This window comes from Rhodococcus ruitaii (assembly GCF_055230935.1).
Window position 1 is genome coordinate 55601 of sequence record NZ_JBUYWC010000016.1, and the last position, 101980, is coordinate 157580.

Consider the following 101980-nt stretch of genomic DNA (forward strand, 5'->3'; position numbering starts at 1 on the left):
AACGACTGCTACGGCCGCTACCTGATCCGGGTGGGGGAGATGTGGGAGTCCCTGAAGATCGTCGAGCAATGCCTCGACCGGCTGCAACCGGGGCCGGTGATGGTTCAGGACAGAAAGGTCGCGTGGCCGGCGCAGCTCGCGCTCGGCCCCGACGGTCTCGGCAACTCGCTCGAGTACATCCGCACCATCATGGGAACCTCGATGGAAGACCTCATCCACCATTTCAAACACGTCACCGAAGGCATTCGTGTCCCCGCCGGCCAGGTGTACGTGGCGGTCGAGTCTCCGCGCGGTGAGATCGGTGTGCACATGGTCAGCGACGGCGGAACCCGCCCCTATCGCGTGCACTACCGCGACCCGTCGTTCACGAATCTGCAGGCAGTGGCCGCGATGTGCGAGGGCGGCATGATCTCCGATGTGATCGCCGCGGTCGCCAGCATCGACCCGGTGATGGGAGGAGTGGACAGATGAGCAGCACCGAACACCTCGTGCCGGTGGTGCCCGGACCGAGACCGGTCGAGCCGGTGTTCGTTCCGCTCGGACCGCGGCCCGAGGAAGACACCCGGCTCGTGCGGCCCGGCGATCGCCGCAGCTACCCAGACGAGGTCCGCGCCCGCCTCGACACCGACGCCGCGCAGATCATCGCCCGGTATCCGCACAGTAGATCGGCGCTGTTGCCGCTGCTGCATCTCGTCCAGGCGGAGGACAGCTACATCACCCCGGCCGGTATCGACTTCTGCGCCGGCCACCTCGGTTTGACCGGAGCAGAGGTCGCTGCCGTTGCCACGTTCTACACGATGTACCGCCGATCCCCGACGGGCACCTACCACGTCGGTGTGTGCACCAATGCGCTGTGCGCCACCATGGGTGGCGACGACATCTACGCCACACTCTGCGACCGGCTCGGCGTGGACAACGGCGAGACCACACAAGACGGCGCGATCACGATCGAACACATCGAATGCAACGCCGCCTGCGACTACGCGCCGGTGATGACGGTCAACTGGGAACTGTTCGACAACTGCACCGTCGCGTCTGCGGAGACCCTCGTCGACGATCTGCGGGCCGGGGCGCCGCCAGCTCCCACCCGCGGGGCGCCGCTGCGTACCTTCCGCGACACCGCGCGCCTCCTCGCGGGATTCCCCGACGACCGGCCCGGAGTACTCGACGCCGGGGGTAGCGCCGGCCCGGCGTCACTCGTCGGCCTGCATCTCGCCCGCGACAAGAACATGCAGGCACCCCCGGTATCGGACGCATCCGTGCTACACAGCGACCCGCTCGATTCCGCCCTGACACCGGTGCTCACCGAGCACTGGGACGACGAACGATCCTGGACACTCGAGACCTATCGGACACATCGCGGGTACGACGCCCTACTGCTCGCGCTCCGCAAGAATCCCGACGAGATCATCGACGACATCAAACAATCCGGTCTGAGGGGGCGCGGTGGGGCCGGATTCTCCACCGGCACCAAATGGTCGTTCATTCCCCAAGACGACGGCAAACCGCACTACCTCGTCGTCAATGCCGACGAATCGGAACCGGGCACCTGCAAGGACATACCGCTGATGTTCGCGACCCCTCACACGCTCGTCGAAGGGGTCATCATCTCGGCGTACGCGATCCGCGCACGGAACGCCTTCATCTATCTGCGTGGTGAGGCGGTGCCGGTGCTGCGCCGACTGCAGGCCGCCGTCGCCGAAGCCTACGACGCGGGATATCTCGGCCGCGACATCCTCGGATCCGGATTCGACCTCGAACTCGTGGTGCATGCCGGCGCCGGTGCGTACATCTGCGGAGAGGAGACGGCCCTGCTCGATTCCCTCGAAGGCCGCCGCGGGCAGCCACGCCTGCGACCACCGTTCCCCGCCGTCGCCGGTCTGTATGCGTGCCCGACCGTGGTCAACAACGTCGAATCGATTGCGAACGTGCCGGCGATCATCCGCAACGGTGTCGAATGGTATCGCTCGATGGGCACCGAGAAATCTCCGGGATTCGCCATGTTCTCGCTGTCGGGGCACGTGAACAACCCCGGCCAATACGAGGCCCCGCTCGGCATCACCCTGCGCGAACTACTCGCCCTCGCCGGTGGTGTACGCCCGGGGCGCCGGCTCAAATTCTGGACCCCTGGAGGATCGTCCACTCCGATCCTCACCGACGAACACCTCGATGTCCCACTCGACTACGAGAACGTCGGGGCAGCGGGGTCGATGCTCGGCACCCGCGCACTGCAGATATTCGACGACACCACCTGCGTGGTCCGCACCGTGCTTCGCTGGACAGAGTTCTACGCGCACGAATCGTGCGGCAAGTGCACCCCGTGCCGAGAGGGTACGTTCTGGCTCGAACAGATCCTCCACCGACTCGAACACGGCCACGGAACCGAGGCAGACCTGGAGAAACTGCTCGACATTTCCGACAACATCCTCGGGCGTGCCTTCTGCGCACTCGGTGACGGCGCCACGAGCCCGATCACGTCGTCGCTCGCCCACTTCCGCGACGAATACATCGCACACTTTGCACACGGGGGGTGCCCCTTCGACCCGCGCCTCGCGGCCCTGTCCGATGTGCGCGCCACCGGAGGAGAGATGTCATGACCGCCGCAGCGCAGACCGGTTCCGGGGGCACTACCCCCGTCGAACTCGTCACACTCACCATCGACGACACGGAACTGTCGGTCCCCAAGGGAACGCTGGTGATCAGGGCCGCCGAACTCATCGGCATCCAGATCCCCCGGTTCTGCGACCACCCGCTCCTCGACCCGGTCGGGGCATGCCGACAGTGTCTCGTGGACGTCGAAGGGCAACGCAAGCCGCTCGCGTCGTGTACCACGGTTGCCACCGACGGGATGGTGGTCCGCACCCAAGCCACATCACCCGTCGCCGACAAGGCGCAGCAGGGTGTGATGGAGTTCCTGCTGATCAACCATCCCCTCGATTGCCCTGTGTGTGACAAGGGTGGCGAATGTCCGCTTCAGAACCAGGCGATGTCCAACGGCCGACCGCAGACCCGTTTCGACGACGTCAAACGGACCTATCCGAAACCGATCGCCATCTCCTCGCAGGTCCTCCTCGACCGGGAACGATGCGTGCTGTGTGCCCGCTGTACCCGATTCTCCGACCAGATCGCCGGTGACCGTTTCATCGACATGCTCGACCGGGGAGCCCTGCAACAGGTCGGTATCTACACGGAGGAACCCTTCGAATCGTACTTCTCCGGCAACACCGTGCAGGTGTGCCCCGTCGGAGCGCTCACCAGCAGTGCGTACAGATTCCGGGCCCGGCCGTTCGATCTGGTCTCCACCCCGAGCGTGTGCGAGCACTGCGCCGGGGGTTGTGCGCAGCGCACCGACCACCGCCGCGGAACGGTGATGCGCCGTCTCGCGGGGGACGAACCCGAGGTCAACGAGGAATGGAACTGTGACAAGGGACGGTGGGCGTTCACCTACGCCACCGAGCCGGACCGCCTCACCGGGCCGATGGTCCGCGATTCCGGAGGCACCCTCGTTCCCGCATCGTGGCCTGCTGCGCTCACCGCCGCCGCCAGGGGGCTTGCTGCCGCTCACGGAAACACGGGTGTGCTGATCGGCGGGCGGCTCACCTGGGAAGAGTCGTACGCGTACGCGAAATTCGCACGAACTGCACTCGGCACCAACGACATCGACTTTCGCTCCCGTGCCCATTCGCCGGAGGAAGCCGGGTTCCTCGGTAGCAGGATCGCAGGAACACGGAGGTCGGTGACCTATGGCGACCTGGAGAAAGCTCCCGTCGTGCTTCTCGCCGGCCTCGAGCCGGAAGAGGAATCGCCTCTGATCTTCCTGCGGCTGCGTAAAGCCGTCCGTACGCGAGGTACCACTGTGCTCGCGGTGGCATCGCATGCAAGCAGAGGGCTGCAGAAGATGTCCGGAACGCTCCTCGACTGTGTTCCCGGTAGCGAAGCCCGGGTCTTCGACACCCTGCGCGCCGGCGGCTATCCGGGCCTCGACGGGCAACTGCGGGGCGACGGCGCGATCATCCTGGTGGGGGAACGGCTTGCTGCGGCGCCCGGTGCACTGGCCGCCGTCGCGCGGCTCGCCGACGAGACCGGCGCGCGCCTCGCGTGGGTGCCCCGCCGCGCGGGCGACCGAGGGGCGCTCGAGGCGGGCGCCTTCCCGACGCTCCTCCCCGGAGGTCGCGCGGTCACCGATCCCGAGGCTCGACACGAGGTCGAATCCGTGTGGGGCACAGATCCTGGCACACGACCGATACCGGAGAAGCCCGGTCGCGACACCGCGGGAATCCTCGCCGCGGCGGCATCAGGAGATCTGTCCGCGCTGGTGGTCGCCGGCGTCGACCTCACCGACCTGCCCGACCCGCACGCCGCCCGCGCCGCGATCGACTCGGCCGGGTTCGTGGTAAGTCTCGAGATCCGTCGCAGCGACATCACCGACCGGGCCGACGTGGTCTTCCCGGTCGCTCCCGTCGTCGAAAAATCCGGCACCTTCCTCGACTGGGAAGGACGCGAGCGACCGTTCCCGATTGCGCTGACCGACACCGGGACATTGTCCGACCTGCGCATCCTCGACGCACTCGCCGAGACGATGAGCATCCCGTTCGGCCTTCCCGATGTGGCAGCGGCCCGAGCCGAACTCGTCGAATTGGGGCAACGGCCCAGCAGCACCCCCGGATTCACCGGATCGTCACCTGGAGAGGCCCCGAAACCTGTTCTGGGCGAGGCGGTCCTGTCGACATGGCGGATGCTCCTCGATGCCGGCCGCATGCAGGACGGCGAACCGCATCTCGCCGGGACGGCGCGGGCGCCCGTCGCGCGGGTGTCCGCGGCAACCGCCGACGAGATCGGTGTGCGCGAGGGCGACCCGTTGGTGGTGTCGACGGAGCGCGGGGAGATCACGCTTCGGCTGGTGATCGACGTACTCCCGGACCGCGTCGTATGGATTCCTCTGGCCTCTGCAGGGTCGGAAGTACATGAACACCTCGCCGCCGACGCGGGTGCCCTCGTCCGGATCCGCGCTGGTGTGAGTGTGGAGGCGCAGAAATGACAGTCGGAGCGCCCACAGCCGTTACCGCGCGAGACATCGACCTGTCGATGTTCGGCACCGATCCGTGGTGGCTCGTGATCGCCAAGGCCATCGTGATTTTCGCGTTCCTCGTCCTCACCACGCTCGTCCTGATCCTCGCCGAACGCAAGGTCATGGCATGGATGCAGATGCGGGTCGGACCCGACCGGGTCGGTCCGAAGGGCCTGCTTCAAACCGTCGCCGACGGCATCAAACTCGGCCTCAAGGAAGGCATCACACCCACCGGCGTCGACAAACCGATCTATCTGCTTGCGCCCGTCATCGCGACCGCGCCTGCCTTGATGGCCTTTGCGGTCATCCCGTTCGGGCCGGTGGTGTCGGTCTTCGGACAGTCAACCCCATTGCAGTTGACCGATCTTCCCGTCGCCGTGCTCTACATCCTTGCGGTCACCTCCGTGGGGGTCTACGGTATCGTCCTCGCAGGTTGGGCATCCGGATCCACCTATCCGCTCCTCGGTGGGCTGCGTTCGACGGCGCAGGTGATCTCCTACGAGATCGCGATGGGTCTGACCTTCGCGGCAGTGTTCCTGCTGTCCGGCACGATGTCGACCTCGGGGATCGTCGCCGCCCAGGACGGGCTGTGGTTCGTCGTGCTGCTGGTTCCGTCGTTCCTGATCTATTCGGTGTCGATGGTCGGTGAAACCAACCGCGCACCATTCGATCTCCCGGAAGCCGAAGGAGAACTCGTCGGCGGTTTCCACACCGAGTACTCGTCGCTGCGTTTTGCGATGTTCATGCTCGCCGAGTACGTGAACATGATCACCGTCTCCGCGCTGTTGACCACGATGTTCCTGGGCGGCTGGCATGCGCCGTGGCCGTTCAACATGGGCAGCTGGGCGAATTCCGGTTGGTGGCCGGTGTTGTGGTTCGTCCTCAAAGTGTGGGGTGTGCTGTTCGTCTTCGTGTGGCTGCGCAGCACGCTTCCCCGCCTCCGATACGACCAGTTCATGGCGTTGGGATGGAAACTGCTCATCCCGATCGCCGTGGTCTGGGTGATGGTTGTGGCCACCGTGAGGCAACTCGCAGGCGACGACGTCCTTCCGCAATCGGCGACGCTCGTCGTCGCCGGAGTGTCCCTCACAGTAGTGGTGTTCGCCTACCTGATGATTCGCTCCCGCCGCCGTGATCGAGATCGGCCCGCGCCTGTTCCATCCGCCGCGGCCGGCTTCGATCCGATGGCCGGAGGATTCCCGGTTCCGCCGATGCCGGTCCCATCCGCGCAAGCCACATCCAAGGAGGCGAGCGATGCCCGAAAAATCGATGTCTGAACTGCTTGGCCCGCTGGCAGGTTTCGGTGTGACCCTGTCGACGATGTTCAAGAAGCCCAATACCGAGTTCTATCCCGAGGTCAAGACGCCCACCGCGCCGCGGTATCACGGCCGCCACCAGCTCAACCGCTACGCCGACGGACTCGAGAAATGCATCGGCTGCGAGTTGTGTGCGTGGGCGTGCCCCGCCGATGCGATCTTCGTGGAGGGCGCCGACAACACTGAGACCGAACGCTACTCGCCGGGCGAAAGATACGGCGTGAACTATCAGATCAATTATCTCCGTTGCATCGGGTGCGGCCTGTGCATCGAAGCATGCCCCACTCGCGCGTTGACCATGATCAACGACTACGAGATGGTCGACGACAACCGCACCGACCTCATCTACACGAAAGAACGGTTGCTCGCGCCCCTCGAACCCGGAATGCAGGCCCCGCCGCACCCGATGGCACCGGGCGCAACCGACGACGACTACTACCGCGGCACCGTGCCGACACCGGATGCTTCCGGAAGCAGCGCCGATGGTCACGAGGAGCAGGCGTCGTGACCGCCGCCGCGTTCGTTGCCGACGCGACGTCGACCGGTGAGGCGGTGCAGTTCTGGATTCTCGCCACCGTCGCGGTGATCGGGGCACTCGGTGTCGTCGGCGCAGCGAAAGCGGTCTACTCCGCGATCTTCCTCGCCATGACCATGATCGTGCTCGCCGTCTTCTACATCGCGCAGGGCGCAGTGTTCCTCGGCGTCGTCCAGGTGGTCGTCTACACCGGCGCCGTCATGATGCTCTTCTTGTTCGTGCTCATGCTGGTGGGCATCGACTCGTCCGACTCACTCGTGGAAACTCTCCGTGCTCAACGCGTGCTCTCTGTCGTGGTGGGTCTCGGATTCGGGATTCTGCTCATCGGCGGTCTCGGTAACGCCGCAACCACGGTGTTCGTCGGTCTCGACGATGCGAACGCGGCGGGCAATGTCGAAGCGCTCGCCGAACTGCTCTTCCTCGACTACGTATGGGCATTCGAACTCACCGGCGCGCTCCTGATCACTGCGACGGTCGGTGCGATGGTGCTCGCGCACCGCGAACGCGTCCGACCTCGGGAAACACAACGAGAACTCGCCGAACGCCGGTTCCGTGAAGGTGGCCGGGTCACCCCGTTGCCCGCGCCCGGCGTGTATGCACGGCACAACGCGGCCGATGTCCCGGCATTGTTGCCCGACGGTTCCTTCTCCGACGAGTCGGTCGGCCCACTGCTGCAACGGATCGGTCGTGTCTGGACACCTTCGGATCTGGGAGTTCCCGGCCCGGCGGAGCCTCGTGGGGCGGCACCGGCGAAAACAGAGGACTCGCCGGACGAGCAGAAGAAGCAGAAGACCACGGAGGAGGGGGATCGGGTGTGAACCCGGAGAACTACCTGTATCTGTCGGCGCTGCTGTTCACCATCGGAGCATCCGGAGTATTGCTGCGGCGCAACGCGATCGTCGTGTTCATGAGCATCGAGTTGATGCTCAACGCCGCCAACCTGGCGTTCGTCACGTTCGCCCGGATGCACGGCAATCTGCACGGCCAGGTATTCGCGTTCTTCACAATGGTCGTCGCCGCCGCGGAAGTGGTGGTGGGACTCGCCATCATCGTCACGATCTTCCGAAGCCGCCGTTCGGCATCCGTCGACAACGCCAACCTTCTCAAGTACTGACCGTCAGGACGGTGAGTGTGATTGCACTTGAAGCGACGAGAGGACGTGCGTCATGAGCTCGTCGATCGCCACGATCATCTGGCTGATTCCGGCATTGCCGCTCGCCGGAGCCGTCGTACTGCTACTCGCCGGGCGGCGCAGCGACCCGTGGGGGCATCTGCTCGGATGCACCGCGGCGATCGCGTCGTTCGTGCTCGGAATCGTCGCCTTCGCCGACATGCTCGGCGCCACCGCCGGTGAACGAACTGTGCAGGAGACCCTGTTCGTCTGGGTGCCCGTCGAAAGCCTGCAGGTCGACTTCGGCCTGCAACTCGATCAGCTGTCGATGTGCTTCGTCCTGCTGATCACAGGCGTCGGCTCGCTGATCCACCTCTACTCGATCGGCTACATGGCGCACGACGCCGCCCGTCGTCGCTTCTTCGCCTACCTGAACCTGTTCCTCGCCGCGATGCTGCTGCTCGTGCTCGCCGACAACTTCCTCGGCCTCTACCTCGGCTGGGAAGGCGTCGGGTTGGCGTCGTACCTGCTCATCGGGTTCTGGCAGCACAAGCCCACCGCCGCGACGGCCGCGAAGAAGGCATTCGTCGTCAACCGTGTCGGAGACATCGGACTACTCATCGCCCTCATGGTCATGTTCGCGACCTTCGGCACGCTGTCGTACGACGCGGTCTTCGCCGCAGTGCCTGCCGCGAGTGAAGGCACGATTACCGCACTCGGCTTGGCGTTGCTGCTCGCCGCATGCGCGAAATCCGCGCAGCTCCCGCTGCAGTCGTGGCTCGGCGACGCGATGGAAGGTCCGACACCGGTGTCGGCGCTGATCCACGCCGCGACGATGGTCACCGCGGGGGTCTACCTCATCACCCGTGCCCACGCGATCTTCGACGCGGCGCCCGTGGCGCAACTCGCCGTCGTCATCGTCGGCACCGCGACCCTCTTGTTCGGTGCGATCATCGGCTGTGCGAAGGACGACATCAAGAAGGCGCTCGCCGCATCGACCATGAGTCAGATCGGGTACATGGTGCTCGCAGCGGGCCTCGGTCCGGCCGGCTATGCCTTCGCGATCCTCCACCTGCTCACCCATGGATTCTTCAAGGCCGGACTCTTCCTCGGTGCCGGATCGGTGATGCACGGGATGAACGACGAGACCGATATGCGCCGCTACGGCGGCCTGCGCACACTCATGCCCCTCACCTTCGTCACGTTCGGGCTCGGGTATCTCGCGATCATCGGCATTCCACCGTTCGCCGGCTTCTTCTCCAAGGACAAGATCATCGAAGTGGCATTTGCCGAGCCCGGCGCGAAGGGAGTCATACTCGGCGTCGCCACACTGCTCGGCGCCGGCTTGACCGCCTTCTACATGAGTCGCGTGATGATCATGACGTTCTTCGGGGAACGCCGCTGGAAGGCGGAAACCGATCCCCACGAGTCCCCGGGAATCATGGTGTGGCCGATGATCCTGCTCGCGGTGGGCTCCGTCGCCGCAGGTGGTCTGCTCGTTCTCGGTGGGTCGCTGCAGCATTGGCTCGAGCCGGTCGTCGGCTCCGTCCATCATGAAGGTGGCCTGCCCGTGTGGCTGATCACCCTCATGACGCTCTCGGTGGTCCTGGTCGGGGTCGGGTTCGCCTACCGCGAGTACGCGACCCGGGAGATCCCCGACACGGCGCCCGATGAGGTGTCGGCGCTGACCGTCGCCGCGCGCAACGACCTCTACGGCGACGCGTTCGACGAGGCCGTGTTCATGCGTCCCGGTCAGGGGATGGTGCGCACCCTTGTCGCGGTCGAGAACACCGGCGTGAACGGAGTCGTCTCCGGAGTGTCGGGTGCTGTCGGGGCGTTGTCGAGTGCGCTGCGACGCCTGCAGACCGGGTTCGTCCGGTCGTATGCCCTGTACATGTTCGCCGGTGCGGCCGTAGTGGTCGCAGCGCTGATGCTGGTGCGATTGTGAGGGGGGCGAGCCGAGTATGAACGAATTTCCGTGGTTGACGATCCTGTGGGTGCTCCCGGTGGTCGGTGCCGTCATCGTGCTCGCACTGCCCGCGCGGATGCGGAGCCTCGCCAAGAGCGTCGCCGTCGTTGCCGGGTTGCTGACCCTCGCGGTTGCGGTGGTGCTCGCGGCGTTGTTCGAACCCGGTGGCGAGCAGTTCCAGTTCGTCGAATCGCACACGTGGATTCCCGCGTTCGGCGCCGGCTACACGCTCGGCGTCGACGGCATCGCGCTGGTACTCGTGCTGTTGACCGTGGTGCTGGTACCGCTGCTCCTCGTCGCCGGATGGCACGACGACCGTCATGCCATCGTGGAAGCCGCCCCCGCTTCCCGCCCGCGCGCCGCGCACACCTACACGGCGTTGATCCTGCTCGTCGAGGCGATGGTGCTCATCTCCTTCGTCTCTCTCGACATCCTGCTGTTCTACGTGTTCTTCGAAGCGATGCTCATCCCGATGTATTTCCTCATCGGCGGGTTCGGTGGTCGCGGTAGCGAAAAAGCCCAGCGCTCCAGGGCTGCGGTGAAGTTCCTGATCTACAACCTGTTCGGCGGTCTGGTCATGTTGGCCGCGGTCATCGGCCTGTACGTGGTCACCGCGCAGGCCGGGCTGGGGGAGTCGGGCACCGTCGGCACCTTCGACTTCCGGCGCATCGTCGAAGCGGCATCGTCGGGGGAACTCGGGGCAACCCCCGCCGTACTGAACGCGCTGTTCCTCGGTTTCATGTTCGCGTTCGCTGTCAAGGCCCCCCTGTGGCCGCTGCACAGCTGGCTACCCGACGCCGCGGTGCAGACCACCCCGGTGTCCGCGGTACTGATGATGGCGGTGGTCGACAAGGTCGGCACGTTCGGGATGCTGCGGTACTGCCTGCAGCTGTTCCCAGACGCCTCGGTCTACTTCGCGCCGCTGATCGTGACTCTGTCGGTGATCGGCATCGTCTACGGCGCGATGCTCGCGATCGGTCAGACCGACGTGATGCGACTGATCGCGTACACCTCCATCTCACACTTCGGTTTCATCATCCTGGGAATCTTCGCGATGACCAGTCAAGGCCAGGCCGGGTCGACGCTGTACATGGTCAACCACGGGATCTCCACCGCCGCGCTGTTCCTGATCGCCGGGTTCCTGGTGTCGCGGCGCGGATCCCGCGCGATCGCCGCGTACGGCGGAGTCCAGAAGATCGCACCGATCCTCGCGGGCACATTTCTCATCGCGGGGCTCGCCACACTGTCGCTACCGGGCCTCGCTCCGTTCGTCAGCGAATTCCTAGTCTTCGTCGGCACTTATCCGCGCTATCAAGTCGCGGCGATCATCGCGACCATCGCGCTCGTGCTGTCCGCGCTCTACGTGCTGTGGGTATATCAGCGCGTGATGGGCGGTCCGGTGCGCGCAGTCACCGGGCCGGCATCGGGCGATCCTCCGGACAAGGATCTGGGGGAGGAACCCGAAACCTCGATCACCGATCTCGTACCCCGCGAAATCCTCGTGGTTGCACCGTTGATCGCCCTGCTGATCGTTCTCGGGATCTATCCGAGACCGGTACTGGAGGTGATCACTCCCGCGGTGGACCACACCCTCGTGACTGTCGGTGAGCAGGATCCTGTCCCGCTCGTCCCGTCCGAGACACCGGTGGCCGACGGCGATACCGCAGTCGGCTCCGGAGGAGGTGCTCACAGGTGAAGAATCTGGACAGCAGTGTCGTTCTTGCGCAGGCGCTTCCCGCACCCGAGATCGACTACCCCGCGCTCGGCCCGATGCTCATCGTGTTCGGGGTCGCGGTGGTGGGCGTGATCGTCGAGGCATTCGCACCCGCCCGCGTACGCTACGCGAGCCACCTCGTGCTGGCCTTCGGGGGCCTGCTCGCGGCGCTCATCGCGGTCGTCCTGCTCGCGGGAACCGAGACCACCACGGCGGCCGGTGCGGTCGTGATCGACGGCCCGGCCCTCTACCTGCAAGGCGCGATTCTGGTCGTATCGATCCTCGCGGTTGCGCTCATCGCCGAACGCGGTATCGAGGGTGCACGAACGACGGCGGATGTCGCGGTCGCTTCGGGCGCCGCAGTTGTTTTGGACACCGCGGGGGCGTCGGTCGTCACCGGATCGACCCGGACGAGAACCGACGCGTTCGCTTCGCAGGCCGCGGCGGTCCCTGGCAGCGACGCCGAACGTGAAGCCACCGACGCGGGTATTGCGCGCACCGAAGTGTTCCCGCTGGCGTTGTTCGCAGTCGGTGGCATGATGCTCTTCCCCGCATCGGACGACCTGCTGACGATGTTCATCGCACTCGAAGTGCTTTCACTGCCGCTGTATCTACTGTGCGGGCTGTCGCGTCGACGTCGATTGCTGTCGCAGGAGGCGGCGCTCAAATACTTCCTCCTCGGCGCGTTCTCGTCGGCGTTCTTCCTCTACGGTGTCGCGTTGCTCTACGGATACGCGGGTACGGTTTCGCTGGCGGGTATTGCGGAGACCGTCGAGTCGGGTGGCGGAAGTGACACCACCGCCCTGATCGGTATCGGTCTGCTGTCGGTGGGACTGCTGTTCAAAATCGGTGCGGTGCCGTTTCATTCGTGGACGCCGGACGTCTATCAGGGCGCACCCACCGCGGTGACGGCCTTCATGGCCGCGGCCACGAAGATCGCAGCGTTCGGGGCGCTGCTCCGCGTGCTCTATGTTGCGGTGCCGGGCCTGAGCAGCGACTGGCGTCCTATCCTGTGGGCCGTCGCCATCGCCACCATGCTGGTCGGAGCCGTTCTCGCGGTCACGCAGACCGACGTCAAGCGGATGCTGGCCTACTCGGCGATCAGTCATACCGGCTTCGTTCTCACCGGTGTCGTCGCCACCAACGAGCAGGGGATCTCGTCGACACTGTTCTATCTGGTCGTCTACGGGATCGGCACCGTCGGAGTGTTCGCGGTGGTCACCCTCGTCCGCGATCCCGACGGCGAAGCCTGGGATCTGTCCCGCTGGGAGGGAGTGGGGCGTCGTTCACCGGTGCTCGGTGGCGTCTTCGCGCTGTTTCTGCTGTCGATGGCAGGCATTCCGCTCACCGGCGGTTTCATCGCAAAGCTGAGCGTGTTCAGCGCCGCGATCTCGGGTGGCGCGGTGCCGCTGGTGATCGTCGGTGTGGTCGCGAGCGCGATTGCCGCCTACTTCTATGTGCGGGTGATCGTGCTCATGTTCTTCCGCGACCCACCGTCCGATGCGCCCGTGATCGTGATGCCGAGCGTGCTCACGACGGTCACCATCGCGGTGACCGCCGTGATCACGCTGCTGCTCGGTATCGTGCCGCAACCGTTGCTCGATCTGGCCGGGCAGGCAGCCGCCTTCCTGTCGTGAGCCGGTCCCGCCTGCGCATTCGTCAGGTCGGCAGCTGTGCGCGGGCCTGCTCGAACCACTCGACACCCGCACGGGGATCGTCGACGGTGCCGCCGTTGAAACCGAGTTCGAGTCCGCGGCGCACCTCGTCGAGGCTGCGGACCGGCCACGCTGCCATCTCGTAGCCGGCGGCCTGGATCCGTCCGACGACCTCATCGGTCAGACCGTCCCAACCGCAATAGAACGCGGTGGCCTCCACCCCGGCGAGGACCTTTTCGATTCCGGCCGGGTGATATTCGGAGTCCGGATAACCGTGTGTGATCAACCCGCGCGTGATGTCCGGGGTGAGGGATCGCATGCGGCGCAGCGCCTCCGGCCGGAAGCTCGTGAACCGAATACGTTCGACGTCGGCAGGGTGTATTCCGTCGACGACCCGCGCGATCTCGTCACACGCTTCGACCGCCTTGATCTCGACCTGCAGCGGTACGGTGGTCGCGGCGATCACGTCTGCCAGGGTCGGCACGGTGCGGCCTTCACCGACGTCGACGGCCTTGATCTGCTCATACGGCAGGCCTGCGACGGGGCCGAGGCCACGGCCGGCCTCGGTCGCAGCGGTGCGATCGAGGGTCGCATCGTGCAGCACGATCGCGACACCGTCGGCGGACAGCCGGATGTCGAATTCGAGTTCGTGGACGCCGATCTCCTCGGCGAGCCGGAACGAGTCGAGTGTGTTCTCCGGCGAGAGATCCCGTGCACCACGATGTCCGACGACGGCGTAGGTGTCGCGGCGGCCGTTCTTCCGGGTTGTGTCGGTGGCCATCAGGCAACAAGCTCCTCGTACTGCGGGCGAATGTCTTCGATGTCGCGGCGAATGACTGCGGCGGCGGCGCCGAGTGCGGCCGCGGGATCAGCGTTCTCGGTGTAGAGCTTCTGGATGACGGTCCGCATCTCGAGGATGGTCGAGCCCACGTACAGACGGGCGGGATCGGGCTGCCGAGCGCGGTCGAGCTGTTGGACAGCGAGTCCGTAGTTGGGATTATCGGCGATACGTCGGGTGACGATCGACGACTCGGTTGCACCCTTCGTCGCAGGAAGGTAGCCGGTGCCGACGGCCCACTCGGCGGCCTCGTCGTCACCCGCGAGGAACTCGATCACCTTCGCCGCAGCCGCCTTGCGTTCGGGGTCGGCGTTCTTGAGGATGCCCAGGCCGGCGCCACCGGTCGGGACACCCGTGTCCGTGGCGACCGGGAGGAACCCGGCGCCGAGTTCGAAACCTGCAGCCTCGGAGCCCGTGCTCAGGCCGGTCAGCGATCCGGTGGAGTTGGTGATCGTCGCAACGAGACCATTGGTGAAGTCGGTGTTGACCTCCTGCGCGAGGTAACCGATCTTGTCGTCGTTGACGCAGGCGCGGTCGAACTCGGCAGCCGCAATCGCGTCGGTGGAGTCGACCGTGACGTCCATGCCCTCGGACATCGCACCACCGTAGTTCCACAGCAGGCCTTGGAAGTACCAGTCGTCGGAACCGGTGTAGGCGCGCATCATCAGCTTGTTGCCCCGGTAGTCGCGGCCGGTGATCTGCTTTCCCCAGTCCCTGAACTCGTCCCACGTCTCGGGTGCGCGATCGGGAAGACCTTCCTGCGCGAAGATCTCCTTGTTGTAGTAGAACAGCGGAGTCGAGCGGCCGAACGGGAGCCAGTACGGTTCCTCCCGCACGACACCCTCGGCGTAGAGACGGTTGTGGTAGGTGTCTGCGTTCCACGAATCGGTGAAGTAGCCGCTGAGCGGTTCCATGTGACCCGACAGAAAGAACTTGTTCCACGACACATCGGAGAAGATGGCGAGTTCGGGAACCTGCCGTGCCTGGAGGCCGGCGGACAGCTTCTCGGTCAGCCCGTCGTAGCCCTGGAATACCTGGACCTCGACGTAGATGTCCGACTGGGACTCATTGAACTTGTTGATGAGGTTCGCGAGAACCTCACCATTGGTTCCCGAGAATCCACTCCAGAACACGACATTCGTGCGCCCTGCGAACTGCGCGGGGGGAGAGACGTCGGGCTGCGCGAACCCGCTCGACGACGATCCGCCTCCGGGCGTACCGCACGCAGCGAGGATCGGAATGGACGCGGCGGCACCGCCGGCGATGGTCAGGAAGCGACGGCGGCTGAGTTGTGACGCACTCAGCGAGTGTCCTCGGGTGAACAGCGACATGGGATTTCTCCTCGGTTTCGGTAGGTAGCGGAAGCGTGGGGTGGGAGTGGTCAGCGGCGAACCGCGGCGCCGGCAAGACCGTCGATGATGTAGCGCTGCGCGAACAGGAACAACAGCAGCATCGGAAGGATGACGAGGCTTGTGCCCGCCATGATCGGGCCCCATTGGTCGACGCCTTCGGTCTCCTTGAGGAACATCAGACCGATCGGAAGGGTGCGCGCCTGCAGGGTGTTGGTGACCAGCAGCGGCCAGATGAAGTCGTTCCATTCGTCGATCACCGCAATCAGTGCGACCGTCACCACCGCAGGTTTCGACATCGGCAGCACGAAATGGACGAGCCGGCGCAGGTGGCCGCAGCCGTCGAGCTCGGCGGCTTCGAGGACCTCCTTGGGGAGGGACAGGAAGTGCTGCCGCAGCAGGAACGTCCCGAATGCGCTTGCCAGACCTGGCAGGAAGATGCCCGCGTAGGTGTTGATCAGTCCGAGGTTGCCGATCGTGATGTAGTTGATGAGCAGCGTGACGTGCCCGGGCACCATCAGAGCGCCGAGTACCGCGAAGAACACGACGTTCTTGCCCGGGAATCGCAGGAACGCGAACGCGTAGGCGCTGAACACCGCGAGCAGCACCTTGAGTGTCGAACCGGCGGCGGTCACGATGACGGAATTGACGAAGAACTGCCCGAACGGGACGGCTTCCCACGCGCGTACGAAGTGATCGAACGTGATGGTGGTGGGAATCCACTGTAGGGGCCATCGGTAGATCTCGGCTTCCGGTTTGAACGCCGACGACAGCATCCAATAGAACGGGATGAGGAACACGAGACCGACGGCAATCAGGCCGAGTGTGCCCCCGACGCTGCGGGTCGGGGATGTACGCCGGCGTTGTGTGGCCGAATCCGCCGGTGTGGCCGCCGGTGACTGCTTCGCTTGGGATTCGATCGTCGTCGTCACCGGTAATGCACCTTCTTCTCGACGAACCGCATCTGGAACACCGTGACGACGATCAGCAGAACGAACATGATCATCGCTCCCGCGGCGGCAGATCCCGCCTTGAACTGGCGGAATCCCTCGTTGTAGATGAACCAGCTCAATGTGGTGGTCGCACCGGCAGGTCCACCACCGGTCATCATCGCGATGAGATCGAACGACTGGAACGCCGCGATCACCTGGGTGACCAGGAGAAACAGTGTGGTCGGCGAGAGCAGCGGCAGCGTGACGTACCGGAACACCTGCCAACGGCCCGCGCCATCGAGTCGTGCGGCTTCGAGGACATCTCCGGGAAGGGACTGCAGCGCAGACAGATACACGATGGCCACGAAGCCCACGCCCTTCCAGATCGACACGATGATCAGTGCCGGCAACGCCCACTGACCGGACGTCGTCCAATGCGGCGAATCCAGTCCGAACAGGGAGAACAGGACACGGGAGAGTCCGTAGTTGGGATCGAAGAGAAACAACCACACCGCGGCGACTGCAGCACCCGACAGGATGTGCGGGGAAAAGGCGAGGGCCGAGGCCGCGGATCGGCCGCGTGCTGTGGTGGTGAAGAGCAGTGCCAGTGCGAGGCCGCCGATCAGGCTCACTCCCACGACCACGACGACCCAGATCACGGTGATGCGCAGTACGCGAAGGAACGACGGGTCGGTGAGAAGGTGAATGTAGTTGTCGAGACCCACGAAGGTGGGGTTCGGCGCGATCATGTCCCAGCGGGTCAGACTCAGGTATGCGTTGCCGATGACGGGCCAGTACGCGAACACCGCAATCAGTGCCAGGTTCGGAAACGCGAACAGGGCGAACAGCAGGTACTCCCGTCGCCGGCGTCGGGATCGGTTGCGGTGCTGCACCGGCTCTGCGCCGGAGCTCTCGCGAGGTTCTGCCGATGTCGCGTGTGCGGGGCGCGCGGCTGTCATGGACACATCCACCCTCCTTTCAAATACCATTTGGTTGTTATGAAGTACGCGGACGCGATCATGGTGGCACTTGGTGGCGAAGCCGTCAACGCACCCTACCCGGCATGGATTCGTACGGAGTACACCTCCTGTAGTGACGTGAAAAAGTATGAGACGCAATGTAAATGGGTAGTCAGATGTGATCGGGTTTCGAGCTGGAGTGAGTTCGGTTCGGGTGAAATCTGAGCAATCTTCGGTATCTGTTCATCGCCCATTAATCACATCAGAAGTGTTATAAATACCTGCGACGGCACCAACGCAGCGGAAGGTCGACCGAACATGTCGCAACGGATCATCAGTCACTCCCGACGGGGACGCCTCGACGCGATCCTCGAATGCCTTCTTGCCGATGAGACCGAATCGGCGCAGTCGCTCGCGATGCGCTTCGGGGTCTCGCTCATGACCGTGCACCGCGACCTCGACGAACTTCAGCGGCGCGGTGTCGTCCGCAAGTTCCGGGGTGGCGTCAGCGTGGCGCGTACGAGCACGTATGAGATCAGCGCCCCGCTTCGACGTCTCGTGGCCGTACCGCAGAAGAAGGCCATCGCCGCGGCGGCCGCGCGGATGGTCGGACCGGGCCAGTCAGTTCTTCTCGACGATTCGACCACCGTCGCAATGATGCTCGACTACCTGAGCCAGCTCGAAGAGTTGCACATCGTGACCAACTACCTACCGACGCTGAGGCGCATTGCGGACGAGGGTGGCCCCACTGTCGCGGCGATCGGTGGAACGTTCGATGTCGGGCACGAATCCTTTCTCGGAGTGGGCGCGGTCGGTGCGATTCGGGCATTGCGTGTCGACACCGCGTTCTTGTCGACCACCACCGCCGATGCGGACGGCATCTATCACCAGGAGGAATCGATCGTCGCGGTCAAGTCCGAGATGCTGCGGTCGGCGCGGAGGCGGGTCCTGCTCGTTGATTCCGGCAAGCTCGGCGACACGTCGCTGCATCAGATCTCGGGCTGGGGATCGGTGGACGCCCTCATCACCGACGCCGATGCGCCCGCAGACCTACTCGACACATTGCGGACGCGCGGAGTGTCCGTCACCGTCGTCGACCCAGCCCTGTACGCCACAGAATCCGACCCCGGCACCGATGCCGCGGATGAGCACAACGCCGCGGGTCAAGACAACAAGGAGAAGCAGTGACGAAGGTAGATTCCGGCGTGCATGCCGTCTTGTGGGATATGGACGGCACGCTTGTCGACACCGAACCGTACTGGTTTCGGGCTGAAATGGAACTTTGTGCAACGTACGGTATTCCGTGGAGCGATGAGCAGGCATCTGCCCTCGTCGGCAACGCCCTTCCGGTGTCGGCCGCAGTGCTGCGCGACGCCGGCGTGGGCCTGGAGGTCCGGGAGATCATCGATGTCCTCCTCGAATCGGTGATCGGGCAGGTGCGGCAGGTAGTCCCGTGGCGGCCGGGTGCTCGCGAACTTCTCGAGAAGATACGCGGCGCCGGCATTCCCTGTGTGATGGTGACGATGAGCGAGCAGCGTCTCGCGTCCGAGATCGTCGAATTGCTGCCCGCGGGGACGTTCGAATTCCTGGTCACCGGGGACATGGTCAGTCGAGGCAAACCAGATCCCGAGCCGTACCGGACCGCCGTCGAAATGCTGCGTGCGAGCTGGGGCGATCTGTCGCTCGATCGCATCGTGGCGATCGAGGATTCACTGCCGGGCCTGGCATCGGCCACCGCTGCCGGTGTCGTCACCATCGGTGTTCCCAACATGGTGCCGCTGCCGGAGGGACCCGGACACACCCTGTGGACGAGCCTCGAAGGGCGGGGAGTCGTGCAACTGGACGAGCTCGTAGTAGGGAGCTGAACGAGGGAGGGGCCGGTCATTGCGGCCCCTCCCTCGTTCAGGTCACGCGCTCAGACGCAGCCCGGTCTGGTAGTCGAATACGTGAAGACCTGACGCATCGGGACGTACCCGCACGACCGTGTCGGTGGATGGTGGGGTGGTACCGTCGGTGCGTACGGTGACCTGATGACGCGATTCTCCGACGTTGATGTGCCCGTAGAGAAATGTGTCGGCACCGAGTTCCTCGACTACGTCGACGATCATCTCGGCACCGTCTCCGTCGCTGGTCATTCGCAGCGACTCCGGCCGGAGACCGATCGTCACTGAATCAGTGTGCGCAGCACCGAGTATCGACCGCCCTACGGGAACGGTGATTCCGGCGAAATCGACTCCGCCGTCGACGACCGGGAGATCGAGAAGGCTCATCGCCGGCGACCCGATGAAACCTGCGACGAACCGGTTCGCAGGACGCGCGTAGAGGTTGCGTGGGGTGTCGATCTGTTGGAGCACGCCGCCGTCGAGAACGGCGACGCGATCGCCCATCGTCATTGCTTCGACCTGATCGTGGGTGACGTAAATCGTGGTCACGCCGAGTGTGCGTGTGAGTCGCGCGATCTCGTTGCGTGTCTGCACGCGCAGCTTCGCATCGAGGTTCGACAGCGGCTCGTCCATGAGGAACACCTGCGGATTGCGCACGATGGCCCGTCCCATGGCAACGCGTTGGCGCTGCCCGCCGGACAGCGCCTTCGGCTTGCGATCGAGGTACGGTTCGAGATCGAGCATCCGCGCCGCCTCGGTGACGCGCCGATCGCGCTCCTGCTTGGACACTCCATCGATCTTCAGCGCGAACCCCATGTTCTCGGCAACGGTCATGTGTGGGTACAGCGCATAGTTCTGGAACACCATCGCGATGTCGCGGTCTTTCGAATCGACGTCGGTGACATCGGTGTCGCCGATGAACAATCTGCCGCCGTCGATCTCTTCCAGGCCCGCAAGCATGCGCAGTGTGGTGGTCTTCCCGCAGCCGGACGGTCCGACGAGAACGAGGAATTCGCCGTCGGCGATCTCGAGATCGAGTCGGTCGACAGCGGCTCGGTCGGAATCGGGGTAGTGGCGGGTGACACCATTGAATGTGACTGTAGCCATGAGGACTTCCTTTCACGGGCAGGAACGTGCCCGACGATCCGTAGTGAAGGGACGTGCGTCCGATCCCTTGGATCTCACTCCGTGTGCATGAACGGAGCGGTGGCCGATGATGAACGGCCGGCGTCGGGCACGCAGTCGCAGTGCCGGGATCACCGTCGATGCCCGTGCGGATTCCGATACACGGTGGTGCGGCCGTTCTCGCGCACGAGGACATCATCGAATGCGGCGATCAGCCCGTCCGGGAACCACCGTGCACCATGATCGCTGCTGGTTGAGACGACCGTGAGGTTGCGGGTTCGTGCGGTGGTCACCAGATCGGTGAGACGCTTGCAGTCGGGAAGGTCCAGCTTCGCAATCGTCGTCGAGAGTCCTGCGAGAAGTAGCAGTCGTCGCGGCCCGGCGGCTGCGGAGTTCAATTCGGCGAACATGCGACCGATGCCCTCCGGGGTATCGGCCCAGGACGATACCCCGGCGCCTGCGTCGCGATACCTGGCGAGCCACTGGTGGCGACGATGCGGATCGACAACGAACAATTCGTGGGTGCGCGTGGACAAGACACCCGTTGCCATGAGGGTGAGTGGAAGGTTGGGGAAGTTCTCCGTGTCGCGTTGATGCACGAGGAGATTGCGTCCGGCAGTCACTGTCCAGGCCACGGTGTTGCCCTCGCCGTCGCGCCCGAACGGGATGACGAGACTGTCCGGGCGATCCCGAGAGGGGCACACCGTGCGGACTGGGGTGCTGTCGGCGCGGGATCGGCCGGAATGCGACAGAACCGTGTTTGAACAGCTTCGATGTGTGGGCGGGATGACAGGATGCGCCATGTCGGGGTCCGTTCCGTGTCGGCGATGTCCGAATCTGTGTTCGATACCGTAGGTAGGCTAACTGTCCCCACCGACAGAAACATGTGCCCGCGTTCATGAAGCCGGGCCGTGCAGGTTCGAACGCTAGTGAGGACCCATCCGCAGACCCTCGACAGCGCAAGGCGATCGCTCGACGCGGCCCCGGTGCGTTGATTCGACCAGCACACTTCGCTTTTCGTCGTACCGTTCAATCAGACGTCGGGGCCGTCCGCTACTGGACCCGAGCAGGTCTTCGGGTGTGCGCTGAGTGGCACTCGCCCGAGCCCAGTACAATGGACTGCTGGTATGGAAAACGAGACGCAATCCCCCCAGTCGCTGCGCGCGATGCAGAAGCACCGCACCCGTCTGCACTTCATCGATGTCGCCGCCACACTGCTGAACGAGAACGGCTACGCCCGCACCACCATCGACGACATCGCCCGCGCCGCGGGGGCGAGCCGCGCCACCCTGTACTCGTATTTCCCCAGTAAAGAGACGATCGTCCGCGCGATCGTCCTCGAGTCGTGGGATCGGGCGGAGACACTGTACAAAGACTTCGGTGCGCTCGCCGACTGGTCGCGGCCGGCCATCCGAGGCTGGGTGGAGCACGTCGTCGAGGAGTGGGAGGCCAGCGCGTCACGCCTGCGGGTGCAGTCGGCCGGCCTCGTGCAGTTCGACGAGTTCTACCTCGACTACCACCAGCGTTTCATCACCGCGCTGACTTCGCACCGCGAGCTGTGGGAGCCGTTCGGCGAGGCCGAGACCACCCGGCGGGCGTTGTTCCTGATCAGCGGGCTCGAGTTGTTCCTCAACACCTGGATGGTGCGCGGGTGGCCGGTGGATCGTGACGGCGGCATCGACACGATCACCGGCATCTGGCACGCGGTGCTCACCGCACCCTGAACGCGTCTTCTACGACCGGGTACGGATGTCCCAGTCGCTGCTTCGTTGCTATCCGACGTGACGGTCGCGCCGAGTTTTCCCAGTGCGCGTCGGTGGTCGCCGAGTGATCACGAGGTGAGCACTACCTTCATCACCCCGTCGCGTCGCGTGTCGAAGAGCTCGTATCCTTGTGGGCCAGCTGCCAGCGGCAGGCGGTGGGTGATCAGCCCCTCTACCGCGTCGGCATCGATGCGGCCAGTGCGCAGGGCATCGAGAAGCTCACGCTGCTGCGCCTGCACTGAGCAGGACGAGAGCGCCAGCTCGATGTTCTTGGAGAGGCCGCCCCGCAAGGTGAAGTGGGCGAGCGGTGTATCAGGAACGCCGACGATCGACACCTTCCCGCCCTTGCATACGAGGTCCACTGCCAGTTGCACGGTCTGTGGGCTGCCATTCGCGTCGATCACGGTATCGACACCGTATCCACCGGTCAGGTCACGGACCTGCTCGGCGATGTCGTTGCCGCGCACCGTGATCGCGCCGAGTGCCGCCGCAGCGTCACGCCGCTCCTGGAGTAGGTCGATACCGAAGACGCGCTCTGCCCCCAATGCGTAGGCGGCGAGGACGGCCTGCAATCCCACTGCCCCCAAGCCGATTACGGCAACCGAGGCCTCGGGAGCGATCCGGGCTCGCTTCGCCGCGAGCCATGCGGTCGGCAGCGTATCGGTCAGCATGATGCCGAGATCGTCGGATATGTCGTGGCCGAGCGGACGCAGATTGGCGTCTGCCACGGGCACCTCCACCGCCTCGGCCTGGCATCCCGCGATCCCCGGTATCCCCTGCCCGAACACGCGGGGATAGGGAAATCGGTCGCACAGCATCACCTCGTCGGTGACGCAATGGGTGCAGTCCCCGCAGCCGATCGACCCCGGGATCAGTACGCGCTGCCCCGGGCGGAACCGGTTGACCTCTGACCCGACCTCCATGACCTCACCGATGGCCTCGTGTCCGATACCGTATCCGGTCGCGCCGCGGTCGACGTGGTAGGGATGGAGATCGCTGCCGCAGATACTGCTGGCGGTGATGCGGACCACGGCCGATCCGGCCGTCGTCAGGCGAGCGTCCTGCCGATCTTCGTACCGGATGTCACCCGGACCGTGGTAGACGAGGCACTTCATGGTTTTCCCTTTCGATCAGGATTCACAGGATGGTGAAGTACTTGTACGAGGCCTCATCGCCGTCGCTTTCGCCCCTGCCGACGGCGAGGATTCCGTTGAGCCAGGCGAGTGGGCTCGTCACCTCGGTCTCGAATACCGCGCTGGTCAGCCACGACCGGTCGCCGTCTGGCGACAGCGCCTCCCGCGTGTTGGCGGCGCCGAGATACTGTTGGATCACAGGTGGGCCGTCCTGGGCCTCGATCACGACCCGCATATCGATGTGCCAGGGGCTGTGGGGGAAGTCGCTGTCGGCCCGTCCCATCCGGTGAGGCCCCCAGCTGAAGCCTTGCAGCCACTCTCCCGCGAGCGCCCCCTCGGTGTGGCAACCGCCTTCGGCGTGGGTGAGGTAGCGATTCGCGACATGTCCGTAGATCTGGAAGCGCTCACCGATCGTGCCTCGGCCTCGCATCGTGTAGAGCGGCTGCACATCGAGATCGACACTGTCGTCGGCGGGGCGACTGAGTAGCTCGTAGACATCGAGGTTCAGGTCGGAGTCGTTGCGGCTCAGGTAGCCCACGGCGTGAACGTCGTTCAACCAGTCGTACTCGCCATCGGCATCCGCTTCGAACGTCACCCCCACCCGATACGAGCCTTCGCCGTAGCGGTCCGATCCACGCCCGCGGTAGGTCATCAGCACACCGGCGCCCGAGGCGGTTCGCAGTGTGATGAGGCCGTCGACGAATGTGATAGCCGGACCCGAGGAGGTTGCTGAATGCCACTGGTTTGCAAGGTCCGGGACTACTTCCGCGGACAGGCGCGGACCGCTCACTTCGCCACCGCGGGCGCGGGAGACCGAGCGGGCACCGATCGGTCCGTCGAACGTCAGTGATTGGTCGCCGAGGCCGAGGGCGACGCCCCGGAACAGCGGCTTGGCCGGAAAGTGAGTGCTCTGTGAATCGAGTTCGAGCATGGGTACGACTCCTTCGGGATGGATTCAGGCCGTGACTTTGGCGTTGGTGTCGGTACGGATGCGGGTGGACTCCCAGTCGGTGCGCGCCGCCTCGCTCATCCGTGAACGGCGGCGACTCGATGCCGGCGGTGGAGCGCGTCCACGCAGAGGGCAGGATCGCGTCCGGCTCGGGACACGACGTCTCCGGTGATGCCGATCGCGGCCCCTCCCTCGTCCGTGATCAGGCGAACCGCGTCCGCGGTTCCCGGAGTGTTCTCCCCGCCGGACCAGTCACGGCGCAGGTCGTTGACCACCACCGTGCACCCGCGCGATACGCGCTCACGGGCATACGCGAGCCCAAGCCCGAAGGTGGATACGCCGGTGACCAACGCCACCTGCCCATCGAATCGAAGTTCCTGCATGTCAGTGCGCCTTTCCTGGATTGCCCGGATGATCTCGCCGCGGAGCGGACCCGGCCACCTGCGCGCGGTGCGTGCGATGGATCGGAATGTTAACGCACACGAAGTCGACTTACTAGCCCTTTCAGTCGATTTATGAGCCAGTGCGCTGATTTCTGAACTATCAGTCTAGGCAACGTGCCGGGTGTCACTTGGTGTCGCCGATCACAGACCTGGTTCGGCGCTGCGTCTACACGGCGCAAGCCGCCTGCACAGCGCGAAGGAGACACACCGACCATCGGAGTCGATACGACGATCTCGCCGGGACGGCTTTGGCCCTCCTCGTTCGACGAGCCGCTCCTGCGGGCCCACCTCGCACAGGCCGATCCCGGGTCCTGCTCGTGGTTTCTCGTGCAGAGCACCGGCGATGAGTCGCTCCTGGACCGCTACGCGTCGGCGATCGGCCACGTTCCCGATCCACCAGAGCTGGCTGGCAGCACCGATTCGGGCACCGCCGACGCGATCGCCGACGAGCTGGTGGCCGCGCTCGTCGCCTTCAGTGACCCGTCCGACCGCGCCGCCGACGACCGGGCGGTGTCCTTCGAACTCGTCGGACTCCGATGGGGTGACGTCGACCTCGACACAGCGACCGTGGAGGTGCTCCAAGCTTGGCGTAAGGCGCGTGCTGTTCTCGGCTTGAAGCTGGTCTGGCAAGACGCCCATGTGTTCGGTGACTTGGCGGGCTACCACTCGGACCCTGACACGTCGTCTGATCGCTTCCGCCGGCACCTGGCGAGCGTGCAAGCGAAGGTGTTCGCGGCCATGATGGCGTAGATACGACGGAAGAGCCGGCCCCAACCGCAATGGTCAGGGTCGGCTCTCTTGTGTCTGGGAGGGGACCACGAGTGGTGTCTCTGAGGCGAGAAGGACCACAGGCGAGACCACGGCCACAGTCTATCGCTCAGATAACGCCGTGACCTGCATGAACCGTGGTGCCCCCGGTGAGACTCGAACTCACACTGGACGGGTTTTGAATCCGTTTCCTCTGCCAATTGGGATACGGGGGCGTGGTGCGGAGACCACTGTAAGGGATGGATGGACGGAGCGTGAACACCGGTACCCTTCTAACGTTCGATTCCCTCACGAGGGCATCCGCAGCGAGAGGGGAAGGGTCCGCCATGACAGCCGTGCCGCAGAACGACAACGCCGGGGCGAAGAGAGTCGTCGTCGCCGAAGACGAGGCGTTGATCAGGCTCGATCTGGTCGAAATGCTGCGCGAAGAGGGGTACGACGTGGTCGGCGAGGCCGGCGACGGGCAACGCGCGGTGGAGCTTGCCGAAGAACTGAGACCCGACCTCGTGATCATGGATGTGAAGATGCCGCGCCGAGACGGAATCGACGCCGCATCGGAGATTGCGCAGAAGCGCATCGCCCCTGTGGTTATTCTCACAGCGTTCAGTCAGCGTGAGCTCGTCGAACGCGCACGCGACGCAGGAGCCATGGCGTACTTGGTCAAGCCGTTCTCGAAGAGCGATCTGGTTCCGGCCATCGAGGTGGCGGTGAGCCGGTTCACCGAGGTCCGCGAGCTCGAACGCGAGGTCCAAGGGCTGTCCGAGCGGTTCGAGACCCGCAAGCTCGTCGACCGAGCCAAGGGGACGTTGATGGACAAGCATGCGATGACCGAACCGGAGGCCTTCCGCTGGATTCAGCGGGCGGCGATGGATCGACGGACCACGATGAAGCAGGTCGCCGAGGTGATCATCGAGACCCTGGGGGAGACCGCCAGTTGATCGTCGGCTCGGACCTCACTGCCGGAGTTGGTCGGGGTTGTCGTGGACGTCGTACCCGGTCCCTAGACTGACACCCGTGACCCGTGCATCCGCTTCGCCCTCGACCACCCTGGCCACCGACGACCGCCCGACCCTTCTGTTGCTCGACGGGCATTCGCTGGCTTTCCGCGCGTTCTACGCACTTCCGGCCGAGAAATTCAAAACTGTCAGCGGGCAGACCACCAACGCGGTGTACGGGTTCACGTCGATGCTCATCAACCTCCTCCGCGACGAGAAGCCTACGCACGTCGCAGCAGCATTCGACGTGAGCCGCAAGACGTTTCGCGCCGAGATGTATGCCCCCTACAAGGCGCAGCGCAGTGCCGCCCCTGATGAGTTCAAGGGCCAGATCGATGTCACCAAAGAGGTGCTCGACGCGATGGGTATTCCCGTCATGGCGGAAGAAGGATACGAAGCCGACGACATCATCGCGACCCTCAGCACCCAGGCCACTGCACTCGGTTACAAGGTGCTCATCGTCACCGGCGACCGCGATGCGTTGCAGCTGGTCACCGACGACGTCACCGTGCTCTACCCGAAGCGCGGGGTCTCCGACCTGACGCGGTTCACGCCCGAAGCCGTCGAAGAGAAGTACGGGCTCACCCCGGCGCAATACCCGGACTTCGCAGCCCTACGCGGAGACCCGAGCGACAACCTCCCAGGCATCCCGGGCGTCGGCGAGAAGACCGCCACCAAGTGGATCCGAGAGTTCGGCAGCCTCACCGACCTGGTCGATCGAGTCGACGAAGTACGCGGCAAGACCGGCGATGCGCTGCGCGAGAACCTGTCGAACGTGCTGATGAATCGCCAGCTCACGGAGATGGTGCGGGAAGTGCCGCTCCCGTATGTGCCGGATGCGCTCGCGCTCGCCCCGTGGGACCGCGACAAGATCCACCGGCTCTTCGACGACCTCGAATTCAAGGTCCTGCGAGATCGACTCTTCGAGACCCTTGCCTCCACGGAACCTGAAGCCGACGAAGGATTCGAGGTGCGCGGCGGCATCGTCGAACCGGGTGGGATCACCGCCTGGCTGGCCGAGCACGCGGTGGCCGGGCAGCGCCACGGCCTGTCCGTCGCCGGCCCCGGTGCCCCGTACGGCGGCGAGGCCACGGCGGTCGCGATCGCGGCGGCCGACGGCGAGGGCGCCTATGTGACGACGGTGTCGCTGACCCCCGAGGACGACACCGCCCTTGCCGCGTGGCTCGCCGACCCCACCGTGGAAAAGGCTCTGCACGAGGCGAAGTCGGCGATGCACGCGCTTCGCGGTCGTGGATGGAGCCTCGCCGGTGTCACCAGCGATACGGCACTGGCGGCCTATCTCGTGCGCCCCGGGCAGCGCAGCTTCAAACTCGACGACCTGTCGCTGCGCTACCTCAAGCGCGAACTGCGGGTCGAAGACACCGGCGCTCAGCAACTGTCGTTGCTCGACGACGAGGATGCCGCCGACAAGCAGGCTGCCGAAGGCGAGATCCTGCGGGCCCGCGCCGTCGTCGACCTCGCTGCCGCTCTCGACTCCGAACTCGCCGACATCGAATCGGCGCAACTCCTCACCGACATGGAGCTGCCCCTGCTCGACGTGCTCGCCGCTCTCGAATCCACCGGTATCGCGGTCGATTCCGAGCACCTACACGATCTGCAGGCGGGCTTCGCCGCCGACGTCGCCGCTGCAGCGAACGCCGCGTACGAGGTGATCGGTAAGCAGATCAACCTCGGCTCACCGAAGCAGCTGCAGGTGGTGCTCTTCGACGAACTCGAGATGCCGAAGACCAAGAAGACCAAGACCGGCTACACCACCGACGCGGACGCTCTGCAGAACCTGTTCGAAAAGACCGAACATCCGTTCCTCGAACATCTGCTGGCACACCGCGAATCCACCAGGATGAAAACGACCGTGGATGGTCTCATCAAGTCCGTGGCCGACGACGGCCGCATCCACACCACGTTCAACCAGACGGTCGCGGCGACCGGACGGCTGTCGTCGACCGAACCGAACCTGCAGAACATCCCGGTGCGCACCGACGCCGGCCGGCAGATCCGCAACGGCTTCGTCGTCGGCACCGGATACGACCTGCTCCTGACCGCCGACTACAGCCAGATCGAGATGCGCATCATGGCGCACCTGTCCGGCGACGAGGGCTTGATCGAGGCGTTCAACACGGGGGAGGACCTACACAGTTTTGTCGGTGCCCGCGCATTCGGCGTGCCGATCGACGAGGTCACCCCAGAGCTGCGCCGACGGGTCAAGGCGATGTCGTACGGGCTGGCGTACGGTCTCAGCGCGTACGGTCTCGCGCAGCAGTTGAAGATCTCCACCGACGACGCCCATGAGCAGATGGAGGCGTATTTCACGCGATTCGGTGGTGTGCGTGATTACCTGCACAATGTCGTGGAGGAAGCACGCAAGGTCGGCTACACCTCCACGCTCTACGGGCGACGCCGCTACCTGCCGGATCTGACGAGCGACAACCGGCAACGCCGCGAGGTCGCCGAGCGAGCCGCGCTCAACGCGCCGATCCAGGGTACCGCGGCCGACATCATCAAAGTCGCGATGATCGACGTGCAGACGGCGCTCGGCGACGCCGGGTTGCGGTCACGGATGCTACTGCAGGTCCACGACGAACTCGTCCTCGAGGTCACCGCCGACGAGCGTGAGCGTGCCGAGGAAATCGTCCGCGACAAGATGGATTCGGTGATCGACCTGTCGGTGCCGCTCGAAGTGTCGGTCGGATACGGGCGCAGCTGGGACGCCGCCGCGCACTGAGAGCCCGCCGATCGGCGCGCGGCTCGGTCCCGGAGGGGAATCGAGCCGCGCGGCGATCGGGTCAGCCCTGAGCGTTCGAAGCTTCGTCGATCTGCTTGCGGACGTCGTCCATGTCGAGAGCCTTGACCTGCGAGACGAGGTCTTCGAGCGCAGCCGGCGGAAGCGCGCCCGCCTGGTTGTAAACCAAGATGCCTTCGCGGAAAGCCATGATCGTCGGGATCGAGCGAATATTCGCGGCTGCCGCGATCGACTGTTCGGCTTCGGTGTCGACCTTCGCATGCACGATGTCGGGATGCTGGTCGGACGACGATTCGAAGGTCGGTGCGAACTGCTTGCACGGGCCGCACCAATCGGCCCAGAAGTCGACGAGCACGATGTCGTTGCTGGTGACGACCTCGTCGAAATTCTGCTGGGTGAGAGCTTGGGTTGCCACGGTGGTCCTTTCGGTTCGGTCTGTCGACGGGTGCAACAGTGAGGCGCCCCTATTTCTTCCGCCACGCTACGCGAGGCGGGCCGTACGGGGGCGGCTGTTCCGCGGTCCGGCACTCGACCGCGGTCGACTCCGCAGATCGGAGTTCGCGAGGCTACGTGAGGAGCCATTCCTGCTTCACGGTGCCGTCCCACCGTCGGAGGCAGCCTGCGGTACCGGTCGGGTCGCCCGCTGTATGGTGGGTGGCGATCACCGCGGCGCCGATCCGGTCGGCAGGAACCCGACGTGCCAGCGTCACGTGCGGAGTCCACTCACCCGGGCGCGTGTGCGCCGAAATCCCGGTGCACTGCGAGAACGCGGCGAACACGCGAGCCTGCAGTTCAAGTAGCGGCGCCGACGGCACGACCAGTCGGGCTACCGTCACGTGGCGCCCCCCGAAAAGGACCACACCACCGAGTCTCACGCGCACGTCGACACTCGAAATAGCCTTACTCGCAGCCACTTCCGCTTCCGGTGGAATCGATTCCGCCGCGAACAAGGTGATGTGTGGCCGATTGGACTCGGCCTGGATCCGCGCTTGGCTGTCGATACCGACGGCGCGCATGTTCTCCCACTGCTCGCGAACGTGGCCGTCGAGCCGATCATCGAGTAACAACTCCACCGACTGCACCATAATGCGCAATGATGACGCGATGACCCATGAGACTGCAACGGTGACCCACGAGACTGCACTCGCGCCGCCTCAGCGCATCGGCCTGATCGACGGCGACGGCATCGGCCACGAAATCGTGCCTGCGACCCGCCGCGTCGTCGATGCGGCGATCGCGGCTGCGGGCGGGCCGGGTATCGAATGGGTGTCGCTGCCGCTCGGCGCCGACGCCATCGACAGTCACGGCACCCCGGTACCGGAGTCGACACTCGAGGTGCTGACGGACCTCGACGGCTGGATCCTCGGTCCCCACGACAGCGCGTCCTACCCTGCTCCCTTTCGCGCGGAGTTGCCTCCGGGGGGCCGGATCCGGAAACAGTTCGACCTGTACGCGAACATTCGTCCCGCCCGCGCGCTGCCGGGTACACGCGCTGTGGTTCCCGACATGGATTTGGTCGTCGTGCGAGAAAACACCGAGGGTTTCTACGCCGACCGCAACATGGCGGTCGGCAGCGGCGAGTTCATGCCGACGCCCGACATTGCTCTCGCCGTCGGCGTCGTCACCCGCGCCGCCTGTGAACGCATCGCACATACAGCCTTCGACCTGGCTTCGCGCCGTCGCAAACGCGTCACCATCGTGCACAAGGCGAATGTGCTGTCGAAAACGACCGGACTGTTCCGGGACGTGTGCCGGGAGATCGGGGGCATGTACCCGAGCGTGGACGTCGACGACGAGCACATCGATGCGATGGCTGCCCTGCTCGTCCGTCGTGGCGGTGATTTCGACGTCATCGTGACCGAGAACTTGTTCGGAGACATCCTGTCCGATCTCGCCGGTGAACTCTCCGGATCGCTCGGTAGCGCACCGTCGATCAATGCGTCCGCTCAGAAGACGATGGCGCAGGCGGTCCACGGCGCTGCGCCCGACATCGCCGGGCTCGGGCGTGCCAATCCGACCGCCCTCTTTCTGTCCTCGGTGATGCTTCTGGACCGCCTTGCCGTCAAAGGCGACCCGTCGCTCGGCGGTGCCGCGCGAGCCCTCGAGGGGGCAGTCGCCGAGACGATCGGGGGAGGAATTGCCACAGCAGATCTCGGTGGGCGTGCATCGACGACAGAGTTCACGACCGCGGTGATCGAGCGCATCGGCGCCACGTGACGTCCGAGCTACGGCGCGCGCAACGAGTGCGGTGCACGGCGGACAGCGCAGATTCGCAGACAGGCGGATCCCTCCGGTCTAAGGTTCGACTGTGGATGGACCAGCTCACCGCCGTGCATCGCAGTCCCGGTTCGTGGGTGCGGTAGCCGTAGTGCTGCTCGTCCTCGTCACCATGACGGCGTGCGTGGTCAACACCGAATCCACCGTGCCTCCCGGCGACCGGGTGCGCGGCGACCGGGTCGACGCGCTGGCAGCTCAGCTCCCTCCCGCGACTGCAGCATCAGGGGAGTTGAAGGTGGGAACGAATGTGCCGTATGCCCCCAATGAATTCAAGGACGACGACGGCACCATCGTCGGGTTCGCCGTCGAACTCGTGCAGGCGCTCGGTGATGTCCTCGGCGTCGACGCAGTGTTCTACGAGTCGGACTTCGACCGGATCATCCCCGCGGTGCAGTCCGGAACCTTCGATCTCGGTTCGTCGTCGTTCACCGACACCCTCGAACGGGAGCAATCCGTCGACTTCGTCACATATTTCAGCGCGGGAATCCAATGGGCCCAGCGCGTCGGCGAACCCGTCGACCCTGACGATGCATGCGGCTTGCGGGTGGCTGTGCAGACCACCACGATCGAGGACATCGAAGAGGTACCGGCGAAGAGCCAGGCCTGCACGGATGCGGGACTTCCCCCCATCGAGAAGGTCAAGTACGACAGCCAGGACGAAGCTGCCAACGCGCTGATCCTCGGCCGGGTCGACGCGCTGTCCGCAGATTCCCCGGTGACGGCCTATGTGATCGAACGCAGTGAGGGCCGCCTCGAATCGGCGGGCCCGCTGTTCGATGCCGCACCCTACGGATTCGTCGTCGGGAAGGGCGCTCCTGTCGGTCCTGTCCTGCAGCAGGCGATGCAGCACCTGATCGACTCCGGCGTCTACCAGCAGATCGCCGACCGTTGGGGCATGACCGACGGAACGATCACCCTGTCGCAGATCAATGCGGCGACGAGCTGAGGGAGGTTCCGATGAGCCAGCACACACAATCCGGTGCGGCCGAGACCGAACCGGAACCGATCCGGGCGATCCCACTGCGGCGCCCCGGCAGATGGATCGCGGGCGCCGTCGTGGTGATCGCGGTGGTGTTGCTCGTGTGGGGTGCCGCCACCAATGAGGCTTACCGCTGGGACATCTACGGCCAGTACCTGTTCGACCGTCGGATCTCCGAGGCGGCATGGAACACCGTGCAGTTGACTGTACTCGCCATGCTCATCGCTGTTGTCCTCGGCGTCGTCCTCGCGGTGATGCGCCTTTCGCCGAACCCTGTGCTCAAAGCCGTAGCGTGGGTGTACTTGTGGGTATTCCGCGGCACTCCGGTATACGTCCAACTCGTGCTGTGGGGACTGTTCCCGTCGATCTACAAGCAGCTCGACATCGGAATCCCATTCGTGCACCAGTTCTTCCACATCGATCTGCAGTCGCTCAATGCGGCCTTCCTGTTCGCCGTGATCGGCCTGGCTCTCAACGAGGCCGCGTACATGGCCGAGATCGTCCGTGCCGGCATCGGTTCGGTACCCGAGGGTCAGCTCGAAGCGTCCACTGCACTGGGGATGTCGTGGGCGCAGACCATCCGGCGGACCGTGCTCCCGCAGGCCATGCGCGTGATCATCCCGCCGACCGGGAACGAACTCATCAGTATGCTCAAGACCACCTCGTTGGTTGCGGCCGTGCCGTACACCGCCGAGTTGTACGCCCGGGCACGAGACATCGCCGGCGCGAATTTCCAGCCGATACCGCTTTTCCTGGTCGCAGCGACGTGGTATCTGGCGATCACCAGCATCCTCATGGTGGGGCAGTACTTCGTCGAGAAGCACTATTCGAAGGGTATGACGCGGCACCTGACGGCACGTCAGTTGCAGGCACTTGCCGACGCCGAGGGCAAGGCCGTCGTCATTGCGCCGCAGCCACCGACAGACCCGACCATCCCCGGAGGTGAGCGCAAGTGACTGCGCCAAGAGAGATGACCGAGTCGGACAACGAACCCATGGTGCGGGCCGATCGGGTGTGCAAGAACTACGGTGCCGTCAAAGTTCTCAAAGGTATCTCGCTCGAGGTGCGGCACGGGCAGGTCGCGTGCCTGATCGGCCCCTCGGGCTCCGGCAAATCGACGTTCCTGCGGTGCATCAACCACCTCGAACGTGTCGACGCGGGACGGCTGTACGTCGACGGCACACTCGTCGGGTACGCGGAACGCGGTGGCAAACTCCACGAACTGCATCCGCGCATTGCTGCGAAACAGCGTCGCGACATCGGGATGGTCTTCCAACATTTCAACCTGTTCCCGCACCGGACGGTGCTCGCCAACATCATCGAAGCGCCGATCCTGGTGAAGAAGATGCGTCGTAGCGAGGCCACCGAGCAAGCCCACGATCTGTTGTCGAAAGTAGGCCTGGGTAACAAGGCCGACGCATATCCGGCCCAGTTGTCCGGCGGGCAGCAGCAGCGTGTGGCAATCGCACGGGCACTGGCAATGGAACCGAAGCTCATGTTGTTCGACGAGCCCACTTCGGCACTCGACCCCGAACTCGTGGGGGAGGTGCTCTCGGTGATGCGCGACCTCGCGGATGGCGGCATGACGATGGTCGTCGTCACCCACGAGATGGGGTTCGCACGGGAAGTCGCTGATCAGTTGGTGTTCATGGACGGCGGAGTCGTCGTCGAAAGTGGGGCTCCCCGGGATGTCCTCAGCGCTCCGCAGCAGGACCGGACCCGCGAGTTTCTCGCCCGTGTGCGGGCGTGACGATGAAAAGTGTGGATCAGAGCCCGGAATCCGGGCTCGAAACCACAGAACTCGATGTGCGGGCGCAGAAGATCGCAGTGCCGGGGAAGATTTCGCCGCGCAGGGGACTCCACTGACCCCACTCCCGGTCGAGATGCTCGGGCCACTCGGGTTCGATGATGTCGTAGACCTCGAAGCCGGCTGCGACGAGTTCGCGGACCCGGTCGCCGATGGTGCGATGATGTTCGACGTAGGTCGCCACTCCGTCGTCGTCGATCTCGACATACGGGGTGCGGTCGAAATAGGGGAACATTGCGAGCAGTCCGCGCTCGCCCGGATCGTCGGGGAAGATCCACCGCATCGGATGATTGACCGAGAAGATCCACCGCCCGCCGGGGCGTAGCACCCGCGCGGCCTCACGCATCACCTGCGCCGAATCGGCGACGAACGGGACGGCGCCGAACGCCGAGCACACGATGTCGAAACTGTCGTCGGTAAAGGGCAGATTCTCGGCGCCCGCCTGGATGACCGGCACCCGCGGTCCACCCCGTTCCATCGCCTCGACGCCTCGCGACAGCATGCCCATCGACAGATCGAGTCCCACGGCACGGGCGCCCTCCCCGGCCAGCCAGCGCGCGCATGGTGCCGACCCGCAGCCGAGTTCGAGGACGTCCCTTCCGCGGACGTCGCCGAGAAGACGGACGTCGCCTTCGTGCAAGCCCTCCGGACACCACACGAACTCGCCTGCCACCGAGTCCACTCCGAGGAACTCGCCGTGGGTGCTGTGGTAGTCGCCGGCATCGGCGTCCCACCAGGTGCGGCTGGCGCGTTCACTGTCGAGGCTGCCTACTCGAGCACGACCGGCCTTCGACGTGCCGAGCACAGCATTGGCGGTGGCGTGGCGGAGATCGGGCGGCAGCGGCGCGTCGGACATGAAAACAGAGTAGGACGTGTGATGTGCTGCATCCGAGTGAGGAGGTCTACACCCTGGAGATCGACCAGCGGCCGGCGGATCGTCTGCTCGGGGACGGTGCGACGACGTGGCTGGAGCCGGTGATGAAGCAGAAGCAGAGCACAGAATCGGGGCTGATGACGGTGACTCCGGCCGAACGTCGAGTGCTTCCCGTCGGGTGAGTTTGCCGGGGCCGTACCGGACCGCGTAGCCTGGTGCTCGCGAGTGTCCCGAGTTCTGCCCTGCACCGGTTTGTGCGAGGGGTCTCGTGGTGGAACGCACGCGATGTGCACATCGGCGATGGTCCACCTGTCCGAATGCGTTAACCAACCGACTATCAACCCGTCCGGAGCAACTCAAACACATGGCCTCCACCACCGTCACCTCGCCGCAGGTAGCCGTCAACGACATCGGCTCCGCCGAGGATTTCCTCGCCGCCATCGACGCCACGATCAAGTACTTCAACGATGGCGACATCGTCGAAGGCACCATCGTCAAGGTCGATCGCGACGAGGTGCTGCTCGACATCGGTTACAAGACCGAAGGCGTCATCCCGTCCCGCGAGCTCTCGATCAAGCACGATGTCGACCCCAATGAGGTCGTGTCGGTGGGCGACGAGGTCGAGGCCCTGGTCCTCACCAAGGAGGACAAGGAAGGCCGCCTGATCCTGTCCAAGAAGCGCGCGCAGTACGAGCGCGCGTGGGGCACGATCGAGGAGCTCAAGGAGAAGGACGAGGCCGTCAAGGGCACCGTCATCGAGGTCGTCAAGGGCGGCCTGATCCTCGACATCGGCCTGCGTGGCTTCCTGCCCGCGTCGCTCGTCGAGATGCGACGTGTCCGCGACCTCCAGCCGTATGTCGGCAAGGAGATCGAAGCCAAGATCATCGAGCTCGACAAGAACCGCAACAACGTGGTCCTGTCGCGCCGTGCATGGCTCGAGCAGACCCAGTCCGAGGTCCGCAGCGAGTTCCTGCATCAGCTTCAGAAGGGCCAGGTCCGCAAGGGCGTTGTGTCCTCCATCGTCAACTTCGGCGCATTCGTCGATCTCGGCGGTGTCGATGGCCTCGTGCACGTTTCCGAGCTGTCCTGGAAGCACATCGACCACCCGTCCGAGGTTGTCGAGGTCGGCACCGAGGTCACCGTCGAGGTTCTCGACGTCGACCTCGACCGCGAGCGTGTGTCTCTCTCGCTCAAGGCGACGCAGGAAGACCCGTGGCGTCAGTTCGCCCGCACCCACGCGATCGGCCAGATCGTTCCGGGCAAGGTCACCAAGCTGGTTCCGTTCGGTGCGTTCGTGCGCGTCGAGGAGGGCATCGAGGGCCTCGTTCACATCTCCGAGCTTGCCGAGCGTCACGTCGAGGTTCCGGACCAGGTTGTCGCAGTCGGCGACGATGCGATGGTCAAGGTCATCGACATCGACCTCGAGCGTCGTCGTATTTCGCTGTCGCTGAAGCAGGCGAACGAGGACTACACCGCAGAGTTCGATCCGTCGAAGTACGGCATGGCCGACAGCTACGACGAGCAGGGCAACTACATCTTCCCCGAGGGCTTCGATCCCGAGACCAACGAATGGCTCGAGGGCTTCGAGAAGCAGCGTGAAGAGTGGGAGTCCCGCTACGCGGAGGCCGAGCGTCGTCACAAGATGCACACCGCTCAGATCGAGAAGATGGCTGCGGACGAGGCTGCCGAGGCCGCTGCCGGTGCGTCCAGCAGCAACTACTCGTCGGATTCGGCTCCGGAGCAGGGCGAGGCCGAGACCACCAGTGGTGGCTCGCTCGCGAGCGATGCACAGCTTGCGGCACTGCGCGAAAAGCTTTCGGGCAACGCCTGATAGAACGCATGACAGACGACCCCGCCCACCTGGGCGGGGTCGTCCGCCTTTCGAGGGTCATTCGACCTGTTGTGGAATACGGAGTGATCAGGTCGACGCCGGAGTGATCAAGTCGACGGCCCCGCCCGAATGGGTGGGGCCGTCGGTTGTGTTGTGCTCGGTTGTGTTGTGCTCCGTCTCCGCGGTGGTCCGGATGCTCTCCGGCGGGGTCAGTTCACGGCCGGCGTAGCCCACTGCGTGGGCAGTCCCGCCGCGCGCTTACGCATCGCGGCCTGGCTGTGGCGTGCGTTGCTCAGGAGCATCGTGAACCAATTTCGACGGTGCTCTGCGAGTGCGGCGGCCACCTCGGGGATGAGGATGCAGTGAACACCGTTTTCCATGCCGAGGCGATGCCGACCGGGTGATGATTGGGAGGATCGCATTCTTGCCTTCTCGAGTGGACTGGACTCCGTGGTCGGACGCTTCGACACGACGATATCGGACCGAGAACCTCGAATGCCGCATTTGGCGCAGGTGGGAGGCGTGTTTCACTCATGGCCAGAAACTTGCGATCGGCCTGTGACCCGCTCGTGACCGTGATGTGACTGCAACAGCCCGACTGTCGATACCGGTATCGGTGATGCAACACTGGGAGGCGTGTTGCGAATGGGGTTGACCGGAGGCATCGGTGCGGGGAAGTCGACCGTGGCGAAAGAGCTTGTCGAACTCGGAGCGGTTCTCGTCGACGCAGATGTGATTGCGCGGGAGATCGTGGCGCCAGGATCGGAGGGACTCGCCGAACTGGTCGACGCATTCGGCGACGCGATCCTGCTTCCCGACGGCTCGTTGAATCGCCCGGTGCTCGCTGAGAAGGCGTTTGTGACCGACGAGGCGCGTGCTGTGCTCAATGCGATCACTCATCCCCGGGTCGGTCGCCGCACCGCTGAACTCGTCGAGCAAGCCGCGGATGATGCGATTCTCGTGCAGGACATTCCGCTGCTCGTCGAAGGCTCGATGGCCCCGGCGTTCCATCTCGTCACGGTCGTGCATGCCGGTGAGGAGGAACGAGTACGCCGCCTCGTGGAACTGCGGGGGATGCCTGAGTCCGATGCGAAAGCCAGGATCCGCGCGCAGGCCACCGAGGAACAGCGGCGTGACGTCGCCGATGTGTGGCTCGACAACACCGGTGAGCCCGCCGCTGTCGTCGACAAGGTGCGGGAGTTGTGGGCGGAGCGGCTGGTGCCGTTCGAGCGGAACATCCGGACTCGCACGGCAGTGGACGCTGATCCGGTCCCCGGACCCACGAAGCCACAATGGGAGCAGCAGGCGCAGCGCCTCGTGGCGCGGCTTGCACTTGCCTGCGGTGGGCACGCGGTGCGCATCGATCATGTGGGATCGACGGCGGTGCCCGGGCTCGACGCGGTGGACATGCTCGATCTCCAGGTCACCGTTCCCGATCTGGCAGCCGCCGATGCGCTCGTCGAGCCTCTGGCGGCGGCGGGGTTCCCGCGGATCGAGCAGATCGACCACGACACCCCGAAGCCGTCCTATGGGGCGGGTGGCGAAACCGACCCTGCTGTGTGGTCGATGAAGTTGCACGGCAGCGCCGACCCTGGTCGCCCTGCGCGTGTAGCCCTCCGGGTCGAGGGATGGCCCGGACAGCAGTTCTCCTTGCTCCTGCGAGACTGGTTGCGGGCCGACGCGGAGGCGGTTCGGGAATACTCGGAGGTCAAGCGGGCAGCTGCTCGGTCGGCTGCCGACCGGACCGATCCGCTGCACGCTGCGTCTGCGTACCGAGAGGCCAAGGCGCCGTGGTTCGATCGGGCATACCACCGGGCGTGGGAGTGGGCGGAAGCAGTCGGCCGGTCGACCTAACCCTCCCGCCGGCCGATCCGGCCGGCCATCGCTGCTGAGGAGCGCGATAGCGAAATCATCGGGAATGCCTCGGTGCAGTAGTTTGTCATCATAGTTGACAGTTCAACGATATGATGGAGGTTCGAAGTGTAGTTCGGCATTTTCACCATCGGAGATGTGACCCGCGATCCCACCACGGGTGATGTACCCACGGAACACGACCGCATCGACGCCATGACGAAGATCGCGCTCGCCGCGGAAGCCGCCGGGCTCGACGTCTTCGCTACCGGGGAGCATCACAACCCGCCGTTCGTGCCGTCATCGCCGACGACGATGCTCGGCTGGATCGCCGCCAAGACCGAGAATCTCCTCCTCTCCACAGCGACGACGCTGATCACGACCAATGATCCGGTCAAGATTGCCGAAGACTTCGCGATGCTGCAGCATCTTTCCGGCGGGCGCGTCGATCTGATGATGGGTCGCGGCAACACCGGACCGGTCTACCCGTGGTTCGGAAAGGATATCCGCCAGGGCATTCCACTAGCCATCGAGAACTACCACCTGCTGCGACGCCTGTGGCGAGAGAAAGTGGTGGACTGGGAAGGGGAGTTCCGCACACCGTTGCGCGGATACACCTCCACACCGACGCCGTTGGACGACACTCCGCCGTTCGTCTGGCACGGGTCGATCCGTTCGCCCGAGATCGCCGAGCAGGCCGCCTTCTATGGCGACGGGTTCTTCCACAACAACATCTTCTGGAACAAGGAACACATCCAGCAGATGATCTCGCTCTACCGCACCCGCTTCGAGCAATACGGGCACGGCGCGGCGGATCAGGCCATCGTCGGTCTCGGCGGGCAGGTCTTCATGGCCGACACCGAATCCGAGGCGAAACGCCGGTTCCGTCCGTACTTCGACAACGCACCGGTGTATGGGCACGGACCGTCCCTCGAGGAGTTCTCGGCGATGACTCCGTTGACGGTCGGCACCCCCGAACAAGTCATCGAGCGAACACTGGGGTTCGCCGACTACGCCGGGGATTATCAACGTCAACTCTTCCTCATGGACCACGCCGGCCTACCGCTCGACGTCGTCCTCGAACAGATCGGGATCCTCGGGCGTGATGTCGTGCCTGTCCTGCGGGCCGAGTTCGAACGCCGACGGCCTGCGCACGTACCGTCGGATCCGCCGACCCACACCTCGCTGGTGGCGGCGGGACCGAACTCGCCGCATCGACTCGTCGCGCCGGCGTCGATCGACACGGAGCATTCGGTGCTGTGAGTGCGGGTCAGATGAGATCCTCACCATTTCGGCGGGCTTCAAGCCACTCCTTGATGAAGCCGCGGCCGAGAACGAACAACACGAGCGCCACCAGCGCAGGCCACATCAGAACGTAGAGGGTCAGGGCAAGAGTGTTCATGCGCGGTCCTTCGTCATTGTCGGGTCGTTGTCGGAATCTCCGTCCGGGTCGCCCTCGATCGGGTCGAAATCACCGACGCGCTGTGCGATCACGTCGAAGTCGAACTCTTCCTTGCTGTTGACCGACATCGCCCAGCACACCACCGTGCTCACTGCGTACGCCACCAGCGACGCGCTCAGGACGGCGTAATCGTGCAGGAAGCCGATCGAGAAAGGAGCCGCAATCAACGCCGCCGCGATCGCGACGATCCGCGCGACACGGAGTCCGAAGAACCCGAAGGCCATCAACCCGGCGATCACACCGACGCCGACCACCGAGACGACATCGACGAGGTAGCCGACTACGCCATCCATCGAGAACCAACCGAATCGCACCGGCAGGAACAGGGCGAGTGCGAGCAGCACTGACGTGGTGAACGCCTTGTTGGTGACCTTGCCCCAGTAGAAGCTGGCGATCACGGGGAACACCAGCGCACCCCACAGTGCGCCGACGAACACCAGCAGATCGAGGATATTCAAGCGCATGCTCGCGAATCCGACCGCGGCCGCGGTGGCGAGCACCATGGTGGCTCGGCCCACGAACAGCATTCGCTTGGGGTCTGCGTGTTCCTTGCCGCCTGAGACGTTCTGGCCGTAGATGTCGGCCATCACGATCGACGACAAGGCAGCGAGATCGGAATCCGCGGTGGACGACAGCGCGCCGATGATCATGACAAAGAACAGGACCACCAGGACCGCCGGCAGGTATGACGCCACCATCTGCGGAATGATGTTGTTGACGTCCCCGTCCATCGGGTCGATTCCAAGGTACAGCGCGAGCACGCCGAACATACCGACGCCGATGACCGTCGCGCCGTATCCGACGGTCGCCGTGATGAATGTCGGTTTGATGAGATCCTCACGCACCGCGAACAGGCGCTGGGCGATCGTCTGGTTGCCGATCGCATAGGCCAGGACCGCCGCGATGTACGGCGCGCCCTGGTTGAGGAATGCGTCGCTCGAGAAGAAGTTGCTCTGCTGTTCGGTGAGGTTGCTCGCCCCGGTGTCGAAGGCGTCGGGGAAACCGGTGATGAAGAAGACGGCCGGAATGATCACGACGACCGCTCCGAGCATGGCGACCACTTGGACGAAGTCGGTGAGCACTGACGCCCGGAAACCGGACCACAGCGTGTACAGGAGGACCCCGGCGGCGACGAACACCACACCTTGCACGAAGGAGAACGGTGAGAGCATCGAGATGAGTACGCCGCCCGCGATGAAGTTCGACATCAGGCTGATGAGGCTGCCGACCACATTCGATCCGGCGAGCATCAACTGGCTCGATGCGCCGTGTCGCGCGTACATGACCTCGGCGAGGGTGTGCGCCTTGGGCGCAACCGCCCGAATGCGCTTGCCGAAGGGGTAGATGAACAGAATCATCAATGCACCCCAGAGCCCGTAATGGATGGGGCCGGAAATGCCGTAGGTATATCCCGAGGTTGCGGACGCATAGAGCGAGGACGCCCAGATCCACGTTGCAGTCATACTTGCTGCTGAGACGCCGAATCCGATTTTGTTTCCGGCGGTCATGTACCCGTCGGCATTTTCGTTCTTCTTGCCGATCCGGGTCGAAATGAGAAACGTTCCACCATAGAATAAAACTAGCAACAGAACAACTGTCACGGCACTGAACTGAACGAGTTCGGTGCTGTCCAATGCAATCTCCTTCGTATTCGTGTGTTGCCGGCGCCGGGCGCAGCGCGACACGAATACGGCTGTCCGGAGTTGTTTTCATGTGCAATGCACATGCTCACCGACCGCGAAACAGTAACATGCCGTGAGTACGGGTAATTACATGGGCCATGCCGGAGATGCCGAATTATACGATTTCCCGCATGTTGTCGGCGTGGTCCAGCCGATATCTCCGCGGAAATACGAGTGAATCGTTCGTGGTCCCGTCCCGAATTGTCTCAACGCCATTCGACGGGAAAACCCGTTGAGGTGAGCCACGCATCGAGGTCATGCCCATGTGAGGCGATTCCATCGACGGCCGCGAGTGCGGTGGCCACGGCCCGCTCGGCATCGTCGGTATCGAGCACCCCGGCCGCCACGGCAGCGAACAGCTCGTCGATGTCCTCGACTCGGGTACCGCGGCCCGTCGAGACCACCAGGTCGAGATAGTGGTCGCGCGAGTGCCATACGTCGCCGTCGCGCCAGAAGACCCCGATATCGACGTAGCGGTCCTGGTCGCGTTCGTGCCCCGGCCGGAAGTGGAAGATCGATGCGCGCAGATGCAGGGACGGCAGCAGCCAGGATTCGAGGTAGTCGAACTGGGGATGATCTGCGGGCCGGCCCATGTACAGCCCCCACGGAAAGGCCCGGAAGGTCTCGACGGGACGCGACACGCCTTTCGGGTCGGTGTTGGTTCCGGCGGTCACGTCGAATCGTTCCACCTTGATCGGATGAAGGCGGTGCGGCATGAACGGCACGGTACCGTGACCGGTGCCCGCAGGCACAGATCAGATGTCGGGGGAACCGCCTACCCTGGATCCCATGGCGTTTGCAAGCGAACATCCGGTGGTCGCCCATTCCGAGTTCCGGCCGGTCGGTGAGATCGAACGCGCCGACGCACGCTTCGAAGTGGTCAGTGACTACGAACCTGCCGGCGACCAACCCGCCGCCATCGACGAGCTGCAACGCCGGCTGGGTGCGGGGGAGCGCGACGTCGTGCTGCTCGGTGCCACCGGCACCGGTAAGTCCGCGACCACTGCGTGGCTGATCGAGCGGGTGCAGCGTCCCACCCTGGTGATGGCCCCGAACAAGACCCTGGCTGCGCAACTCGCCAATGAACTCCGGGAGATGCTTCCCCATAACGCCGTCGAGTACTTCGTTTCCTACTACGACTACTACCAACCCGAGGCCTACATCGCACAGACCGACACGTATATCGAGAAGGACTCCTCCATCAACGACGATGTCGAGCGACTGCGGCACTCCGCCACCTCGGCGTTGCTCTCCCGCCGCGACGTCGTGGTCGTCGCGTCGGTCTCGTGCATCTACGGTCTCGGTACGCCGCAGTCCTATCTCGACCGGTCGGTGCAGCTCGAGGTCGGGGTCGAAGTACCGCGCGACGCTTTCCTGCGGTTGTTGGTCGATGTGCAGTACACCCGCAACGACATGGCATTCACGCGTGGCTCGTTCCGGGTGAAGGGGGACACCGTCGACATCATCCCCGCGTACGAGGAACTCGCGGTCCGCATCGAGTTCTTCGGCGATGAGATCGATGCCCTCTACTACTTGCATCCGCTCACCGGCGACGTGATTCGCAAGGTCGACTCGCTGCGCATCTTCCCGGCAACGCACTACGTGGCGGGTCCCGAACGTATGGAACGTGCCGTGAACTCGATCGAATCGGAGCTCGAGGAGCGCCTCGCTGATCTCGAGAACCGCGGTAAGTTACTCGAGGCGCAGCGGCTTCGGATGCGGACCCAATACGACCTCGAGATGATCCGTCAGGTCGGCTTCTGCTCGGGCATCGAGAACTATTCGCGGCACATCGACGGGCGGGGAGCCGGATCGGCGCCCGCCACGCTCATCGACTACTTCCCGGAAGACTTCCTCCTCGTCATCGACGAGTCCCACGTGACGGTGCCGCAGATCGGTGCGATGTACGAAGGCGACATGTCGCGCAAGCGGAACCTCGTCGAATTCGGTTTCAGGCTCCCGTCCGCAGTCGACAATCGCCCCTTGACCTGGGAGGAGTTCTCCGACCGGATCGGCCAGACGGTGTATCTGTCGGCGACCCCGGGCGACTACGAACTCGGCCGGGCCGGTGGCGAATTCGTCGAACAGGTCATCCGCCCTACCGGACTCGTCGATCCGAAGGTCGTCGTCAAACCCACGAAGGGACAGATCGACGATCTCCTGCACGAGATCCGCGGGCGGGTCGAGCGCGACGAACGCGTTCTCGTGACCACACTGACGAAGAAGATGGCAGAGGACCTCACCGACTACCTTCTCGAACTCGGAGTTCGCGTGCGATACCTGCACTCCGACATCGACACCCTGCGTCGAGTCGAACTCCTCCGGCAACTTCGCCTCGGGGAGTACGACGTGCTCGTGGGTATCAATCTTCTGCGAGAAGGTCTCGACCTTCCCGAGGTGTCGCTCGTGGCGATTCTCGACGCCGACAAGGAAGGATTCCTGCGCTCGACCCGGTCTCTGATCCAGACGATCGGTCGTGCGGCCCGCAACGTCTCCGGCGAAGTCCACATGTACGCCGACAAGATCACCGACTCGATGGCGCGTGCCATCGAAGAAACCGAACGTCGCCGCGAGAAGCAGATCGCGTACAACGTCGAGCGCGGAATCGACCCGCAGCCGTTGCGCAAGAAGATCGCCGACATCCTCGACCAGGTCTATGAGGAGGCCGAAGACTCGGAGAAGATCGAGGTGGGCGGTTCGGGTCGCAACGCGAGCCGAGGGCGCCGGGCTCAGGGCGAATCGGGCCGGGTCGGCAGTGCCGGTGTTGTCGACGGTCGCGACACGAAGTCCATGCCCCGCGCGGAACTCGCGGATCTCGTCCAGCAACTGACCGATCAGATGATGCAGGCCGCCCGCGATCTGCAGTTCGAACTCGCCGCGCGTCTGCGCGACGAGATATCCGACCTGAAGAAGGAGTTGCGTGGAATGGATGCCGCCGGCCTCCAGTAGTCCCGTTCCGAACCCCACCGGGGGCACCGTCGTGTCGCCGGTGGGTGCCCCAATGTTCCAGGGCGTAATGTTCCAGGGCATGGATTCCGCTGCTGCCGGTCGCGCCGCCCGCGCACTCGACCTCCTTCATTCCTTCGCGTACTTCGCTCCGGAAGTGCATGAGGAACTGGGGGCGCTCGGCTTGAAAGGCACCGCGATGAAGTACGTGACATCGCGGGTCGCGCCGATGGGGTCGGTCGGGCCCGGCGTTGCCACCGCGACGTTCTACAACTTCGCGCCTCGTCTGATCGAGTCCGCGTTGCCCGCCGCGTGGGAGGTCGCCTCGCCGTCGCAGGTGTATGCGGCCCGTGTGCGAGGAGTCGATGCGGCACTGACGCGGTGGCTCGGAGCCGAGGTCATCGCCTCGCGGGAGATGTCCGAGGCTGCTGAATCGGCCGCAAGGATCGCACGGTTGATTCCCGGTGTCGACGGCCGGGCGCTCTACGCGGGCTATGCCGATCAACCGTGGCCGGAGGCGCCGCACCTGATGTTCTGGCATGCGCTGACGCTGCTCCGTGAATACCGCGGTGATGGGCACGTCGCAGCATTGCAGGGCGCCGGGCTCACCGGCCTCGACGCGCTCATCACGCACACCGCCAGCGGGATCGGGTTCAGTGCAGATTTTGCCAAGGCGAGCAGGGGCTGGACCGGCGATGAATGGTCCGAGGGTGAATCGGCCCTGCGCGCGCGGGGGCTGATCGACCGTGCCGGTGAACTGACGGGTGACGGATTCGAGGTGCGCGAACTGGTCGAGGATCTCACCGACGATCTCGCCGTGGGGCCGTGGACAGCAGCAGGTGAGGAGGCGGTCGAGCGGCTGCTCGACCTCGCAATGCCGTGGCGCGACACCATCGCCGTCGGCGGGCCACTCCCCGAGGGGATGTTCGGACCCCGTTTCGGTGACGCGAGGTAACACACACCTTGGTGGGCGATGAGGTGTCTACCCCAAACGTCCCACCTGTACCGCCACGACCGCTAGTGTCTTTGCCAGCATCAGGTATGGGGGATCGCCTGTTCGATCCGTCGCCACCGATCGGCCACCGCGCCGACACACCATCGATGGAGGACTGAATGACCGCTTACCGGACCATTGTCGTCGGCACCGACGGCTCGGAGTCGTCGTACCGCGCCGTGGAGAAGGCTGCTGTCCTGGCCGCGGATGCCGGTGCCAAACTGGTGATCGCCTGCGCGTACTATCCTGCCGACGCCCGCGACACCGCGCAGGCGGCCGACGCCCTCCGCGACGAGGCTTACCAGATCACCGGGTCCGCGCCGACCTACGAGATCCTCCGCACCGCCCGGGAGAAGGCGACCGTGGCGGGCGCGAAGGACATCGCCGAGCGCCCGATCGTAGGTGCGCCCGTCGATTCCCTGCTGACACTCATCGATGAGGTAGACGCGGACCTTGTCGTCATAGGTAATCGCGGACTCAACACCCTGACAGGCCGGCTCCTCGGATCGGTGCCGTCCGACGTCGCACGCAAGTCGACCTCCGACGTGCTGATCGTGCACACGGTGCGCTGAGTCAGCAGAACTTCTCGCGGGCGATCATGATGTACTGCCGGGCGGCATCGTCGCCCGGCGTCTTCGTGTCCGAGACCGTTGCGGCATACGCTGCGATCGACCGGACCACCTCGATCAGCTCTTCCTCCGAGGTTCCGGCTGCCAGGCGGCTGCACACTCCGCGCCCCACCGCGAGCAGAGTCTCGTCGGGCACTCCTGCCGCCAGCCCCGAGTCGGCCAACGCGTTCTTGAACTGCAGCGCGTGCGAATCGAGCATCGGCTTCTGATCGGGCCGAGTGGAGCTCGGCGAGGTCGTGGAGGTGACCATCGTGTGCTCCGGGGTGTCGGCGGTGGTGCTACACGCCGCTGCCGCGACGACGGTGACGGCGGCCAGCATCATCGTTCGTACTGCACGCAGGTGCGGCAGCCGCTCGAGCCTCAGCATGGCGCAGGGGTTAAGAGTCCCCCGAGTACCTGTGGAAGTGGTGCGGTGTGGACGACACCGAGACGCTGGGTCGCGCGGGTCAACGCCACATACAGATCATTGAGTCCGCGCGGCGATGCTTCCTTGATCTCCGCCGGTTCGACGAGCACCACCGAATCGAACTCGAGTCCCTTCACGTCTTTCACGGTCACCACCTGGACCGAGTCCGAGGCCAGATGTGACCACTCGAGCGCCAGGCGCGGCGGAACGATCACCGCGGTGAGCCCGGGCCCGGCCTCGGCATCGACAGCCTCACAGACCGCGTCGACGAGCTGATCGCGACCGACGTGTCGCGCCCACGGCTCGAAACCGGAGTCGCGCACCGAGCGGGGCGGCACCTGTTGGGGGTCGATTTCGGTGAGCACATCGTGCGCGATCCGCATGATCTCGGAAGGCGTCCGATAATTGACCGTCAGCTCCGTCTTGCGCCACCGATTCTTCACATACGGTTCGAGGATTCGTTGCCACGACGAGGTTCCCGCAGGGTCACCCGTCTGTGCGGTGTCGCCCACCAGAGTCATCCACCGGTTGGGGATCCGCCGCATCAGCATGCGCCACGCCATGTTCGACAACTCCTGCGCCTCATCCACGATCATGTGGCCGTACGTCCAGGTGCGGTCACCTGCCGCGCGTTCGGCGGCAGTCCGGTGCCGCGTCATGTCTTGGCGCTCGGCGAGTTGTGACGCGTCGATCAGGTCGTACGCCATCAACAGTTCGGGATCGAGTTCGTCCTCCAGATCCTGTGGCGCAGAACCTGTGAGAATATCCAGCGCGCCCTGGGCGTCGGCGATCTGTTTGCGCCATTGTTTGGCGGCCGTGTCGCGCTCTGCCGCGTCGTCGATACCCAGCAGTTCGGCGAGTTCGTCGAGAAGGGGGGCGTCAGCACTGCTGAATCCGGTATGCGGGGCCGGCCGATGCAGGGCCTCGATCTGGCCCTCGGTGAGATTCGGAGCTGCTGTGGCCAACCGCTTCCTCGACGCCAGCAGATCCGACAGCACTCGCTGCGGTGTCAGTGTGGGCCACAGCGCGTCGAGTGCGGCCACGATGCCGGAATCGGCCCGCATTTCCGATCGGATGTCGTCGATGTCGTCGCGGCTCAGAAGATTTCCGCCGTTGACGAGGTCTGCTCCGATGAGCTCCGCCATCTGATCGGCGAGGGCTTCGATGACACCGGACACGAAGATCGGCCGCGCCAGATTGTGCGGGCGTCGTGACGACCGTGCACGGCCGCGGGCGCGGGTGACCATCTTGCGGTCGAGCGTGAGCCGGTAGGTGTCGAACGGGATGGGCACCGGCTTCGACGGCACCTCCTGCCGATCGCGAACCGCCTTCTTCAATATGTCCACCATGTCGAGGGATCCCTTGATCTCGACGGCCTGGATGTGGTCGTCGACGGTGGCCTTCACTCCGGGGTAGAGGTCGCCGACAGTGGACAGCAGCACGCCCGTTTCCCCCAGTGACGGGAGTACCTGGCCGATGTAGTCCAGGAACGTCGAGTTTGGGCCGACGATGAGGACCCCACTCTTCGCGAGCCGTGCGCGATAGGTGTAGAGCAGATAGGCGGCACGGTGCAGAGCGACCGCAGTCTTTCCGGTACCGGGTCCCCCCTGCACCACAAGCACGCTCTTGTGCTCGGACCGGATGATCGCATCCTGCTCCGATTGGATTGTCGCGACGATGTCGTGCATCTGCCCGGTGCGGGCTGCATTGAGGGCATCGAGGAGCGCGGATTCGCCGGCGACGCCCCCGGCGGAGCCGACGGTCGCGTGCTCGCGTGCGGTGTCGAGGTCGAGATACTCGTCGTTGAGGGCAGTCACGGTGCGGTTACGGCTGCGGATGTGCCGGCGCAGCACCACCCCTTCCGGGGTCGCCGGTGTCGCCAGATAGAACGGGCGGGCGAGCGGTGCGCGCCAGTCGAGCAACAATGATTCGTAGTCGTTGTCCTCGTCGAGGATGCCGATACGACCGATGTACCGGGCCTCGGTGCGGTCGCCGCCGACTTCCTGACCGTCGCTGTCGTCGGTGTCACGCACGTCGACGCGGCCGAAGCACAGCCCGTGTTCGGCCGCGTCGTATTTGGCGAGGTCCTCGGAGTACATCTGGGTGAACGATTCCCGTTCGCTGCGTGCTTGGGGCGTGCCACCCGTTTCCAGCAGCACCCGTTTCAAGCGCGTCTGGGTGTACTCGCGCAGTTCGTCGAGGTGTGTGTACAGCGTCGACAGGTAGCGCTGCTCGTGCTCGAGGTCGGGATGGGGCGCGCCATCATCCGGCACATGAACTCCTCGGGTTGGAACGATTCGAACGCGCAGGCACGTCGAGGAAAGTGTCCAAGGAGTCTAGTTCGGCCGGGGCCGGCGTGCAGAAAACAGGGGCGCGTCTGCTGAGACCCGACGGGGAGTCGAGTCGCTTACCCGAGCTTCTTCTCGAGTGCCTTTTCAGCTTTGGTTCGGGTCTTCTCCGCGCGCGCCCGTGCGTGCTGCGCGGTGTCGAGTGCCTTCTCGTTCAGTTCGGCGGTCCGCTCTTCGGCCAGGTGTGCCAGCTCCGCGCCCCGATCGCGGGTCGTCTCCCACCACTTCGAGCCGTGCCGACGCGCGACCTCGGCGTATTCGGGGGCGCGGTTCCGCGCACGTTCGAGAAGTTCGCTGCCGCGTTCTTTCGCGGTGTCCGTGAGTTCGGGAGCGTGCTCCTTGGCTGCGCCGATGAGTTCGGTGCCGCGTTCGCGCGCGACCTCCGCGACTTCGGGGACGCGTTCCTTGGCCTTCTCGAAGAGCGCGCTTCCCTGATGACTTGCCTCGTCGGTGAGCGACTTCACTCGATCGGAGACGGTGTGCAGGGCATCGCCGGTCGTGTGCTCGGATGGCGATCCGGGCAAGGCCGCCACCACGGCTTCCTGTGCATGACGGGCGGCGCGTCGGCCTCGCCACCCGAGAGACGGTTTGCCTTCGGTATCGACAGATGCGAGGAGTAGGCCACCGAACAGCCCTACGTTCTTGAAGAACTGTGTGCGGTGCTGGGCCCGTGCGGCGGGATCATCGTAATTCCAGAAGTCGTGGCCGGTCACGGTGGTCGGTATCACCGTGCCTGCCAGTGCGAGGGCCGAGATCCGCGGCCATTTGCCGATGGCGAGAAGCGCGCCGGCGCCGACCTGCACCGCGGCGTTGAGCTGCACCAGGGTCTCCGGATTGCTGGGTAGACGGTCGGTGACCGAATCGGGTAGGACGCCGATCATCTGATCCAACCCCGGTTGGGCCCCGGCGGCCTTGGGGGTGGGGTTGCGCAGGGCGTCGATTCCCCCTGCGATGAAAATGGACGCGAGCATCGGACGAGCAATCCTTCGGACGATCATGTGCAGCCTCTTTCTCCGCGGTCGCTGTGTGTTCAGACCCTGTCACGTGTACCCGGATAGGACCCGATATATGCGAGATCTTCGCGCACATGTGATGGATGAAATTCGGAATAGACGGAAATCATCGATATACCGAATATTGTCCATGCGGCAAGCCTCAACAACTACCAGCCCCTGAATCGCTCGGGTGTGAACCGGATCGGCACCGCATAGTCGGCGCGGAAGCGTTCCGGGGTCATGCCGAGGGACTCGATGTCGTGGTCGTACTTGGCGACGAAGCGGGCCCACTCGGCATCATCGACGGCAGTATCGGCTTCAGCGCTGGCGGTGAAGACCGCCACCTGACCACCGTGGGTGTCGCTGTTGAGATTCAAGCTCACGCGCGGTTGCCCAGCGATGTTGCGCAGCTTGGCCGTGCCCGGCTGGGAGAACATGAGGACGCTGTCGTCGGACCAGAGGAACCAGACCGGCGTCGGTACGGGTGATCCGTGTTGATCGACGGTAGTGAGCCAGAGGACTCGCTCCACGTCGAGGCGGTCGGTGACGGACGTGGGAATGGACGGTGTCGCAGTCCGGGGCATCGTTCTGTCCTTTCGTCGAGGCAGCGCAGTGGGTGCAACACCGGCGACGGCCCCGATCTTCCGGGATGCGGTGTCTTCTGGGGCCTCTCGGCGTCACCAGCCCCGCTCGCGCCACTCCCGGAGATGTGGGCGCTCGGCGCCGAGCGTGGTGTCCTTGCCGTGGCCGGGATAGATCACCGTGTCATCACCGAATCGCCCGAACAGTTTCGCCTCGACGTCGTCGAGCAACGATGTGAACTTCTCGTTGTCCGCGGTCTTGCCGATCCCGCCGGGGAACAAGCAATCACCGGTGAAGACGTGATGACGGCTCGTGCCGGCCTCCTCGAGCACGAGCGCGATCGAACCCGGGGTATGCCCGGACAGGTGCAGCACCTCGAGGCTCAGCTCGCCGATCCGGACGGTGTCACCTTCCTCGAGATAGCGCTCCGGGGTCACGGGCAGGGGTTCGGCGTCGAGCGGATGCGCGGCGGTAGGTACCTCGGTTGCGGCAGCGACCTGCTCGAGTCCCTGCCAGTGGTCCCAGTGCTGGTGCGTGGTGACGACGAGCTCGAGATTCGGCGCATGCTCGGCAAGGTAGGGCACGAGAAGGCCGGGTTCGTTGGCCGCGTCGATGAACAGCGACCTACCGGTCGCCGTGTCGGTGATGAGGTACGTGTTGTTGTCCATCTGTCCGACGGAGAGCTTGACGATGGTGGCGCCGGGGATCGTGCGGCGCTGCGCGGGGCCGCCGGGGGAGACCTCGCCGGTGTAGTGATCATCGATGATGAGGGGTTGTGTCATGTGCCGCACGCTACCGGTGTGGTGCATCGTCCGAGGTGGAGTGGCCGCAGGCCGGAACGTGTCGGTGCGCACGCCTACGATGGGTCGGGGCCTGAATGGGGCCTTGTCGACGAGGAAGGAACTGGCGTGGCGGATCGCCTGATCGTACGAGGGGCGCGCGAGCACAACCTGCGCGGTGTCGACTTGGATTTGCCGCGCGACAGCCTGATCGTGTTCACCGGCCTCTCCGGATCCGGCAAATCGAGTCTTGCCTTCGACACGATCTTCGCCGAAGGTCAGCGTCGCTACGTCGAGTCGCTGTCTGCCTACGCGCGGCAGTTCCTCGGTCAGATGGACAAACCCGACGTCGACTTCATCGAGGGGCTGTCGCCGGCAGTGTCGATCGACCAGAAATCGACGAACCGGAACCCGCGCTCGACCGTCGGCACCATCACCGAGGTCTACGACTATCTCCGTCTGCTGTATGCGCGCGCCGGCGCGCCGCACTGTCCCGTATGCGGCGAGAAGATCGCACGCCAGTCACCGCAACAGATCGTCGACCAGGTTCTCGACATGGAAGAAGGCCTCCGCTTCCAGATCCTCGCACCCGTGGTGCGGACCAGGAAGGGCGAGTTCGTCGACCTGTTCGAGCACCTCACCGTGCAGGGATACGCCCGTGTACGGGTAGACGGAGTTGTCTACCCGCTCTCGAAGCCACCGAAGCTCAAGAAGCAGGAGAAGCACGACATCGAGGTGGTCGTCGACCGCCTGGCGGTGAAGTCCTCCGCCAAGCAACGCCTGACCGATTCCGTCGAAACGGCGCTGCGCCTCGCCGAAGGGATTGTCGTCCTCGATTTCGTCGACCGCGACGAGAACGCCTCCGATCGCGAACGACGATTCTCCGAAACCCTGGCCTGCCCGAACGCACACCCCCTCGCGATCGACGACCTCGAGCCGCGCTCGTTCTCGTTCAACTCGCCGTACGGTGCGTGCCCCGACTGCGCCGGCCTGGGCGTACGCAAAGAAGTCGACACCGACCTGGTGGTACCCGACCCCGACCGCAGCCTCGCCGAGGGTGCGATCGCGCCGTGGTCGATGGGGCAGAGTTCCGAGTACTTCACCCGGCTGCTCACCGGATTGGCCGACGTGATGGGCTTCGACATCGACACCCCGTGGAAGAAGCTGCCCGCGAAGGTCCGCAAGGCCGTGCTCGAAGGCAGCACCGAACAGGTGCACGTCCGGTACAAGAACCGCTATGGCCGGGTCCGCTCCTACTACGCGGAGTTCGAGGGCGTCATGCCGTTCCTGCATCGTCGCATGGAACAAACCGAGTCGGAGCAGATGAAGGAACGCTACGACGGGTACATGCGCGACATCCCGTGCCCGACGTGCAACGGCACCCGACTACGCCCCGAGATCCTGGCGGTCACGATCACCGCAGGCGACCGCGGCGCGAAGTCGATCGCCGAGGTGTGCGAGTTGTCGATCGCCGAGTGCGCCGACTTCCTGAACAGCCTCACTCTCGGCCCCCGGGAAGCAGCGATCGCCGGTCAGGTCCTCAAGGAAGTGCAGGCGCGGCTCGGCTTCCTGCTCGACGTGGGCCTGGATTACCTCACCCTCGCCCGCGCGGCCGCTACCCTGTCCGGTGGTGAAGCCCAACGTATCCGGCTCGCCACCCAGATCGGTTCGGGTCTCGTCGGAGTCCTCTACGTACTCGACGAGCCGTCGATCGGTCTGCATCAACGCGACAACCGCCGGTTGATCGACACCCTCACCCGGCTACGCGATCTCGGGAACACCCTGATCGTCGTCGAACACGACGAGGACACCATCCGTGCATCAGACTGGGTGGTCGACATCGGCCCCCGCGCCGGAGAGCACGGCGGGCACGTCGTCCACAGCGGTACCTACAAAGGGCTTCTCGACAATTCCGAATCGATCACCGGAGCGTTCCTGTCGGGTCGCGAGACGATCCCGGTTCCGCTCGTGCGTCGGCCCGTCGATCCGAAACGTCAGGTCACCGTGATCGGTGCCCGGGAGAACAACCTCAGCGACATCGACGTCGCATTCCCGCTCGGGGTACTCACCTGTGTGACCGGTGTGTCGGGCTCGGGCAAGTCGACGCTCGTCAACGAGATCCTCGCGACGGTGATGGCCAACAAGCTCAACCGCGCGCGGCAAGTGCCCGGCCGGCACACCCGCATCAACGGTCTCGATCAGCTCGACAAACTCGTGCAGGTCGATCAGTCGCCCATCGGACGGACACCGCGGTCGAACCCCGCGACCTACACCGGGGTGTTCGACAAGATCCGCACCCTCTTCGCCGCGACCACCGAGGCCAAAGTCCGTGGTTACCAGCCAGGACGTTTCTCGTTCAACGTCAAGGGCGGTCGCTGCGAAGCGTGTTCGGGCGATGGCACTCTCAGGATCGAGATGAATTTCCTGCCCGACGTATACGTGCCGTGTGAGGTGTGTCATGGTGCCCGATACAACCGGGAGACACTCGAGGTGCATTACAAAGGCAAAACGATCGCCGAAGTGCTCGACATGTCGATCGAGGAGGCCGCAGAGTTCTTCCAACCCGTGACCTCGATCCACCGCTACCTCGCCACCCTCGTCGAGGTGGGTCTCGGGTACGTCCGCCTGGGCCAGCCCGCGACGACGCTGTCCGGTGGTGAGGCGCAGCGCGTCAAGCTCGCCGCCGAACTGCAGAAGCGTTCCAACGGACGTACCGCCTACATCCTCGACGAACCGACGACCGGACTGCACTTCGACGACATCCGGAAGCTGCTCGGAGTCATCAACGGGCTCGTCGACAAGGGCAACACGGTCGTCGTCATCGAACACAATCTAGATGTGATCAAGACATCGGACTGGGTCATCGACCTGGGCCCGGAAGGTGGATCGGGTGGCGGCACCGTGGTTGCGGAAGGCACCCCCGAGGAGGTCGCGGCGGTCGAGCGCAGTTACACCGGCCGATTCCTGGCGGAAACACTCGCAGAGTCCGCGCTGGCCCCGAACGGCAATACCGCTGAGAGGGAGACCGCTCGCCCCGCCCGTAAACGTGCGCCGAGGAAGAAGGCTGCCACCGTCTGAGCAGGCGGGACGAGACACCCGCAGATCGTCAGTAGACCGGACCGGTGTACTTTTCGCCCGGGCCCTGCCCGGGTGAATCGGGTACCGAGGATGCTTCGCGAAATGCCTTCTGCAGTGCCTGCAGACCCTCACGGATCGGACCGGCATGGGGGCCGAGGTACTCCACCGAGGCGGTGACCAGCCCGGCGAGTGCGGTGATTACGCGACGTGCCTCGTCGAGGTCGAGACGTTCGCTCGCGTCGGGGTTGTCGTCGGACAGGCCGAGCTTCTCCGCCGCGGAACTCATCAGCATCACCGCAGCGCGGCTGATCACCTCGACGGCCGGAATGTCAGCGAGGTCGCGGACCTCCGCGGTCAGGTCGGTGTTGTCGGGCGTGTCGGTGTTGTCGGTCATGTCCTCGAGGATCCCACCAGCGCAACGGACCTCGCTTCCCGGGTAGGGCCTCTGGGCAGTGATTCGGCGTCGACGTGCATCTTTTGCTAAACTCGACGACACGACCGCCCGCGCGCATCCGTGCGGGCAGCAAGTGGAGTCCGACTCCCACCTCTGGCCGCGCAGTTCAACGGCGCAGTGGTCCGGTCCTTCGAACGCTACGGCGCTCGAAGATTTCATGCCCCACCTGGGGCGTGGAATCGTTGTCGCGGTGATACCGCGGCGCGTCGACCGGTCGGTACGGACCCCGCCAAGTGCATCAGCACGGCAGCGGGGTTTTTTCGTCGAGGAATCGCCGGGCCCCGCGTGCTGCGGTGCGGTCAGAATGACCACATCGCATTTCTACCTAGGAGGCCCCATCAGCGCTGAGACCCGCATCAACGAGCGCATCCGTGTTCCCGAGGTCCGACTCGTCGGACCAGGTGGTGAACAGGTCGGAATCGTGCGTGTCGAAGATGCACTCCGCCTGGCCATCGAAGCCGACCTCGACCTCGTCGAGGTGGCCCCTGACGCCCGCCCACCGGTCTGCAAGATCATGGACTACGGCAAGTTCAAGTACGAAGCCGCGCAGAAGGCGCGCGAATCGCGCAAGAACCAGCAACTGACCGTGATCAAGGAGCAGAAGCTCCGTCCCAAGATCGACGACCACGACTACGAGACCAAGAAAAAGAACGTGGTTCGCTTCCTCGAGGCCGGCTCGAAGGTCAAAGTGACCATCATGTTCCGTGGTCGTGAGCAGTCGCGCCCCGAACTCGGATTCCGTCTGTTGCAGCGTCTCGGCGCCGATGTCGCCGACCTGGGCTTCATCGAGACGTCCGCGAAGCAGGACGGCCGCAACATGACGATGGTCCTGGCCCCGCACAAGGGCGCGAAAACACGCGCCAAGGCGCAAGAAGCCGCGCATGCCGCTCCGGCCAAGTCTTCCCGGCCTGCCCCCGCAGCACCAGCGGCGCCGGAGCAACCGAACCAGTCGGGAGAGGCACAGACCAGCTAGCCGCTCCGGCAGCACATCCGGTGCTGCGCGAGCACCGACGTATCCACGACAAGAACTGAGGACTCCATGCCCAAGTCGAAGACCCACAGCGGCACCGCGAAGCGATTCAAGGTGTCCGGTAGCGGAAAGATCCTGCGCCAGAAGGCCGGTCGCCGCCACCTGCTCGAGCACAAGTCCTCGCGCGTGACGCGTCGCCTCGACGGCAAGGCCGTCGTCGCCGACGCCGACGCACCGCGCATCAAGCGCCTGCTCGACATCTGAGCTTCCCGACCGATTATCCCGGGGGCCGAGTAGCCCCCCGAACCTGACAGGACATACCAGTGGCACGCGTGAAGAGGGCCGTCAACGCCCAGAAGAAGCGCCGTTCGATTCTCGAGGCCTCCAAGGGCTACCGCGGGCAGCGCTCGCGTCTGTACCGCAAGGCCAAGGAACAGCAGCTTCACTCGCTGACCTACGCCTACCGCGACCGTCGCGCACGCAAGGGCGACTTCCGCAAGCTGTGGATCACCCGTATCAATGCCGCGGCTCGTGCGAACGACATCACCTACAACCGGTTCATCCAAGGCCTCAAGGCCGCCGGTGTCGAGGTCGACCGCAAGAACCTCGCGGAAATCGCCGTCTCCGACGCCGAGGCATTCGCCGGCCTGGTGGCCGTTGCGAAGGCTGCGCTGCCTGCCGACGTCAACGCTCCGGCTGCCTGAGCGCGACGCTGAACGAGAATCCAGCACAGGAACGGCCCGTGGATCCGCTCACCGAGCGCACCCCACGGGTCGTTTCTGCTGTCAAACTGCTCCGCGCCGCTGAACGTCGCAAGACGGGACGCTTCCTCGCGGAAGGCGAGAACTCGGTCACAGAGGCACTCGTAGCCGGGGTCGTCCACGACGTGTTCGTCACCGAACACGCAGCCGAGCGCTACCGAGACCTCGTTGCCACCGCACAACACCAGGGCATCCGCGTCGGATTCGTCACCGATCGCGCCGCCGAACGATTATCCGACACCGTCACTCCGCCAGGGCTCGTCGCAGTATGCGACACCCTCGACGTGCCGCTCGGTTCGGCGATCGGCCCCAGGTCGCTGCTGCTCGCGATCCCGGTCGAGATGGGGGAGCCCGGCAACGCAGGCACTGTCATCCGCGTCGCCGACGCCGTCGGTGCCGACGCGGTGATCCTTGCCGGCAACAGCGTCGACCCCCACAACGGGAAGTGCGTGCGCGCTTCCGCAGGCAGCGTGTTCCATCTGCCGCTCGTGCGGGAACGCGACACCACCCGGGTGCTCGATGCCGTAGCCGACGCCGGCGTTCGTCTCCTCGCAACCGCGGCTGACGGTGAAATCGACCTCGACGACGCCGACGACCTGCTCGCAGGACCGACCGCCTGGCTGTTCGGCAGCGAAGCCCACGGACTACCTCCCGAGGTGGTCGCCCGCGCCGACCACCGGGTCCGCATCCCGATCCGCGGTCGTGCCGAATCGCTCAACCTGGCAACCGCCGCGGCGATCTGCATGTACGCCAGTGCCCGGGTGCAGCATCGGTCGCCACGCGCTTAACCTAGGATTTCTACGGTGCGGCCCCGCTGCACCGGCTTCACCCACCGACGAAGAACCGTTCGCCCGAAGAAGGAGTTGCACCGGTCGTGGCCAAGAAAGAGGGCGGCACCCCGCCGGCAGTCGATCCCCAAGCGCTGACCGAGGACTCTCTCGCCGCGGCAGAGAAGACCGCCCTCGAAGGATTCGGTGCGGCCCGCGACCTCGACGAACTCGCCCAGGCGAAGATCGCGCACCTCGGGGACAAGGCACCTATCTCGCTTGCGAAGCGTGCCCTCGGATCCCTTCCCGGCCCCGAACGGGCCGACGCCGGGAAGCGCGTCAACGCGCACCGCATCGCAGTGCAGGCCGCCTTCGACGCGCGCCGCGAAGAGCTGCTGGCGCAGCGCGATGCCGCGGTTCTCGTCGCCGAATCGATCGACGTGACCCTGCCCGCGACCCGTCGCGCGCTCGGTGCGCGGCACCCCATCACCATCATCTCCGAGCAGGTCTCCGACGTATTCATCGCGATGGGCTGGGAGATCGCCGAGGGGCCGGAAGTCGAAACCGAGCACTACAACTTCGACGCCCTGAACTTCCTACCCGACCACCCCGCCCGGACGATGCAGGACACCTTCCACATCGCACCCGAGGGCTCCCGGCAGGTACTGCGCACCCACACCTCCCCGGTGCAGGTTCGTACCATGCTCAGCCGCGACATTCCGATCTACGTGGTGTGCCCAGGCCGTACCTTCCGCACCGACGAACTCGACGCCACACACACCCCGGTGTTCTCGCAGATCGAGGGACTCGCGGTCGACAAAGGCCTGACCATGGCGCACCTCAAGGGCACCCTCGACGCATTCGCTCGCGCCCTGTTCGGGCCCGAAACCACCACCCGGATTCGACCGAACTACTTCCCGTTCACCGAACCGTCCGCCGAGGTCGACGTGTGGTTCCCGAACAAGAAGGGCGGCGCAGGCTGGGTAGAGTGGGGCGGCTGCGGCATGGTCAACCCCAATGTGCTCCGCGCGAGCGGCATCGACCCCGACGTGTACGGCGGATTCGCGTTCGGCATGGGCCTCGAACGCACTCTGCAGTTCCGCAACGGCATCCCGGACATGCGCGACATCGTCGAAGGCGATATCCGCTTCACTCTTCCCTTCGGGGTGCAGGGCTGACGCCCTGACCCGTGACCGACATCGAACGAGAGAGCTGAATTCACGTGCGAGTAGCGCAATCCTGGCTGACGGAAATCCTGCAGCGCGCCACCCCCGAGTGGAACGTCACCCCGGAGGAGCTCGACGAGGGCTTCGTCAAGGTCGGTCTCGAGGTCGAGGACATCGAGACCCTCGAACGAGTCGACCACCTCGTCGTCGGTCGTGTCGCGGAGATCACCGAACTCGAGGGATTCAAGAAACCCATCAGATTCTGCCACGTCGATGTCGGCGAGGACGCGCCCCGCGGCATCGTGTGCGGTGCTCGCAACTTCGCTGAGGGCGACCTCATCGTGGCTGCACTGCCCGGCGCCGTGCTACCCGGTGGCTTCACTATCGCGTCACGCAAGACGTATGGGCAGGTGTCCGACGGAATGATCTGCTCGGTCGCCGAACTCGGCATCGGCAAGGACCATTCCGGCATCCTCGTTCTGGAACCCGGCTCCGGTGAGCCCGGCGATGACGCGAACGACCTGCTCGGACTCGGCGACACGGTCATCGAACTCAACATCACGCCCGACCGTGGCTACTGCTTCTCGCTGCGTGGCCTCACTCGTGAGCTCGCGTGCGGTTTCGATCTCGAGTTCATCGACCCGGCACAGATCCCGTCGCTGCCGTCCGACGGGGGGGACGCCCACCCGATCCGGCTCGAACCGGAGACCGGCGCCACACGGTTCGCGGCGCGCAAGATCACCGGCACCGACCCTGGCGCGGTCACGCCATGGTGGATGCAGCGTCGACTGCACACCGCCGGGGTTCGCCCGATCTCCCCGGCCGTGGACGTCACCAATTACGTGATGCTCGAACTCGGCCAGCCACTGCACGCCTTCGACGCCACCACCCTGCAGGGCGAGATCGTCATCCGGCGTGCCACAGCGGGTGAGAAGCTCACCACTCTCGACGGTGTGGAACGAGACCTGGACCCCGAGGACGTGGTCATCACCGACGACAGCGGTGTCATCTCCCTCGCCGGAATCATGGGTGGCGCCACCACCGAGGTCGGTGACGACACCACAGACATCCTCCTCGAAGCCGCCACCTGGGATCCGCTCGCAGTGTTCCGCAGCAACCGCAGGCACAAGCTCAGCAGTGAGGCCGGCAAGCGTTTCGAGCGCACCGTCGATCCGGAAGTTGCGCTTGCGGCGCTCGACCGTGCGGCGTCACTGCTCATCTCGATCGCCGGCGGCCGCGTCGAACCAACTCTGACCGACATCTCGGTGCCCACCGAGACCGTCTCGATCCACATGGACATCGACCTGCCCGACCGTACGGCCGGTGTCAGCTACCCGAACGGCACCGCCGCCCGCCGCCTCACACAGATCGGATGTGCTGTCGAGATCGGTGTCGGCAACGACGGGAAGGGTCAGCTCGTCGTCACGCCCCCGTCGTGGCGTCCGGACCTGCGTCAGCCCGCGGATCTCGTCGAAGAGGTCCTCCGTCTCGAGGGGCTCGAACAGATCCCGTCGGTTGTCCCGGCCGCACCGGCCGGTCGAGGACTGACTCCGGGGCAACGTCGCCGCCGTTCGGTGGGCCGAGCGCTCGCCGCTGACGGCTACATCGAAGTCCTCGCCCCGGTATTCCTGCCCGCCGGCGTGTTCGATACGTGGGCGCTCGATGCAGACGACCCACGCCGCATCACCACCAGGGTGCTCAACCCGCTCGAATCCGATCGGCCGGAGTTGGCGACGACGCTGCTGCCGGGACTGCTCGAAGTCCTCTCCCGCAACGTCTCGCGCGGACAGCGCGACGTGGCGCTCTTCTCGATCGCGCAAGTTGTGCATCCCGGCCCCGAGACCACCTCGGTCGCTGCGCTGCCCGTCGACCGGCGCCCCACCGATGATGAGATCGCCCTGCTCGAACGGTCCCTGCCCGAGCAACCCGTGCACATCGGCGGTGTGTTATCGGGCCAGCGGGAACCTGCCGGCCCGTGGGGTTCGGGCCGGGCGGCAGAAGCCGCCGATGCGTTCGCCGCAGCCGAGACCATCGCCCGGGCCGCGGGTGTGCAGCTCGAGCGTCGCGCGGCGCAGTACTTGCCGTGGCACCCGGGTCGCTGTGCGGAGCTGCTGGTCGACGGTGTCGTCGTCGGCCATGCCGGCGAGCTCCATCCGGCCGTTCTGGAACGTGCCGGATTGCCCGCGCGGACATGCGCCTTCGAACTGAACCTCGATGCGCTGCCGATCGTGGAGCTGCTGCCCGCGCCGGTCGTGTCACCCTTCCCGGCCGTCCTGCAGGACGTCGCGGTCGTGGTGTCCGACGAGGTTCCTGCTGCGCGAGTGGAAGCGGCCCTGCGTAGCGGTGGGGGGGAGTTGCTCGAGGACATCCGTTTGTTCGACGTCTTCACGGGCGCACAGGTGGGCGAGGGACGCAAATCGCTTGCGTTCGCGCTGCGATTCCGCGCGTACGATCGCACCCTCACCGAGGACGAGGCGAGTGCTGCGCGCGATTCCGCCGTCGCTGCGGCATCCTCCGTGGGAGCCGAACTGCGACGGTAATCGGTGGTCGACCACGTTCGGCGCGTTGTGCAACACGCGGTCGGTCGTCGCTTCGGCTGGTTGTAGAAGATCGGATCGTCCGATTCGGTAGGCGATAAGCGAGAGAAGTGTCGAGGGCCATGAATCCGCCCTGCCTGCTGTGAATGGCGCTATTCGGCTACTTCGCTGCCGCGCCCTAATTCGGCTGTCACCGCCGGTATAATGTTGAGCGATGGATCCGATGCGTTCGGATCCGGAATCAATGTTTCTCCGGGTAGTTGTGGTTGCGGCAGAAAGAAGTTCCGGAGGGGCAGGGTCGCCTTCACCTGCCAGAATTGTGCGCCGCGCTCGACCAGGAGGCCGCGGTTGTGCACAATGACCGGTTAGCGTCGCCTGAATCTGAAAGGGGCACGACCGAAGTTCCACGGACTTCAAGGCATCCGCCATGACCGAAGGGATCAACTCAGCAATGACGATCGAAACCATCAATCCGCAGTCCTTCGGCCCTGCAGTGCATCCGTACTCGCAGGCCGTAGTGGCGAATGGATTCGTCTTTTTGGCTGGGCAGGTGGCCCTCGACGAGAACAATCAGGTCATCGCCCCTGGTGACGCCTACACACAATGCAAGGCAACGATCGACCGGATGCGACGAGTGCTGCGGGAAGCCGGATCGGAACTCGACAAGATCGTATCGGCAACGGTCTTTCTGACCTCGACGGAGCAGGCCGCGGGGTTCAACAAGGCTTGGGTTGAGGAGTTCGGCGACCATCGCCCAGCTCGAGCGTCGGTCATCTCGGGTCTCCTGATTGGCGGGGCAGTGCTCGAAGTACAGGCGATCGCGGTACTGAGTTAGAAACGCTCGGGGCGAAGCCGGGTGAAGTCAATTTTGTGGCGTGTGGGTCAACCACTCGGAATGGTGCAGTCCCTTTGGCGGTGGGATGTCCGCTGCCGCACGGCTTCTAGGTAGACGCGTTACGTGACTGCAAATTGTGCTGCTGCAGTGGGAGTTTCGATCTGATCGCGGTTCGCCGTGGCAGTTGACCGGCGTCGGCCCGGAGTGGTTGTGTAGGGGCGGGCCAGTCTCGTGCGGAGAATGCGCCGTGGATGCAGGAAGGTATTTTGATGTCGAGGCTGTGGTCGGTAGCCTAGATGCCCACAATTTGGGTGTTCGGCTACGCGTCGTGAACTTCCGTAGGTTGTCAGTCATCTGGCCCGGTGGACGCTATCCCGGATCAAGTCTGCGCAGCTCGTTGGTGAGGGTGCGCAGATCCTGGTTGGTGAAGCCGTTCGGGTGTAGCTGGAAGATCAACAGTGCGTGTGCAACGGACGGATCGCCGTTTGCGGATCTGAGGGAAGCCGTGGCCTCGCCCAGCGGTACCACCGCGGCCGCGGTCGAGGTTTTCAGCGCTTCGATCTCGGAGGTGTGTTCCGGAAGGCGATGGCAGCGACACACGACCGTTCTGAGGAGTTGTCCTCGCCCGAACTGGCGCTTCCGTCCTGTGGTGTATGAAGTGAGGTGAGCGGCGCCCGGCTCATCGGTGACGTAACCGACGACCGGGCGCGGAACTATGTGGGGGGTCGAAGAGCAGCGTGCGAGTCTGCTGTCTCCACGTTCTCGGAGAGCACCGGTGCAGGTGCTGTGGATGACGTGGCGACTGCGCGGATCGCGACGACGACGATGACGACACCCAGTATTTGCAGCGGCGTGAGTCGTTCTCCGAGGATCACCACTCCGAGGACGACGGCGAGCACCGGTTGCAGCATCAGGATCGTCGCCCCGACTCCCGGGCTGAGAAGTGGCAACGATGCCCCGACGAGAATCCATCCGGCGACCTGACAGACGAGTGCCAGCGCGGCGAGCCACCCAACAGCCGCCCAGCCGGGGAAGAAATCGATCGGTCCCCACGCCAGCGAGAGTGCCAGTCCGCTAGCCCATGCGATGAGTGACGAGTAGAAGACCTGTGACGATGCTCGGCCACGGGGGCACCATGCTCCGACGGCGAATACGTACATTCCGTAGGACAGTCCCGCAATCAGCGCGAACACCGAACCTCGGACGATCGTGTCGAAGTCACCGTCGGGTTGGGCGACGCCGCTCGCCAAGCCCACACCGAGGAGCAGGAACGGCACGGCGAGTAGGTACGTCTTCGATGGGCGTTGTCGCAGGATGCACAGGCCGAGTAAGGGCGCTACGACCACCTGAATGTTGACCAGGACGCTGGAGACGCCGGCCCCGACCAAAGCGACGGATTCGGCCCATGCAGCCATGTCGACCCCGAGCAGGAGACCGGCGAACAGTTGTACGGCGATGATCCTCGGCGGTAGTGCGCCTTTGAGCCGGTACTCCCGCCAGGCGAGGAGGGCAAGGATGGGGACGGCGATGAGGAATCGGATGAAGATGTTCGTCGCTGTCGATACCGACGCCAGGGCGATGAAGATGCCCGATGAGCCGAGGGCTACTGCACCCGCGCTGAGCTGCAGTGTGGGCGGGCTTCGCCGCAATACCTGGGACGACCGCCTATGTCGAAGCACGAATCTGCAGAGTGACACCGGCACCAGCAGTGTCGGTGTCGAAGTAGGTGAAGCCTGCCCCGTTGGGGGCGCGACCGCGGAGTTTGGGGTGGGGTCCTGCCGCTGTGATCTCCGCTTCGGAGTGGTCGAGATCCTCGACCGAGAATCCCAGGTGGAAGACCCCTTCGCCGTGCTCGTCGAGGAAGCGGCGCTGCAGTGTGTTGCCTTCGGGCGGATGACACAGCTGCAGTTGGACGTTGCCGATAGTCGTGTACCGGTATTCGAGTTGCATGAAGTCCTCGACGTCCGGGGTGAGGAGGCCAGAGCGGAACGGTTCGAGGGAAGGAAAAGGGTGCCACGGTCCGATGCCGAGCGACTCGTAGTATGTGACGGCTCGGTCCATGTCGTGCACCACGATGCACACGTGGTGCAAGGTCTGGAACTCACTGTTCATGGGTCTCTCACTTCCTTGTGTCGCGACGCTGGTTGTATTCCTGTGCTGCTTGTTCGAAGGTTTGTTCGGCTGACGAATTCCACTGGACTCCGGACATGGCTTTGACGCCGGGCTTGAGCCGTTGGGTTTCGTCGTAGTCTTCGAAGGGGTGGAAGAAGAGGGGTTCGGTGTCGCCGATCGATTTCAGCCGCTGTGCGTACTCGGCGAGGTAACGTTCGCGCTCGGTGGCGTCGACCCGGCCCGGCATCCACGCGGCGAACGGTGGAAGGACCGCGAATCCGGTATATGCGAGGATCCCGTTGTGGATCGGCCACAGGACGTGGAGAAGGTCACCGTCGATGCCGTGGGGTTCGTACAGCGTCGAGGCGGTACCGGTGGTCACGCAGACCATCGCCTTCTTGCCGAGGAAGTGGCCCCTGCTGTATTTGCGGCCGGCCGAATATGCGAATCCGCGGCTGAACACTCGGTCGACCCACCCCTTGAGGATCGCCGGCATCGAGAACCACCACATCGGAAAGTGGAAGACCACGAGGTCGGCCGCGGCGACCTTGGCCTGTTCGTCCGCGATGTCGCTCGGTTGCGAGCCTTCCGCGAATGCGTGTTCCTGTTCACGCGACAGATCCAGATACCCGGTGTCGGCGCGGTCGCCCGGGAAGTCTTCAGCACCGAGCTCGGCGCGCCAGTTCATCGCATATAGGTCGGTCACATCGACTTCGTAGCCCTGTTCGGTCAGCGCCGTGACTGCGGCGTTCTTCAGCGCTCCGCAGAACGATCGGGGATCGGGGTGAGCAACGACCACGAGTGCTCGCATCTTCTACCTTTCTGAGCGAGGTGCGGCTTGTGAGCGAGGTGCGACGCCAACGTGGTTGATGGTCAGACCAACCGTGGCACAGGTGTCGCGTTCCGGTCAAGTGCGTGTGTGTTCAGTTGAATCCGTATAGATGGTGGGGGTTCGCCGTGAGGATCGCGTCCCGGATCGCGGGGTCAGGTGCCCAGTCCGGCAGCAGATCCAGCAGTGTGCCGACGTTGGGCATGTCTCCCCAGAAGCCCACGTGGGGCCAGTCCGAGCCCCACACGCACCGATCCGGCGCAGCCTCGACAAGGCTCCGAGCGAACGGGATCGTATCGCGATAGTCGTCGGTCGCGGACATCCGGAAAGCACCGGACAGTTTCGTCCATGCCCCGTTCGCCATCAACTCGACGAACAGTTTCCATTCGGGGGCGTCCACGCCGCGCTCGACATCGAAATCTCCCATGTGATCGACCACGTACGGCACCGTCAGATCCCGCAGCTGCGCACTAGCCGCAGCAAGATGCGTCGTGTTGGTAAGGAATTGCAGGTGCCATCCCATTTCGGCGCAGATCGCGTCGTACCGCGCGAGTTGCCCGAGCCCGATACCGCCACCGGAGAGCGTGTTCAACCGCAGGCCGACTACACCGGACTCTTGCAGCCGTGCCAGAGTGCGATCGTCGACATCGGGTGGGGCCACGGCCACCGCACGTAGCCGGTCACGGTTCGCCGCGACGACGTCGAGCATCACTTCGTTGTCGGTGCCGTGCACGCTGATCTGCACGAGCACACCATGGGTGAATCCCACGGCGTCGAGCATCGACAGGTACTGCTCGCCCGGGGCTGGCGGCGGTGTGTAGCTGCGCTCGGGGACGAACTGGTGCCCTACCACGTGCGCGTGGGTGTCGACCGCGCTCTCCGGCAACGTGAACCGGCGCGGCGCCCGCGGCGTGGGGTCCGGATGGGGGCACACCTGGTTGATCTTGTCGGCTCCGAAATCCATGTCAGTTCCGTTTCTCGGTCTGCGGCCCGGTATCAGCCGGCCGCTTTGATCAAGCTCTTGGCGATCGTGTTCTTGAGGACCTCGGTCGAGCCGCCGGCGACCTCGTAGGCCTTGGCGTCGCGGAAGTAGCGCCCGAATGGGGATGTTTCTTGGGTCCCGGTGGCTCCGCACACCTGCACTGCCATGCTCGCGACCTTGGTGGCGAGTTCCGCGGCGAGCAGTTTGGCTGCCGATGACGAACGCTGATAGTCGCCTCCGGAATCCAGGTCGCGAGCTGCCTGGTAGGTCACAAGCCGAGCTGCATCGATCTCGGCGGCGGCTTGCGCGAAATACCACTGGATACCTTGGAAGTCGATCACGTTCCCACCGAACGCCGGTCGCTGACTCACGTACGCGAACGCGTCGTCGAACGCGGCTCGGGCGATGCCGAGGGAAATGCCGGCCGCGAGAGTGCGGCTGTTCGACAGGGTCACGAGGGCCTGCTTGAGTCCCTTGCCTTCGACGCCGATGAGCGCATCGCCCGGAATTTCGACGTCCTCGAGAACGAGGTTGACGTGGGGTCCGTTGCGCAGCCCGAACGTCTGAGCTTCGCGTGTCTGTCGTGTGCTCACGCCGGGGGTGTCGCGGTCGACGGCGAATGTCGAGACCCCTATCGGGGTTTCGGCCAGGACGACGAAGAATTCCGCGCGCGATCCGGACGTGATGAACGCCTTCTCGCCGTTGAGCACCCACCCGTCGCGTTCGTTGCCGTGGGCCTTCGTGTCGAGGGTGCGGATGTCGCTGCCGTGCCCGCGCTCGGTCAGGGCGTAGGACGCGCGCAGACCTTCGGCGTAGCGGGGAAGGACGCGCTCCTTCAAGCTGTCGTTGCCGTAGAGTTCGATGATCTTGCTGCTCTGCAGAATGGTGATGAGCGAAACACCCAGGCTTGCGCTGCCGGCGCCGAGTTCCTCGATCACCCCGAGAGCGTTTTCCATCGTTTCCCCGCCGCCCTCGTACCGGGTGGGCAGGGTCATGGCGTTCCACCCCATCTTCGCGGTCTGCTCGACCAGATCCACGGGATAGATGTCCTCGTGGTCGATCCGGTCGGCTACGGGCCGGATCACTTCATCGGTGAACCGGCGGGCGGGAGCGGCAACTTGTTCATCGACCAGGTAGCGCCAGAAATTCATGATTCGTCGACCTTCCTCGATGCCTGGCGGGAGGTGTCCCGCGTCGGCGGTGCATAGGTGGTGGAGCCGACACGCGTGCCGGCCCCGCCGCGGGTGTGCTAGGGGTATAGACCCCGCATCAGATGTGCGCGTGTGACAGCTTCCACCGCCATCGCGGTGGCTGCGGATCGAAGTGAGACGTCCTTGCTCTCGGCGTACTCGATCACGTTGGTCCACGCACGGTGCATACGCTCACGCAGGCGGTTCTCGATCTCGTCGCGGGTCCACCAGTACGCCTGGTTCGCCTGCACCCATTCGAAGTACGAGACGATCACTCCGCCGACATTGGCCAGAATGTCGGGAACAACGAATCGGTCGCGCTGCAGCAGGATTTCGTCTGCTCCCGGCGTAGTAGGGCCGTTGGCGCCCTCCACGATGAGACGGGCCTGGATCCGGTGCGCGTTCGCCTCGTTGATTACTCCCTCGACAGCGGCCGGCACGAGCACATCGACCTCGACGTACAGAAGGTCGTCCCGGTGGGGGAGTGCATCCGCGCCCGGAAAGCCGACCACCGATCCGGTTGCGTCGACGTGGAGCAAGAGGGCCGGGACGTCGAGGCCGTTGGTGGCGGCAATGGCACCGAACTGATCGCTGACCGCGACCACCCGGACGCCGGCTTCGTGCAGGAAACGCGCTGCGTCGCGGCCGACCTTACCGAACCCTTGGACTGCGGCAGTGCTACCAGACACCTCGATGCCTCGGTGGGCCATCGCTGCGAGAGCGATGTGCACGACGCCGCAGGAGGTGGCGCTCGCACGTCCGAGCGAACCACCCAGGGAGATCGGTTTTCCGGTCACCGTGCCGAGCACGGTGTAGCCTTGCCCGACGGAGTAGGTGTCCATCATCCAGGCCATCACCTGCTCGTCGGTGCCGATATCCGGGGCCGGAATGTCCTGCGTGGGGCCGATGATCGGCATGATCTCGCTGGTGTAGCGACGGGTCACGCGCTGGATTTCGTCGCGTGAGTATTGGGCGGGGTCGAAGGCCACGCCGCCTTTCGCGCCGCCGTAAGGCACATCGGCGAGCGCACACTTCCACGTCATCCACATCGCCAGTGCCCGCACCTCGTCGAGGTCGACACCGGCGCTGAACCGCAGACCACCCTTGGCCGGGCCGCGGGAAAGGTTGTGCTGGACGCGGTAGCCGAGGAACGTTTCGACCGATCCGTCGTCGCGGCGCAGCGGAACGCTCACGGTCATTTCTCGCCGCGGGGTGGCAAGCATCGTGTACACGCCCTCGTCGTAGCCGAGTAGTGCAACGGCATCTGCCAACTGGGTGTGCGCCCCGCGCAGCGGATTGGGGCGGCTCGTCGATGTGACGTCGGTTGTGGTGCTCATCTGATTTCCTCTGTCAGTACGGATACGACACGGTTCATGCCTTCGGTCAGACTCGCCATGTCGGTGGCGAAGGAGATGCGGAAGTGGCCTTCCCCAGACGGGCCGTATTCACGCCCGGAGCGCACGAGCACACCGGCAGCGGCCATGCGCGATACCAACTCGTCAGAGGACAAGGGTGTGCGCACTCGCGGGAAGGCGTAGAACGCGCCTTGCGGATGTGCGAGGTCGACACCGTCGATCCCGGCGAGCCGATCCACGACGAGATCCCGACGCTGCACGTACTGTGCGACCATGTCGCGGTAGTAGGTGTCGGGCAGGGCCAGCGCGGCCAGACCGGCCTCTTGGACGAACGAGTTCAAGGCACCGTTGACGGAACGGTGAACCAGATTGATCGACGCCGCGATGGGTGCCGGGGCGATCACGTGACCGAGCCGCCAGCCGGTCATGGCGTAGGACTTGGAGAACGTGCGGGCGACGATCACATGCTCGGCGATATCGGCCATATCCAGTGCCGAGAAGAACTGCAGATCATCGAAGACGATGTCGCAGTATGCCTCGTCGCTGAGGACCAACCCCCCGGCCTCGGCCGCGAGTGCCCCGACGGCACGGACATCGTTCGCGGACAGGACTCGCCCCGAGGGGTTACCCGGGTTGCACAGGATGGTCATCCGGGCGCCCGGGATCAGCTGGGCGAGCCGGTCGAGATCCAGCGACCCGTCGGCTCGGGTGGGAACCCACTCGACAATACCGCCGGCCATCGCGACGTGATCGGCGTAGAGCGAGTAGGTGGGTTCGGGGATCACTACACGGTCGCCCGGGTCGACCAGCGCGAGGATCGTGGCGGCCAGGCCGGCGCTGGCGCCGTGTGTGGGCACAATCTCCTGGGCGGTGAACGCGCCTGCTGTCCGGTCGGTCAGATCAGCTGCCAGCGCCTCGCGCAGCCGAGGTGATCCGGTCAGAGCCTCGTAGCGGGTGTTTCCGGCGCGGACCGAGTCGACCGCGGTCTCGATCACCGAAGGCGGGGAGGTGAAGAACGGCTCACCCATCGCAAGCGAGACGGCACCTGCAGGTACCGAACCGAGCGATTCAGGACGGCGCGAGCCGGCCATGATGCGTGCGGGGCGGTCACCGATCCGCAGGTTCGCGGGGACAGTGGCGGTGAGATCAGACATACCGGTTCTCTTTCGATTCAGGACATCGAGGTCCAGGAGAGGACCTGCTGCTGGTGAAGTAGTCGGCGCTGGACCTTGCCTGCCGCCGCATCACGCGGAATCGTTGCCACTCGGGCAACGTGTGCCGGGCGCATGAACGACGGAAGATCGGCCACCGCCTCGCGAATCGAATCGACCGGGACGGTGTCGGCGACGACATAGAGGACGACGTCGTCGTCGACGAGTTCACCCGGCTTCTTCCACAGTGCAAGATCGGCGAGGGTATCAATCGTGCCAAGGCGTTCTTCGACGTAGGGGATGGGAACGAACTCTCCCTTGACGCGGATACTTTCGGCGGCGCGCTCGAGGAAGACGAGACCGCCGGCCTCGTTCCGTCGCCCGAGATCGCCGGTAGCGAACCAGCCGTCGTCGTCGCGGTTCGGCTCGATGGCACCGTCGCGGAAATAGCCGGCGAAAAGGGTGTTCGCCTGCCTCTCCCGCACGAAGATCTGGCCGTCGTCGTCCAGCCGGTCCTCGACGTCGCGTCGAGTCAGGCCACCGAAGCGGCTCGCGTTCGCCGGAATGTCATCGGTGATGGACCACCGATGCAGGTGGCTGACACCGGCGGCCTCAGTGGAACCGTAACCGGATACCGCGGCCGGGATACCGAAGCGGTGCATGAATTCGCCATCGGCATAGAACATCGTGCGCACGCCGTGCACGCCGGCATCGTCCGCCGTCGTCGTACGCTTGAGAATCTCCACCGGAGGCGCATGCAACGCAAGCGCTGTCACACCGTGCTCGCGGACCGTAGGCCAGAATCCGCGGGCCGAGAACCTCCCGACGGTGAGCGCATCGGCTCCTGCCCACAGTGCACCGATGATCCCGTAACCCAGCGGATTGATGTGGAACAACGGGAGAGGTGCAAGCATCCGGTCGTCGGAGCGTAAGGTCAACGCCTCCGCCATCGCGGCGCCGAGCCTGAGGAAGTATTCGTGCGTCTGCGCGCAGAACTTCGGAACGCCGGTCGTGCCGGACGTGTGCATGAACGACGCGAGATCCGACGGTGCGGCATCGAGGCCCGGGCAGCTCTCCGGAGCGCTCGCCGGACAGTTCCGCACGGACGTCAGGGGCAGGGTACGCAGATGCGTCGGGATCGTCTCGAGGTCGGTGAACACGACCGCGGGGTCGAGACGGCCGAGCATTTCGGCCAGAAGTTCGGGCGGGTAGGTGGGATTGACCAGGGCCACCGGTGTCCCGGCCAGCAGACACGCCATCCACACGAGCATGTAGTCGGTGGAGTTGTTCGCGACGAGAGCGATGCGGTCGTCCCTCCGCACACCCAGATCCTCGAGCATCTGCGCGCCGGATGCCGCAGAATGCAGTGCATCGGTCAGGGTGATCTGGTCGTCGACGGCACCGACACGAAGGTCGGGTCGTTCCAGGGAGCGCTGCACGAGCAACTGGGCCAGATTGGTGATACTCATCGTGTCTCGGTCTCCTCCGGACTGGGGCGTGGGAATCGTCATCGGGTGGGCTTCTCTCGGGTCAACGACCACATCTGCCGTGATCGCTCGACCTCGGTGGCGCGCGCCCACGGGTCGCCGGCGCTCGTGGTGAGGGCAAGGGACGACTTCGCGCGGCGGGCGAGGCCCGGGTCGGCGCGGAGCGGTCGGGTCAGTCGCTCGACGGTGCCCTCCAGCTCGGCGGGATCGACGGTGCCCCAGGTCAGACCGATTTCCTCGGCTCGTGGCGCCGACACCGGTTCGGCGAACAGTCCCATAGCGGCCGCCGTTTGACGGCCCGCGACGCGATCGATCAGGTGGAAGTGACCGCCGCCGGGATGGATGCCGACTGCGGCGAACCCGGAGACGAAGAGCGCTCGGGTCGAGGCGACGCGGATGTCGCAGGCCATCGCGAGATTGACCCCGGCTCCCACTGCGGGTCCGTCGACGCAAGCGAGAGTGGGTACCTGCAATGCGCCGACCCTCGCGAATGCAGAGTAGAGGCTGTCGAGGGTGTCGTACACCGTGTCTGCGGCTGCTCCGTGGAGGCCGGACAGAACCTCGCGCGCTGCACCGGAACAGAACGATCCGTCGACGCCCGTGATGACCGCGATGCCGATCGATGGATCGGTGTCGATTCGTTCGCAGGCTGCGACGATCTCGGCGGCGCTGGCTGCGTCCAGTGCGTTCTTCGTGGCTGCGCCGTCGAGAATGAGCCACGCGCATCCGTCGCGGACGTCGAGGCGCACCTGTGTGTGTGCGAGGAGATCCGAAGTCACGGTGGACCTTTCGTGTGCGTCGTGTGGTCGATCCGAATTCGCCGACCTGCGATTCCCATCGTGCAAGTCGATCTTTAATAAGGGAATGGCATTCCGGTGGCCCTCAGTCGTAAGATTTCCTTATGTCTCCGCGTTTGACGTCTTCCCAATTGGCTCTTCTCACCGAGATCGAGCGAACGGGTTCGCTGGCACGTGCGGCTGTTGTTCTCGGGATCAGCGCGCCGGCTGTCTCGCAGCAGCTCTCGCGCCTCGAGAAGGAGGTCGGTGCGACCTGTGTGGAGCGCGGAGCCCGCGGCGCGCGCCTGACCGGGCTGGGCACTCTGCTCGCCGGGCACGGCGTGCGAATCCTGCGCGAACTCGACGCGGCCGAGCAAAGCACTGCCGAGTATCTGGGTGAGCACACCAACCGTTTACGTGTCGGTGCGCCGCCGTCGTTGTCGATCATCATGCTGATGGACGCGATCGCGGCGATCCGCTATCGCCATCCGGATGCGGAGTTGTCGGTGGTTGACGTGATGTCGGATGCCGGTGTCGAGCTCGTGGCCTCCGATCGGCTCGATCTCGCCTTGTGTGCGGATTACGTCGATGTGGTGGCCGATGATCGAGTGACTTCCCATCATTTGGCCAGCGACCCCATCGAGGTCCTCTTCCCGGATGATCACCGACTCGCTGTGGAGCCGGGCGCCCCGGTCGACCTTCGGGATCTTGCCGAGGACGACTGGGTGAGCGGTCCGCCGGGACGGCCGTCCCGGGTGCAGCTCGACGACAATGCGGCCGAGTGTGGATTCGTGCCCCGTGTGCCGTTCCAGACCGAGTCGTACGACGTCGCTCAGGCTCTCGTCGATGCCGGGGTGGCTTGTGCGTTGGTTCCGCAGTCGGCGATCCATCACCGCACGACGGTGATCTCACGTCCCCCGACGCGCGCACTCATGCGGGAGATTCGTGCTGTCCTGTCGTCTACGTCGGACCATGTGCCGCTCGCTCACGAGCTGCTCGGCTATCTCCGGGCCGCGACCAAGCGTGGTCGTATTCGCCGGGGGTAGGCCGAAATGGTCCTGTGATACACATACGCCATGTCCGCAGACTCCTCCCTCGGTGCCGACTTCGAAGCGCTGCTCACCCCTGCTGTCCGCACAACCTCGGTGGACGACGTTGTCGTCAAGCTGCGGGAGATTCTGTTGACGGGGGAGGTGGAGCCCGGCCAGAAGCTCCCGAGCGAACGTGAGTTGGCTCGGTTGCTCGTGGTGAGCCGCACGACTGTGCGTGAGGCGTTGCGCACGCTCGAGGCTCACGGGCTTGTCCGTATCCGCGTCGGGGGTGCGGGGGGTGCGTTCTTCAGCCCGCCGGATCCTGGCCTGATGGGGTCGGCGTTGGCGATGCTTCTGGCTTTCGAGTCGGTCTCGGAGGAGGACCTGACCGAATATCGCATCGACTTCGAGCAGGAGAATGCCGAGCTGGCGGCCCGCCGTGCGAGCGACGACGAATTGGCCCAACTGCAGAGCATCCTCGACGAGGTCCGTGAATCGGGCACTGCCTCCGCGTCCGATTGGGAGCGTGTACGGGCTCTCGACCTGGCTGTGCACGAATTGCTACCCAGGTTGACCCACAACGCCGTCCGGGTGGCGATCTCTCGGGGGATCCATGACGCCCTCGCGCGCAGCTTTGCCAAGGTCGAGCCCCGAAAGGGGCGCCCGGAGCTGCTTCGCGCCGAGATGATCGACGTGCTCACGAAGGTGCTCGCCCGTGACGGCGAGGGGTCGCGCGAAGCCATGGCGGCGCATCTGCGTCAATGGCGCTTGTAGTGCACCGTTAAGGGTAATTGGTGACTGCCGTAACAGAACGTTATCGGCTGTGTGTTGACCCACTCCGGACACGTATGGCAGCGTTGGTCTGACCATCGACCACCACTTATCGGGTTCTGGAGACGATTGATGAACATTCCTGCCGGCCGTACGGGACTCTTTCCGATCGGCCCCACCGCGCCCTACTCCTTTGCTGCCGGCTCGGACGAGCGCGCAGAGATCGCCACCGCGCTCGACGAGATCCGCGGCACCGATTTCCAGGTAGCAAGCACGATCGCCGGAAAGGAGGTTCGTACCGGAAAGACGATGGAGATCCGTACCCCGCACGACCACTCCACACAGCTCGGCGAACTGGACATGGCCGGGCCGGCCGAGGTCCAAGCCGCAATCGACGCGTCCCTCGACGCATCCCGCTGGTGGGCTGCGCTGCCGTGGGAGGAGCGGGCAGCGCCCTTCCTCAAGGCCGCAGACATGCTTGAACATGGTCCGTGGCGGGCCAAGCTCAACGCCGCCACGATGCTCGAGCTGTCGAAGACGACCTATCAGGCGGACATCGATGCCGCGTGCGAAACAATCGATTTCCTTCGCGCCAATGTCAAGAACATGGTCGAGATGTACGGCAACCAGCCGGGTTCACAGCCAGGAGCCTGGAACCGGGTCGAGTACCGTCCGCTCGAAGGGTTCGTCTTTGCGGTCACACCGTTCAACTTCACCTGTATGAACAATCTGGCATTCGCCCCGGCGGTGTTGGGCAACACCGTGGTGTGGAAGCCGGCTGAAAGCGCGTCGCTCGTTGCGCATCTGTCCATGCAGTTGCTGCGTGAAGCCGGCCTGCCGGACGGTGTCATCAACGTCGTCTACGGTGACGGCCGTGAACTCGGTCCCACCGCGCTCGACAGCGAGCATCTCGCCGCCGTCCACTTCACGGGTTCGACCGGCACCTTCCAGCACATGTGGCAGCAGGTAGGCCAGAACGTCGCCTCTTACCGCAACTACCCGCGTGTCGTGGGTGAGACCGGAGGCAAGGACTTCATCCTGGCCCACCCGAGCGCCGACCTCGACGCTCTGGCTGTTGCCTGCATTCGCGGCGCGTACGAATTCCAGGGGCAGAAGTGCTCGGCGGCGTCCCGACTCTACGTCCCGCGCAGCCTCTGGCCGCGTTTGAAGGACCGGTTGGTGGCCATGACCGAAGAGATCAAGGTCGGTGACCCCACTGACCCCGAGGTGTACGTCGGCGCCGTCATCAACGGACGTCAGCATGCCAAGCACGCCGAGATTCTCGCGCAGGCACGCGCGCAGAAGGCCGTGGTTGTCGGCGGCAACACCGACGACAGTGTCGGCTGGTTCGTCGACCCCACCATTCTCGAGGTTACCGACCCGCATTCGCCGCTCATTACGGAAGAGATCTTCGCCCCGGTCCTGACCACATACGTGTACGAGGACTCCGACTGGAGTGAAGTGCTGCGTCTGCTCGACACGTCCACCGCATACGCTCTCACCGGGGCGGTGTTCGCCGAGGACCGACGGGCTGTGGAGGAAGCCGACGCCGCTCTGCGCTACACCGCGGGAAACTTCTACGTCAATGACAAGCCCACCGGATCGGTGGTCGGCCAGCAACCGTTCGGCGGCGCCCGAGCATCGGGAACCAACGACAAGGCCGGGACCGTGTGGAACCTGATCCGTTTCGCCAGCCCCCGCGCGACGAAGGAAAACCACCTTCGTGTTACGGATTACCGCTACCCCCACCTCGAGAAGTAACGTCGACCCACGACAGGAAAAGTCATGAACAATCCCACTGTGTATGACGTCGTGGTTGTCGGTGCAGGCATCGTCGGTGCGAGTTGCGCCTATCATCTCGCCCGCCGGGGTCTGAAAGTCGCTGTGCTCGAGTCCCGGATCGCCGCCGGTGAAGCAAGCACCGGACTGTCGTTCGCATCGGTCCGTGCCCAGTGGGCCGACGACCTCAACACCGAACTGTCCTGGCGCAGCATCCGCTTCTACCGGGACTTCGAGGAGAACCACGGTATCGATATCGGGTACCGCCCCACCGGATACTTGTTGCTGGTTCCCGACGAACACTGGCAACGGCAACTCGAGGCAGTCGAACTGCAGCGAGCACATGGTGTCCCGGTCGAGGTCCTCGATGTTGGACGAGCCCAGGAGATCACGCCGTTCGATCCGGCAGGGATCGGCGGTGCGACGTGGGGGCCCGCCGACGGGCAGGTCGATCCGGTCGGCGCAGCGAACGCCTTCTTGTCGCTCGCGCGCCGCGACGGTGCCGATGTCATCTTCAAGGCGGCAGTGGACCGGATCGAGAAGTCGTCCGAGCTGTGGCGAGTGTCGGCCGGGGATCACGCTGTGACTGCACGATATGTGGTCAACGCCGCCGGGGGATGGGCCGGAGGCCTTGCCGGCCTCGCCGGGTTCGAGGTGCCCGTGGTCCACTCACGCCGCAATGTCTACGCGACAGCAGAAGGTGCGCTGGACTCGTTCGTACCCATGACGATCGACGTCGCCTCGGGCGTCTACATGCGGACCGAAGGCCGACGCCTGCTGTTCGCGGGCGCGAAACCCGGCGAGATCGACGGATACAACATCGAGGTCGATTGGCCTTGGATGGAGAAGCTCCTCGAAATAGCGGCGGAGCGGTTCCCGTGGCTCACCGACCTACCCCTCGACCGCCGAGCATGCTGGGCGGGAACCTACGAGAACACCCCGGACCACGATGCCGTCGTCGGCGCGGATCCGTCGGATCCTCAGTGGATCAACGCGTGCGGCTTCTCCGGGCACGGAGTGATCCAGGCACCTGAGATCGGCCGGCTCGTCACGGAGCAGATCGTCGAAGGGGCGATCACCAGCATCGATGTGTCGGAGCTGGGGATCGCACGTTTCCAGAAGGATGCGACGACCGAAGACTCTGTGTCACTGGTCTTCTGAGTTCACGGGCCTGCTCAGGACGCCACCTTCCGGTCCGCAGAAGCGGGTGCAGTCGACGCTGCACCCGCGCCTGCGCGGCCACCGAAGCCGCCATGCCCTGAGTCGATCCCAGGAGCTCGTCAGGAAGGGCGAGTGATGAAGAACGTTGCACAACTACTCGTCGCGTGCGCTGAGCGCTGGCCGCACCTCGAGATCGGAACCCCCGACGACAGACTGGGCCTCGACGAGGCGCTGCAGTTCGCCGCCACAACCGCAGCGCGGCTGCACAACGCACCGCCGAGTACCACGGAACGCGCCGTCGTCCTCGGCAACAACTCGGCAGACCTCATCGTGGCGTGGATGGGCGCGGCACTCGCCGGGATCCCTGTGGCGGTGCTATCGGATGCAGTCCTGTCAGGAAGCCGACATAGTTCCCCATTGAGCTATGTCCTTGACACGCTAGATCCGTCGGTGGTCCTGGTGGACACGGCGCTCGATACAAGCATTGTCGGTGGTCGACCGACGATGCGATTCGATTCACTCCGCAATCGAGGCAGAAGACCTTACGGTGACTGCCCGGGCCTGCATCGTGACCCCCGGTCCACGGTGGCATTCTTCCCGTCGTACACTGACGGCATCGTTCCGCGGTTCTGCGCGCTGTCTCACGCACTGGTGACGGCGCAAGGTCTGCATGCCGGCCGGCTCTTCGGCTGCAAACCCGGCGAGCGCTTCTTGACGGTCGCTCCGCTCGGTCGCATCGAATCCTTCTGCCTCGGTCTGCTGGGTCCGGTATCGCGGGGGGCGTCTGCACTGACGGCGGGCGGCATTCGGGCGCAGACGTTTTGGCCTGATCTTCGGACACATGCGATCAACGGACTCGTGATGGATCGCGGATCATCCGAGTTCGTGCAGTCGACGACCCTGGATTTCGAATCCGAGGGTCATGTTCTGCGTACAGTCTTCCCCGCGGATCGGGGATTCATGACTCGTTTCGGGATTCACCAGGGGATTTCTGCATCGGTCTGTGTGGAAGCGGGTGGACTGTTCTCGTATCGCTCCTGGGATTCGCCCGCGGATGTTCCGTCCGAACCCGCAGCGTTCCTGGGGCAGGTCCGATCCGATCTGGAATACCGCATAGACACCTCGGGATACATCGATATTCGAGACCGCGACGTCCACGCGATGTTCTCCGGATACGTCGACGCAGAGACCCTCCGGAGCGAGCGTGATCAAGATGGCTGGTTCCGGACAGGAATCCAGATAGCAATGCCAACCTCACTCCGAAGAAGGATTCAATGAACAACGACACTCGGGCCGTCATCCTCGAGGGCGCGCGTACACCGGTCGGCAGTTTCGGCGGTGGGTTCGCAGGGGTTCCTGCTCACGAACTCGGCGCTGCGGCCGCTCGGGCAGCTCTCGAACGCGCAGGTGTGGCCGGCGGCGAGATCGACGAAGTCGTGATGGGCTGCATCGGTCAGGTCGGGTCGGACGCCTACAACGCGCGCAGGGTTGCTCTCGCTGCCGGGTTGCCCACCTCGGTTCCCGCATACACGGTCAACAGGCTATGCGGATCGGGCCTGCAGGCCATCTGGTCAGCAGCGATGCAAATCCACTGGGGCGCAGCCGACATCACGCTTGCTGGCGGCGACGAGAACATGTCCCGCATGCCGTTCTACGACTTCGGAGCGCGCAGCGGATACCGGCTCGGCGACCGCGTTCTGACCGACGGAACCGTGGGAATGCTCACCGACCCGTTTCACGATGTCCACATGGGTGTCACCGCGGAGAACGTCGCCCGAAAATACGACATCAGCCGCCAGCAGCAGGACGAATACGCGCTCGAATCCCAGCGCAGAGCTGCCACGGATATCGCTTCCGCTGCCTTTGCCGACGAAATCGTCCCGGTCGACATCGGCGGTCGCAGGCCCGTCACGGTCTCAGTCGATGAGCATCCCACACCCGAGACCACGCTTGACTCTCTCGCTCGTCTGCGTCCTGCTTTCGCGGAGGACGGTACCGTCACCGCCGGTAATGCATCGGGAATCAACGACGGGGCGGGCGTCGTCGTCCTTGCTCGGGAAACCACGGCCAACGAGAGGGGTCTGAGAGGACTCGCGGTCATCGAATCCGTCGCGACCGCGGCTCTCGAGCCCGATCTGATGGGCTATGCGCCCGTACTTGCACTGCAGAAGTTATTCGACCAGACCGGCATCACCGCGAACGACGTCGACACAATCGAGCTCAACGAAGCATTCGCGGCGCAAGCGGTCGCAGTGATTCGTGATGCCAAACTCGATCCGGAGAAGACGAACCCTTATGGTGGCGCAATTGCCTTAGGCCATCCGGTCGGTGCCACAGGAGGGATCCTCGCCCTGCGGGTCGCCAAGGATCTGGTGCGCCGCGATCTGGAACTCGGCGTCGTCACTATGTGTATCGGCGGCGGTCAGGCCATGGCTGCGCTGCTGCGTCGAATGCACTGAGACAGCCCAAATCCGAATCTCTCCCGGCCGCGTCGATTCGGGCGTGATAAGCATTGTCGCGCACTGACGAAAGTTCCGTCGCCTGCCGAAACAGTAGTGATCCCTGTCATTCTCAATATGTCGGAGAAATCGAAAGCAAGGAACTGCCGTGAAAGTTGCGATCATCGGGTGCGGAGAGGTCGGGCGTGCATACGCCCGGGCCGGTGCGGCCGCCGGATACGAACTCGTCCTAGTGGATCCGCGTCCCTCAGCGGCTGCGACGGCCATTGCCGATCAGAACGGCGTATCGATCCATCCATCGGTACGGGATGTAGTAGGAGACGCCGATCGAGTGTGGATCTGTGTCGCCGGCAATCTGGTGAGTTCGGTTGTCTACTCGCTTCTCGAACAATTGCCCAGAAATGCTGTGGTTGTGGATCTCACAACCGCATCGTCGGAGGACAAGAGGAGCTGTGCTGCTGCTTTGGCGGTCCGTGGCATCGAGTACGTGGATGTGGTGATCATGGGTGCGGTGGCGTTGACCGGCGCGCGCACAGCGTTGCTGGCTGCGGGTTCGAAGGGCGACGAGGTGCTGGCCGAATTCTCGGCGCTCGGAGCTCCGGGTCAGTGGATGCCCGATGGCCGGCCCGGCGACGCCGCAGCAGTGAAGTTGTTGCGCACAATTCTTACCAAAGGGCTGGAATCGCTTGCTGTCGAATGCCTGATGGCGGCAGAACAGGAAGGACTACGGCGCGAACTGTACGACGTCCTTACCGATGTCGACGCCATCGGGTTCGTACCATTCCTGGAGATGCTGGTGTCGACCCACGTACAGCATGCTGAGCGTCGGCTGCACGAGGTGCAGCGTGCCCGTACGCAACTTGCGGAAATGGGTTGCCCCTCAGTTGTTCTCAGTGGGGCGGAAGACCGCTTTTCGATCACTGCCGACGCGCTGCGGAGTAGCAGTCCTGACGAGGCTGCGACAAAGGACGCCACTGCGGCGATTTCGTGGCTGCTGAAATCGGCGCGCCCCACCTCGGAGTCGGTCTGACACAACGGTCACAAGCCTTCTGGTGAGAAGTGTATGCCGTAGGCCCTGGACGGCCCGTAGGCCCCCGCCGGTCGTCGAGTAGCAGCCCGACGACCGGCGGGGGCCCCGTCCGTATTCGAGAGTCCGGAATCCGGAGGCCGGGAGCATGATCGGCGTCCCTTCTGCGAACCGCCATCGAGTGAAACTCAGCTTAAGTCATCGAGTGAAACTCAGCTTAAGTCAGCGGTGGGAATTCTTAAGGGTACGTGAATCCATATCCGTTCTACGCTGTGAGCTGTACCACTCGCCAGGGTGGATGCCGGAGACCCGGCCACGACGACACGTCGAGCATGAGGAAGACGGCCGCTGCCGCACCTGCGTCGAGCAGAGTGCCCCGTCGTTACCCCTGCCTCATGCGACCGCGCAGCCGGCACGGTTTCGGTTCTCCAATCGAGCCAAGGAGATTACGTAGATGTCCACAGACTCGTCGCCCACCGAATACGGGGCGTCCGACAAACACCTGAAGCAGTCGATCGGCCTGGTGGGCTTGATCGGACTTTGCGTCAGCCTTCAGGTCGGCTCCGGCTGGCTGCTGGCCTGTCTGGCGGCGGTGTCTCGTGCCGGCCCCGCCGCGATCCTGTCCTGGGTGATCGGCGCGGTCTTCTTCGCCGTGATCGGTGTGGCATGGATGGAACTCGGGACCGCAGTGCCGCGCACAGGTGGAGGTGTCCGGTACCCGCGGATGAGTCACGGTGCGTTTCTCAGCTGGATCAACAGCTGGGGCTATCTCATTTCGATGATTGCCTTACCGGTTATCGAGACGATGGCGGTACTGAGTTACGTCGGGGGCCGCTGGACGCAGTTGGGACTGCTCGAAGAACAATCGGGTCAGACGATGCTGGCGTGGCCGAACGGAATTCTCACCGGGTGCGCACTCATGGTCGCGTTCCTTGCGCTGAACGTGTTCGGCGCGAAACTGCTCAGTGAATCGAACAAGGTAGTGACCGTATGGAAGCTCGCCGTGCCGACAGTCACTTTCATCCTCATGTTCACCGTGTTCCGAGTCGAGAACTTCACCGAGTACGGAGGGTTTGCTCCGATGGGCTACGGTGCGGTGTTCGGCGCGGTGACCGGTAGCGGTGTCGTGTTCGCGTACGCGGCCATCCGGCAGATCGTCGACTTCGGCGGCGAGGTAATCAATCCGAGACGGAATATCCCTATCGCCATGATCGTAGGTGGACTGCTCATCCCACTGACCTTGTACCTCTGCCTTCAGATCAGCTTCATCGGGGCGATCGATTGGGCGGCAGCCGGTGTGGAATCCGGGGACTGGGCGGGCCTGCTGCAGAGCAACTGGTCGGCATCTCCACTGCTCGACGCGGTAGTGGCCGCGGGCTTCGCTTGGTTCACGTTGGTTCTGCTCAGTGACGCCGCGCTGTCCCCAGCGGCCTCCGGATGGGTGTTCATGGGCATCGGCGGCCGGACCGCCTATGCGATGTCGGTCAACGGCGAGCTGCCCGGAGGTCTGCAGCGCATGAACCGTTTCGGGGTTCCGTGGGTGGCGCTGATCGCCTGCACCGGAATCGGGTTCGTACTGTTCCTTCCGGTGCCGAGTTGGTACTCGTTCGTCGGTATGGTGGCCACGGCACTCGTGCTCAACTACCTGATGGCGGGGCCCTGTGCCGCGGTCTTCCGACGAGTTGCACCAGAGCTCCCACGACCATTGAAGATCCCCTTCTTCGGTTTCTGGGGGGCGGCAGGATTCGTGTGCAGCCTGTGGCTGATCTACTTCGCGGGTTGGTCGACCCTGATCAATGTGATGACCGTCGTGATGATCGGTCTCCCAATCTACGCCTCCTACACGAGCGTGCGTAACGGATGGACGCCGAAGAATCTCAGTGGCGCGTTGTCGCTGGTGTGGACGGTGGGCTGGCTCTTCGTCGCGTCCGGCGGCGGATGGATGTTCAGCTCGGGTAGCGCCGGAACCGGCAACTGGCCGGCGGGCGTGTATGCGGCAGCGTTCATCGGGATGATCGTGTTGTTTCTCGTCGTTCTGTGGGCGATCAGTGCGCCGGAAGGTCGACGCCATCTCGCTGCAGGTCTGTGGGTGTTTCCCGCTCTGGTGGTCACCACTTTCGTTGCATATCTCGGCGATGTCGGACCATTGGACAACCCGGTGTTGGACGATGGAACCGATGCACTGATCATCTTCGGTGTCGCCCTGGTGACCTATCGGTGGGCGGTTCGGTCGGGATTCCGAACCGACGAGCTGGACCAGGTGGTGAGGCAGCAGATCCGGATGGATCAGGAGGAGTTGAAGGCACGGGAGATGGCGGTCTGACCCTCGCAGGGAAAGCGACCACCGAGTACGGCCACGGCAGCTGGATCAGCCGTGGCCGTACTCGTCCTCGGACAGTTCGAAGGCTTTCCAGGGCAGCATCGGAGCCGCACCGTGACCGGGATCGATCCCGATCAACCGGCCGCCGACAAGATAAACGACCTCGTACTTGGCGTCGAAATCGGCCCAGACAGAGGCGTGCAACGATCTCTTTGCGCGAACAACCCAGTCGGTAGCGGTCGTGTGCCCATGAATCTGGCTGAACGGCATCCGACACTCCGTCCACCCCGGCACGAGTTCGGATCCACAATCCGCCCAGAGCGGACCAGCGCAGGGATCGGGTGTGCCACCGAAGAGCACGCGGCCACCTCGGAACACGTCCGTATCGCTTCGGCGGGAGAGTGCATTGATCCGTGCCGCTGCTACATCGGCGGAGCCGGGCGCCCCGAGCACATCGTGCCAGAACGCGGCGGTGACGCCGGCATGGGTGATGAGAAACGACTCGCGCCCGACCTGGATCGACGTGGCTGCGACCGCCTTGCCCTGTGTCCACCAGCGACGCAGGGTCCTGATTGTGTGGCGGCACAACCGCTCGTTCCAGCGGAACACCGGAGGTCGGAGATAGTGGGCCTCATGGTTTCCGATCAGCTGCACCCACTGGTCGGGCTGACTCTCGAGATATCGGTCGACGAGTGCAACGACCCCCTCGGAGTCGGGACCGCGATGGACAAGATCTCCGACCTGCACCACCAGCAGATCGTCGGGCAGATGTCCGCCGTCCCGGACTCCGAGGCGAGCGAGCTCCGCCTGCAGTTCCTGTAGGTGACCCCCGACATCGCCGATGACTGCAATACGCATGCTCACCGTCGGGGCCGCGGGGTGCGCTGCTCGATCGCCCACTCGAGCGTCGGGGTGTATTCGGCAACCGTGTCCATCCTTCGCTGAATGGCGGAGATCTCACGGACGGTCTGTGTGATGATGCTTCGGTCGATCGGTGAAAGGTTGTCGCGGTCGAGCAAGTCGGTCGGTGTCTCGCCGCGCTCGATCTGGGCGAGCTGGTAGTGCAGCCGGAGGCGTTGCAGGACATCGAACGCCTCGATGAGCCGGTCCGCGTGCCGCTCCGGCAGGATCTCCGACCCCGCGGCAGCACGCAGCCTGCGGGTCGTCTGAAGTTCCGTCGAACCTACCCCCAGAGCCGCCCAGCGCGCGATCGTCACGATCGGCATCAGACCGTGGGCTTTCACATCGAACGTGGTTCCGCGTCCCGTCAACATGTCTCGCACCGAACGCCGCTTCGTGCGGTGCGACAGCGATTCCTGCAGCAGCAGCCCCATAGTGTTGGGATGCTTGCGGAAATCTCCGAAAACTTGCGCTACTTCGGGTAACCCGGGATCACCGTGGATCGGTCGGCCGTCGACCAACAGCGAGGTCATGATCGCGCCCTTGTTCTCGTCCGGTTCGGCCAGCCAACGGGTCGCCGCCGCACGCCATTGCTTGTTCGTACGCGAGAAAGGTGCCCGGGGCGGGGATGCCCCGTGGGAATCGACCTTGATGCCGGCACGGGTGATCACGATGTTGACTTCCTTGAACGCGGCTCGATAGCCCATCTTCTGTTGCTCGGTCACCGAGTCGTCAAACGCGACTGCGGCGTCGACATCGGAGCTGAGCACCGCTTCGCGTCGGCCGTTGCTTCCCAGGGAGAGCCAGGTGAACGCATCGACCGACAGTTTCGGATGAGCCTCGAACACCAACACGATCGCCCGTCTGATGATCGTGTCGACGATCGCGGAGTACACCGCGATCGCGCGGGACGACGCGAGACCGTGGGCCAGGACATCGCGGATGACTCCCGGAACCGGCCGCGCCCGGTCGACGAGGTCCTCGACGGTCTCGGCGCGGCGAATTCGTTCGTGCGCACCTACGTCGGAAGTGGTGGGCGCGACGACGAAGTCGCGGGCCTCGACCAGTCCGCGCACTGCTCCGGAGCGGTCGGTGACCAGAAGGAATTCTGCATGGCTGTCAAGGAGCGTGAGTAGTGCCTCGGCCGCAGATTCCCCGGACGGGGTCGTCAGCGCCGGGTGGTCCATGACCGCGCCGGCGTTCGTGTCGAGCGGCAGCCAACCCGCAAGGATGCGGCGGCGCAGGAGGGAGTCCGTGACGATGCCGTACTCGTGGTGCCCGACGTCTACTACCGCACAGGGCAGGCCGCGTTCGGTCATCTGCTGTGCGACCTCGGTGACGGAGGTGTCCGGGTCGACGACCAGCGGCTCCGCCACCACGAGGTCGTCGACGGTGGTGTACACAGGACGTCTGGAAGCGAGCCTGTCTGTGCGGGAAAAGTGCTCGGCAACAAATTTCACTCCATCACCCGAGGAGAATGCCGGTGCCGCGAGGGGAGCTGGGATGCGGGCAATGAGGCAGTCGGTGTGGGCGACCACGCGTGGCCCGACGGCCCGTCCTGTGAGCATGGCGGAGAAACCGAAGACCCCGCCTGCGGTGAATCGGTCTTCGGCCGCAGCACCGACCCGGTCGGGGGTGTACCAGAGGCTCACCTCACCACTGACGACCACCATGATGTCGACCGTCGGTTCCGCGAATGCGTCGATGATCAGCTCGTCGAGAGCGTACCGTTCGAATCGTGCGGCATCGGCCACAGCGCGCCGCGACATCTCGTCGAGAGACCCGAACGGCGGTGTGGTGCGGAGGAACCGCTCGAATTCGACCGCCTGGTGCCTGTGCTCATGATCGCGCACGGTTCCTCCATCCGAGCTCTCTCGGGATTTCCGAGGAGTGTGCCGAAGGACCTGTATCGAATGCAACCGAACTTAAGTGACGGCGCATGCTGCGTGAAGCGGTCCGATGTGCATACAGGGGGACTCGCAGATGATGTTGCGCCCAGTGCATGGCCAGATGGTCTCAATCCGGGATACGTCATGAGCCGCAGGTCGTAGGTCGCCTGCGGGGCGGGATGCCGTGTCGGGATCGAGTCCGGCAGCTCAGCGCCTGTGCGAGTGGCTGACACGGAGGGGTCCTCGCGTCCCACAATGGTGGGTGTCACGGGTTCGCGTGTTGCGCGACTCGTATCCCGCTAACGATGGATAATCGTGGTCATCCATCAATATCATTATGGCTTGATTCGCCAGCAGGACGGGGCTGTGCACGGGGGGCGATTGCATCGACCGGATCGGGCGGGCACCGATCCCTGACGATCCCGAGGAGCGCAGGAATGTGGGTCATTGCGGTGTAGTTTTTATACTCGCTCGAGTTTGAGTTCGATCCGTGAAGAGTGCTGCGAACCTGGTCAAGCATGGTATCGACTTCGCTGCGGCGCAGGTGCTGTGGCGAGATGCGCGCCGCATCGAGGTCCCGGCCCGCACGACGGATGAACCGAGGTGGATGGTGATCGGCATGATCGACGGTCGCTGTTGGTCGGCGGTGGTGACGTAGCGCGACCGGCGGGTTCGAATCATCTCGATGCGTCGCGCACGGGAAGGTGAGGTGGCAATCTATGAAAGCTGATGAGTTCGATGAGCGGTTCGACGCCGGCGAGGATATGGCGGCGGCGCTCGACACGGCCCGGGAGCGCCGACCGGGTGAAGAGCAGCGGCGGGTCAACGTCGATTTCCCCGTCTGGATGATCGCGGAACTCGATCGTGAAGCGACCCGCCTCGGCGTCACCCGCCAGTCGCTGATCAAAGTCTGGATCGCCGAGAAGATCGACCGCGGAGGCGACACTGCGGCCTGATCAACCGTCCGCGGGGGCCTGACTCGCCTCTCATCCGCTCGAGGCGTTGCCCGGGTGACCGGCGGACATGAGGTGCGGACGGTGCTGCTCGTGGCGCAATATCTGCATATCGGCACTCCGGGGCCGGTTTCCGGCAGCGTACTTGGCGCTCGACCGTGCTATCCACGTGGACCTCGACGACGCCGACACCGTGATCGGCGGCTCGCTCGACATTGTGGTGATCCGCCTCGGCGCTGAGATCCGATCGCCCCGAGTCTGGATCACTTCGACGGCGATCGCGAGATGCTGGCCGGGTTGTTCGAACCACGCGACTCACCGGGCAGGTGGAGGAACAGTACGACACCGTGGCCACCGCCACCGAGGTGGTGCGGATCCCGAACACTGCGTTCGTGACCGAACCGCTGCGGGGCGATGATCTTGGGGCGTGGCCGGTGTCCGAGATGATTCATCGGATGCCCGCCGGTTCGTGTTGGTGCGGCTCTACCCGATGCTCTCCGCTGACGCCGGCATAGACCCGATCGATTCTCTGCCGCCCGCGCCGAACGAGTGACAGGAGCCCACGCCCCCGCCCGCCCGGCCTGGAATCGTGATCCGGTTGCGGGATCAGCGTGATCCCCGATTCGACGGGCAGCGCGGGTAGGAAGTGCACATGGATCATCCCGCCGATCAGCGCGGCGCCGTCCGACCGGCGCGCTGTCCGGCCGGATCGTCGTAGCCTGGGAGTATGAGCGCAGACCCTTCCGCCCGCGACCGAGTTCCCACACCTGAGCGACCCGACGAGCCGACCCCGGATGTCACTCCGGCCGAACCGAATTCGCCGACCGTGCCGGACGTGCCACCGGGCCCGGACACCCCCGATGTACCTCCGTTGGATCCCGAACCGGCCCCGGATCCGGAAAATCCCGATGCGTCCGTACCGATCGTTGATGCGGAGATCGTCGAATTTCCCCCGGCGCCGGGCGGTGGTCGTGTGCCGATGGAGGAGGAGATCACCGGGTACACGGAAGGTGGCGTACCCACCTTCGACTCGGTGCGTGAGAAGATCGAGCAGCGATCCGCGCAGGCCACCGGCATGGACGAACTTCTCCGCGACGGTGCGGCGGGACGCACACTCGACGAGCAGTACGAGGACCGTAAGAAGGCCGCGGCCGACAAGCTCGACGAGATACGGCGGTCGATGAAGGGCAGCTGACCCCGGGACCACCCCCGGTGATGAAATAATTTGCACGGCGGTGCATAATCAATCGTATGGGTAACTCACCGGCATTCACAGCGACACCGCAGTCGCCACTCCGGGTCGCGGTTGCGGGAGCCAGCGGCTACGCAGGCGGCGAGGTTCTGCGCCTGCTCCTGGCCCACCCCGCCTACTTGGACGGCTCCCTGGTCATCGGCGCGCTCACCGCCGGAGGCAACGCCGGCGCCGCCGTGCGCGAGTTCCATCCGCACCTGCACCCCCTCGTGGAACGGGTGCTCGCACCGACCGACCTCGACTCCCTAGCCGGTCACGACGTCGTCTTTCTCGGTCTGCCGCACGGTCACTCCGCTGAACTTGCAGACAAGCTCCCCGAAACCACCGTGGTGATCGACTGTGGCGCAGACTTCCGGCTCGAGGACTCCGACGACTGGCAGCGCTGGTACGGCAGTGACCACGCCGGCACGTGGCCCTACGGACTCCCGGAACTTGCAGGAAAGCGAGAGCAGCTCGCCGGCGCCACCCGCATCGCGGTTCCCGGCTGCTACCCGACGTCCGCGACACTTGCGCTTGCCCCGGCCGTCGCCGCAGGCATCGTCGACCCGGCGGTGCAGATCGTCGCGGTCTCCGGGGCATCGGGTGCAGGGAAGTCCCCGCGGGTCGACCTACTCGCGTCCGAAGTGATGGGTTCGGCCCGTGCCTACGGCATCGCCGGAGCACATCGACACACACCCGAGATCAAACAGAATCTGTCCGCTCTGGCCGGCGCACCCGTCACCGTCTCGTTCACACCCGTGCTGGCACCGATGGCGCGCGGCATCCTTGCGACGTGCACGGCGCCGACCACCGCCGCGGTGGCAGAGGTGCGCGCAGTCTACGAGAAGGCCTACGCCGACGAACCGTTCGTGCATCTGCTCCCCGAGGGAGCGCTGCCCGCGACGGGCGCCGTCGTCGGGTCCAACGCCGTGCAGATCTCCGTGACCGTCGACACAGACGCCGGACTGCTGATCGCCATCGCCGCGATCGACAACCTCACCAAAGGCACCGCGGGCGGCGCCGTCCAGTCCATGAATCTGGCCGTCGGTCTGCCCGAAACCGCAGGCCTTCCGACAGTGGGAGTCGCACCGTGACCGAGTACACCGACAAGCACGCCGACCACGTCTACAACGATGCGGTCGAGGTTGCCGGAGGGCGGCTGATCCGCACCCAGGGCGTCACCAGTCCCGCCGGATTTCGCGCCGCCGGACTCTCTGCAGGCATCAAAGCCTCGGGCAGGCCCGATCTTGCGCTCGTATTCAACGAGGGGCCCGACCTCACCGCAGCCGGTGTGTTCACCACCAACAAGGTCAAGGCCGCACCTGTCCTGTGGTCGCAGCAGGTGCTGGAGTCGCACACCCTGAGGGCCGTGGTTCTCAACTCCGGCGGCGCCAACGCCTGCACCGGCCCCGGTGGATTCCAGGACACCCACGTCACCGCCGAAACAGTCGCGGAGGCGCTGAGCAACTGGGGTACCGGCACCGGCGCCGGTGAGGTCGCCGTGTGCTCGACGGGGCTCATCGGCGACCGGTTGCCGATGAACAAGGTGCTTCCCGGCGTCCAGGAGATCGTGCACGAACTCGCCGGTGGCATCTCCGGCGGAACCGACGCCGCCTACGCCATCATGACCACCGACACGGTGCCCAAGCAGGCCGCCCTGCACCACGCCGACAAATGGAACGTCGGCGGCATGGCAAAGGGCGCAGGTATGCTCGCGCCCGCTCTTGCCACCATGCTGTGCGTCGTCACCACCGACGCCGTCGCGAGCGCCGAGCAACTCGACGAAGCGCTGCGCGGCGCGACCCGCATGACGTTCGACCGACTCGACATCGACGGTGCCACCAGTACCAACGACACCGTCCTGCTCCTCGCGTCCGGAGCGAGTGGTGTCGCGCCGCCTCAGGACGCACTCAACGACGCCGTCCTCGCGGTATGCGACGATCTCGCGGCGCAGATGATGGCTGATGCAGAGGGCGTCACCAAGCGCGTCACGGTCACAGTGCGCGGTGCAGCATCCGAATCCCACGCACTGATCGGTGCCCGCACCGTCGCCCGCGACAGTCTCGTCAAGACCGCGCTGTTCGGTTCCGATCCCAACTGGGGTCGCGTCCTCGCCGCGATCGGCATCGCGCCCATCGAACTCGATCCCGACAAGATCTCGGTGACGTTCAACGGAAGCCCCGTGTGCATCGACGGCGTGGGCGCACCCGGTGCCCGCGAGGTCGACCTGTCCGGCATCGACATCGCGCTCGATATCGACCTCGGTGTCGGTGACGCCGAGGTGTCCATCCGCACCACCGATCTGTCACACGCCTACGTCGAAGAGAACTCGGCCTACTCGTCCTGACCGGGCGGCCCCACATCACCGGCCGATACAGGAGACATCACATGTCCGACCTCATCGCGAGCCTGACCTCGCACCAGAAGGCGTTCGTCCTCGCCGAAGCCCTCCCGTGGCTGCAGAAGTTCCGCGACAAGGTCGTCGTCGTCAAGTACGGCGGCAACGCCATGACGGACGACACTCTCAAAGCCGCATTCGCCGCCGACATGGCGTTCCTACGCACCGTCGGTATCCACCCGGTGGTGGTGCACGGCGGCGGCCCGCAGATCACCACCATGCTGAAGCGACTCGGTATGGAAGGGGAGTTTCGCGGCGGATTCCGCGTGACCACACCCGACGTCATGGATGTCGTACGCATGGTGCTGTTCGGGCAGGTCGGTCGCGAACTCGTCGGCCTGATCAACAGCCACGGACCCTACGCGGTCGGGATCTCCGGTGAAGACGCGCAACTGTTCACCGCGACCAGACGGACCGTTGTCGTCGACGGAGCGGACACCGACATCGGACTCGTCGGTGACGTCACCACTGTCGATCCCGCAGCGGTGCTGGACCTCATCTCGGCCAGCCGCATCCCTGTGGTGTCGACGATTGCGCCCGACGCAGACGGCGTCGTGCACAACATCAACGCCGACACCGCCGCCGCGGCGCTCGCCGCGGCGCTCGCCGCGGAGAAACTCGTCGTCCTCACCGACGTCGAAGGTCTCTACACCGATTGGCCCGACCGCACCTCGCTCACCTCGCAGATCGACACCGCCGCGCTCGCCGCACTCCTGCCGTCGCTCGATTCGGGCATGGTCCCGAAGATGGAGGCGTGCCTGCGTGCCGTACAGGGCGGAGTCCCTACAGCGCACGTCATCGACGGGCGCCAGCCGCACTCCGTGCTGCTCGAACTGTTCACCGAAGAAGGCATCGGCACCATGGTGGTGCCTGCCCACGACAAGGAAGGCGTCGCATGACCGGCACATCCGAGCTCCAGCAGCGCTGGGCAGGCTCACTCATGAACAACTACGGGGTGCCCAAGGTGGCGCTCGTCGCGGGTGACGGTGCCATCCTGACCGACGCCGACGGCACGCAATACCTCGATCTGCTCGGCGGTATCGCCGTCAACAGTCTCGGCCACCGCCATCCGGCCGTCATCGAGGCCGTCACCACGCAGCTCAACCAGCTCGGGCACGTGTCGAACCTGTATGCATCCCAGCCGGTCCTCGACCTCGCCGAACAACTCCTCGGACTCTGGGGCCACCCGGGCCGTGTGTTCTTCTGCAACTCCGGTACCGAAGCAAACGAAGCCGCGTTCAAGATCGCACGGCTCACCGGCCGCCCCAAGATCATCGCCGCTGAGAAGGCCTTCCACGGTCGGACGATGGGTGCCCTCGCGCTCACCGGTCAACCGGAGAAGCGCACACCGTTCGAACCGATGCCGGCCGGTGTCGAATTCGTCCCCTACGGCGATCTCGACGCCCTCGCCGCGGCGATCGACGACACCACTGCCGCCGTGTTCCTCGAACCGATCATGGGGGAGTCCGGTGTCGTCGTACCACCCGACGGATACCTCGCCGGCGCCCGGCGCCTCACCTCCGAACACGGTGCGCTGCTCGTGCTCGACGAGGTGCAAACCGGTGTCGCCCGCACCGGAACCTTCTTCGCGCACCAGGCGACCGGCATCGTCCCCGACGTGATGACCCTCGCCAAGGGACTCGGCGGTGGCCTGCCCATCGGCGCGGTCCTCGCGACCGGACCCGCCGCCGACCTGCTCACCCCCGGCAAGCACGGCACCACCTTCGGCGGCAACCCGGTGTGCGCCGCCGCCGCCCTCGCCGTGCTGCGCACCATCGACGAGCAGAACCTGCTCGACCACGTCGATTCCCTCGGCAAAACTCTCTCCGCCGGAATCGAAGAACTCGGTCACCCGCTCGTCTCCCACGTGCGTGGTTCGGGTCTGCTCCTCGGTGTCGTGCTCACCGACACGAAGGCCGGTGCCGTCGAAACCTGCTCGCGCGACGCAGGATTCCTGGTCAACGCCGCCGCACCCGACGTGGTCCGACTCGCACCCCCGCTCATCCTCACCGAGGAGCAGGCGACCGGGTTCGTCACTGCGCTTCCGGACATTCTCGACGCCGCATCCCGAGAAGGAGACCGGTGAGCATGGTCAGGCATTTCCTCCGCGACGACGACCTCACTCCGGCCGAGCAGAACGACGTCCTCGAACTTGCCGCCGAGCTGAAGAAGGATCCGCTCTCGCGTCGCCCCCTCGAAGGCCCGTACAGCGTCGCTGTCCTGTTCGACAAGACGTCCACACGGACCCGCTTCTCGTTCGATGCAGGCATTGCACAACTCGGCGGACACGCGATCGTTGTCGATGCCGGCGCCACCCAGATCGGCAAGGGCGAAACCCTCGACGACACTGCCCGCATGTTCTCCCGCTTCACGAGGGCAGTGGTGTGGCGCACGTACGGCCAGGACCGCATCGAGACGCTCGCGGCACATTCCGACGTGCCCGTGGTCAACGCGCTCACCGACACATTCCACCCCTGCCAGGTCCTCGCAGATCTGCAGACCGTCCGCGAGCACAAGGGCACCACCGCCGGTCTGACGATGACGTACTTCGGTGACGGCGCCAACAACATGGCGCACTCGCTGATGCTTGGCGGCGTCACCGCCGGTATGCACGTCATCGTCGCGACTCCGGAAGGGTTCGAACCCGATCCCGAGGTCGTCGAGGCCGCCCACGCTCGCGCCGAGCAGACCGGCGGAAGCATCGCGGTCACCTGCGACCCCCGGGCCGCGGCGGAGGGCGCCGACGTCCTGGTCACCGACACCTGGGTGTCCATGGGGCAGGAGAACGACGGCCTCGACCGCGAAGCGGTGTTCCGGCCCTTCCAGCTGAACGACGAGATCGTTGCATTGTCCAAGACCGATTCGATCGTGCTGCATTGCCTTCCTGCATACCGCGGCAAGGAGATCACCGCCGAGGTCATCGATGGCCCCCGCGCAGTCGTGTGGGACGAGGCAGAGAACCGCCTGCACGCGCAGAAGGCTCTGCTCGTGTGGCTGCTCGAACAGAGCCGGAGCTGACGATGAGCACTGCGCCCGGCCGAGACGACGTGTCGGTGAGCGCTCCGACCCGGGCTGCCCGGCAGGCGCGCATCATCGGGCTGCTGGCTACCCGCGCGGTGCGCAGCCACACCGAACTCGCGACTCTGCTCGCCGACGACGGCATCGACGTCTCGACCGCCACACTCTCCCGCGACCTGGAAGAACTCGGCGCCGTCAAACTCCGTGCGGCGGACGGGGGAGCGGGCGTGTATGTCGTCCCGGAGGACGGAAGCCCGGTCCGCGGCGTCACCGGCGGCACCGACCGACTGTCGAAACTCCTCGGCGAACTGCTCGTCTCGACCGATTCGAGCGGCAACATCGCGGTGCTGCGAACCCCGCCGGGGGCAGCGCACTATCTGGCCAGCGCACTCGATCGTGCATCATTACCGGAAGTGGTCGGGACGATCGCGGGTGACGACACCATCGCGGTGATCGCCCGGGAACCGAACACCGGGGCCGACTTGGCTGCGAAAATCGAATCACTCGCTTGACCTACCACTGATCGACGTACGTCACATTTGAGAAGGAGCACAATCACCATGGCCGATCGCGTCGTACTCGCCTACTCGGGCGGGCTGGACACCTCCGTTGCCATCAGCTGGATCGGCAAGGAGACCGGCAAGGAGGTCGTCGCCGTCGCCATCGATCTCGGCCAGGGCGGCGAGGACATGGAGGTCGTACGCCAGCGCGCCCTCGATTGCGGTGCTGTCGAATCCGTGGTCGTCGACGCCAAGGACGAATTCGCGACCGAGTACTGCCTGCCGACCGTTCAGGCCAACGCCCTGTACATGGACCGCTATCCGCTGGTGTCCGCGATCAGCCGCCCGCTGATTGTCAAGCACATCGTGCAAGCTGCGCGTGAGCACGGCGGCACCATCGTGTCGCACGGCTGCACCGGTAAGGGCAACGACCAGGTTCGATTCGAGGTCGGTTTCGGTGCCCTCGCTCCCGACCTGCAGGTCATCGCGCCGGTCCGCGACTATGCCTGGACCCGAGAAAAGGCCATCGCGTTCGCCGGAGAGCACGGCCTGCCGATCAACGTCACGAAGAAGTCGCCGTTCTCGATCGACCAGAACGTGTGGGGTCGCGCAGTCGAGACCGGCTTCCTCGAAGACCTGTGGAACGCCCCGACCAAGGACGTCTACGACTACACCGACGACCCCACCCTCAACTGGCAGGCCCCGGATGAGGTCATCATCAGCTTCGAGGGGGGACGTCCCGTCGCCATCGACGGCAAACACGTCACGATGCTCGAGGCGATCCAGCAGCTCAACAAGCGTGCCGGCGCACAGGGCGTGGGCCGCCTCGACATGGTGGAAGACCGTCTCGTCGGCATCAAGAGCCGCGAGATCTACGAAGCGCCCGGGGCCATCGCGCTGATCAACGCCCACCAGGAGCTCGAGCATGTCACTCTCGAGCGCGAGCTCGGACGGTACAAGCGTCGTGTCGAAGAGCGCTGGAGCGAACTGGTCTACGACGGCCTGTGGTTCTCCCCCCTCAAGTACGCGCTCGACGCTTTCGTCGAGAAGACACAGGAGCGTGTCACCGGCGACATCCGCATGGTCATGCACGGCGGCCACATCTCGGTCAACGGCCGTCGTAGCCCTGAGTCGCTGTACGACTTCAATCTCGCCACCTACGACGAGGGCGACAGCTTCGATCAGTCCAACGCCAAGGGCTTCGTGCAGATCCACGGCCTTTCGTCGAAGGTCGCGGCCAAGCGCGATCTGGGTCTGTGACGATGACCGAGGCTCACGGCACCAACGAAGGTGCCCTGTGGGGCGGCCGGTTCGAGTCGGGACCGGCCGCGGCCATGGCCGCTCTGAGCAAGTCCACGCACTTCGACTGGGTGCTCGCTCCGTACGACGTGCGCGCGTCGCAGGCCCACGCGAAAATCCTGCACCGGGCGGGACTGCTGACCGAGTCCGATCTCACGACGATGCTCGACGGTCTCGAACGACTCGCCACGGATGTCGCGTCCGGCGCGTTCACCCCGGCCGAGTCAGACGAGGATGTGCACGGCGCCCTCGAACGTGGGCTCATCGAGCGAGTCGGTCCCGAAGTCGGTGGGCGGCTGCGAGCGGGCCGGTCGCGTAACGACCAGGTCGCCACATTGTTCCGGATGTGGCTTCGCGACGCAGCGCGACGCATCGGTGACGGGGTACTCGACGTCGTCGAGGCGATCACGGGTCAGGCGGCGGCGCACCCCGACGCAATCATGCCCGGCAAGACGCACCTGCAGGCCGCCCAGCCGGTGCTGCTCGCGCACCATCTGCTCGCGCACGCGCATCCGCTGCTCCGAGACGTCGACCGCCTGCGTGATTTCGACACGCGCGCTGCCGTGTCGCCATACGGGTCGGGTGCACTGGCGGGGTCGTCGCTCGGACTCGACCCGGACGCGATCGCGGCGGACCTCGGATTCGACTCCGCCGCGAACAACTCGATCGACGCAACCAGTTCACGCGACTTCGCGGCGGAGGCCGCGTTCGTGTTCGCGCAGATCGCGGTCGACCTGTCGCGGATGGCAGAGGAGGTGATCCTCTGGAGCACACCCGAATTCGGTTACGTCACACTCGCTGATGCGTGGTCCACCGGGTCGTCGATCATGCCGCAGAAGAAGAACCCCGATGTCTCGGAACTCACCAGAGGTAAGGCCGGACGCCTGATCGGCAACCTCACCGGGTTGCTCGCCACGCTGAAGGCGCAGCCGCTCGCCTACAACCGGGATCTCCAGGAAGACAAGGAACCGGTCTTCGATTCGGTTGCGCAGCTCGAGCTGTTGCTGCCTGCCATCACCGGGCTCATCGCGACATTGACGTTCCACACCGGCCGTATGGCAGAACTCGCTCCGGCCGGTTTCACCCTCGCCACCGACATCGCCGAGTGGATGGTTCGTCAAGGTGTGCCTTTCCGTGTCGCGCACGAAGCAGCCGGGGCATGTGTGCGTGTCGCGGAGGGTCGCGGTGTCGGGCTCGACGAGCTCACTGACGAGGAACTCGCCGCGGTCGATCCCGCACTCACCCCCGACGTTCGTGAGGTGCTCACGGTCGAGGGTTCGGTGGCGTCGCGGAACGCCAGAGGTGGCACAGCCGGTGTCCGCGTCGCCGAGCAACTCGACGGGGTACACGCGGAAGCACGGGACCTGCGCCGCTGGGTACACGCCCGATCGAACTGATCGAGTAGGACCCGGATCGGTGCCGGTTGCAGTCGGACGACACTTCGGCAGGGTGGCACCGACAGGAGCAGGCTGTGTGGCAGGCTGAGAGCCGTAAACCGGGGTGCCGGACGCCAGGTGGAGGGGGCGGTACGTGGAACTCAGTGGTGATGCGGTGATCGGGTCCCTGCGGCGCATCATTGCCACGGCTCAGAACGGTCTCGAAGTCGTGCGATTCGGAGGCCTGGAATCGGGTGCGTCACCATCTCCGTTCCAGGTCGTCGTCCGCACACCGATGTACCGGCTCCGTCGGTACTTCCCCGAATCGGACACCGCGGCGTCAGGGATTCCGATTGTGCTGGTGCCGCCGATGATGATGGCGGCCGACGTGTACGACGTCACCCCCGATGCCGGTGCTGTCGGAGTACTGCATTCACTGGGGCTCGACCCGTGGGTCGTCGATTTCGGGTCTCCCGACCAGGAAGAGGGCGGGTGGAGTCGCACCCTCACCGATCACATCGTGGCGCTCGACGAGATCGTCGATCGGGTGCACGAGTACACGGGACGTGACATCCATCTGTCGGGGTACTCGCAGGGCGGAATGTTCTGCTATCAGGCCGCGGCATATCGGCGGAGCCGCAACATCGCGAGCCTTGTGACGTACGGCAGCCCCGTCGACACCCTGGCAGCACTTCCGTTCGGTATCCCCGATGCACTCGCGGTGAGGTCCGCGGATTTCCTGGCCGACCATGTGTTCAACCGGCTCGCGATCTCGGGCTGGATGGCGCGTACCGGCTTCCAATTCCTCGACCCCGTCAAGACCGTGCGCTCACGCATCGACTTCCTCTTGCAGCTGCACGACCGTGAGGCATTGCTGCCGCGCGAGCCCCAACGCAGGTTCCTCGATACCGAAGGCTGGGTGGCATGGTCGGGGCCGGCCGTCGCCGAACTGCTGCGCCAGTTCATCGCGCACAATCGCATGATGAGCGGTGGGTTCGTGATCAACGATCGCGCCGTCAGCCTGGCCGAGATCACCTGTCCGATCCTCGCGTTCGTCGGTGAGGTCGACGACATCGGTCAGCCCCTCGCGGTCCGTGGTATCCGCAACGCCGCACCACGTGCCGACGTGTACGAGTATTCGCTGCGCGCGGGACACTTTGGTCTTGTCGTGGGAACGGTTGCTGCGCAACAGACCTGGCCCGCCGTGAGTGAATGGGTGCAGTGGCGTGAGGGATCCGGTGATCGGCCTGTCGGCGTGGTCCCGATGGATACACCGGATCCGCACGGTGAGGGCGATACCGGTGTGACCCTCGGTAACCGCATCACCCACACCGCTACGACGATCGCCGAGGTGGGTACCGAGTTCGTCGAAGGGGTCGCCGACATCGCCGTCGGCGCTGTGCGGGGTGCTCGTGAACTGTCGAGCGAGGCGGTGCGTGCACTGCCGCGGCTCGCTCGGTTGAGGCAACTCCAATCGCACACACGCGTGTCCGTTGGGAGTCTGCTGGCCGAGCAGGGCAGCAAGGCGGCTCAACGAGAGTGCTTCATCTACGACGACCGGGTGTATACGTACGAGGTCGTCAACGCTCGAATCGACTCCATCGTCCTCGGCCTCGTCAGTTGCGGGGTCCGCCCGGCCACGCACGTCGGTGTCCTCATGGGAACTCGCCCCAGTGCGATGGCGGCGGTGGCGGCGGTATCACGGCTCGGTGCCGTTTCGGTGATGCTGGCCCCCGGCCCCGGCCCCGGCCCCGGCCCCGACCTCGCTGAGGCCATCAGGCTCGGTGCCGTCGAGAAGATCATCACCGACCCCGAGCACCTCGACCAGGCGTGCTCTACCGGTCTTCCGTCGCTGGTGCTCGGTGGCGGCGATGTCCGAGACCTGGAGGTCCCACCGGGCGCCGACGTGGTCGACCTCGAACGTCTGGATGTATCGGCCGTCGAATTGCCGGGCTGGTACGTCCCGAATCCGGGTCTCGCCCGCGAGCTGGCATTCGTACTGTTCACGGGTAGCGGGGACGCACTCGAAATGAAGCGGATCACGAACCACCGGTGGGCGCTGTCTGCGTTCGGCACCGCGACGGCCGCGGCACTCGACCGCGGCGACACCATGTATTGCCTTGCACCGCTGCATCATTCGTCGGGCCTGTTGGTGGGGCTCGGCGGGGCGCTTGCGGGTGGAGCACGAATCGCATTGTCGCGGGAATTGGACCCGGCGCGGTTCCGCGAGGAGATCCACCGCTACGGGGTGACCGTCGTGACCTATACCTGGTCGATGCTCCGTACCGTCCTCGACAGTTCGTCCTGGCATTCCGACGACATTCATCCCATCCGATTGTTCCTCGGGTCCGGCATGACGCCGGGCCAGTGGAGGCGCACTCTGGAGCGATTCACGCCCGCTCGTGTCCTCGAGTTCTATGCATCGACCGAGGGTGACATCGTGCTCGCGAACGTGTCCGGAGCAAAGATCGGCTCGAAGGGGCGGCCGTTGCCGGGCAGCGCGGAGGTCCGGTTGGCTGCCTACGACGCGGTGGCCGGACGGCTCACCGAAGACGACCGCGGATTCGTACGGGAATGCGATCCCGACGAAGTCGGGCTGTTGCTCGGCCGGTGGGGTCGTTCGACGGAGAGCCTCACCGGGGTGATGCGCGGTGTCTTCGAACCGGGCGACAGTTGGGTTCCCACCGAGAACCTGTTCCGTTGCGATGCCGACGGCGACTTCTGGCTTCTCGACAACAAGCGTTCGGTCATCGTGACCTCTCACGGTCCCGTGTACGCACAACCTGTCGTCGACGTCCTCGGCGGCCTCCCTCGTGTAGACCTCGCGGTGTCGTATGGCGTCGACCTCGGCGCGAGCGTGATCGCGGTAGCGGCGATCACGCTCCGCGAGGATCGGGCGCCGACCGCGGCCGAGATCACGGTGGCACTCGATGCGTTGCCGGTGGGTGAGCGTCCGGATCTGGTTCACGTCGTGGCCGAAATACCTCTCGGTCCGTCGTACCGTCCGATCATCGAGGCGCTGCGTGCGCGAGGTCTGCCTGTGCCCAGCATCCGGTCGTGGTACTTCGACTCGGCCGCGGACACCTACCGGCGGTTCACCAAGGCGGTATCGGCAAAATGGACGTCGGGCACGGATCGAGGCGGGTCCGGGCGCGCGGTAACCTGAACGCGTTCACCACACGCTCGTCGAGAGGACATCCGTGGCCGTCGATCCCACACTGTTGAGTATCCTGGCCTGCCCGCAGGACAAGGGGCCGCTTCTCCTCGTCGACGACACGGTGCTGTACAACCCCAGACTTCGACGCGCCTACCCCATCGAGAACGGAATCCCGGTTCTGCTCGCCGACGACGCACGTGACGTCTCCGACACCGAACACGAGGATTTCGTTGCGCGCGGTATTGCCGGATGGGTCGCGAGCTGACGTCGGATCGCCTTTCGACGCTCGACCCGGTCTCTGCAGCGCATGCTCTACTGGCGGCATGTATCAGGGTCGGTGAAGTGACGCTGCGGGTCACCGAGGTCGAGGCCTACGGCGGACCCGAAGCCGGGCCGTGGCCGGACCCGGCTGCGCACTCGTACCGGGGTCCGACCGGCCGAAACCGCGTCATGTTCGGACCGGCCGGCCACCTGTACGTCTATCGCAGTTACGGAATCCACCACTGCGCGAATATCTCGGTCGGTCCGCCCGGCGTGGCCTCGGCAGTACTGTTGCGCGGTGCCGAAGTCCTCACCGGTGAAGCGGATGTGCGGACGCGGCGGACGTCCGGCACCCCCGTGGAGAATCTCGCGCGTGGCCCGGGAAATCTTGCGGAAGCACTGGGGCTGGGTCTCGACGACAACGGTCTCGACGTGTTCGCGTCGGACGCGCGGGTGTCGGTCGCTCTCTCCGATGTGAAACCACAGGTGGCGGTCGGCCCGAGAGTGGGGATCAGCGTCGCCGCCGACCGGCCGTGGCGGTTGTGGATCCCCGGTGGAATCGGCGTTTCTGCATACCGAAGAAGCCCACGGGCTCCGATGCCCTGAACGGTAATGGGATGATCGAACGGTGACTGAGCAAATTCTCGACGAACTGACCTGGCGCGGGCTCATTGCCCAATCGACCGATCTCGATGCACTTCGACGGGACCTCGATGCAGGTCCGATCACGCTCTACGCCGGATTCGACCCCACCGGGCCGAGCCTGCACGCAGGTCACCTCGTACCGCTGCTCGCACTCAAGCGTTTCCAGCGCGCAGGTCACCGGCCTATCGTGCTCGCCGGTGGGGCAACCGGCATGATCGGCGATCCCCGCGACGTGGGGGAGCGGACCATGCAGTCCGCAGACACCGTTGCCGACTGGTCTGATCGCATCCGCGGCCAACTCGAACGGTTCGTCGACTTCGGCGACCCGGACACCGGTGCGGTGGTGGTGAACAACCTCGACTGGACAGCTCAGCTCAGTGTCGTCGACTTTCTGCGCGACATCGGTAAGCACTTCTCCATCAACGTCATGCTCGCGCGCGACACCGTCAAGCGTCGTCTCGAGGGCGACGGTATCTCGTACACCGAGTTCAGCTACATGCTGATGCAAGCCAACGACTACGTGGAGCTTCGCCGCAAGTACGGGTGCGCGCTCCAGGTCGGTGGCTCGGATCAGTGGGGCAACATCATCGCCGGCGTCGAACTGAACCGACGTACCGACGGAGCATCGGTGCATGCGCTGACCGTTCCGCTCGTGACCTCCTCGGACGGCAAGAAGTTCGGGAAGTCGACCGGCGGCGGAAGCCTGTGGCTCGACCCGGAGATGACGAGTCCGTACGCGTGGTACCAGTACTTCGTCAATGCGGCAGACGCGGACGTCATCAAGTACCTGCGGTGGTTCACGTTTCTCTCGCGTGAGGAATTGGCGGTACTCGAAACTGCGACTGCCGAGCGTCCGCACGCACGCGAGGCGCAGAAGCGTCTTGCCGCGGAGATGACGAACCTGGTCCACGGTGAAGCGAATACCCGTGCCGTCGAGCACGCCAGCCTCGCATTGTTCGGGCGGGGTGAACTCTCGGAGCTGGACGAGGGGACGTTGGCTGCCGCACTGACCGAGGCCTCGGTCTCGGAGGTTCGGGTCGGCGATCCGAATACCATCGTCGACCTCCTTGTTGCGACAGAGCTGTGTGAGAGCAAGGGCGCGGCACGGCGGACCGTCAAGGAGGGCGGTGCGTCGGTCAACAACGTCCGGATTTCGAGCGAGGATTGGACGCCGTCGGACAATGATCTGCTCCACGGCCAGTGGATGGTCGTGCGTCGCGGCAAGCGGAACTTCGCGGGAGTGCGCATCGTGCAGGGCTGAGGTGAGGTGAGGAGACGCCACCGCGATCAGGCGTTTGACCAGGCGATTTGACGCGCTGTTAGCGGTGGCGTAACTTTGTCGTCGTTCGAGCGACAGGGACATCAACCCGGACCGAAAGGATCCCGGGGGTACGTTAGTGTTCAGGTCTGCTGGAAAATCACGACGAGTATTCAACGGGGGTTTGCGCCCTCGAGAACGTCTGTGATAAGTTGGAGCGGTTGCCCCGGAGTAGCTCGGAGATGATTTCGAGCGGCGACGGTGTGTGCGTGTTCTTTGAGAACTCAACAGTGTGCCGATGAATGTCAGTGCCAAAATTGTTTTTTGGTGCGACCGTCGATGTTTTTCGATGGTTGTTGCTGGTCATCACATTCTTCCGTCTGTGGTGG

General features: G+C 64.9%; 92 protein-coding genes and 1 tRNA gene (1 of these 93 only partly in view). 58 read left to right on the forward strand and 35 right to left on the reverse strand.

The features are described 5' to 3' along the window. The 10 genes in view from nuoD to nuoN are tightly spaced (at most 52 nt apart) and all read left to right on the forward strand, a layout consistent with a single transcriptional unit that may run on beyond the window. On the forward strand, nucleotides 1-471 hold the final stretch of the coding sequence (nuoD, locus tag ACZI8W_RS20230; RefSeq protein WP_463370298.1) for an NADH dehydrogenase (quinone) subunit D. The gene continues 849 nt to the left of window position 1, outside the view; only the last 471 of its 1320 coding nucleotides appear in the window; its start codon lies off the left edge, out of view; it ends in the stop codon at nucleotides 469-471. After that, on the forward strand, nucleotides 468-2597 hold the full coding sequence (nuoF, locus tag ACZI8W_RS20235; protein ID WP_463370299.1) for an NADH-quinone oxidoreductase subunit NuoF: 2130 nt from the start codon (nucleotides 468-470) through the stop codon (nucleotides 2595-2597). Before nuoD ends, nuoF begins: the two co-directional genes overlap by 4 nt. Beyond that, nucleotides 2594-5038 (forward strand): NADH-quinone oxidoreductase subunit G, encoded by a 2445-nt coding sequence (locus ACZI8W_RS20240; protein WP_463370300.1) that lies wholly within the window; start codon nucleotides 2594-2596, stop codon nucleotides 5036-5038. Before nuoF ends, ACZI8W_RS20240 begins: the two co-directional genes overlap by 4 nt. Then, nucleotides 5035-6345 carry an NADH-quinone oxidoreductase subunit NuoH gene (nuoH, locus tag ACZI8W_RS20245; RefSeq protein WP_463370301.1) on the forward strand — a complete coding sequence of 437 codons (1311 nt, stop codon included), beginning with the start codon at nucleotides 5035-5037 and terminating at the stop codon, nucleotides 6343-6345. The genes ACZI8W_RS20240 and nuoH overlap by 4 nt, the downstream gene beginning before the upstream one ends. After that, entirely contained in the window at nucleotides 6338-6892 is a 555-nt protein-coding gene (gene nuoI, locus ACZI8W_RS20250) for an NADH-quinone oxidoreductase subunit NuoI (RefSeq protein WP_463370386.1), read from the forward strand. The genes nuoH and nuoI overlap by 8 nt, the downstream gene beginning before the upstream one ends. Then, a complete protein-coding gene (locus ACZI8W_RS20255; RefSeq protein WP_463370302.1) occupies nucleotides 6889-7737 on the forward strand; it encodes an NADH-quinone oxidoreductase subunit J in 849 nt (282 codons plus the stop codon). Before nuoI ends, ACZI8W_RS20255 begins: the two co-directional genes overlap by 4 nt. Then, a complete protein-coding gene (nuoK, locus tag ACZI8W_RS20260; protein WP_054719375.1) occupies nucleotides 7734-8033 on the forward strand; it encodes an NADH-quinone oxidoreductase subunit NuoK in 300 nt (99 codons plus the stop codon). Before ACZI8W_RS20255 ends, nuoK begins: the two co-directional genes overlap by 4 nt. A 52-nt stretch (nucleotides 8034-8085) precedes the next feature. Beyond that, nucleotides 8086-9978, forward strand: a complete 1893-nt coding sequence (nuoL, locus tag ACZI8W_RS20265) for an NADH-quinone oxidoreductase subunit L (protein ID WP_463370303.1) — start codon at nucleotides 8086-8088, stop codon at nucleotides 9976-9978. 16 nt (nucleotides 9979-9994) lie between these two features. Continuing rightward, nucleotides 9995-11695, forward strand: coding sequence for an NADH-quinone oxidoreductase subunit M (locus ACZI8W_RS20270; RefSeq protein ID WP_463370304.1), 1701 nt, complete (start codon nucleotides 9995-9997; stop codon nucleotides 11693-11695). Continuing rightward, the gene (gene nuoN / locus ACZI8W_RS20275; RefSeq protein ID WP_463370305.1) at nucleotides 11692-13350 is read left to right on the forward strand and encodes an NADH-quinone oxidoreductase subunit NuoN; all 1659 of its coding nucleotides are present in this window, start codon (nucleotides 11692-11694) and stop codon (nucleotides 13348-13350) included. Before ACZI8W_RS20270 ends, nuoN begins: the two co-directional genes overlap by 4 nt. 22 nt (nucleotides 13351-13372) lie before the next feature. Here nuoN and ACZI8W_RS20280 read toward each other — a convergent pair whose 3' ends face one another. The 4 genes from ACZI8W_RS20280 to ACZI8W_RS20295 are packed head-to-tail and all read right to left on the reverse strand — an operon-like array spanning nucleotide 13373 to nucleotide 17446. Then, nucleotides 13373-14149, reverse strand: coding sequence for a glycerophosphodiester phosphodiesterase (locus ACZI8W_RS20280; RefSeq protein WP_463370306.1), 777 nt, complete (start codon nucleotides 14147-14149; stop codon nucleotides 13373-13375). Then, on the reverse strand, nucleotides 14149-15537 hold the full coding sequence (locus ACZI8W_RS20285; protein ID WP_463370307.1) for an ABC transporter substrate-binding protein: 1389 nt from the start codon (nucleotides 15535-15537) through the stop codon (nucleotides 14149-14151). The genes ACZI8W_RS20280 and ACZI8W_RS20285 overlap by 1 nt, the downstream gene beginning before the upstream one ends. Nucleotides 15538-15587: 50 nt before the next feature. After that, nucleotides 15588-16487 (reverse strand): carbohydrate ABC transporter permease, encoded by a 900-nt coding sequence (locus ACZI8W_RS20290; protein ID WP_463370308.1) that lies wholly within the window; start codon nucleotides 16485-16487, stop codon nucleotides 15588-15590. Further along, nucleotides 16484-17446, reverse strand: coding sequence for a carbohydrate ABC transporter permease (locus tag ACZI8W_RS20295; protein WP_463370387.1), 963 nt, complete (start codon nucleotides 17444-17446; stop codon nucleotides 16484-16486). The genes ACZI8W_RS20290 and ACZI8W_RS20295 overlap by 4 nt, the downstream gene beginning before the upstream one ends. A 318-nt stretch (nucleotides 17447-17764) precedes the next feature. Here ACZI8W_RS20295 and ACZI8W_RS20300 point away from each other — a divergent pair, with 318 nt between their 5' ends. Next, nucleotides 17765-18634, forward strand: a complete 870-nt coding sequence (locus ACZI8W_RS20300) for a DeoR/GlpR family DNA-binding transcription regulator (RefSeq protein WP_463370309.1) — start codon at nucleotides 17765-17767, stop codon at nucleotides 18632-18634. Beyond that, nucleotides 18631-19311: an HAD family hydrolase gene (locus ACZI8W_RS20305; RefSeq protein ID WP_463370310.1), complete on the forward strand. Its 681-nt coding sequence runs from the start codon at nucleotides 18631-18633 to the stop codon at nucleotides 19309-19311. Before ACZI8W_RS20300 ends, ACZI8W_RS20305 begins: the two co-directional genes overlap by 4 nt. Nucleotides 19312-19353: 42 nt before the next feature. Here the strand turns inward: ACZI8W_RS20305 and ACZI8W_RS20310 are convergent, their stop codons facing one another. Next, nucleotides 19354-20436 (reverse strand): ABC transporter ATP-binding protein, encoded by a 1083-nt coding sequence (locus ACZI8W_RS20310; RefSeq protein ID WP_463370311.1) that lies wholly within the window; start codon nucleotides 20434-20436, stop codon nucleotides 19354-19356. 149 nt (nucleotides 20437-20585) lie between these two features. Then, nucleotides 20586-21089, reverse strand: a complete 504-nt coding sequence (locus ACZI8W_RS20315; RefSeq protein WP_463370312.1) for a hypothetical protein — start codon at nucleotides 21087-21089, stop codon at nucleotides 20586-20588. A gap of 492 nt (nucleotides 21090-21581) precedes the next feature. Between ACZI8W_RS20315 and ACZI8W_RS20320 the strand changes: the two genes are divergently transcribed. After that, nucleotides 21582-22178, forward strand: coding sequence for a TetR/AcrR family transcriptional regulator (locus tag ACZI8W_RS20320; protein ID WP_463370313.1), 597 nt, complete (start codon nucleotides 21582-21584; stop codon nucleotides 22176-22178). 107 nt (nucleotides 22179-22285) lie between these two features. On the opposite strand, the gene ACZI8W_RS20325 is transcribed toward ACZI8W_RS20320, so the two are convergent. The 3 genes from ACZI8W_RS20325 to ACZI8W_RS20335 form a co-directional block, all read right to left on the reverse strand. After that, nucleotides 22286-23332, reverse strand: a complete 1047-nt coding sequence (locus tag ACZI8W_RS20325) for a zinc-binding dehydrogenase (RefSeq protein ID WP_463370314.1) — start codon at nucleotides 23330-23332, stop codon at nucleotides 22286-22288. 22 nt (nucleotides 23333-23354) lie between these two features. Then, the gene (locus tag ACZI8W_RS20330; RefSeq protein WP_463370315.1) at nucleotides 23355-24281 is read right to left on the reverse strand and encodes a DUF3237 family protein; all 927 of its coding nucleotides are present in this window, start codon (nucleotides 24279-24281) and stop codon (nucleotides 23355-23357) included. 95 nt (nucleotides 24282-24376) lie between these two features. After that, nucleotides 24377-24682 (reverse strand): Rossmann-fold NAD(P)-binding domain-containing protein, encoded by a 306-nt coding sequence (locus tag ACZI8W_RS20335; RefSeq protein ID WP_463370316.1) that lies wholly within the window; start codon nucleotides 24680-24682, stop codon nucleotides 24377-24379. Nucleotides 24683-24856: 174 nt separating this feature from the next. Here ACZI8W_RS20335 and ACZI8W_RS20340 point away from each other — a divergent pair, with 174 nt between their 5' ends. Then, the gene (locus tag ACZI8W_RS20340) at nucleotides 24857-25492 is read left to right on the forward strand and encodes a hypothetical protein (RefSeq protein ID WP_463370317.1); all 636 of its coding nucleotides are present in this window, start codon (nucleotides 24857-24859) and stop codon (nucleotides 25490-25492) included. Nucleotides 25493-25648: 156 nt separating this feature from the next. Here the strand turns inward: ACZI8W_RS20340 and ACZI8W_RS20345 are convergent. After that, nucleotides 25649-25725: transfer RNA gene (locus ACZI8W_RS20345), tRNA-Leu, on the reverse strand. A 111-nt stretch (nucleotides 25726-25836) separates the two neighbouring features. Here ACZI8W_RS20345 and ACZI8W_RS20350 point away from each other — a divergent pair. Further along, a complete protein-coding gene (locus tag ACZI8W_RS20350; RefSeq protein ID WP_463370318.1) occupies nucleotides 25837-26448 on the forward strand; it encodes an ANTAR domain-containing response regulator in 612 nt (203 codons plus the stop codon). Between the two features lie 76 nt (nucleotides 26449-26524). Next, nucleotides 26525-29248: a DNA polymerase I gene (polA, locus tag ACZI8W_RS20355; protein ID WP_463370319.1), complete on the forward strand. Its 2724-nt coding sequence runs from the start codon at nucleotides 26525-26527 to the stop codon at nucleotides 29246-29248. 61 nt (nucleotides 29249-29309) lie between these two features. Here polA and trxA read toward each other — a convergent pair whose 3' ends face one another. Next, on the reverse strand, nucleotides 29310-29681 hold the full coding sequence (trxA, locus tag ACZI8W_RS20360; protein ID WP_463370320.1) for a thioredoxin: 372 nt from the start codon (nucleotides 29679-29681) through the stop codon (nucleotides 29310-29312). A gap of 151 nt (nucleotides 29682-29832) precedes the next feature. Continuing rightward, complete coding sequence (locus ACZI8W_RS20365) at nucleotides 29833-30339, reverse strand: 2'-5' RNA ligase family protein (protein ID WP_463370321.1); 507 nt, start codon at nucleotides 30337-30339, stop codon at nucleotides 29833-29835. A gap of 31 nt (nucleotides 30340-30370) precedes the next feature. Between ACZI8W_RS20365 and ACZI8W_RS20370 the strand changes: the two genes are divergently transcribed. From ACZI8W_RS20370 to ACZI8W_RS20385, 4 genes are all read left to right on the forward strand, one after another. Further along, a complete protein-coding gene (locus tag ACZI8W_RS20370) occupies nucleotides 30371-31483 on the forward strand; it encodes an isocitrate/isopropylmalate dehydrogenase family protein (RefSeq protein ID WP_463370322.1) in 1113 nt (370 codons plus the stop codon). Between the two features lie 172 nt (nucleotides 31484-31655). Next, on the forward strand, nucleotides 31656-32489 hold the full coding sequence (locus ACZI8W_RS20375) for an ABC transporter substrate-binding protein (protein ID WP_463370388.1): 834 nt from the start codon (nucleotides 31656-31658) through the stop codon (nucleotides 32487-32489). Nucleotides 32490-32500: 11 nt separating this feature from the next. After that, complete coding sequence (locus ACZI8W_RS20380; RefSeq protein WP_463370323.1) at nucleotides 32501-33478, forward strand: amino acid ABC transporter permease; 978 nt, start codon at nucleotides 32501-32503, stop codon at nucleotides 33476-33478. A 38-nt stretch (nucleotides 33479-33516) separates the two neighbouring features. After that, on the forward strand, nucleotides 33517-34272 hold the full coding sequence (locus tag ACZI8W_RS20385; RefSeq protein ID WP_463370389.1) for an amino acid ABC transporter ATP-binding protein: 756 nt from the start codon (nucleotides 33517-33519) through the stop codon (nucleotides 34270-34272). A gap of 16 nt (nucleotides 34273-34288) precedes the next feature. Here ACZI8W_RS20385 and ACZI8W_RS20390 read toward each other — a convergent pair whose 3' ends face one another. Further along, nucleotides 34289-35185: a class I SAM-dependent methyltransferase gene (locus tag ACZI8W_RS20390; RefSeq protein WP_463370324.1), complete on the reverse strand. Its 897-nt coding sequence runs from the start codon at nucleotides 35183-35185 to the stop codon at nucleotides 34289-34291. 23 nt (nucleotides 35186-35208) lie between these two features. Between ACZI8W_RS20390 and ACZI8W_RS20395 the strand changes: the two genes are divergently transcribed. Beyond that, entirely contained in the window at nucleotides 35209-35385 is a 177-nt protein-coding gene (locus tag ACZI8W_RS20395) for a hypothetical protein (protein ID WP_463370325.1), read from the forward strand. Nucleotides 35386-35567: 182 nt separating this feature from the next. Further along, a complete protein-coding gene (gene rpsA / locus ACZI8W_RS20400; RefSeq protein WP_463370326.1) occupies nucleotides 35568-37034 on the forward strand; it encodes a 30S ribosomal protein S1 in 1467 nt (488 codons plus the stop codon). A gap of 209 nt (nucleotides 37035-37243) precedes the next feature. On the opposite strand, the gene ACZI8W_RS20405 is transcribed toward rpsA, so the two are convergent. After that, the gene (locus tag ACZI8W_RS20405; RefSeq protein WP_463370327.1) at nucleotides 37244-37456 is read right to left on the reverse strand and encodes a hypothetical protein; all 213 of its coding nucleotides are present in this window, start codon (nucleotides 37454-37456) and stop codon (nucleotides 37244-37246) included. A 214-nt stretch (nucleotides 37457-37670) separates the two neighbouring features. On the opposite strand from ACZI8W_RS20405, the gene coaE reads away from it, so the two are divergent. After that, on the forward strand, nucleotides 37671-38888 hold the full coding sequence (gene coaE, locus ACZI8W_RS20410; protein WP_463370328.1) for a dephospho-CoA kinase: 1218 nt from the start codon (nucleotides 37671-37673) through the stop codon (nucleotides 38886-38888). Nucleotides 38889-39026: 138 nt separating this feature from the next. Continuing rightward, nucleotides 39027-40148: an LLM class flavin-dependent oxidoreductase gene (locus ACZI8W_RS20415; RefSeq protein WP_463370390.1), complete on the forward strand. Its 1122-nt coding sequence runs from the start codon at nucleotides 39027-39029 to the stop codon at nucleotides 40146-40148. 7 nt (nucleotides 40149-40155) lie between these two features. Here the strand turns inward: ACZI8W_RS20415 and ACZI8W_RS20420 are convergent, their stop codons facing one another. The 3 genes from ACZI8W_RS20420 to ACZI8W_RS20430 all read right to left on the reverse strand — a co-directional run bounded on the left by ACZI8W_RS20420 (nucleotide 40156) and on the right by ACZI8W_RS20430 (nucleotide 42745). Next, nucleotides 40156-40287 carry a putative transporter small subunit gene (locus ACZI8W_RS20420; RefSeq protein WP_463370329.1) on the reverse strand — a complete coding sequence of 44 codons (132 nt, stop codon included), beginning with the start codon at nucleotides 40285-40287 and terminating at the stop codon, nucleotides 40156-40158. Beyond that, nucleotides 40284-41981: a sodium:solute symporter family protein gene (locus ACZI8W_RS20425; protein ID WP_463370330.1), complete on the reverse strand. Its 1698-nt coding sequence runs from the start codon at nucleotides 41979-41981 to the stop codon at nucleotides 40284-40286. Before ACZI8W_RS20425 ends, ACZI8W_RS20420 begins: the two co-directional genes overlap by 4 nt. A 254-nt stretch (nucleotides 41982-42235) precedes the next feature. After that, nucleotides 42236-42745: a ribonuclease FAU-1 family protein gene (locus ACZI8W_RS20430; RefSeq protein ID WP_463370331.1), complete on the reverse strand. Its 510-nt coding sequence runs from the start codon at nucleotides 42743-42745 to the stop codon at nucleotides 42236-42238. A 73-nt stretch (nucleotides 42746-42818) separates the two neighbouring features. On the opposite strand from ACZI8W_RS20430, the gene uvrB reads away from it, so the two are divergent. From uvrB to ACZI8W_RS20445, 3 genes are all read left to right on the forward strand, one after another. Then, entirely contained in the window at nucleotides 42819-44978 is a 2160-nt protein-coding gene (gene uvrB / locus ACZI8W_RS20435; protein ID WP_463370332.1) for an excinuclease ABC subunit UvrB, read from the forward strand. Nucleotides 44979-45057: 79 nt separating this feature from the next. Continuing rightward, nucleotides 45058-45930 (forward strand): SCO6745 family protein, encoded by an 873-nt coding sequence (locus ACZI8W_RS20440; RefSeq protein ID WP_463370391.1) that lies wholly within the window; start codon nucleotides 45058-45060, stop codon nucleotides 45928-45930. 158 nt (nucleotides 45931-46088) lie between these two features. Continuing rightward, nucleotides 46089-46541, forward strand: a complete 453-nt coding sequence (locus tag ACZI8W_RS20445) for a universal stress protein (RefSeq protein WP_463370333.1) — start codon at nucleotides 46089-46091, stop codon at nucleotides 46539-46541. Between the two features lies 1 nt (nucleotide 46542). Here the strand turns inward: ACZI8W_RS20445 and ACZI8W_RS20450 are convergent, their stop codons facing one another. The 5 genes from ACZI8W_RS20450 to ACZI8W_RS20470 form a co-directional block, all read right to left on the reverse strand. Further along, the gene (locus ACZI8W_RS20450) at nucleotides 46543-46965 is read right to left on the reverse strand and encodes a DUF732 domain-containing protein (protein WP_463370334.1); all 423 of its coding nucleotides are present in this window, start codon (nucleotides 46963-46965) and stop codon (nucleotides 46543-46545) included. After that, nucleotides 46959-49277: a HelD family protein gene (locus ACZI8W_RS20455; protein ID WP_463370335.1), complete on the reverse strand. Its 2319-nt coding sequence runs from the start codon at nucleotides 49275-49277 to the stop codon at nucleotides 46959-46961. The genes ACZI8W_RS20450 and ACZI8W_RS20455 overlap by 7 nt, the downstream gene beginning before the upstream one ends. Before the next feature lie 134 nt (nucleotides 49278-49411). Then, entirely contained in the window at nucleotides 49412-50350 is a 939-nt protein-coding gene (locus ACZI8W_RS20460; protein ID WP_463370336.1) for a DoxX family protein, read from the reverse strand. Between the two features lie 164 nt (nucleotides 50351-50514). Continuing rightward, complete coding sequence (locus tag ACZI8W_RS20465) at nucleotides 50515-50931, reverse strand: TIGR03667 family PPOX class F420-dependent oxidoreductase (RefSeq protein WP_463370337.1); 417 nt, start codon at nucleotides 50929-50931, stop codon at nucleotides 50515-50517. Nucleotides 50932-51024: 93 nt separating this feature from the next. Further along, on the reverse strand, nucleotides 51025-51711 hold the full coding sequence (locus tag ACZI8W_RS20470; RefSeq protein WP_463370338.1) for an MBL fold metallo-hydrolase: 687 nt from the start codon (nucleotides 51709-51711) through the stop codon (nucleotides 51025-51027). 126 nt (nucleotides 51712-51837) lie between these two features. On the opposite strand from ACZI8W_RS20470, the gene uvrA reads away from it, so the two are divergent. After that, nucleotides 51838-54786, forward strand: coding sequence for an excinuclease ABC subunit UvrA (gene uvrA / locus ACZI8W_RS20475; RefSeq protein WP_463370339.1), 2949 nt, complete (start codon nucleotides 51838-51840; stop codon nucleotides 54784-54786). A gap of 28 nt (nucleotides 54787-54814) precedes the next feature. Here uvrA and ACZI8W_RS20480 read toward each other — a convergent pair whose 3' ends face one another. Beyond that, nucleotides 54815-55180 (reverse strand): DUF1844 domain-containing protein, encoded by a 366-nt coding sequence (locus tag ACZI8W_RS20480; RefSeq protein WP_463370340.1) that lies wholly within the window; start codon nucleotides 55178-55180, stop codon nucleotides 54815-54817. A 364-nt stretch (nucleotides 55181-55544) separates the two neighbouring features. Here ACZI8W_RS20480 and infC point away from each other — a divergent pair, with 364 nt between their 5' ends. The 7 genes from infC to ACZI8W_RS20515 all read left to right on the forward strand — a co-directional run bounded on the left by infC (nucleotide 55545) and on the right by ACZI8W_RS20515 (nucleotide 62276). Beyond that, nucleotides 55545-56213: a translation initiation factor IF-3 gene (gene infC, locus ACZI8W_RS20485; protein WP_463370341.1), complete on the forward strand. Its 669-nt coding sequence runs from the start codon at nucleotides 55545-55547 to the stop codon at nucleotides 56211-56213. 66 nt (nucleotides 56214-56279) lie between these two features. Next, the gene (gene rpmI, locus ACZI8W_RS20490) at nucleotides 56280-56474 is read left to right on the forward strand and encodes a 50S ribosomal protein L35 (protein ID WP_463370342.1); all 195 of its coding nucleotides are present in this window, start codon (nucleotides 56280-56282) and stop codon (nucleotides 56472-56474) included. A 59-nt stretch (nucleotides 56475-56533) separates the two neighbouring features. Beyond that, nucleotides 56534-56914, forward strand: coding sequence for a 50S ribosomal protein L20 (rplT, locus tag ACZI8W_RS20495; RefSeq protein WP_132474587.1), 381 nt, complete (start codon nucleotides 56534-56536; stop codon nucleotides 56912-56914). Nucleotides 56915-56952: 38 nt separating this feature from the next. Beyond that, on the forward strand, nucleotides 56953-57759 hold the full coding sequence (locus ACZI8W_RS20500) for a TrmH family RNA methyltransferase (RefSeq protein WP_463370343.1): 807 nt from the start codon (nucleotides 56953-56955) through the stop codon (nucleotides 57757-57759). A gap of 86 nt (nucleotides 57760-57845) precedes the next feature. Beyond that, nucleotides 57846-58916: a phenylalanine--tRNA ligase subunit alpha gene (gene pheS / locus ACZI8W_RS20505; RefSeq protein WP_463370344.1), complete on the forward strand. Its 1071-nt coding sequence runs from the start codon at nucleotides 57846-57848 to the stop codon at nucleotides 58914-58916. A gap of 44 nt (nucleotides 58917-58960) precedes the next feature. Continuing rightward, nucleotides 58961-61444, forward strand: a complete 2484-nt coding sequence (gene pheT, locus ACZI8W_RS20510) for a phenylalanine--tRNA ligase subunit beta (RefSeq protein WP_463370345.1) — start codon at nucleotides 58961-58963, stop codon at nucleotides 61442-61444. 424 nt (nucleotides 61445-61868) lie between these two features. Beyond that, entirely contained in the window at nucleotides 61869-62276 is a 408-nt protein-coding gene (locus ACZI8W_RS20515; protein ID WP_463370346.1) for a RidA family protein, read from the forward strand. A 713-nt stretch (nucleotides 62277-62989) separates the two neighbouring features. On the opposite strand, the gene ACZI8W_RS20520 is transcribed toward ACZI8W_RS20515, so the two are convergent. From ACZI8W_RS20520 to ACZI8W_RS20560, 9 genes are all read right to left on the reverse strand, one after another. After that, the gene (locus ACZI8W_RS20520) at nucleotides 62990-63955 is read right to left on the reverse strand and encodes a DMT family transporter (RefSeq protein ID WP_463370347.1); all 966 of its coding nucleotides are present in this window, start codon (nucleotides 63953-63955) and stop codon (nucleotides 62990-62992) included. Continuing rightward, nucleotides 63942-64388, reverse strand: a complete 447-nt coding sequence (locus ACZI8W_RS20525; RefSeq protein ID WP_463370348.1) for a VOC family protein — start codon at nucleotides 64386-64388, stop codon at nucleotides 63942-63944. Before ACZI8W_RS20525 ends, ACZI8W_RS20520 begins: the two co-directional genes overlap by 14 nt. A 7-nt stretch (nucleotides 64389-64395) precedes the next feature. Beyond that, the gene (locus ACZI8W_RS20530) at nucleotides 64396-65199 is read right to left on the reverse strand and encodes an NAD(P)H-dependent oxidoreductase (protein ID WP_463370349.1); all 804 of its coding nucleotides are present in this window, start codon (nucleotides 65197-65199) and stop codon (nucleotides 64396-64398) included. A gap of 112 nt (nucleotides 65200-65311) precedes the next feature. Further along, the gene (locus ACZI8W_RS20535; protein WP_463370350.1) at nucleotides 65312-66181 is read right to left on the reverse strand and encodes an amidohydrolase family protein; all 870 of its coding nucleotides are present in this window, start codon (nucleotides 66179-66181) and stop codon (nucleotides 65312-65314) included. Nucleotides 66182-66213: 32 nt separating this feature from the next. Next, nucleotides 66214-67350: an acyl-CoA dehydrogenase family protein gene (locus tag ACZI8W_RS20540; RefSeq protein WP_463370351.1), complete on the reverse strand. Its 1137-nt coding sequence runs from the start codon at nucleotides 67348-67350 to the stop codon at nucleotides 66214-66216. Nucleotides 67351-67448: 98 nt separating this feature from the next. Beyond that, entirely contained in the window at nucleotides 67449-68726 is a 1278-nt protein-coding gene (locus ACZI8W_RS20545; RefSeq protein ID WP_463370352.1) for a Glu/Leu/Phe/Val family dehydrogenase, read from the reverse strand. Then, nucleotides 68723-69898 carry a pyridoxal phosphate-dependent aminotransferase gene (locus ACZI8W_RS20550; RefSeq protein ID WP_463370353.1) on the reverse strand — a complete coding sequence of 392 codons (1176 nt, stop codon included), beginning with the start codon at nucleotides 69896-69898 and terminating at the stop codon, nucleotides 68723-68725. Before ACZI8W_RS20550 ends, ACZI8W_RS20545 begins: the two co-directional genes overlap by 4 nt. 17 nt (nucleotides 69899-69915) lie before the next feature. Next, entirely contained in the window at nucleotides 69916-71364 is a 1449-nt protein-coding gene (locus ACZI8W_RS20555; RefSeq protein ID WP_463370354.1) for a class I adenylate-forming enzyme family protein, read from the reverse strand. A 38-nt stretch (nucleotides 71365-71402) separates the two neighbouring features. Continuing rightward, nucleotides 71403-72161: an enoyl-CoA hydratase-related protein gene (locus tag ACZI8W_RS20560; protein ID WP_463370355.1), complete on the reverse strand. Its 759-nt coding sequence runs from the start codon at nucleotides 72159-72161 to the stop codon at nucleotides 71403-71405. A gap of 122 nt (nucleotides 72162-72283) precedes the next feature. On the opposite strand from ACZI8W_RS20560, the gene ACZI8W_RS20565 reads away from it, so the two are divergent. From ACZI8W_RS20565 to ACZI8W_RS20600, 8 genes are all read left to right on the forward strand, one after another. Next, nucleotides 72284-73204, forward strand: a complete 921-nt coding sequence (locus ACZI8W_RS20565) for a LysR family transcriptional regulator (protein WP_463370356.1) — start codon at nucleotides 72284-72286, stop codon at nucleotides 73202-73204. A gap of 30 nt (nucleotides 73205-73234) precedes the next feature. Then, nucleotides 73235-73963 carry a FadR/GntR family transcriptional regulator gene (locus ACZI8W_RS20570; protein WP_463370357.1) on the forward strand — a complete coding sequence of 243 codons (729 nt, stop codon included), beginning with the start codon at nucleotides 73235-73237 and terminating at the stop codon, nucleotides 73961-73963. 129 nt (nucleotides 73964-74092) lie between these two features. Further along, on the forward strand, nucleotides 74093-75721 hold the full coding sequence (pruA, locus tag ACZI8W_RS20575; RefSeq protein ID WP_463370358.1) for an L-glutamate gamma-semialdehyde dehydrogenase: 1629 nt from the start codon (nucleotides 74093-74095) through the stop codon (nucleotides 75719-75721). 24 nt (nucleotides 75722-75745) lie between these two features. Then, nucleotides 75746-76900 (forward strand): NAD(P)/FAD-dependent oxidoreductase, encoded by a 1155-nt coding sequence (locus ACZI8W_RS20580; protein ID WP_463370359.1) that lies wholly within the window; start codon nucleotides 75746-75748, stop codon nucleotides 76898-76900. A gap of 135 nt (nucleotides 76901-77035) precedes the next feature. Beyond that, nucleotides 77036-78178: a class I adenylate-forming enzyme family protein gene (locus ACZI8W_RS20585; protein ID WP_463370360.1), complete on the forward strand. Its 1143-nt coding sequence runs from the start codon at nucleotides 77036-77038 to the stop codon at nucleotides 78176-78178. Beyond that, on the forward strand, nucleotides 78175-79359 hold the full coding sequence (locus ACZI8W_RS20590) for a thiolase family protein (RefSeq protein ID WP_463370361.1): 1185 nt from the start codon (nucleotides 78175-78177) through the stop codon (nucleotides 79357-79359). The genes ACZI8W_RS20585 and ACZI8W_RS20590 overlap by 4 nt, the downstream gene beginning before the upstream one ends. A gap of 148 nt (nucleotides 79360-79507) precedes the next feature. Further along, nucleotides 79508-80389 (forward strand): NAD(P)-binding domain-containing protein, encoded by an 882-nt coding sequence (locus tag ACZI8W_RS20595; protein ID WP_463370362.1) that lies wholly within the window; start codon nucleotides 79508-79510, stop codon nucleotides 80387-80389. A 451-nt stretch (nucleotides 80390-80840) separates the two neighbouring features. Continuing rightward, on the forward strand, nucleotides 80841-82709 hold the full coding sequence (locus ACZI8W_RS20600; RefSeq protein ID WP_463370363.1) for an APC family permease: 1869 nt from the start codon (nucleotides 80841-80843) through the stop codon (nucleotides 82707-82709). A 45-nt stretch (nucleotides 82710-82754) separates the two neighbouring features. Here the strand turns inward: ACZI8W_RS20600 and ACZI8W_RS20605 are convergent, their stop codons facing one another. Continuing rightward, a complete protein-coding gene (locus ACZI8W_RS20605) occupies nucleotides 82755-83564 on the reverse strand; it encodes a metallophosphoesterase (protein ID WP_463370364.1) in 810 nt (269 codons plus the stop codon). A gap of 2 nt (nucleotides 83565-83566) precedes the next feature. Continuing rightward, on the reverse strand, nucleotides 83567-85459 hold the full coding sequence (locus ACZI8W_RS20610) for a putative nucleotidyltransferase substrate binding domain-containing protein (RefSeq protein ID WP_463370365.1): 1893 nt from the start codon (nucleotides 85457-85459) through the stop codon (nucleotides 83567-83569). A gap of 526 nt (nucleotides 85460-85985) precedes the next feature. Between ACZI8W_RS20610 and ACZI8W_RS20615 the strand changes: the two genes are divergently transcribed. Together ACZI8W_RS20615 and brnA are read left to right on the forward strand one after the other, a co-directional pair. Next, the gene (locus tag ACZI8W_RS20615) at nucleotides 85986-86153 is read left to right on the forward strand and encodes a BrnT family toxin (RefSeq protein WP_463370366.1); all 168 of its coding nucleotides are present in this window, start codon (nucleotides 85986-85988) and stop codon (nucleotides 86151-86153) included. Nucleotides 86154-86214: 61 nt separating this feature from the next. Then, nucleotides 86215-86451, forward strand: coding sequence for a type II toxin-antitoxin system BrnA family antitoxin (gene brnA / locus ACZI8W_RS20620; RefSeq protein WP_463370367.1), 237 nt, complete (start codon nucleotides 86215-86217; stop codon nucleotides 86449-86451). 260 nt (nucleotides 86452-86711) lie between these two features. On the opposite strand, the gene ACZI8W_RS20625 is transcribed toward brnA, so the two are convergent. Then, nucleotides 86712-86900, reverse strand: a complete 189-nt coding sequence (locus tag ACZI8W_RS20625) for a hypothetical protein (RefSeq protein WP_463370368.1) — start codon at nucleotides 86898-86900, stop codon at nucleotides 86712-86714. A gap of 275 nt (nucleotides 86901-87175) precedes the next feature. Here ACZI8W_RS20625 and ACZI8W_RS20630 point away from each other — a divergent pair, with 275 nt between their 5' ends. The 13 genes from ACZI8W_RS20630 (at nucleotide 87176) to tyrS (ending at nucleotide 101594) form a co-directional block, all read left to right on the forward strand. Beyond that, nucleotides 87176-87643 carry a PspA/IM30 family protein gene (locus tag ACZI8W_RS20630; RefSeq protein WP_463370369.1) on the forward strand — a complete coding sequence of 156 codons (468 nt, stop codon included), beginning with the start codon at nucleotides 87176-87178 and terminating at the stop codon, nucleotides 87641-87643. 56 nt (nucleotides 87644-87699) lie between these two features. Further along, nucleotides 87700-88773, forward strand: coding sequence for an N-acetyl-gamma-glutamyl-phosphate reductase (argC, locus tag ACZI8W_RS20635; RefSeq protein ID WP_463370370.1), 1074 nt, complete (start codon nucleotides 87700-87702; stop codon nucleotides 88771-88773). Next, nucleotides 88770-90026: a bifunctional glutamate N-acetyltransferase/amino-acid acetyltransferase ArgJ gene (gene argJ / locus ACZI8W_RS20640; protein WP_463370371.1), complete on the forward strand. Its 1257-nt coding sequence runs from the start codon at nucleotides 88770-88772 to the stop codon at nucleotides 90024-90026. The genes argC and argJ overlap by 4 nt, the downstream gene beginning before the upstream one ends. A gap of 41 nt (nucleotides 90027-90067) precedes the next feature. After that, entirely contained in the window at nucleotides 90068-90976 is a 909-nt protein-coding gene (gene argB, locus ACZI8W_RS20645; protein WP_463370372.1) for an acetylglutamate kinase, read from the forward strand. Next, entirely contained in the window at nucleotides 90973-92163 is a 1191-nt protein-coding gene (locus ACZI8W_RS20650) for an acetylornithine transaminase (protein WP_463370373.1), read from the forward strand. Before argB ends, ACZI8W_RS20650 begins: the two co-directional genes overlap by 4 nt. A gap of 2 nt (nucleotides 92164-92165) precedes the next feature. Then, nucleotides 92166-93095: an ornithine carbamoyltransferase gene (argF, locus tag ACZI8W_RS20655; protein WP_463370392.1), complete on the forward strand. Its 930-nt coding sequence runs from the start codon at nucleotides 92166-92168 to the stop codon at nucleotides 93093-93095. 2 nt (nucleotides 93096-93097) lie between these two features. Further along, on the forward strand, nucleotides 93098-93607 hold the full coding sequence (locus ACZI8W_RS20660; RefSeq protein ID WP_463370374.1) for an arginine repressor: 510 nt from the start codon (nucleotides 93098-93100) through the stop codon (nucleotides 93605-93607). 48 nt (nucleotides 93608-93655) lie between these two features. Further along, entirely contained in the window at nucleotides 93656-94855 is a 1200-nt protein-coding gene (locus tag ACZI8W_RS20665) for an argininosuccinate synthase (protein ID WP_463370375.1), read from the forward strand. Nucleotides 94856-94857: 2 nt separating this feature from the next. After that, entirely contained in the window at nucleotides 94858-96291 is a 1434-nt protein-coding gene (gene argH, locus ACZI8W_RS20670; RefSeq protein WP_463370376.1) for an argininosuccinate lyase, read from the forward strand. A gap of 133 nt (nucleotides 96292-96424) precedes the next feature. Continuing rightward, nucleotides 96425-99436, forward strand: a complete 3012-nt coding sequence (locus ACZI8W_RS20675) for an alpha/beta fold hydrolase (protein ID WP_463370377.1) — start codon at nucleotides 96425-96427, stop codon at nucleotides 99434-99436. Nucleotides 99437-99470: 34 nt separating this feature from the next. Further along, nucleotides 99471-99692 (forward strand): Trm112 family protein, encoded by a 222-nt coding sequence (locus ACZI8W_RS20680; RefSeq protein WP_463370378.1) that lies wholly within the window; start codon nucleotides 99471-99473, stop codon nucleotides 99690-99692. Continuing rightward, a complete protein-coding gene (locus ACZI8W_RS20685; RefSeq protein WP_463370379.1) occupies nucleotides 99677-100294 on the forward strand; it encodes a DNA-3-methyladenine glycosylase in 618 nt (205 codons plus the stop codon). The genes ACZI8W_RS20680 and ACZI8W_RS20685 overlap by 16 nt, the downstream gene beginning before the upstream one ends. Nucleotides 100295-100316: 22 nt before the next feature. Continuing rightward, nucleotides 100317-101594, forward strand: a complete 1278-nt coding sequence (gene tyrS, locus ACZI8W_RS20690) for a tyrosine--tRNA ligase (protein ID WP_463370380.1) — start codon at nucleotides 100317-100319, stop codon at nucleotides 101592-101594. Nucleotides 101595-101980 lie beyond the last annotated feature (386 nt).

Bases quoted from the DNA above. Each gene is read 5' to 3' on its own strand.
- nuoF (WP_463370299.1), top strand. From the start codon at position 468: ATGAGCAGCACCGAACACCTCGTGCCGGTGGTGCCCGGACCGAGACCG.
- ACZI8W_RS20240 (WP_463370300.1), top strand. From the start codon at position 2,594: ATGACCGCCGCAGCGCAGACCGGTTCCGGGGGCACTACCCCCGTCGAA.
- nuoH (WP_463370301.1), top strand. From the start codon at position 5,035: ATGACAGTCGGAGCGCCCACAGCCGTTACCGCGCGAGACATCGACCTG.
- nuoI (WP_463370386.1), top strand. From the start codon at position 6,338: ATGTCTGAACTGCTTGGCCCGCTGGCAGGTTTCGGTGTGACCCTGTCG.
- nuoL (WP_463370303.1), top strand. From the start codon at position 8,086: ATGAGCTCGTCGATCGCCACGATCATCTGGCTGATTCCGGCATTGCCG.
- ACZI8W_RS20270 (WP_463370304.1), top strand. From the start codon at position 9,995: ATGAACGAATTTCCGTGGTTGACGATCCTGTGGGTGCTCCCGGTGGTC.
- ACZI8W_RS20280 (WP_463370306.1), bottom strand. From the start codon at position 14,149: ATGGCCACCGACACAACCCGGAAGAACGGCCGCCGCGACACCTACGCC.
- ACZI8W_RS20285 (WP_463370307.1), bottom strand. From the start codon at position 15,537: ATGTCGCTGTTCACCCGAGGACACTCGCTGAGTGCGTCACAACTCAGC.
- ACZI8W_RS20295 (WP_463370387.1), bottom strand. From the start codon at position 17,446: ATGACAGCCGCGCGCCCCGCACACGCGACATCGGCAGAACCTCGCGAG.
- ACZI8W_RS20300 (WP_463370309.1), top strand. From the start codon at position 17,765: ATGTCGCAACGGATCATCAGTCACTCCCGACGGGGACGCCTCGACGCG.
- ACZI8W_RS20310 (WP_463370311.1), bottom strand. From the start codon at position 20,436: ATGGCTACAGTCACATTCAATGGTGTCACCCGCCACTACCCCGATTCC.
- ACZI8W_RS20320 (WP_463370313.1), top strand. From the start codon at position 21,582: ATGGAAAACGAGACGCAATCCCCCCAGTCGCTGCGCGCGATGCAGAAG.
- ACZI8W_RS20325 (WP_463370314.1), bottom strand. From the start codon at position 23,332: ATGAAGTGCCTCGTCTACCACGGTCCGGGTGACATCCGGTACGAAGAT.
- ACZI8W_RS20330 (WP_463370315.1), bottom strand. From the start codon at position 24,281: ATGCTCGAACTCGATTCACAGAGCACTCACTTTCCGGCCAAGCCGCTG.
- ACZI8W_RS20335 (WP_463370316.1), bottom strand. From the start codon at position 24,682: ATGCAGGAACTTCGATTCGATGGGCAGGTGGCGTTGGTCACCGGCGTA.
- ACZI8W_RS20350 (WP_463370318.1), top strand. From the start codon at position 25,837: ATGACAGCCGTGCCGCAGAACGACAACGCCGGGGCGAAGAGAGTCGTC.
- ACZI8W_RS20370 (WP_463370322.1), top strand. From the start codon at position 30,371: ATGACCCATGAGACTGCAACGGTGACCCACGAGACTGCACTCGCGCCG.
- ACZI8W_RS20375 (WP_463370388.1), top strand. From the start codon at position 31,656: ATGACGGCGTGCGTGGTCAACACCGAATCCACCGTGCCTCCCGGCGAC.
- ACZI8W_RS20380 (WP_463370323.1), top strand. From the start codon at position 32,501: ATGAGCCAGCACACACAATCCGGTGCGGCCGAGACCGAACCGGAACCG.
- ACZI8W_RS20385 (WP_463370389.1), top strand. From the start codon at position 33,517: ATGGTGCGGGCCGATCGGGTGTGCAAGAACTACGGTGCCGTCAAAGTT.
- ACZI8W_RS20390 (WP_463370324.1), bottom strand. From the start codon at position 35,185: ATGTCCGACGCGCCGCTGCCGCCCGATCTCCGCCACGCCACCGCCAAT.
- rpsA (WP_463370326.1), top strand. From the start codon at position 35,568: ATGGCCTCCACCACCGTCACCTCGCCGCAGGTAGCCGTCAACGACATC.
- ACZI8W_RS20405 (WP_463370327.1), bottom strand. From the start codon at position 37,456: ATGCGATCCTCCCAATCATCACCCGGTCGGCATCGCCTCGGCATGGAA.
- ACZI8W_RS20420 (WP_463370329.1), bottom strand. From the start codon at position 40,287: ATGAACACTCTTGCCCTGACCCTCTACGTTCTGATGTGGCCTGCGCTG.
- ACZI8W_RS20430 (WP_463370331.1), bottom strand. From the start codon at position 42,745: ATGCCGCACCGCCTTCATCCGATCAAGGTGGAACGATTCGACGTGACC.
- uvrB (WP_463370332.1), top strand. From the start codon at position 42,819: ATGGCGTTTGCAAGCGAACATCCGGTGGTCGCCCATTCCGAGTTCCGG.
- ACZI8W_RS20440 (WP_463370391.1), top strand. From the start codon at position 45,058: ATGGATTCCGCTGCTGCCGGTCGCGCCGCCCGCGCACTCGACCTCCTT.
- ACZI8W_RS20445 (WP_463370333.1), top strand. From the start codon at position 46,089: ATGACCGCTTACCGGACCATTGTCGTCGGCACCGACGGCTCGGAGTCG.
- ACZI8W_RS20450 (WP_463370334.1), bottom strand. From the start codon at position 46,965: ATGCTGAGGCTCGAGCGGCTGCCGCACCTGCGTGCAGTACGAACGATG.
- ACZI8W_RS20460 (WP_463370336.1), bottom strand. From the start codon at position 50,350: ATGATCGTCCGAAGGATTGCTCGTCCGATGCTCGCGTCCATTTTCATC.
- ACZI8W_RS20465 (WP_463370337.1), bottom strand. From the start codon at position 50,931: ATGCCCCGGACTGCGACACCGTCCATTCCCACGTCCGTCACCGACCGC.
- ACZI8W_RS20470 (WP_463370338.1), bottom strand. From the start codon at position 51,711: ATGACACAACCCCTCATCATCGATGATCACTACACCGGCGAGGTCTCC.
- ACZI8W_RS20480 (WP_463370340.1), bottom strand. From the start codon at position 55,180: ATGACCGACAACACCGACACGCCCGACAACACCGACCTGACCGCGGAG.
- infC (WP_463370341.1), top strand. From the start codon at position 55,545: ATGACCACATCGCATTTCTACCTAGGAGGCCCCATCAGCGCTGAGACC.
- rpmI (WP_463370342.1), top strand. From the start codon at position 56,280: ATGCCCAAGTCGAAGACCCACAGCGGCACCGCGAAGCGATTCAAGGTG.
- ACZI8W_RS20515 (WP_463370346.1), top strand. From the start codon at position 61,869: ATGACCGAAGGGATCAACTCAGCAATGACGATCGAAACCATCAATCCG.
- ACZI8W_RS20525 (WP_463370348.1), bottom strand. From the start codon at position 64,388: ATGAACAGTGAGTTCCAGACCTTGCACCACGTGTGCATCGTGGTGCAC.
- ACZI8W_RS20530 (WP_463370349.1), bottom strand. From the start codon at position 65,199: ATGCGAGCACTCGTGGTCGTTGCTCACCCCGATCCCCGATCGTTCTGC.
- ACZI8W_RS20535 (WP_463370350.1), bottom strand. From the start codon at position 66,181: ATGGATTTCGGAGCCGACAAGATCAACCAGGTGTGCCCCCATCCGGAC.
- ACZI8W_RS20540 (WP_463370351.1), bottom strand. From the start codon at position 67,350: ATGAATTTCTGGCGCTACCTGGTCGATGAACAAGTTGCCGCTCCCGCC.
- ACZI8W_RS20545 (WP_463370352.1), bottom strand. From the start codon at position 68,726: ATGAGCACCACAACCGACGTCACATCGACGAGCCGCCCCAATCCGCTG.
- ACZI8W_RS20550 (WP_463370353.1), bottom strand. From the start codon at position 69,898: ATGTCTGATCTCACCGCCACTGTCCCCGCGAACCTGCGGATCGGTGAC.
- ACZI8W_RS20555 (WP_463370354.1), bottom strand. From the start codon at position 71,364: ATGAGTATCACCAATCTGGCCCAGTTGCTCGTGCAGCGCTCCCTGGAA.
- ACZI8W_RS20565 (WP_463370356.1), top strand. From the start codon at position 72,284: ATGTCTCCGCGTTTGACGTCTTCCCAATTGGCTCTTCTCACCGAGATC.
- ACZI8W_RS20570 (WP_463370357.1), top strand. From the start codon at position 73,235: ATGTCCGCAGACTCCTCCCTCGGTGCCGACTTCGAAGCGCTGCTCACC.
- pruA (WP_463370358.1), top strand. From the start codon at position 74,093: ATGAACATTCCTGCCGGCCGTACGGGACTCTTTCCGATCGGCCCCACC.
- ACZI8W_RS20580 (WP_463370359.1), top strand. From the start codon at position 75,746: ATGAACAATCCCACTGTGTATGACGTCGTGGTTGTCGGTGCAGGCATC.
- ACZI8W_RS20585 (WP_463370360.1), top strand. From the start codon at position 77,036: ATGAAGAACGTTGCACAACTACTCGTCGCGTGCGCTGAGCGCTGGCCG.
- ACZI8W_RS20590 (WP_463370361.1), top strand. From the start codon at position 78,175: ATGAACAACGACACTCGGGCCGTCATCCTCGAGGGCGCGCGTACACCG.
- ACZI8W_RS20600 (WP_463370363.1), top strand. From the start codon at position 80,841: ATGTCCACAGACTCGTCGCCCACCGAATACGGGGCGTCCGACAAACAC.
- ACZI8W_RS20605 (WP_463370364.1), bottom strand. From the start codon at position 83,564: ATGCGTATTGCAGTCATCGGCGATGTCGGGGGTCACCTACAGGAACTG.
- brnA (WP_463370367.1), top strand. From the start codon at position 86,215: ATGAAAGCTGATGAGTTCGATGAGCGGTTCGACGCCGGCGAGGATATG.
- ACZI8W_RS20625 (WP_463370368.1), bottom strand. From the start codon at position 86,900: ATGAATCATCTCGGACACCGGCCACGCCCCAAGATCATCGCCCCGCAG.
- ACZI8W_RS20630 (WP_463370369.1), top strand. From the start codon at position 87,176: ATGAGCGCAGACCCTTCCGCCCGCGACCGAGTTCCCACACCTGAGCGA.
- argC (WP_463370370.1), top strand. From the start codon at position 87,700: ATGGGTAACTCACCGGCATTCACAGCGACACCGCAGTCGCCACTCCGG.
- argB (WP_463370372.1), top strand. From the start codon at position 90,068: ATGTCCGACCTCATCGCGAGCCTGACCTCGCACCAGAAGGCGTTCGTC.
- ACZI8W_RS20650 (WP_463370373.1), top strand. From the start codon at position 90,973: ATGACCGGCACATCCGAGCTCCAGCAGCGCTGGGCAGGCTCACTCATG.
- argF (WP_463370392.1), top strand. From the start codon at position 92,166: ATGGTCAGGCATTTCCTCCGCGACGACGACCTCACTCCGGCCGAGCAG.
- ACZI8W_RS20660 (WP_463370374.1), top strand. From the start codon at position 93,098: ATGAGCACTGCGCCCGGCCGAGACGACGTGTCGGTGAGCGCTCCGACC.
- ACZI8W_RS20665 (WP_463370375.1), top strand. From the start codon at position 93,656: ATGGCCGATCGCGTCGTACTCGCCTACTCGGGCGGGCTGGACACCTCC.
- argH (WP_463370376.1), top strand. From the start codon at position 94,858: ATGACCGAGGCTCACGGCACCAACGAAGGTGCCCTGTGGGGCGGCCGG.
- ACZI8W_RS20685 (WP_463370379.1), top strand. From the start codon at position 99,677: ATGGGTCGCGAGCTGACGTCGGATCGCCTTTCGACGCTCGACCCGGTC.